The sequence below is a fragment of the Mycobacterium sp. 663a-19 genome, from assembly GCF_035616495.1.
Lineage (GTDB): Bacteria > Actinomycetota > Actinomycetes > Mycobacteriales > Mycobacteriaceae > Mycobacterium.
In genome coordinates, this window is sequence record NZ_JAPJAV010000003.1 from 319,097 (window position 1) to 424,225 (window position 105,129).

At 69.3% G+C, this 105,129-nt stretch carries 97 protein-coding genes, 1 pseudogene and 1 riboswitch (1 of these 99 running past the window's edge); of the genes and pseudogenes, 41 read left to right on the forward strand and 57 right to left on the reverse strand.

All coding sequences use genetic code 11. The features are described 5' to 3' along the window. Both OQ968_RS08135 and OQ968_RS08140 read left to right on the forward strand, forming a co-directional pair. Positions 1 to 128 carry the final stretch of an isoprenylcysteine carboxylmethyltransferase family protein gene (locus OQ968_RS08135; RefSeq protein WP_324676470.1) on the forward strand. The gene continues 547 nt to the left of window position 1, outside the view, so only the last 128 of its 675 coding nucleotides appear in the window; the start codon falls outside the window, past its left edge; the stop codon is at positions 126 to 128. Positions 129 to 150: 22 nt separating this feature from the next. After that, positions 151 to 1,833 carry a CocE/NonD family hydrolase gene (locus tag OQ968_RS08140; protein ID WP_324676473.1) on the forward strand — a complete coding sequence of 561 codons (1,683 nt, stop codon included), beginning with the start codon at positions 151 to 153 and terminating at the stop codon, positions 1,831 to 1,833. 67 nt (positions 1,834 to 1,900) lie between these two features. Here OQ968_RS08140 and glgC read toward each other — a convergent pair whose 3' ends face one another. Then, positions 1,901 to 3,115: a glucose-1-phosphate adenylyltransferase gene (glgC, locus tag OQ968_RS08145; RefSeq protein ID WP_324676475.1), complete on the reverse strand. Its 1,215-nt coding sequence runs from the start codon at positions 3,113 to 3,115 to the stop codon at positions 1,901 to 1,903. Positions 3,116 to 3,279: 164 nt separating this feature from the next. Between glgC and glgA the strand changes: the two genes are divergently transcribed. Continuing rightward, positions 3,280 to 4,443 carry a glycogen synthase gene (gene glgA / locus OQ968_RS08150; RefSeq protein ID WP_324676477.1) on the forward strand — a complete coding sequence of 388 codons (1,164 nt, stop codon included), beginning with the start codon at positions 3,280 to 3,282 and terminating at the stop codon, positions 4,441 to 4,443. Between the two features lie 35 nt (positions 4,444 to 4,478). Here the strand turns inward: glgA and OQ968_RS08155 are convergent, their stop codons facing one another. From OQ968_RS08155 to OQ968_RS08185, 7 genes are all read right to left on the reverse strand, one after another. Continuing rightward, positions 4,479 to 4,646: a DUF3117 domain-containing protein gene (locus tag OQ968_RS08155; RefSeq protein WP_003406247.1), complete on the reverse strand. Its 168-nt coding sequence runs from the start codon at positions 4,644 to 4,646 to the stop codon at positions 4,479 to 4,481. Positions 4,647 to 4,812: 166 nt separating this feature from the next. Next, the gene (locus OQ968_RS08160; RefSeq protein ID WP_324676479.1) at positions 4,813 to 5,403 is read right to left on the reverse strand and encodes a DNA-3-methyladenine glycosylase I; all 591 of its coding nucleotides are present in this window, start codon (positions 5,401 to 5,403) and stop codon (positions 4,813 to 4,815) included. Positions 5,404 to 5,405: 2 nt separating this feature from the next. Next, positions 5,406 to 5,765: a DivIVA domain-containing protein gene (locus OQ968_RS08165; RefSeq protein ID WP_324676480.1), complete on the reverse strand. Its 360-nt coding sequence runs from the start codon at positions 5,763 to 5,765 to the stop codon at positions 5,406 to 5,408. 32 nt (positions 5,766 to 5,797) lie between these two features. Beyond that, complete coding sequence (locus tag OQ968_RS08170; RefSeq protein WP_324676481.1) at positions 5,798 to 6,736, reverse strand: glucosyl-3-phosphoglycerate synthase; 939 nt, start codon at positions 6,734 to 6,736, stop codon at positions 5,798 to 5,800. Continuing rightward, positions 6,733 to 7,557: a dihydropteroate synthase gene (gene folP, locus OQ968_RS08175; protein ID WP_324676686.1), complete on the reverse strand. Its 825-nt coding sequence runs from the start codon at positions 7,555 to 7,557 to the stop codon at positions 6,733 to 6,735. Before folP ends, OQ968_RS08170 begins: the two co-directional genes overlap by 4 nt. Before the next feature lie 133 nt (positions 7,558 to 7,690). Then, a complete protein-coding gene (fadD6, locus tag OQ968_RS08180) occupies positions 7,691 to 9,472 on the reverse strand; it encodes a long-chain-acyl-CoA synthetase FadD6 (RefSeq protein ID WP_324676483.1) in 1,782 nt (593 codons plus the stop codon). A gap of 57 nt (positions 9,473 to 9,529) precedes the next feature. Further along, a complete protein-coding gene (locus OQ968_RS08185; protein ID WP_324676485.1) occupies positions 9,530 to 10,093 on the reverse strand; it encodes a TIGR00730 family Rossman fold protein in 564 nt (187 codons plus the stop codon). Between the two features lie 59 nt (positions 10,094 to 10,152). On the opposite strand from OQ968_RS08185, the gene OQ968_RS08190 reads away from it, so the two are divergent. Next, the gene (locus OQ968_RS08190; RefSeq protein WP_324676487.1) at positions 10,153 to 12,303 is read left to right on the forward strand and encodes an AAA family ATPase; all 2,151 of its coding nucleotides are present in this window, start codon (positions 10,153 to 10,155) and stop codon (positions 12,301 to 12,303) included. Positions 12,304 to 12,315: 12 nt separating this feature from the next. On the opposite strand, the gene dapE is transcribed toward OQ968_RS08190, so the two are convergent. Further along, complete coding sequence (gene dapE, locus OQ968_RS08195; RefSeq protein ID WP_324676489.1) at positions 12,316 to 13,380, reverse strand: succinyl-diaminopimelate desuccinylase; 1,065 nt, start codon at positions 13,378 to 13,380, stop codon at positions 12,316 to 12,318. An 86-nt stretch (positions 13,381 to 13,466) separates the two neighbouring features. On the opposite strand from dapE, the gene dapD reads away from it, so the two are divergent. After that, positions 13,467 to 14,420, forward strand: a complete 954-nt coding sequence (gene dapD / locus OQ968_RS08200) for a 2,3,4,5-tetrahydropyridine-2,6-dicarboxylate N-succinyltransferase (protein WP_324676688.1) — start codon at positions 13,467 to 13,469, stop codon at positions 14,418 to 14,420. 1 nt (position 14,421) lies between these two features. Here the strand turns inward: dapD and OQ968_RS08205 are convergent, their stop codons facing one another. The 5 genes from OQ968_RS08205 to OQ968_RS08225 all read right to left on the reverse strand — a co-directional run bounded on the left by OQ968_RS08205 (position 14,422) and on the right by OQ968_RS08225 (position 22,006). Continuing rightward, a complete protein-coding gene (locus tag OQ968_RS08205; protein ID WP_324676690.1) occupies positions 14,422 to 15,744 on the reverse strand; it encodes an MFS transporter in 1,323 nt (440 codons plus the stop codon). A gap of 174 nt (positions 15,745 to 15,918) precedes the next feature. After that, positions 15,919 to 17,349 (reverse strand): acyl-CoA synthetase, encoded by a 1,431-nt coding sequence (locus tag OQ968_RS08210; protein WP_324676491.1) that lies wholly within the window; start codon positions 17,347 to 17,349, stop codon positions 15,919 to 15,921. Positions 17,350 to 17,358: 9 nt separating this feature from the next. Continuing rightward, positions 17,359 to 18,264, reverse strand: a complete 906-nt coding sequence (locus tag OQ968_RS08215) for an alpha/beta hydrolase (protein ID WP_324676493.1) — start codon at positions 18,262 to 18,264, stop codon at positions 17,359 to 17,361. Positions 18,265 to 18,323: 59 nt separating this feature from the next. Further along, positions 18,324 to 20,540 (reverse strand): CoA transferase, encoded by a 2,217-nt coding sequence (locus tag OQ968_RS08220; RefSeq protein ID WP_324676495.1) that lies wholly within the window; start codon positions 20,538 to 20,540, stop codon positions 18,324 to 18,326. After that, positions 20,537 to 22,006, reverse strand: a complete 1,470-nt coding sequence (locus tag OQ968_RS08225; RefSeq protein ID WP_324676692.1) for an aldehyde dehydrogenase family protein — start codon at positions 22,004 to 22,006, stop codon at positions 20,537 to 20,539. The genes OQ968_RS08220 and OQ968_RS08225 overlap by 4 nt, the downstream gene beginning before the upstream one ends. Before the next feature lie 203 nt (positions 22,007 to 22,209). Between OQ968_RS08225 and OQ968_RS08230 the strand changes: the two genes are divergently transcribed. The 9 genes from OQ968_RS08230 to OQ968_RS08270 are packed head-to-tail and all read left to right on the forward strand — an operon-like array spanning position 22,210 to position 29,981. After that, the gene (locus OQ968_RS08230; RefSeq protein WP_324676496.1) at positions 22,210 to 23,385 is read left to right on the forward strand and encodes a cytochrome P450; all 1,176 of its coding nucleotides are present in this window, start codon (positions 22,210 to 22,212) and stop codon (positions 23,383 to 23,385) included. 3 nt (positions 23,386 to 23,388) lie between these two features. Next, a complete protein-coding gene (locus OQ968_RS08235; protein WP_324676498.1) occupies positions 23,389 to 24,591 on the forward strand; it encodes an acyl-CoA dehydrogenase family protein in 1,203 nt (400 codons plus the stop codon). Further along, the gene (locus tag OQ968_RS08240; protein WP_324676500.1) at positions 24,588 to 25,130 is read left to right on the forward strand and encodes an FAS1-like dehydratase domain-containing protein; all 543 of its coding nucleotides are present in this window, start codon (positions 24,588 to 24,590) and stop codon (positions 25,128 to 25,130) included. Before OQ968_RS08235 ends, OQ968_RS08240 begins: the two co-directional genes overlap by 4 nt. Beyond that, on the forward strand, positions 25,130 to 25,540 hold the full coding sequence (locus OQ968_RS08245; RefSeq protein WP_324676502.1) for a Zn-ribbon domain-containing OB-fold protein: 411 nt from the start codon (positions 25,130 to 25,132) through the stop codon (positions 25,538 to 25,540). Before OQ968_RS08240 ends, OQ968_RS08245 begins: the two co-directional genes overlap by 1 nt. Before the next feature lie 8 nt (positions 25,541 to 25,548). Next, positions 25,549 to 26,670, forward strand: coding sequence for an acyl-CoA dehydrogenase family protein (locus tag OQ968_RS08250; protein WP_324676504.1), 1,122 nt, complete (start codon positions 25,549 to 25,551; stop codon positions 26,668 to 26,670). Then, positions 26,667 to 27,131 (forward strand): MaoC family dehydratase, encoded by a 465-nt coding sequence (locus OQ968_RS08255; RefSeq protein WP_324676506.1) that lies wholly within the window; start codon positions 26,667 to 26,669, stop codon positions 27,129 to 27,131. The genes OQ968_RS08250 and OQ968_RS08255 overlap by 4 nt, the downstream gene beginning before the upstream one ends. Next, positions 27,128 to 28,297, forward strand: coding sequence for a lipid-transfer protein (locus tag OQ968_RS08260; protein WP_324676508.1), 1,170 nt, complete (start codon positions 27,128 to 27,130; stop codon positions 28,295 to 28,297). The genes OQ968_RS08255 and OQ968_RS08260 overlap by 4 nt, the downstream gene beginning before the upstream one ends. A gap of 11 nt (positions 28,298 to 28,308) precedes the next feature. Beyond that, positions 28,309 to 29,379, forward strand: a complete 1,071-nt coding sequence (locus OQ968_RS08265) for a zinc-binding dehydrogenase (protein ID WP_324676510.1) — start codon at positions 28,309 to 28,311, stop codon at positions 29,377 to 29,379. Further along, the gene (locus OQ968_RS08270) at positions 29,376 to 29,981 is read left to right on the forward strand and encodes a TetR/AcrR family transcriptional regulator (protein WP_324676511.1); all 606 of its coding nucleotides are present in this window, start codon (positions 29,376 to 29,378) and stop codon (positions 29,979 to 29,981) included. The genes OQ968_RS08265 and OQ968_RS08270 overlap by 4 nt, the downstream gene beginning before the upstream one ends. Positions 29,982 to 30,112: 131 nt before the next feature. Here OQ968_RS08270 and OQ968_RS08275 read toward each other — a convergent pair whose 3' ends face one another. Together OQ968_RS08275 and pruA are read right to left on the reverse strand one after the other, a co-directional pair. Then, entirely contained in the window at positions 30,113 to 31,069 is a 957-nt protein-coding gene (locus tag OQ968_RS08275) for a proline dehydrogenase (protein WP_324676513.1), read from the reverse strand. Beyond that, positions 31,069 to 32,700, reverse strand: coding sequence for an L-glutamate gamma-semialdehyde dehydrogenase (gene pruA / locus OQ968_RS08280; protein ID WP_324676516.1), 1,632 nt, complete (start codon positions 32,698 to 32,700; stop codon positions 31,069 to 31,071). Before pruA ends, OQ968_RS08275 begins: the two co-directional genes overlap by 1 nt. An 83-nt stretch (positions 32,701 to 32,783) precedes the next feature. On the opposite strand from pruA, the gene OQ968_RS08285 reads away from it, so the two are divergent. The 3 genes from OQ968_RS08285 to cysC all read left to right on the forward strand — a co-directional run bounded on the left by OQ968_RS08285 (position 32,784) and on the right by cysC (position 37,271). Further along, positions 32,784 to 34,391: a PucR family transcriptional regulator gene (locus tag OQ968_RS08285; protein ID WP_324676518.1), complete on the forward strand. Its 1,608-nt coding sequence runs from the start codon at positions 32,784 to 32,786 to the stop codon at positions 34,389 to 34,391. A gap of 79 nt (positions 34,392 to 34,470) precedes the next feature. Beyond that, positions 34,471 to 35,391, forward strand: a complete 921-nt coding sequence (gene cysD, locus OQ968_RS08290; protein ID WP_324676520.1) for a sulfate adenylyltransferase subunit CysD — start codon at positions 34,471 to 34,473, stop codon at positions 35,389 to 35,391. Continuing rightward, a complete protein-coding gene (gene cysC / locus OQ968_RS08295; RefSeq protein ID WP_324676523.1) occupies positions 35,391 to 37,271 on the forward strand; it encodes an adenylyl-sulfate kinase in 1,881 nt (626 codons plus the stop codon). Before cysD ends, cysC begins: the two co-directional genes overlap by 1 nt. On the opposite strand, the gene OQ968_RS08300 is transcribed toward cysC, so the two are convergent. From OQ968_RS08300 to fdxA, 3 genes are all read right to left on the reverse strand, one after another. Beyond that, a complete protein-coding gene (locus OQ968_RS08300; RefSeq protein WP_324676525.1) occupies positions 37,268 to 39,634 on the reverse strand; it encodes an APC family permease in 2,367 nt (788 codons plus the stop codon). The two genes, cysC and OQ968_RS08300, sit on opposite strands and share 4 nt — an antisense overlap. Before the next feature lie 98 nt (positions 39,635 to 39,732). After that, entirely contained in the window at positions 39,733 to 40,842 is a 1,110-nt protein-coding gene (gene dapC, locus OQ968_RS08305; RefSeq protein WP_324676527.1) for a succinyldiaminopimelate transaminase, read from the reverse strand. A 26-nt stretch (positions 40,843 to 40,868) separates the two neighbouring features. Then, positions 40,869 to 41,195, reverse strand: a complete 327-nt coding sequence (fdxA, locus tag OQ968_RS08310; protein WP_007168467.1) for a ferredoxin — start codon at positions 41,193 to 41,195, stop codon at positions 40,869 to 40,871. A gap of 457 nt (positions 41,196 to 41,652) precedes the next feature. On the opposite strand from fdxA, the gene OQ968_RS08315 reads away from it, so the two are divergent. Further along, positions 41,653 to 41,976: a hemophore-related protein gene (locus tag OQ968_RS08315; protein WP_324676694.1), complete on the forward strand. Its 324-nt coding sequence runs from the start codon at positions 41,653 to 41,655 to the stop codon at positions 41,974 to 41,976. An 11-nt stretch (positions 41,977 to 41,987) separates the two neighbouring features. On the opposite strand, the gene OQ968_RS08320 is transcribed toward OQ968_RS08315, so the two are convergent. The 4 genes from OQ968_RS08320 to mshB all read right to left on the reverse strand — a co-directional run bounded on the left by OQ968_RS08320 (position 41,988) and on the right by mshB (position 47,053). Next, a complete protein-coding gene (locus OQ968_RS08320; RefSeq protein WP_324676531.1) occupies positions 41,988 to 42,758 on the reverse strand; it encodes a maleylpyruvate isomerase N-terminal domain-containing protein in 771 nt (256 codons plus the stop codon). A 106-nt stretch (positions 42,759 to 42,864) separates the two neighbouring features. Then, entirely contained in the window at positions 42,865 to 45,498 is a 2,634-nt protein-coding gene (locus tag OQ968_RS08325; RefSeq protein WP_324676533.1) for a bifunctional FO biosynthesis protein CofGH, read from the reverse strand. A gap of 99 nt (positions 45,499 to 45,597) precedes the next feature. Next, positions 45,598 to 46,059, reverse strand: coding sequence for a hypothetical protein (locus OQ968_RS08330; protein ID WP_324676535.1), 462 nt, complete (start codon positions 46,057 to 46,059; stop codon positions 45,598 to 45,600). Positions 46,060 to 46,150: 91 nt separating this feature from the next. Further along, positions 46,151 to 47,053 (reverse strand): N-acetyl-1-D-myo-inositol-2-amino-2-deoxy-alpha-D-glucopyranoside deacetylase, encoded by a 903-nt coding sequence (gene mshB, locus OQ968_RS08335; protein WP_324676537.1) that lies wholly within the window; start codon positions 47,051 to 47,053, stop codon positions 46,151 to 46,153. Between the two features lie 86 nt (positions 47,054 to 47,139). Here mshB and OQ968_RS08340 point away from each other — a divergent pair, with 86 nt between their 5' ends. Then, positions 47,140 to 47,748 carry a TetR/AcrR family transcriptional regulator gene (locus OQ968_RS08340; protein ID WP_324676539.1) on the forward strand — a complete coding sequence of 203 codons (609 nt, stop codon included), beginning with the start codon at positions 47,140 to 47,142 and terminating at the stop codon, positions 47,746 to 47,748. Positions 47,749 to 47,771: 23 nt separating this feature from the next. On the opposite strand, the gene OQ968_RS08345 is transcribed toward OQ968_RS08340, so the two are convergent. The 8 genes from OQ968_RS08345 to OQ968_RS08380 form a co-directional block, all read right to left on the reverse strand. Beyond that, on the reverse strand, positions 47,772 to 49,685 hold the full coding sequence (locus tag OQ968_RS08345; RefSeq protein WP_324676696.1) for an ABC transporter family substrate-binding protein: 1,914 nt from the start codon (positions 49,683 to 49,685) through the stop codon (positions 47,772 to 47,774). A gap of 46 nt (positions 49,686 to 49,731) precedes the next feature. Further along, positions 49,732 to 51,606: a translational GTPase TypA gene (gene typA / locus OQ968_RS08350; RefSeq protein WP_324676541.1), complete on the reverse strand. Its 1,875-nt coding sequence runs from the start codon at positions 51,604 to 51,606 to the stop codon at positions 49,732 to 49,734. A 51-nt stretch (positions 51,607 to 51,657) separates the two neighbouring features. Further along, on the reverse strand, positions 51,658 to 52,389 hold the full coding sequence (narI, locus tag OQ968_RS08355) for a respiratory nitrate reductase subunit gamma (RefSeq protein ID WP_420715858.1): 732 nt from the start codon (positions 52,387 to 52,389) through the stop codon (positions 51,658 to 51,660). A gap of 11 nt (positions 52,390 to 52,400) precedes the next feature. After that, positions 52,401 to 53,075 carry a nitrate reductase molybdenum cofactor assembly chaperone gene (narJ, locus tag OQ968_RS08360; protein ID WP_324676545.1) on the reverse strand — a complete coding sequence of 225 codons (675 nt, stop codon included), beginning with the start codon at positions 53,073 to 53,075 and terminating at the stop codon, positions 52,401 to 52,403. Between the two features lie 2 nt (positions 53,076 to 53,077). Beyond that, positions 53,078 to 54,766 (reverse strand): nitrate reductase subunit beta, encoded by a 1,689-nt coding sequence (narH, locus tag OQ968_RS08365; RefSeq protein ID WP_324676547.1) that lies wholly within the window; start codon positions 54,764 to 54,766, stop codon positions 53,078 to 53,080. Then, on the reverse strand, positions 54,766 to 58,446 hold the full coding sequence (locus OQ968_RS08370) for a nitrate reductase subunit alpha (RefSeq protein ID WP_324676549.1): 3,681 nt from the start codon (positions 58,444 to 58,446) through the stop codon (positions 54,766 to 54,768). The genes narH and OQ968_RS08370 overlap by 1 nt, the downstream gene beginning before the upstream one ends. Positions 58,447 to 58,854: 408 nt before the next feature. Continuing rightward, positions 58,855 to 59,247 carry a (deoxy)nucleoside triphosphate pyrophosphohydrolase gene (locus OQ968_RS08375; protein ID WP_324676551.1) on the reverse strand — a complete coding sequence of 131 codons (393 nt, stop codon included), beginning with the start codon at positions 59,245 to 59,247 and terminating at the stop codon, positions 58,855 to 58,857. Positions 59,248 to 59,285: 38 nt separating this feature from the next. Continuing rightward, on the reverse strand, positions 59,286 to 59,534 hold the full coding sequence (locus OQ968_RS08380; protein WP_324676553.1) for a hypothetical protein: 249 nt from the start codon (positions 59,532 to 59,534) through the stop codon (positions 59,286 to 59,288). A gap of 170 nt (positions 59,535 to 59,704) precedes the next feature. Between OQ968_RS08380 and OQ968_RS08385 the strand changes: the two genes are divergently transcribed. Continuing rightward, positions 59,705 to 59,989: a 4a-hydroxytetrahydrobiopterin dehydratase gene (locus tag OQ968_RS08385; protein ID WP_324676555.1), complete on the forward strand. Its 285-nt coding sequence runs from the start codon at positions 59,705 to 59,707 to the stop codon at positions 59,987 to 59,989. Here OQ968_RS08385 and OQ968_RS08390 read toward each other — a convergent pair. After that, positions 59,976 to 61,304, reverse strand: a complete 1,329-nt coding sequence (locus OQ968_RS08390; protein ID WP_324676698.1) for a mannosyltransferase — start codon at positions 61,302 to 61,304, stop codon at positions 59,976 to 59,978. The two genes, OQ968_RS08385 and OQ968_RS08390, sit on opposite strands and share 14 nt — an antisense overlap. A gap of 88 nt (positions 61,305 to 61,392) precedes the next feature. Here OQ968_RS08390 and OQ968_RS08395 point away from each other — a divergent pair, with 88 nt between their 5' ends. Both OQ968_RS08395 and OQ968_RS08400 read left to right on the forward strand, forming a co-directional pair. Further along, positions 61,393 to 62,013 (forward strand): hypothetical protein, encoded by a 621-nt coding sequence (locus OQ968_RS08395; protein ID WP_324676557.1) that lies wholly within the window; start codon positions 61,393 to 61,395, stop codon positions 62,011 to 62,013. A gap of 43 nt (positions 62,014 to 62,056) precedes the next feature. Continuing rightward, positions 62,057 to 63,067, forward strand: coding sequence for a hypothetical protein (locus tag OQ968_RS08400; RefSeq protein WP_324676558.1), 1,011 nt, complete (start codon positions 62,057 to 62,059; stop codon positions 63,065 to 63,067). A 102-nt stretch (positions 63,068 to 63,169) separates the two neighbouring features. Here the strand turns inward: OQ968_RS08400 and OQ968_RS08405 are convergent, their stop codons facing one another. Next, positions 63,170 to 63,316 carry a hypothetical protein gene (locus tag OQ968_RS08405; RefSeq protein ID WP_007776396.1) on the reverse strand — a complete coding sequence of 49 codons (147 nt, stop codon included), beginning with the start codon at positions 63,314 to 63,316 and terminating at the stop codon, positions 63,170 to 63,172. Beyond that, complete coding sequence (locus tag OQ968_RS08410) at positions 63,313 to 63,894, reverse strand: HhH-GPD-type base excision DNA repair protein (protein ID WP_324676561.1); 582 nt, start codon at positions 63,892 to 63,894, stop codon at positions 63,313 to 63,315. Before OQ968_RS08410 ends, OQ968_RS08405 begins: the two co-directional genes overlap by 4 nt. A 104-nt stretch (positions 63,895 to 63,998) precedes the next feature. Here OQ968_RS08410 and OQ968_RS08415 point away from each other — a divergent pair, with 104 nt between their 5' ends. Further along, positions 63,999 to 65,030 carry a hypothetical protein gene (locus OQ968_RS08415; protein WP_324676563.1) on the forward strand — a complete coding sequence of 344 codons (1,032 nt, stop codon included), beginning with the start codon at positions 63,999 to 64,001 and terminating at the stop codon, positions 65,028 to 65,030. Positions 65,031 to 65,096: 66 nt separating this feature from the next. Here OQ968_RS08415 and OQ968_RS08420 read toward each other — a convergent pair. Both OQ968_RS08420 and OQ968_RS08425 read right to left on the reverse strand, forming a co-directional pair. Further along, a pseudogene (locus tag OQ968_RS08420) lies at positions 65,097 to 65,189 on the reverse strand (Fe-S cluster assembly protein HesB); the annotation flags it as partial. A 42-nt stretch (positions 65,190 to 65,231) separates the two neighbouring features. Next, the gene (locus OQ968_RS08425) at positions 65,232 to 66,536 is read right to left on the reverse strand and encodes an adenylate/guanylate cyclase domain-containing protein (protein WP_324676565.1); all 1,305 of its coding nucleotides are present in this window, start codon (positions 66,534 to 66,536) and stop codon (positions 65,232 to 65,234) included. A gap of 232 nt (positions 66,537 to 66,768) precedes the next feature. On the opposite strand from OQ968_RS08425, the gene OQ968_RS08430 reads away from it, so the two are divergent. After that, positions 66,769 to 67,398, forward strand: coding sequence for a nitroreductase family protein (locus tag OQ968_RS08430; RefSeq protein WP_324676567.1), 630 nt, complete (start codon positions 66,769 to 66,771; stop codon positions 67,396 to 67,398). Positions 67,399 to 67,440: 42 nt separating this feature from the next. On the opposite strand, the gene OQ968_RS08435 is transcribed toward OQ968_RS08430, so the two are convergent. Beyond that, positions 67,441 to 67,617, reverse strand: coding sequence for a DUF5302 domain-containing protein (locus OQ968_RS08435; RefSeq protein WP_324676569.1), 177 nt, complete (start codon positions 67,615 to 67,617; stop codon positions 67,441 to 67,443). A gap of 43 nt (positions 67,618 to 67,660) precedes the next feature. Beyond that, on the reverse strand, positions 67,661 to 68,104 hold the full coding sequence (locus OQ968_RS08440; RefSeq protein ID WP_324676571.1) for a PPOX class F420-dependent oxidoreductase: 444 nt from the start codon (positions 68,102 to 68,104) through the stop codon (positions 67,661 to 67,663). 75 nt (positions 68,105 to 68,179) lie between these two features. Here OQ968_RS08440 and OQ968_RS08445 point away from each other — a divergent pair, with 75 nt between their 5' ends. Together OQ968_RS08445 and OQ968_RS08450 are read left to right on the forward strand one after the other, a co-directional pair. Continuing rightward, positions 68,180 to 68,710, forward strand: coding sequence for a DUF1697 domain-containing protein (locus OQ968_RS08445; RefSeq protein ID WP_324676572.1), 531 nt, complete (start codon positions 68,180 to 68,182; stop codon positions 68,708 to 68,710). Further along, positions 68,707 to 69,540, forward strand: coding sequence for a class I SAM-dependent methyltransferase (locus OQ968_RS08450; RefSeq protein ID WP_324676574.1), 834 nt, complete (start codon positions 68,707 to 68,709; stop codon positions 69,538 to 69,540). Before OQ968_RS08445 ends, OQ968_RS08450 begins: the two co-directional genes overlap by 4 nt. Here OQ968_RS08450 and OQ968_RS08455 read toward each other — a convergent pair. Beyond that, positions 69,537 to 69,914 (reverse strand): GntR family transcriptional regulator, encoded by a 378-nt coding sequence (locus OQ968_RS08455; RefSeq protein ID WP_324676576.1) that lies wholly within the window; start codon positions 69,912 to 69,914, stop codon positions 69,537 to 69,539. The two genes, OQ968_RS08450 and OQ968_RS08455, sit on opposite strands and share 4 nt — an antisense overlap. Positions 69,915 to 69,951: 37 nt before the next feature. Here OQ968_RS08455 and OQ968_RS08460 point away from each other — a divergent pair, with 37 nt between their 5' ends. After that, positions 69,952 to 70,665, forward strand: coding sequence for an NAD-dependent deacylase (locus OQ968_RS08460; RefSeq protein WP_324676578.1), 714 nt, complete (start codon positions 69,952 to 69,954; stop codon positions 70,663 to 70,665). A 35-nt stretch (positions 70,666 to 70,700) separates the two neighbouring features. Here the strand turns inward: OQ968_RS08460 and OQ968_RS08465 are convergent, their stop codons facing one another. Next, positions 70,701 to 71,348 (reverse strand): methyltransferase domain-containing protein, encoded by a 648-nt coding sequence (locus OQ968_RS08465; protein ID WP_324676579.1) that lies wholly within the window; start codon positions 71,346 to 71,348, stop codon positions 70,701 to 70,703. A gap of 32 nt (positions 71,349 to 71,380) precedes the next feature. Further along, complete coding sequence (locus OQ968_RS08470) at positions 71,381 to 73,678, reverse strand: MMPL family transporter (protein WP_324676580.1); 2,298 nt, start codon at positions 73,676 to 73,678, stop codon at positions 71,381 to 71,383. Between the two features lie 265 nt (positions 73,679 to 73,943). Between OQ968_RS08470 and OQ968_RS08475 the strand changes: the two genes are divergently transcribed. After that, on the forward strand, positions 73,944 to 74,075 hold the full coding sequence (locus tag OQ968_RS08475; protein WP_139329413.1) for a hypothetical protein: 132 nt from the start codon (positions 73,944 to 73,946) through the stop codon (positions 74,073 to 74,075). 194 nt (positions 74,076 to 74,269) lie between these two features. Here the strand turns inward: OQ968_RS08475 and OQ968_RS08480 are convergent, their stop codons facing one another. After that, positions 74,270 to 75,022 (reverse strand): 3-hydroxyacyl-CoA dehydrogenase, encoded by a 753-nt coding sequence (locus OQ968_RS08480; protein ID WP_324676582.1) that lies wholly within the window; start codon positions 75,020 to 75,022, stop codon positions 74,270 to 74,272. Positions 75,023 to 75,074: 52 nt separating this feature from the next. Beyond that, positions 75,075 to 76,154 carry a CaiB/BaiF CoA-transferase family protein gene (locus OQ968_RS08485; RefSeq protein WP_324676584.1) on the reverse strand — a complete coding sequence of 360 codons (1,080 nt, stop codon included), beginning with the start codon at positions 76,152 to 76,154 and terminating at the stop codon, positions 75,075 to 75,077. A 98-nt stretch (positions 76,155 to 76,252) separates the two neighbouring features. Here OQ968_RS08485 and OQ968_RS08490 point away from each other — a divergent pair, with 98 nt between their 5' ends. Then, a complete protein-coding gene (locus OQ968_RS08490; RefSeq protein ID WP_324676586.1) occupies positions 76,253 to 77,059 on the forward strand; it encodes an enoyl-CoA hydratase in 807 nt (268 codons plus the stop codon). 15 nt (positions 77,060 to 77,074) lie between these two features. On the opposite strand, the gene OQ968_RS08495 is transcribed toward OQ968_RS08490, so the two are convergent. From OQ968_RS08495 to OQ968_RS08505, 3 genes are read right to left on the reverse strand one after another with little or no spacing between them, the layout of a single operon-like run. Then, positions 77,075 to 77,797: a type II CAAX endopeptidase family protein gene (locus OQ968_RS08495; RefSeq protein WP_324676588.1), complete on the reverse strand. Its 723-nt coding sequence runs from the start codon at positions 77,795 to 77,797 to the stop codon at positions 77,075 to 77,077. Next, entirely contained in the window at positions 77,794 to 78,942 is a 1,149-nt protein-coding gene (locus OQ968_RS08500) for an NAD(P)H-binding protein (RefSeq protein WP_324676590.1), read from the reverse strand. The genes OQ968_RS08495 and OQ968_RS08500 overlap by 4 nt, the downstream gene beginning before the upstream one ends. A 10-nt stretch (positions 78,943 to 78,952) precedes the next feature. Then, positions 78,953 to 79,498, reverse strand: coding sequence for a gamma carbonic anhydrase family protein (locus OQ968_RS08505; RefSeq protein WP_420715859.1), 546 nt, complete (start codon positions 79,496 to 79,498; stop codon positions 78,953 to 78,955). Positions 79,499 to 79,619: 121 nt separating this feature from the next. Here OQ968_RS08505 and OQ968_RS08510 point away from each other — a divergent pair, with 121 nt between their 5' ends. After that, positions 79,620 to 80,120, forward strand: a complete 501-nt coding sequence (locus OQ968_RS08510) for an isoprenylcysteine carboxyl methyltransferase family protein (protein WP_324676594.1) — start codon at positions 79,620 to 79,622, stop codon at positions 80,118 to 80,120. Then, complete coding sequence (locus tag OQ968_RS08515; protein ID WP_324676596.1) at positions 80,117 to 81,133, forward strand: NAD(P)/FAD-dependent oxidoreductase; 1,017 nt, start codon at positions 80,117 to 80,119, stop codon at positions 81,131 to 81,133. Before OQ968_RS08510 ends, OQ968_RS08515 begins: the two co-directional genes overlap by 4 nt. On the opposite strand, the gene OQ968_RS08520 is transcribed toward OQ968_RS08515, so the two are convergent. Beyond that, the gene (locus tag OQ968_RS08520) at positions 81,134 to 81,925 is read right to left on the reverse strand and encodes a crotonase/enoyl-CoA hydratase family protein (protein WP_324676598.1); all 792 of its coding nucleotides are present in this window, start codon (positions 81,923 to 81,925) and stop codon (positions 81,134 to 81,136) included. Then, positions 81,922 to 83,067, reverse strand: coding sequence for a thiolase family protein (locus tag OQ968_RS08525; protein ID WP_324676600.1), 1,146 nt, complete (start codon positions 83,065 to 83,067; stop codon positions 81,922 to 81,924). Before OQ968_RS08525 ends, OQ968_RS08520 begins: the two co-directional genes overlap by 4 nt. Positions 83,068 to 83,181: 114 nt before the next feature. On the opposite strand from OQ968_RS08525, the gene OQ968_RS08530 reads away from it, so the two are divergent. Further along, positions 83,182 to 83,574, forward strand: a complete 393-nt coding sequence (locus OQ968_RS08530) for a hypothetical protein (protein WP_324676601.1) — start codon at positions 83,182 to 83,184, stop codon at positions 83,572 to 83,574. On the opposite strand, the gene OQ968_RS08535 is transcribed toward OQ968_RS08530, so the two are convergent. From OQ968_RS08535 to OQ968_RS08570, 8 genes are all read right to left on the reverse strand, one after another. After that, positions 83,571 to 84,248, reverse strand: coding sequence for a maleylpyruvate isomerase family mycothiol-dependent enzyme (locus tag OQ968_RS08535; protein WP_324676603.1), 678 nt, complete (start codon positions 84,246 to 84,248; stop codon positions 83,571 to 83,573). The two genes, OQ968_RS08530 and OQ968_RS08535, sit on opposite strands and share 4 nt — an antisense overlap. Before the next feature lie 135 nt (positions 84,249 to 84,383). Beyond that, positions 84,384 to 85,868 (reverse strand): aldehyde dehydrogenase family protein, encoded by a 1,485-nt coding sequence (locus OQ968_RS08540; protein WP_324676605.1) that lies wholly within the window; start codon positions 85,866 to 85,868, stop codon positions 84,384 to 84,386. Positions 85,869 to 85,947: 79 nt separating this feature from the next. Beyond that, positions 85,948 to 87,165 (reverse strand): cytochrome P450, encoded by a 1,218-nt coding sequence (locus OQ968_RS08545; protein ID WP_324676607.1) that lies wholly within the window; start codon positions 87,163 to 87,165, stop codon positions 85,948 to 85,950. A gap of 2 nt (positions 87,166 to 87,167) precedes the next feature. Next, complete coding sequence (locus OQ968_RS08550; protein ID WP_324676608.1) at positions 87,168 to 88,157, reverse strand: SDR family oxidoreductase; 990 nt, start codon at positions 88,155 to 88,157, stop codon at positions 87,168 to 87,170. Next, positions 88,150 to 89,277: a spirocyclase AveC family protein gene (locus OQ968_RS08555; protein WP_324676610.1), complete on the reverse strand. Its 1,128-nt coding sequence runs from the start codon at positions 89,275 to 89,277 to the stop codon at positions 88,150 to 88,152. The genes OQ968_RS08550 and OQ968_RS08555 overlap by 8 nt, the downstream gene beginning before the upstream one ends. Before the next feature lies 1 nt (position 89,278). Then, positions 89,279 to 90,397: an ABC transporter substrate-binding protein gene (locus OQ968_RS08560; RefSeq protein ID WP_324676612.1), complete on the reverse strand. Its 1,119-nt coding sequence runs from the start codon at positions 90,395 to 90,397 to the stop codon at positions 89,279 to 89,281. 84 nt (positions 90,398 to 90,481) lie between these two features. Beyond that, the gene (locus tag OQ968_RS08565; protein WP_324676614.1) at positions 90,482 to 91,327 is read right to left on the reverse strand and encodes a CbbQ/NirQ/NorQ/GpvN family protein; all 846 of its coding nucleotides are present in this window, start codon (positions 91,325 to 91,327) and stop codon (positions 90,482 to 90,484) included. Positions 91,328 to 91,396: 69 nt separating this feature from the next. Next, entirely contained in the window at positions 91,397 to 93,169 is a 1,773-nt protein-coding gene (locus tag OQ968_RS08570; protein WP_324676615.1) for a nitric oxide reductase activation protein NorD, read from the reverse strand. Between the two features lie 98 nt (positions 93,170 to 93,267). On the opposite strand from OQ968_RS08570, the gene OQ968_RS08575 reads away from it, so the two are divergent. From OQ968_RS08575 to metE, 8 genes are all read left to right on the forward strand, one after another. Further along, complete coding sequence (locus tag OQ968_RS08575; protein WP_324676617.1) at positions 93,268 to 94,419, forward strand: acyl-CoA dehydrogenase family protein; 1,152 nt, start codon at positions 93,268 to 93,270, stop codon at positions 94,417 to 94,419. Continuing rightward, complete coding sequence (locus OQ968_RS08580; RefSeq protein ID WP_324676619.1) at positions 94,416 to 95,516, forward strand: acyl-CoA dehydrogenase family protein; 1,101 nt, start codon at positions 94,416 to 94,418, stop codon at positions 95,514 to 95,516. Before OQ968_RS08575 ends, OQ968_RS08580 begins: the two co-directional genes overlap by 4 nt. After that, a complete protein-coding gene (locus OQ968_RS08585) occupies positions 95,513 to 96,442 on the forward strand; it encodes an SDR family NAD(P)-dependent oxidoreductase (RefSeq protein WP_324676621.1) in 930 nt (309 codons plus the stop codon). The genes OQ968_RS08580 and OQ968_RS08585 overlap by 4 nt, the downstream gene beginning before the upstream one ends. 13 nt (positions 96,443 to 96,455) lie before the next feature. After that, positions 96,456 to 97,103, forward strand: coding sequence for a nitroreductase family protein (locus OQ968_RS08590; protein WP_324676623.1), 648 nt, complete (start codon positions 96,456 to 96,458; stop codon positions 97,101 to 97,103). A gap of 134 nt (positions 97,104 to 97,237) precedes the next feature. Then, positions 97,238 to 98,536, forward strand: a complete 1,299-nt coding sequence (locus OQ968_RS08595) for a TetR/AcrR family transcriptional regulator (RefSeq protein WP_324676625.1) — start codon at positions 97,238 to 97,240, stop codon at positions 98,534 to 98,536. Positions 98,537 to 98,640: 104 nt separating this feature from the next. Then, positions 98,641 to 99,483 carry an SDR family oxidoreductase gene (locus tag OQ968_RS08600; RefSeq protein ID WP_324676627.1) on the forward strand — a complete coding sequence of 281 codons (843 nt, stop codon included), beginning with the start codon at positions 98,641 to 98,643 and terminating at the stop codon, positions 99,481 to 99,483. A gap of 92 nt (positions 99,484 to 99,575) precedes the next feature. Continuing rightward, the gene (locus tag OQ968_RS08605) at positions 99,576 to 100,214 is read left to right on the forward strand and encodes an SDR family oxidoreductase (protein WP_324676628.1); all 639 of its coding nucleotides are present in this window, start codon (positions 99,576 to 99,578) and stop codon (positions 100,212 to 100,214) included. Between the two features lie 50 nt (positions 100,215 to 100,264). Beyond that, positions 100,265 to 100,459: riboswitch (cobalamin riboswitch) on the forward strand. Positions 100,460 to 100,572: 113 nt separating this feature from the next. Next, on the forward strand, positions 100,573 to 102,867 hold the full coding sequence (gene metE, locus OQ968_RS08610; protein ID WP_324676630.1) for a 5-methyltetrahydropteroyltriglutamate--homocysteine S-methyltransferase: 2,295 nt from the start codon (positions 100,573 to 100,575) through the stop codon (positions 102,865 to 102,867). A 55-nt stretch (positions 102,868 to 102,922) separates the two neighbouring features. On the opposite strand, the gene OQ968_RS08615 is transcribed toward metE, so the two are convergent. After that, the gene (locus tag OQ968_RS08615) at positions 102,923 to 104,662 is read right to left on the reverse strand and encodes a DUF3556 domain-containing protein (RefSeq protein ID WP_324676632.1); all 1,740 of its coding nucleotides are present in this window, start codon (positions 104,660 to 104,662) and stop codon (positions 102,923 to 102,925) included. Between the two features lie 122 nt (positions 104,663 to 104,784). On the opposite strand from OQ968_RS08615, the gene OQ968_RS08620 reads away from it, so the two are divergent. Further along, positions 104,785 to 105,006 (forward strand): hypothetical protein, encoded by a 222-nt coding sequence (locus OQ968_RS08620; protein ID WP_324676634.1) that lies wholly within the window; start codon positions 104,785 to 104,787, stop codon positions 105,004 to 105,006. The last annotated feature ends 123 nt before the right edge of the window (positions 105,007 to 105,129 follow it).

Genomic DNA, 105,129 nt, shown 5'->3' on the forward strand with positions numbered 1-105,129 from the left:
TCATACCCGCCCAGGCGGTGATCACCCTCCGTATCCTGGACGAGGAGAAGCTGCTCACCCAGCAGCTGGCCGGCTACCGCGAATACACCCGGCGAGTTCGCTATCGGCTGGTGCCTTACGTGTGGTGACCGGGCGCCGTAAGGTATCGGCGTGGCGCGAAACCCGGCACCCACTCTGGACCGGCCCTGGCGACGACGCGGCGCGCTGCGATACGCGCTGGCCCGGCTTCGCGGCATCGCCAAGCCCCCGGTCACCGTCACCGACCCACCGCGCGGCCTGCTCATCGACGTCGACGTCACCGTGCCCACCCGCGACGGAACGGCGTTGCGGATCAACGTCTTCCGGAAAAGTAACGATGCCGCCCGGCCGGTCGTCCTGAGCATCCACCCCTACGGCAAGGACAACCTGCCGAAGCGGCGGGGCAACAAGTGGGCGTTCTCGGCGCAGTACCGGATATTGCGCCAGCCGATGCCGGTGCGGTTCTCGGCGCTGACCGGGTGGGAGGCGCCGGACCCGGCGTGGTGGACGGAGCGGGGTTTCACCGTGGTGAACGCCGACTCACGCGGCTGCGGCCATTCGGAGGGCACCGGCAACCTGCTCTCGCACCGGGAGGCCGAGGACACCTATGACCTCGTGCAGTGGATCGCCGACCAGCCGTGGTGCGACGGCAACGTCGTGATGCTCGGCGTCTCGTACCTGGCGATCAGCCAGTACGCCGTCGCCGCCCTGCGGCCGCCGGCGCTGCGGGCGATCTGCCCGTGGGAGGGCTTCACCGACGCGTATCGCGACCTGACCTTTCCCGGCGGCGTGCGCGAGACCGGCTTCACCAAGATGTGGTCGCGCAACGTGCGTCGCGACACGCGGCAGTCCTACGACCTCGAGCGAATGCAGGACGAACATCCGCTGCGCGACGACTTTTGGCGCTCGCTGGTGCCCGACCTGTCGGCCATCACCGTCCCGATGCTGGTCTGCGGCAGCTTCTCGGACAACAACCTGCACAGCCGCGGCTCGGTGCGGGCGTTCGCGCGCGCCGGCTCAGCCCACGCCCGCCTCTACACCCATCGCGGCGGCAAATGGGCGACGTTCTACTCCGACGCCGCGCTGGCTGAGCAGCTGAACTTCTTTCGCGCCGTGCTGGACGGCGCGCCCGCCTCCCGCAGCGTTCGCCTGGAGGTCCGCGAGGACCGCGACACCGTCGCCGCGGTGCGCGAGGAGGCCGAGTGGCCGCTGGGCCGAACCCGTTGGCGGCCTTTGTTTCTGGGTGCGGGCGGGCTGCTGACACGCGATCAGCCCGCGGACGCTGGCAGCGTGAGGTTCGAAACGCGTTCCAGTGCAGCATGTTTCAGCTGGACCGTGCCCGAAGACGTCGAGCTGACCGGTCCGATGGCCGCGCGACTGTGGGTGGAGCTGGACGGCTGCGCCGACGCGAACCTGTTCGTCGGCGTGGAGAAGTGGCGCGGGGGCCGGTTCGTCGAATTCGAGGGGTCCTATGGCTACGGCCGTGACCGGATCACCACCGGCTGGCAGCGCGTCGCGCTGCGCGCGCTGGACCCCGAGCTTTCGCGGCCCTGGGAGCCGGTCGCGGCCTGCACCGAGCCGCGGCCTGTATCGGCCGGCGAGGTGGTCGCCGTCGACGTGGCGCTGGGCCCGTCGGCGACGCTGTTCCGCGCCGGCGAGCAGCTGCGGCTGGTGGTCGCCGGGCGCTGGCTGTGCCCACGCAACCCGCTCACCGGCCAGATCCCGGCGGCCTACCAGAACTCGCCGCGCGGCGGGGTCAGGTTGCACTGGGGGCCGGGCCACGACGCGCACCTGCTGATCCCCGAGATCCCGTAGCGCTGCCGAGCAGACGCAAAAGCCCCCAATTTCGTGCCGAGATGGGGGCTTTTGCGTCTGCTCGCGGTCAGATCCAGACGCCCTTGCCCACCGCGACCACGCCGCCGGCGCTGATCGCGAAGCGTTCGCGATCCTTCTCCAGGTCCACCCCGACCATCTCGCCGGGGCCGACGACAACGTTCTTGTCCAGGATGGCGTGGCGCACCACCGCGCCACGGCCGACCCGGGTGCCCGGCATGATCACGCTGCCCTCCACGATCGCGCCGTCGTCCACCACGACGTTCGACGACAACACCGAGTTGCGCACCGAAGCGGCCGAGATGATGCTGCCCGCGCCGACCACCGACTCCTGGGCCGAGCCGCCGTTGACGAACTTGGCCGGCGCCAGGTTCTCCGTCGCGCCGCGGATGGGCCAGCGCCGGTTGTACAGGTTGAACACCGGGTGCACCGACACCAGGTCCATGTGCGCGTCGTAGAACGCGTCCAGCGTCCCGACGTCGCGCCAGTAGGCCCGGTCCCGGTCGGTGGCCCCGGGCACCTCGTTGTCGGAGAAGTCGTAGACCGCGGCCATCCCGTCGTCGACCAGCCGCGGGATGATGTCGCCCCCCATGTCGTGATCGGAGTGGTCGTCGTCGGCGTCGGCGCGGATCGCGTCGATGAGCACCTTGGTGGTGAAGATGTAGTTGCCCATGGACACGAACGCCGTCTCCGGGTCATCCGGGGTTCCCGGCGGTTCCAGCGGCTTTTCCAGGAAGCCGCGGATCCGGCCGGAGTCGTCGGCGTCGATGCAACCGAACGCGGTGGCCTCGGCGCGCGGCACCCGGATGCCGGCCACGGTGGCGCCGGCCCCGCTGTCGATGTGGAACCGCACCATCTGCTCGGGATCCATCCGGTACACGTGGTCGGCGCCGAAAACCACTATGTAGTCCGGGTCTTCGTCGTAGATCAGGTTGAGCGACTGGTAGATCGCGTCGGCGGAGCCGGTGTACCAGCGCGGGCCGAGGCGCTGCTGCGCCGGCACCGGTGTGATGTACTCGCCGGCCAGGCCCGACAGCCGCCAGTTCTGCGAGATGTGGCGGTCCAGCGAGTGCGACTTGTATTGGGTGAGAACGCAGACCCGCAGATAACGGGCGTTGACGAGGTTGGAGAGCACGAAATCGATCAGCCGGTAGGCGCCGCCGAAGGGAACCGCGGGCTTGGCCCGGTCCGCGGTCAGCGGATACAGCCGCTTGCCCTCACCGCCGGCCAGGACGATGCCCAGCACGTGTGGCGCTTCCCTCATGGGTTCAAACCTATCGGCCACCGCGGGCCGCGGCCAGGGGAAACCGCCGATCGGCCCGCGCTGACGGGCTGTCCGTCAAGGTATTTGGCCCGGTTGGGTGCGCCGACGACGGATCGCCGCGCCCGACTCGCGGGAGGTGCCGTCACCGAACTACCGTGCGGTGTATGCGGGTGGCGATGATGACGCGGGAGTACCCGCCGGAGGTGTACGGCGGGGCCGGCGTGCACGTCACCGAACTCGTCGCGCAGCTGCGCCGGCTGTGCGAGGTCGACGTGCACTGCATGGGCGCCCCGCGCCCCGGCGCGTTCGCCTATCAGCCCGACCCGCGGATCCACGGCGCCAACGCGGCCCTGTCCACCCTGTCCACCGACCTGGTGATGGCCAACGCGGCATCCGCGGCCACCGTCGTGCACTCGCACACCTGGTACACCGCGCTGGCCGGGCGCCTGGCCGCGTTGCTCTACGACATCCCGCACGTCATGACCGCGCATTCGCTCGAGCCGATGCGGCCGTGGAAGGCCGAGCAGCTCGGCGGCGGCTACCGGGTGTCGACGTGGGTCGAGCACACCGCGGTGCTGGCCGCCGACGCGGTGATCGCGGTCAGCTCCGCGATGCGCGAGGACGTGCTGCGCGTTTACCCGGCGCTGGATCCCAGCCTGGTGCACGTCATTCGGAGCGGGGTCGACACCGACGTGTGGTACCCGGCCGGCCCGGCGAGCACCGGGTCGGTGCTGGCCGAGATCGGCGTCGACCCGGGCCGGCCCAGCGTGGCCTTCGTCGGGCGGATCACCCGGCAGAAGGGCATGGCACACCTGCTGGCCGCCGCGCACCGATTCGCCCCCGAGGTGCAGTTGGTGTTGTGCGCCGGCGCGCCCGACACCCCGGAGATCGCCGACGAGATCCGCTCGGCCGTAGCCGCATTGGCCCGCGACCGCACCGGGGTGTTCTGGATCCGGGAAATGCTGCCCATGGCTCAGCTACGCGAAATACTTTCGGCAGCAACCGTTTTCGTGTGCCCGTCGGTGTACGAGCCGTTGGGCATCGTGAACCTGGAGGCGATGGCCTGCGCCACCCCGGTGGTGGGCTCCGACGTCGGCGGCATACCCGAGGTGGTCGCCGACGGCGTCACCGGATCGCTGGTGCATTACGACGCCGACGACGCGGGCGGCTACCAGGCCGGGTTGGCCGAGGCGGTCAATGCGCTCGTCGCCGACCCCGAGAGGGCGGAGCGCTACGGCCGCGCGGGGCGCCAGCGCTGCATCGACGAATTCTCCTGGGCCCGCGTCGCGGAGCAAACGCTGGAGATCTACCGGAAGGTGGGTGCGTAACTCACCCGGCAGACCTCAACCGGGCCTAGCCGGTCCTAGCTGGTGACGCCCTTGAGTTCGTCGCCCAGCGCGGCGGCCTCGTCCGGCGTCAGCTCGACGACAAGACGACCACCGCCCTCAAGTGGTACCCGCATCACGATGCCGCGCCCCTCCTTGGTTGCTTCCAGAGGACCGTCTCCGGTCCGGGGCTTCATCGCCGCCATCGAGTGCTCCCTCCAGGTTCGAACTGGCCCGCCTTCACGGACCGGGTCGGCGCCGAGCACGCCCCGCCGGTGGATTTCCAGCCATACCCGACATTGAACTGCCAAATCACTCCCCCATTGTTCCCTATTCGGGTCGACAGTCACACAAAGACCCGGCCCTGGGGCCTCACCGGGCTTGCGCGGGCACCCAGCAATCGCGGATGTGGTCGTCCACCATGCCGGTCGCCTGCATCAGCGCATAGGCGGTGGTCGGCCCGACGAAGCGGAACCCTCGCCGTTTCAGCTCGCGCGCCATGGCCGTCGATTCGTCGGTGGCCGAGGGGATTTCGGACGCGTCGGCGGGCCGGGGCCGCGGCGGCGGCGCGAACGACCACAGCAGCTCGGACAGGTCCTGCGGCGTTCCCAGGTCGGCCGCCGCGCGGGCGTTGGCGATCGTCGCGTCGATCTTGGCCCGGTTCCGGACGATCCCCGCGTCGCCCATCAGCCGTTGCATGTCGGCATCGGTGTAGCGGGCGACCTTCTCGATGTCGAATCTGGAGAAGGCGCGCCGAAAGTTCTCCCGCTTGCGCAGGATCGTCAGCCACGACAGGCCGCTCTGGAAGGCCTCCAGGCTCATCCGCTCGAACAGCGCCACCCCGTCTTGCACGCGCCGGCCCCACTCCCGGTCGTGGTAGTCGCGGTACAGCTCGGCGTGGGGTCCCGGCCGCACACCCGCCCAGCCGCAGCGAACCAGCTCTTCTCCGTTCGAGTCGCTCACACCTAGTCCTGACGATCCTGGCCGCCCTCGGGTTCCACGGCCTCGGGCCCGGTTTCGGTCTTTGCCTCGGATTGTGGCTCGGCGTGCGCCGCCGCCAGCTGGCCGCGCAGCGCCTCCAGCTCACGGGCCAGCCGGTCCAGCACCCAGTCCACCTCGCTGGTCTTGTAGCCGCGCAGGGCCTGGGTGAACTTGACGGCGTCGACGTCGGCGCCCGTGACGCCGTAGGCGGGCAGCACGGTCGCCGTCGTCCCGCGGGGCAGCGGCGGCAGCTGCTCGCCGCGACCGAACAGCAGGCTGGCCGCGCCGAACAGCACGATCGCCACCAGCACCAGCACCACCAGGTAGAGCAAGACCAACGCCACGTGAACGATATTGCCCTATGCGGCCGACAAACCTAGCGCGGCCGCAGCCCGTTCATCGGCGGCCGGTCGTTCAGCGACACCGGGCTGGTGTGCGTGGTGTAGCCGTCGCCGTCGGGGCCGTCGGCGAAGAACTGCGTCAGCCCGGCCCCCGAGTCGGGGATGCCGCACCGCGCGAACAGGGTCGCTATGACCTGCCGGCTCATCGCGCCCAGCTCGGACAGCGGCCGGTTGCGGTGGGCCCGCACGCCCAGGTTGACCTGAGCGATCGCGTCCAGGCCCAACCGGTCGAAGGTGTCGACCAGCAGGCCGATCTCCACGCCGTAGCCCGGGGCGAACGGCAGCGACGTCAGCAGCTCCCGGCTGGCCGCGTACTCGCCGCCGAGCGGCTGCAAGATGCAGCCCAGCTCCGGTCGCAGCGCGGCCAGCAGCGGCCGGGCCACCAGCTCGGTGACGCGCCCGCCACCGGTGGCGCCGGCGTTGAGCGGCCGTCGGTAGAAGCTCTTTACCAGGTGGATGCCGTCGCCCGTCAGCAGCGGGCCGACCAGCCACGGCACGAACATCGGGTGCGGGTCGATCAGGTCGGAGTCGACGAACACCACGATGTCGCCGCTGGTGGCCGCCAGCGAGCGCCACAGCGCCTCGCCCTTGCCGGGCCGCGCCGGGACCTCGGGCAGGGCCTGTTCCCGGCTGACGACGCGGGCCCCGGCGGCGATGGCGCGGATCTCGGTGTCGTCGGTCGAGCCGGAGTCCAGCACGATCAGCTCGTCGACCAGACCGTCGGGGCCGTCGACCAGCGGCGTGATGCTGTCGATCACCGATTCGATGGTGTCTTCCTCGTTGAGGGCGGGCAGCACCACCGAGATCGTCCGCCCGGCCTTGGCGGCGACCAGTTCGGCGACCGTCCAGGTGGGGCGGTTCCACAGCAGCCTGTCGTTGCCGAGATCGGCGGCGATCAGCTCGGATGCGGTCATGCAAGTCCCCTCACGGTGCGCGCCGGTGCGCGCACGCCCTGGATCGAGGCCACCATTTCCAGCACCCGGCGGGTGGCCGCGACCTCGTGCACCCGGAACATGCGGGCCCCGGCGGCGGCCGCCAGCGCGGTGGCCGCCAGCGTGCCCTCCAGGCGTTCGGTCAATCCCACCCCCAGAGTCTCCCCCACGAAGTCCTTGTTGCTCAAAGCCATCAGGACGGGCCACCCGGTCTTAACAAGATCGCCAACGTGGCGCAACAACGCCAGCCCGTGGAAGGTGTTCTTGCCGAAGTCGTGGGTCGGGTCGATCAGTATCGCCTCGCGGGCCACCCCGGCCGCGACAGCCCGCTCGGCGGCCGCGGTGACCTGGCGAATCACGTCGTCGACCACGCCGCGGGTGGTGGTGCCGTAGCTCACCCGGAAGGGACGCGTGCGGGGCCGCGCCCCGCCGGTGTGCGAGCACACCAGGCCCGCGCCGAACTCCGCGGCCACCTCGGCCAGGGCGGGGTCGTGGCCGCCCCAGGTGTCGTTGATCAGGTCCGCCCCCGCCGTGCAGGCCACCCTCGCCACGTCCGAGCGCCAGGTGTCCACGCTGATCAACTGGTCGGGGTATTCGCGGCGGAGCCACCCGATGAAGGGCACCAGCCGGGCGGTCTCGGTGTCGGCGTCGACGTCGTCGCCCGGGCCCGCCTTGACGCCGCCGACGTCGATGACGTCGGCGCCCTCGTCGACGGCCCGGCGCGCGGCGGCCCTGGCGTCGTCGTCGCTGAAGGTCGCACCCTTGTCGTAGAACGAGTCCGGGGTGCGATTGACGATCGCCATGATGAGCGGGCGATCCGCGGCGACCGGTCGGCCGCACAGGGTTGCGTGCACACGTACATGGTGCCTGGCCACCGGTGCGGGCGCCGTGCGGGCCTGGCGCCCGGGGCCCGAAGCTCGCGAGCGGACCGGACCGTCAGCCCTGCGGCCGCTTACCCGCCGCGACCTCGTCGGGATATTCGTCGTAGTAGGGCACGTAGCCCTCGTCGCGGCCGGCCAGCACGTACAGCGGGTCGTCGACGTCGGGGCCGTAGGCCTGCTCGCGCAACTCGACCTTGCGGCTCTTGAACGTCGTGGTGTGCTGCAGGGCCGGCACCACCCGCACGAACAAGGGCAGGGCGTAGCCGGGCAGCTGGTCGTAGACGGCGTCGGCCAGCGACTTGCCGTCGAACTCGGCGCCGTCGCGCAGCTTGATCGCGGCCATCCCGGCGCGGCCCCCGGTGCGGGGAATCTCGACGCCGAAGACCGTGCAGTCCTCGACCGACCCCTCGGACGTCAGCGCCGCCTCGACCTGGGTGGTGGCGACGTTCTCGCCCTTCCAGCGGAAGGTGTCGCCGAGCCGGTCGACGAATGCGGCGTGCCGCATGCCCTGCGGGCTCATCACGTCGCCCGAGTTGAACCAGCAGTCGCCCTCACGAAAAGCGTTGCGCACCAACTTCTTTTCGCTCGACTCCTGGTCGGTGTAGCCGTCGAAGGGCTGCAGCCGGTTGACCGGGCTGATCAACAGGCCGGGCTCGCCGGGGGGCACCCTGCGCACCCGTCCGTTCTCGTCGCGCAGCGGGGCGCCGGTGTCGGGGTCGTACTCCACGTAGGCGAGCTGCGTCGGCGAGATGCCGGTCGTCCGGGGCACATTGAAGATGTTGATGAAGGCGGTGTTGCCCTCGCTGGACGCGTAGAACTCACACACCCGCGGAATGCCGAACCGGTCGGTGAACTCGTGCCAGATCTCCGGCCGCAGCCCGTTGCCGGCGATCAGGCGCACCTGGTGCGCGCGGTCGGTGGGCTTGGGCGGCTGGTTGAGCAGGTAGCGGCAGATCTCGCCGATGTAGATGAACGCCGTGGCGCGGCTGGCGATCACCTCGTCCCAGAACCGCGACGCCGAGAACGACTTGCCCAGCGCGAGCGTCGCCCCCGAGTTGATCACCGACGACAGCGCGACCGTCAGCGCGTTGTTGTGATACAGCGGCAGGCAGCTGTACAGGGTGTCGGAGCCCTTCAGCCGCAACCCGAGCCCGCCGAACGCCGCCAGCGCGGCCAGCCACCGGCGATGGGTCATCACGCTGGCCTTGGGGAACCCGGTGGTGCCCGAGGTGAAGATGTAGAACGCGGTGTCCTTGGCCAGCACCGCCGAGGCCGAGGCCGGGTTGGTGGCCGGGGCGCTCACCGCGAAGCGCTCCACGTCCTCGATGGTCAGCGTCTCCGTGGCGCCCGGGGACTCGCACTCGGCGACGTAGCTGACCAGGTCGGTCTCGGCGACCAGCACCTTGGCGTCCAGCAGGCCCAGGCTGTGGGCCAGCACCTCGCCGCGCTGGTGGTAGTTGAGCATCCCGGCGATGGCGCCGCACTTGACGGCGGCCAGCATCGTCAGCACCGCGTTGGGCGAGTTGCGCAGCATGATCGCGACGACGTCGCCGTGGCCGACGCCCCGGGCGGCCAGCACGGCCGCGTAGCGGTTGGCGGCCGCGTTGGCGTCGCGGTAGGTCAGTTGCTGGTCGCCGAAGCGCAGGAAGACCCGGTCGCCGTAGCGGGCGGCCCGGTCGGCGAACACCGTGCCGATCGACTTCTTCGAGTTCGGAAAGGCCAGCAGCCCGGTCAGCACGCCGCGCACGATCGACGGCAGGTCGGCCAGTACGCCCGGCGCCTTGACGGCGATGTCGGTCAGGCCGACCGCCGCGCGCGTTCCCCCGTCACTCGACACGTGTCCCTCGATTCCCCTCGGCAGTGTGCGCCCCGAGCCCGCCTCAAGCCCCCGACGTCAGGCGGGGGCGCACGCCTCCACTGCGGCACCCACCTTATCGACCAGGACCAGCCGGTCCATCGCGACCTGCGAGATGTAGCCGGCGTCGAGCAATCCGTTCAGCCAGATCCACAGGCCCTCGTAGTGCCCCCACGGGTCGAGCAGCACGACGGGCTTGTGGTGCATCCCGAGGTAGCCCGTCGTCCAGGCCTCGAAGAGCTCGTCCAGGGTGCCGACGCCGCCCGGCAGCACGATGAACGCGTCGGAGCGGTCCTCCATGATCTGCTTGCGCTCGCGCATGGTCTCGCTGACGATCAGCTCGTCGGCCTCGGTGTCGGCCAGCTCGCTGCGCATCAGCTGCTGCGGGATCACCCCGACGGTCCGGCCGCCGCGCGCCCGCGCCGCGCTGGCCACCGCGCCCATCGCCGAGACGTGGCCGCCGCCCCACACCAAGGTCCAGCCGCGGTCGGCGATGGCCTCGCCGAGTTCGGTGGCCAGCTCCAGCAATTCGGGATGCGTCGGGACGGAGGCGCAGTACACGCACACCGCCCACGCGCTCGGCGAATCGCGTTCCACGGGCATAACCGAAAGGTAGACCACGCCCGGTGCGGCACGCACACCGCGCGCACTAAAATCCGGCGGTGCCGATTCGATGGAATGTCCCCCAGCACGCGGCCGCCCTCGAACAGCTCGACACCACCCTCGGTAACGCGGCCCGCGGCGGGGCGGCGGTGCTCGGACCGGACGGCTGCGGCAAGTCCACTCTGGCGCGATTGGCCGCCGAGCGGTTCGCCGGCCGGCACCCCGCCACCGTCACCCGCTGGGTCACCGGCACGCCGACCGAGCGGCTGGTGCCGTTCGGGGCCTTCGGCCACCTGCTCGACTCCTCGAGTTTCGGGCACGACATCGGCAAGCCGGCCGCGATGTTGCGGGCGGCGCGGGCGGCGCTGGGCCGGCCCGATTCGCCGCGCGAGCTGTTGTTCATCGTCGACGACGCCCACGACCTCGACATCCTGTCGGCCACCCTGGTGTACCAATTGGCGCTGGCGGGCACCGCGCGGATGATCGTCACCGCCCGCGGCCCGGACTCCGGGGCCGCGCCCGAGGCGATCGCGGCGCTGTGGACCGACGGGCTGCTGGAGCGCATCGACATTGAGGCGCCCGGCGGGGCGACCACCCCGGGGGAGGTCGACGCGTTCATCGCCGAGCTGCCCGCGCCGGCGCGCGCAGTGCTGGACTACCTCGCCGTGCAGGAGCCGCTGTCGCTCGCGGATCTGACCGCCCTCGCCGGCGACGGCGCGGTCGGCGAGGCGGTCGAGTGGGGCGCGGCGGAAACCCGGGTGCGCGACGCGCACGCGAGCGACCCGGTGGTGTACACGGCGCACCCGTTGTTCGCCGAACGCGCGCTCGCGGCGCTGGGCGGCGACGGCGCGCGCCGGCGGCGCACCGAGCTGGTCAAGCTGCTGTCCGAGCATCCGCCGGATCACCTCATCGACCGGCTGCGGCTGGCGTCGCTGGCGCTGGACAGCGACGGCCCGCAGCCGACGGCCGAGGTCGCCGCCGCCGCGCAGCAGGCGCTGCGGCTGGGCGACCTCGCCCTGGGCGAGCGGCTGGCCCGGTCGGCGCTGGAGCGGTCCGGCGGCCTGGCGGCGCGGCTGGCGCTGGCGAATGCGCTGGGGTGGCAGGGACGCGGCCGCGAGGCCGACGCGGTGCTGGCCGCCGTCGACGCCTCGGCGTTGACCGAGCCGGCGCTGATGGACTGGGCGCTGCTGCGGGCGGCCAACCAGTTCTGGATGCTCGGCGAGCCGGAGCGGGCCACCGCTTTTCTGCGGACCACCCGCAACCGGGTTTCCGACGCGGGTCTGCGGACCACGCTGGACGCGCTGGGCGCGACGTTCGCGATGAACGCGGGCAATGTCGGGCACGCCGTCAAGGTCGCGGGCGACGTGCTGGCCTCGCCGTCGGCCGGCGACCAGGCGGTGGCGTGGGCGGCCAGCGCCGCCGCGCTGTGCGCGGCGCGGCAGGGCCGTTTCGGCGACGTCGAGCCGCTGGCGCAGCGCGCCCTGGCCGCCGAGCATCCCGGGCTGCTGCGCTTCACGATCGGGCTGGGCCAGACCACCGCGCTGTTGATGGCGGGCCGGCTCGACGCGGCGCGGGAGCTCGCGCAGCAGTTCACCGACTTCGCGGAGCTGCAGCAGCCGGGACGCGCGATCGGCGAGGTGCTGCTGGCGCACGTGTTGATCGCCGACGGCGAATTCGCCCGTGCCGCAGCGCTGCTCGGCCCCGCGGCCGCCACGCTGGAGCGCACCGGTTACTCGTGGGGGCCGTTGTCGCTGATGCTGCTGGCGACCGCGCTGGCCCAACAGGGCGACACCGCCGCCGCGGCAAAGGCGTTGAGCCGGGCCGAATCTCGGCACGGGACCAAGTCGGCGTTGTTCGCCCCGGAGCTCGGCGTGGCCCGGGCGTGGCGGCTGGCCTCGGCGCGCGATTCGCACGAGGCGGTGGCCGCCGCCCGCGACGCCGCCCGGACCGCCGAACGCGGCGGGCAGTCGGGGGCGGCGCTGCGCGCGTGGTACGAGGCCGTCCGGCTCGGCGACATCCGGGCGGCGGATCCGCTGGCCCGGCTGGCCGGCGAGATCGACTGCGTCGTGGGCGGTCTCGCGCTGGCCCATGCCCGGGCGTTGGCGAGCGGCGACGGCGCCGCGCTGTCCGCGGTGTCGCGGCAGCTGGCCGACGTCGGGATGCGCGCCGCCGCCGCCGATGCTGCCGCGCAGGCGCAGCGCTGCGGCTGACGCCTCAGACCGTCAACCGGCCAGGTAGGGCCGCAGCATCGCCGCGGCGGCGGTGATCGCGGCGGCCGGCACCCGTTCGTCGCGCCGGTGTGCCAGGTTCGGGTCGCCCGGCCCGAAGTTCACCGCGGGGATGCCCCGGGCGGCGAACCGGGACACGTCGGTCCACCCGTATTTCGCCCTGACCTGCCCGCCCGCGGCCTCGACCAGGGCCTTGGCGGCTGGTTGCGACAGGCCCGGCAGCGCCCCCGCGGCGGCGTCGGTCTGCTCGATCCGCACGTCGAGCCCGTCGAACACCTCGCGGACGTGTCGCAGCGCCGCGTCCACCGAACGGTCGGGGGCGAAGCGGTAGTTGACGGTCACCGAGGCGGCGTCGGGGATCACGTTGCCGGCCACCCCGCCGTCGACCCGCACCGCCGACAGGCCCTCGCGGTAGGTGCAGCCGTCGATCTCGACGGTGCGCGCGGTGTACGACGCGAGCCGGTCCAGCACTGCGCCCAGCTTGTGAATTGCGTTGTCGCCCAACCAGGGACGCGCCGAATGCGCGCGGGTTCCGGTGGCGCCGATCACGACGCGCAGGGTGCCCTGGCAGCCGGCTTCGATGTAGCCGCCGGTGGGCTCGCCCAGGATGGCCACGTCGGCGGACAGCCAGTCCGGCAGCTCCCGTTCGATGCGCCCCAAACCGTTTGCGGCCGCGTCGATTTCCTCGCAGTCGTAGAACACCAGGGTGAGATCGTGGGCGGGTTCGGCGATGGTGGCGGCCAGGTGCAGAAAGACCGCGTCGCCGGATTTCATGTCCGCGGTGCCGCAGCCGTATAGCTCCCCGTTCTCGCGGCGGCTGGGCAGGTTGTCGGCGACCGGGACGGTGTCCAGATGCCCGGCCAGCAGCACCCGCGACGGCCGGTTCCGGTGGGTGCGCGCCAACACCGCGTTGCCGTTGCGGACGATCTCGAAGCCGGACGTCTGGGCGCGCAGCGCGGCCTCCACCTCGTCGGCGATGCGGGCCTCGTCCCTTGACTCGCTGGGGATGTCGACCAGCGCCGCGGTCAGCTCGATCGGGTCCCCGCGCAAGTCCAGCACGCCACCAGTATGCCGAGCAGACGCAAAAGCGCCCATTCTTGGCCCAAAAAGGGGGCTTTTGTGTCTGCTCGCCAAAGGAAAGTAACCTGTGCGCCGTGACTGGAGCTGCGGGCATCGGACTGGCGACGATCGCGTCCGACGGATCGATCCTCGACACCTGGTTCCCGACACCGGAACTGACCGGACCGGGCACCGGCGGCACGTCGCGCCTGGCGCTCTCCGACGTTCCCCCCGAGCTGGCGGCGCTGGTCGGCCGCGACGACGACCGCGGCACCGAGACCGTCGCGGTGCGCACGGTGATCGGCTCCCTGGACGATGTCGCCGCCGACGCACACGACGCCTACCTGCGGCTGCATCTTCTGTCGCACCGGCTGGTGGCGCCGCACGGGCTGAACGCCGGCGGCTTGTTTCCGGTATTGACCAATGTGGTCTGGACTAATCACGGGCCCTGCGCGATCGACGGATTCGAGACGGTCCGGGCGCGGCTGCGCCGCAAGGGGCCGGTGACCGTGTTCGGCGTCGACAAGTTCCCCCGGATGGTCGATTACGTCTTGCCCACCGGCGTGCGGATCGCCGACGCCGACCGGGTGCGGCTGGGTGCCCACCTGGCGCCGGGCACGACCGTGATGCACGAGGGCTTCGTAAACTACAACGCCGGCACCCTGGGCGCGTCGATGGTCGAGGGCCGCATCTCGGCCGGCGTGGTGGTGGGTGACGGGTCCGACATCGGCGGCGGGGCGTCGATCATGGGCACGCTGTCCGGCGGTGGAACGCAAGTCATTTCGATCGGCAAGCGGTGCCTGCTCGGCGCCAACGCGGGTTTGGGCATCTCGCTGGGCGACGACTGCGTCGTCGAGGCCGGCCTCTATGTCACGGCGGGCACCAAGGTCGTCACGCCGGACGGCAAGTCGGTCAAGGCCCGGGACCTCTCGGGCGCCAATAACCTACTGTTCCGGCGCAATTCGGTCACCGGAGCGGTCGAGGTGGTGGCCCGCGACGGTCAGGGCATCACGCTCAACGAGGACCTGCACCTCAACTGAGCTAACGGTCGCCGCCGGGCAGCTCGACCTCCGCCCGCCCGTGCCCGACGTGCACACCCTGCGTGGTTCGAAGCGCCGTTCCATTTGTCTCCGGAAGCAGAAACGTGCACACCAGGCTAGTCGATGCGAGGGCGGCCAACATCAGACCGATCGCCCAGCTGCCGTAGGTTGCGAGCAGCGTTCCGGCGATCAACGGCGGCAGGGCGCCACCGATGACACCGGCGAGGTTCACCGACAGCGCCGATCCGCTGTAGCGGTTGCGGGTGGAGAACAGCTCGGGGATGAACGCTGCCGTCGGCCCGGCGCCGGTCGCGGCGGCGGCGTACATGCCGACGACGGCCACCGCATACAAAATCGGTTGGCCGGTATCGATCAGCGGGATCGCCACGAACGACCAGGCAAGGCACGCTGCCCACGCCACCAACATCATCCTGCGGCGCCCGACTCGATCGCTCATTGTGGCGGAGAACGCGACGGACCCGATGCTCGCCAGTCCGCCCAGCACACCGACGAACAGGACGACGTTGCGGGAGTACCCCAGGTGGGAGTGGGCATAGGTGGTCAGATAGGTGCCGGCCATGTAGACGAACCCGAAACCGCAGATGACGCCTCCCGCGGCCAGGCCGATCTCCCGGCGATGAAGCTGTAGCACCTCCCTGAGCGGTGCTTTTGGTACCGAGTGTTGGGCCTTTTCCTCGGCGAACAACGGGGTCTCGTCGATCTTGAGCCACACGTACAGGGCGATGACGATCAGCGCCGCGCTGATCAGGAACGGAAGCCGCCACCCCCATTGCATGAACGTGGAGCTGTCTTCGCCGATGGTGTAGTTCACGCCCAGGAAGGTCGAGCTGTTCAGCACCAGCGCGGTGCCGCCGCCGAGCGCGGTGAACATGCCGTACCGGCCACGTTTGGCGGGCGGCGCATATTCGGCGCTCAGCAGCGCGGATCCCGCCCAATGGCCGCCCACGGCAAACCCTTGCAGCAGGCGCAGCGCGACCAGGATCAACGGGGCCGCGGTCCCGATGGCCGCCGTGCTGGGTACCAACCCGACGCCGATGGTGGACACGGCCATGAGCAGCAGCGTGGCGATCAATGTTTTTTTGCGGCCCAGCCGGTCCCCGAAGTTCCCGAACACGGCGGCGCCGACGGGTCGGGACAGAAATGCGGCGCCAAAGGTCCCCATCGAAGCGATCGTGGCCACGGTGCTGCTGAGGTGCGGGAAGAACACGGTGGGAAACACCAGCGCCGCCGCGGTGCCGTAGATCAGGAAGTCGTAGAACTCGATGGCGGAGCCGACGAGGCAGGCGGCCGCGACTCGCCGCATCGGTGTGGGCCCGGGAGTGGCGACAATCGTCGCAGCGTGTCTCTCGCGTCCAGTCACGCCTACGACGGTAGGGGAAGGTTCGTGGTCTCGCCCAACCGGCGAGCGTGCGTGTCCGTACGGCGGCACGCCGCGCCGGGTGTACAACTGCGCACGCTCACCACAGTCGGCAAACCGTCAGCCGTCGGTGAGCAACCGCTTCTTGAGGACCTTGCCCATCGCGTTGCGTGGGAGCGCCTCCACGATGCGCACCTCGCGCGGCCGCTTGTGCACCGACAGCTCCCGGGCGACGTGGTCGATCAGCTCGTCGGCCGTCAATCCGGGCGAGCCGACGACGAAGGCGACGATGCGTTGGCCCAGGTCCTCGTCCGGCAATCCGACGACGGCGGCCTCCTGCACACGGGGGTGCCCGAGCAGCGACGTCTCGATTTCGCCCGCGCCGACGCGGTATCCGCCCGACTTGATCAGGTCGACCGACTCGCGGCCGACGATGCGGTGCATGCCCTCGCCGTCGACGACAGCGACGTCGCCGGTGCGATACCAGCCGCCGGGCTCGAAGGCCTCGGCGGTGGCGTCGGGCCGATTCAGGTAGCCGTCGAACATCGTCGGGCCCCGAACCTGAAGCCGCCCAACGGTTTCCCCGTCGCGGGGCACGGGGCCGCCGTCGTCGTCGACCAGCCTGGTTTCCACCCCGGCGACCGGTAGGCCCACCCAGCCCGCGCGGCGTTCACCGTCCACCCGGGTGGAGATCGTGATCAACGATTCCGAGGTGCCGTACCGTTCGATGGGCCGGTGGCCGGTGAGTTCCGTCAGCCGGTCGAACACGGGCACCGGCAGCGGCGCGCTGCCGGACACCAGCAGCCGCGCCGGCCGCAGCGCCTCGGCCGCCGACTCGTCCGCCACCACCCGCGACCACACCGTGGGGACCCCGAAATACAGCGTCCCCCCGGCCTCGGCGCGGGCCTGGGCGTAGCCCTCCGGCGTCGGTCTTCCGGTGTGCACGAAGCGATTTCCGATCCGCAGCGACCCGAGCAGTCCCAGCACCAGGCCGTGCACGTGAAACAGCGGCAACCCGTGCACCAGGACGTCGTCGGCGGTCCACTGCCAGGTCTGCGCCAGCGCGTCGAGGTCCGCGGCGATCGCCCGCCGGCTCAGCACCACCCCTTTGGGCAGCCCGGTGGTGCCCGAGGTGTAGATCACCATCGCGGTGGACTCGGGCGCCGGCTCCGGGTAGCGGTGCCAGGAGCGGGCGTGCGGCCGAACCGGGATGTGCGGCAAGCCTTCCGGCGCCGAGTCCGCTGGGGGTTGCGGGCCGAGCCAGGCTTGCGCGCCGGAGTCGGTGAGCATGTGCCGGCGTTCGGCCGCGCCGACGTCGGAGGGCACCGGCACGAAGGGCACGCCGGCGATCAGGCATCCGGTGACCGCCAGCACCGTCGACGCGGTCGGCTTGGCCAGCACCGCGACCCGCTGGGCGCCGGCGACGCGCTCGGCCACCGACGTCGCGGCGCCCACCAGGTCGCTGCGGCTCAGCACCGCGCCGTCGATGCGCACCGCGTCGGGAATGTCGGTGGCGGTGACGGCCGAGGGATTCAGGGAAGCCAGCAGCACCTGAGCAGGTTACTGCTCGTCCCAGATCTTCATCAGGGTGGACAGGATCTCCTCGCCGCGGCCCAGCCCCGCCAGATGGCTTTCGCCGGGCAGCACGAACAGCTCGGCGTCGGGCAGCAGGGACACGACGTGCTGGCCGTGGGCGAACGGGACGATGTGGTCGCTGTCGCCGTGCCACCAGCGGACCGGGACCTTGACCTCGTCGAGCCGGAAGCCCCAGTCCCGGGTGAACAGGATGACGTCGTTGAACGGGGCCGCCAGCTGCTTGCGGCTGCCGTTGAGCAGGTCGTCGAGGAACATGGCCTTGAACTCGGGCCGGGTGAGCAGGCGCCGGTCGGCCTCGGGGGAGATCGCGGCATACAGATACAACGCGGGATTGGCGACGGGGCGGATCATCCGGATCATCAGGCTCGCGCCGATGCGCAGCGGGTCGCCGCCCAACCGCAGCAGCGGCGCCGCCCGCTTGCCCAGGTTCATCAGGCCGCTGGTGATCCCCTCGTCGCCGAGGAACGGCGCGACGCCGCCGAGCACGCCGGCGGCCACGACGCGGTCGGACAGAACCGCGGCGGACGCCAGCGCGTACGGGCCGCCGCCGGACAGGCCGATGACCGCCATCTTGTCGATGCCCAGCGTGTCCGCGATCATCCGCAGGTCGTCGCCGAACGCCCGGATGTTCTTGTAGCGATGAGGCGTCGACGAGCCGATGCCCGGCCGGTCGATGCCGATCAGGCGGATGTTGTGCTGCTCGGAGTAGACCCGCGCCTCGATCGGGATCTGCCGGCGGGCGCCGGGAGTCCCGTGCAACCAGAAGACCGCGCGGCCCCAGGGGGCACCGAACTCGGCGAAACCGATTTGCCGGTCCTCACCGACCGCGATGTTGCCTTCGAGCTTGGGACGGGCGATCGCGATGGCCATACCCGGCAGCTTTCCATGTGACCTGTCGTTTGCGGAAGGCGCCTGGGTGCCGCGGCCCGTCACGCGTTCAGCGGCCGCTCGCCGATGACCCGTTCGGCCCGCAGCGCGGCCACCTCGTCGCCGGACAGACCCAGCCCGCGCAGGATCTCGTCGTTGTGCTGGCCCAGCGTCGGCGGCGCGGTGCGGTGGTGGCGGCCCGGCCCGGGGGTGATGCGAAACGGCCAGCCGGGATAGCGGTGCGGTCCCGTGATCGGGTGCTCGAGCTCCTCGTAGTATCCGCGCGCGTCGAGTTGACCGATCTCGTACATCCGGTCGCCGGTGATCACTTCCTCCGCCGGGATTCCTTGTGCCCGAAGGGTTTCCACGACCTCCGCGGCGGTCTGGGTGCGGGTCCAGGCGGCGACCGCCTCGTCGAACGCGTCGTGGTCGACCTGCCCCTCGTCGGGCACCGACAGCGCCACCCACGAATCGCTGGTCGGGTAGACGCCCTGCAGGTAGCCGCGCCGACGGTTGCCCTCGCGCGGTTGGACGACGCCGTTCATCGAGTACTCGATCACCGGCTCGGCGGTCACGCACGCCCCGACCTCGATCTGGGCGACCTCGACCAGTTGGCCCGCGCCGGTGCGGACGCGGTGCTCCAGCGCGGCCAGCAGCGCGACGCCGGCGTGCACGCCGACGACGGGGTCGGCGGGCCCCTGCGGGTTGCACGGCGGCCCGTCGGGGTAGCCGGTGACGGCCGACATCCCCGACGTCTGCTCGATGTTCAGCGCCCAGCCCACGTAGTCCCGCCACGGGCCGTGCAGCCCGAAGCCCGGCATGCGGACCACGATCACGTCGGGCTTCACCGATGCCAGCGAGCCGTAGTCCAGGCCGAACTGCTCGACCACGCGCGGCGAGAAGTTCTCCACGACGACGTCGGCCTGTGCGGCCAGCCGCCGCGCGATGTCCAGGCCGGCCCGCGACGTCAGGTCCAGCGTGAGGTCGCGCTTGTTGAGATTGGTGGCCTGCCAGAGCGCGCTGCGCTCGTACCAGTCGTCGCCCTCGAAGGGAAACGCGCCCGAATAGCGAAACCCGTCGGGCCGCTGAATGGACTCGACCTTGACGATGTCGGCGCCGAACGCGCCGAGGTAGCACGTCAGATACGCCCCCGCCCAGAACGTGGTCAGGTCGAGCACCTTGAGTCCCGCGAACGGTTCGGTCGGCGAGTGTGACGGCGCTGCGACCTCGGGCGCGGAATCTCGCGGTGCCGTTACGCTCGCGCCCAACCGAAAGGGCGCCCCCGGGCGCCGGAAGCCGGCCTGCTCGACGAAGAATCCGCGCTTGGCGTACTGCGGGCAGTCCAGCACGGTGGCGCCGTCGTTGACCGGGGCGGTCGGAATGCGCAGCGCCTGGCCCAGTTCGACGATCTCCGCGACGGTTTGGCCGGCCAGCACCGGCTCGGCCTTGGCGAAGAACTCGGCGCGCTCGGGCCCGCCCATCATGATCGCGATCTGATGCTCGCCGTACTCGGGCAGGCCGAGCATCGCGCACACGTCGAGCCAGTGCTGTCCCGTCAGGCAGTTGATGCCCACCCAGCCGTCGGCGGCGCGGACGACACCCAGCATGGGGGCCGACCGCACGTCGGCCGGCAGGCCGAGCCGTCGCATCCGCTGCGCCATCAGCATCGGGTACGGCAGCGTGGACAGCAGCGCCTCCAACTCGGAGACGTCCACCACCGTGACGCGGCCGGCGGTCCGGCACCGCAGTGCGGTGAGCGCGCCCAGCGCGCCGTAGGCGCCCGCGACGTACTCGGAGATCCTGGCGCCGACCTGGACCGGTGGACGCTGCGGATCCCGGGCGCTGACCCAGCCCGACGCTGCCTGCATGGTCAACGGCGTGGCCCGACGGTCCCGCCAAGGCCCGGACTGGCCGAAGTGAGATATTCGGAGCCACACCAGGTTTGGGTTGAGCCGTTGCAGCTCCTCGATGCCGAGCCCCCGGCCCTCCAGCGTTCCGGGCGGAAGGTTCTCGACGAGCAGGTGTGCGTCGGCGATCAGCTCGCGGACGTCCGCGGGGCCGGCGCCGCGCTTGCCGGCGTTGAGGTACTCGAACAGGCCGCCGCGCTTCGGGTCGACAACTCCACCGGGGAACGGGCCCCACCGGAGCAGCGGGTCCCCGCCGGGCGGCTCGACCCTGGTGACCTCGGCGCCGAGGTCGACGAAAAGCTTTGTGGCGTAAGGACCCGAGATCTCGCTGGCGATTTCGACGACGTGCAGCCCGGCGAGGGGACCCGTCATGCCGGGATCCCGATGGCCTTCACCTCCATGTACTGATGAAGTCCGCTGACCCCGCCGCTCTCCCGGCCGAACCCGCTCAGCTTGAAGCCGCCGAACGGCGCGTCCCCGGGGCCGCAGCCGTTGACCGCCACCTGGCCGGTGCGGATGCGGCGGGCGACGTCGACGGCGCGGTCCACGTCGGTGCCCCACACGGCGCCGGACAGCCCGTAGCGGGAATTGTTGGCGATCGCCACCGCCTCGTCGTCGTCGCGATAGCGGAACACCGTGAGCACCGGCCCGAAGACTTCCTCCTGCGCGATGGCCGAATCCGGGTCGACGTCGGTGAGGATCGTCGGTTCGAAGTAGAAGCCGACGTCCAGGCCCGCCGGGCGGCCGCCGCCGGTCACCAGCTTCGCCCCGTCGTGCACCGCGCCGTCGACGTGCGCCTGCACCCGCTGCCGCTGCGCCGCGCTGATCAGCGGACCCATCTGCGTCGCAGGGTCTTTCGGGTCGCCGACCTTGATGTCGCGGGCCAGCGCGACCAGCCGATCGACGACGTCGTCGTGCAAAGCGTCGGGCAGCAGGAGCCGGCTGTGCAGGATGCAGGCCTGCCCCGCGTGCAGCGAGCAGCAGTCGAACAGCATCTGCTGCAGCATTTCGTCGGTCACCCGCGCGTCGTCGAGAACGATGCTCGCCGACTTCCCGCCGCATTCCAGCAGGAGCCGCTTCATGGCGTCGCCCGCGGCCCGCATCACCTCGCAGCCGACGGCCGAGCTGCCGGTGAAGCTGATCATGTCGATGCGCGGATCGGTGGTCAGCAGCTTGGCGGCCTCGAGGCCGGACGGCGTGACGACGTTGACCACCCCGGGTGGGATGTCGGTGTGCTCGTCGATGATGCGGGCCAGCGCGAGCCCGGCCAGCGGGGTCAGCGGCGACGGCTTGAGCACCACGGTGTTGCCCGCCGCCAGCGCGTTGTTCACCTTCATGACGTTGAGGCAATGCGGGAAGTTCCACGGCGTCAGGATCGACACCACGCCGAGGGCCTCCCGGCGAAGCACCGTCGTTCCGGCGCCGATGCCGGTCACGGGCTCGTCGACCAGCTTGGTGGCGAGCTGGGCCGCGTGCATGGACATGTACCCGGCACCGTCGATCTGCATCATGCGTTCGTTGGCGACGCAGCCCCACTCGACCTGCGAGAGGGCGAAGAACTCGTCGGCGTGCTTGACCAGGGCGTCGCCGAGCTGATTGAGGCAGCCGGCCCGGTCCTCCGGGGTCGCGAACGCCCACGGTCCCTCGTCGAACGCCCGGCGCGCGGCGGCGATCGCCTCGCCGACCTGCGCGACGCTCGCGTCCGGCGCGGTGGCGATGACCCGTTCGGTGGCCGGGTCGATGTCGTCGTAGCGGCCGTCGGCCGGCTCGACCCATCTGCCGTCGATGTAGAGCTGATAGGTGTCGACAAGGGATCCCGGAGGTGGTTTCTCGGCCATCTGTTTCCTCACCCGAACGTCGGTCATCTAGTCGATCAGTGTTCACCGCGTGCGCTCCGGCGTCAATCGTCAATTGAGCGAATCCCACTTTGTTTCATTGCGTTGTCGGCGTATTGACACGGACGGCCGTGGCGGAGTAGACACAACGTCGCAAGACACATTGCTGCGATGTGTCGGATCGCCCCGGTTGAGGGAGGCTCGCCGTGCAGACCACCTTTCCCCTGCACTCCCCCGACTTCTACGCGGGCGATCCCTACCCCGCCTACCGGGAGCTGCGCGCGACCTCGCCGGTGTGCTGGAACGACGTCACAAACTTCTGGGCGCTGCTGAAGTACGAGGACATCCGCTTCGTGTCGAGCAACCCGGCGCTGTTCTCCTCGACCAAGGGCGTCACCATTCCCGATCCGCACGTGCCCAGCCCGGTCCAGCCGGGCAGCCTCATCTTCACCGACCCGCCGCGGCACCGGCAGATGCGCAAGCTGATCAACTCGGGGTTCACCCGGCGGCGGGTGGCCGTGCTGGAGCCGAAGATCCGCGAGATCGTGCGCGGGATCCTCGATGGCGTGCAACCCAATTCGGTTCACGAATTCGCCGAGGAGATCGCCGCCCCGCTGCCCACCCGGATGATCGCCGAGCTGATCGGCGCCCCGCCCGATGACTGGGAGCAGTTCCGGGCGTGGTCGGACGCCGCCACCGGAACCGCCGACCCGGAGATCGAACTCGACCCGTTGGTGGCCATGGGGCAGCTCTTCGAGTATTTCCAGAAGCTGATCGCGGCCCGGCGCGCCCAGCCGCGCGACGACCTGCTGTCGGTGCTGGCCGGCGCCGAGATCGACGGGCAGCGGCTCACCGACGAGGACCTGCTGAACTTCGCGTTCCTGCTGCTGGTCGCGGGCAACGAAACCACCCGCAACCTGATCGCGCTGGGCACGCTGGCGCTGATCGCGCATCCCGCCCAATGCCGTTTGCTGATCGAGGATTCCACGCTGATCCCCGGCGCCGTCGAGGAGATGCTGCGGTGGAACAGCCCCGTGGTCCACATGGCGCGCACCGCGACGGCCGACGTCGAGATTCGCGGTCAGCGGATCGCCGAGGGCGACGTGGTGGTGATGCTGTACGGATCCGCCAACCGGGACGAGGAGATTTTCGGCCCGGACTCCGAGGAGTTCAAGGTGACCCGGCACCCGAACCCGCACATCGCGTTCGGGTGCGGCGAACATTCCTGTGTCGGTGCGCAATTGGCGCGCCTGGAGGCATCCGTCATGTTCGACGAGCTGCTGCGCCGCTTCCCCCGTATCGAGCTGGTGGGTGAGGTGGACCGGATGCGGGCCACCATGGTGCCCGGGGTGAAGCGCATGCCGGTACGGCTGGGAACCTGACGGATGGACCTGGAGTACACGCCGGAACAGGAGCGGCTGCGCACCGAGATTCGCGCCAGCCTCGAACGGGTGATGACACCGGAACGCATCGCCGCAATGGACGGACGCATCGAGGGCGGCCCCGAGGTCCGCGACTGCGTCCGCGCCCTGGCCGCCGAGGGCCTGCTCGGCGTGGGCTGGCCCAAAGAGTATGGCGGACGGGGGTTCTCGGCGATCGAGCAGTTCATCTTCTCCGAGGAGGCGCGCCGGGTCAACGCGCCCATCCCGCTGGTGACGCTCAACACGGTCGGGCCGACGCTCATGCAGTGCGGCACCGAGGAACAGAAGCAGAAGTTCTTGCCGGCGATCCTCGACGGCAGCGTCGAGTTCGCGATCGGCTATTCCGAGCCGGGCGCGGGAAGCGATTTGGCATCGCTGCGCACCATCGCGGTGCGCGAGGGTGACGAGTGGGTGATCAACGGCCAGAAGATGTTCACCAGCGGGGCCGCGTACGCCGACTACGTCTGGCTCGCCGCGCGCACCGATCCGAACGCCAAGAAGCACAAGGGCATCTCCATCTTCATCGTTCCGACGTCGTCGGCGGGATTCTCCTGGCGGCCGCTGCACACCATGCCGGGCATCTCGACCTTCTACACCTTCTACGACGACGTGCGCGTCCCGGCGAGCGCGCTGGTCGGCGAGGAGAACCGGGGCTGGCAGCTGATCACCACGCAGCTGAACTTTGAGCGCGCGGCCCTGGGCAACCTCGGCGCGCTCGAGCCGCTGTTCGAGCAGACGCTGGACTGGGCCCGCACGACCGAACTCGACGGGGGCCGCGTCATCGACCAGGGCTGGGTGCAGCTCGCGCTCGCCCGGGTCGAGGCGCAGGTCGCCGCATACAAATTGGTCAACCTGAGGGTCAACGCGGCCATGGCCAAGGGCGTGCTCAACATGGGGGAAGCCTCGGCCGCGAAGGTGTTCGGCACCGAGCTGACCCAGCTGGTCGCCCGCCAACTGCTGGAGGTGCTCGACCACAACGGGTCCCGCCGCGGCGCCGACGCCCCGCTGTGCGGGGCCCTGGAATCCGCGTACCGGTTCGCGGTGATCAACACGTTCGGCGGCGGCGCCAACGAAATCCAGCGTGACATCATCGCCATGGCAGGCTTGGGCATGCCGCGAGCCCCGCGTGATCTCCGAGCCCCGGATAAAGGAGGAGTAGCCAAGTGACCGACCAAGAGCTCCGCGACAAGCTGCGCGCGCTCGTCGGCCAGCCCACCGGCGGCACCGGAAAGCCCTCGGTGGCACCGGATCCGGTGAACCAGCCGATGATCCGGCATTGGGCGTACGCGCTGGCCGACATGAACCCGGTGTACCTCGACCCGGAGTTCGCCGCGGCGTCGCGGTTCGGCGGCATCGTGTCACCGCCGGTGATGCTGCAGACCTGGACGATGCCGTCGCCGAAACTGGAGGGCATCGGCGAGCGCGGCGGCGCTCCGATGGAGATCACGAACAATCCCACGGCGTTCCTCGACGAGGCCGGCTATACCAGCACCGTGGCGACCAACTCGGAGTTCGAGATCGAGCGCTATCCCCGGCTCGGCGACGTAATCAGCGCGACGGCGGTCTACGAGTCGGTCTCCGACGAGAAGAAGACCGCGCTGGGCACCGGCTTCTTCCTCACCTGGTTGACGACCTACACCGACCAAAACGGTGAAGTGCTGGGGCGCCAGCGATTTCGGGTGCTGCGATTCAGGCCGGAACGCTGATGGCGAGCCGACTGGCACCGGCGATCAGCCCGGACACCGAGTTCTTCTGGAACGGGCTGCGCGAGCACAAGCTGCTGATCCAGCGGTGCGGCGGCTGCGGAACGCTGCGCCACCCGCCCCGGCCCATGTGCCCCAACTGTCGCTCCCTGGACTGGGCGGCCATCGAGTCGTCCGGCCGCGGCACCGTCTACAGCTACGTGATGCCGCACGAACCCCGGTTTCCCTTCTTCGAATATCCCTACATCGTCGCGCTGGTGGAGCTCGACGAGGGGGTTCGGCTGGTCTCGAACCTGTGCGGCATCGACCCGGCGGACGTCACCGTCGGGATGCCGGTCGAGGTCTTTTACCAGGCCTTCGAGGCGTCTGGCTCCGAAGACGTTGTGCTGCACCAGTTCCGGCCCCGCACCTAGGAATTCCCGTGGACTTCACCTTCACCGAAGAGCAAGAGACCATCAGCAAGCTGGCGCGCGAACTGTTCGAACGACGCGCCACCCCCGAGCGGCTCACGGAACTCGAGGCCGGCGAGGTCCGCTACGACGCCGCGCTGTGGAAGGAGCTCGCGGACGTCGACCTGCTGGGCACCGGGTTGCCGGAATCGGTTGGCGGTAACGGCAGCGGCTTCGCGGAACTCGGGGTGCTGCTGGCCGAGGTGGGGTGGGCCGTCGCTCCCGTGCCGGCCTACCCGACCCTGGTGCTCGGCGCCGAAACGATCGCCCGGCACGGAAGTCCGGAGCAACAGCAGCGGTTCTTGCCCGGCGTCGTCGCGGGAACCCGCATCCTGAGCGCCGGCCTGGCCGAACCCGGGCGCTCCGACCCGGCGGCGCCGTCGACCACCGCGCGTCGCGACGGCCCGAACTGGCGGCTGGACGGGGTCAAGGAGCTGGTGCCCGCCGCCCAACTCGCCGACAACGTCGTGATCCCCGCCGCCACCGGCGACGGCGGCGTCGGCCTGTTCCTGCTGCCGACCGACGCCCCTGGCGTCGAGGTTCGGCCGGTGCCGACCACCAACCACGAGCCGCACGCGGACGTACTCCTCGACGGCGCAATGGTTTCCGGCCAGGACCGGCTCGCCGGCGGCACGATCGAATCGCTCCACACCCGCGCCCTGGTCGGGCTGTGCGCCATCCAGCTCGGCGTCTCGGACCGCACGCTGCGGATGGCCGCCGAATACACCAGCGGGCGTGAGCAATTCGGCCGCCCGATCGGCAGCTTTCAGGCCGTGCAGCAGCGGATGGCCGACGCCTTCATCGACGTGGAAGCGATCCGGTGGACAACCTGGCATGCGGCCTGGCTGATCGCGCAGGGCCGGCCCCTGGAAGAGGCGCGACGGGCGGCCCGGATCGCGAAGTTCTGGGCCGCCGAGGCCGGCGCGCGCGTCGCCGCCACCACCCAACACGTGCACGGCGGGATCGGGATCGACACCACCTATCCCCTGCACCGCTACTTCCTGTGGGCCAAGCACAACGAGCTCACGCTCGGCCCCGCCACCGCGCAGCTGGCCGCGATTGGCGGCACCTACCCGACAGAAGGAAACCGATGACGACCGCCAAAGCCCGCACTGAGAACTTGAAGACCCTGAAGTGGGCCGACATCAACGTCGGCGACGAGGTGACCCCGCTCGAGATCCCCATCACCACAACGATGATCGTCGCCGGCGCGATCGCCTCGCGCGACTTCATGCCCGTGCACCACGACCGCGACTACGCGAACAAGCAGGGCTCGCTCAACCTGTTCATGAACATCCTGACCAGCAACGGGTATTGCGTGCGCTTCCTCACCGACTGGGCCGGGCCCGAGGCGATGGTCAAGAACCTGTCGATCCGCCTCGGGGTGCCCTGCTTCCCCGACGATCCGCTGCGGTTCACCGGCACGGTGACCGCCAAGACCGAGGGGCCGGACGGCGAGAACTTCGTCGAGGTGACGTTCAAGGCGTCCAACAGCCTCGGCGATCACGTCTCCGGCACCGCGGTCCTGAGCCTGCTCGACGGGGTGGGCGCATGAGCAGTTCGCTGGGCGACGCGGCGGCCATCGTCGGGATCGGCCAGACCGAGTTCTCCAAGGAATCCGGGCGCAGCGAGCTGCAATTGGCCTGCGAGGCGGTCAGCGCCGCGCTCGACGACGCCGGCCTGACGCCCGCCGACGTCGACGGCATGGTGACCTTCACCATGGACGCCAGCGACGAGATCGACATCGCACGCAACGTGGGGATCGGGGACCTGAGCTTCTTCTCCCGCGTCCACCATGGTGGCGGCGCCGCGGCCGGCACCGTGGTGCATGCGGCGATGGCCGTCGCCACCGGCGTCGCCGACGTGGTGGTGTGCTGGCGCGCGTTCAACGAGCGGTCCGGCTTCCGGTTCGGCGGCAGCGGACGCACCAGCGCCGAAACCCCGTTGTTCATGGCGCATTACGCGCCGTTCGGATTGCTCACTCCCGCGGCGTGGGTCGCGCTGCACGCCCAGCGGTACATGTCGACCTACGGGGTCACCAACGAGGACTTCGGCCGCATCGCCGTCGTCGACCGCGCGCACGCGGCCAAGAACCCCGACGCGTGGTTCTACCGGCGCCCGATCACCCTGGAGGACCACCAGAACTCGCGCTGGATCGTCGAACCCGTGCTGCGGCTGCTGGATTGCTGCCAGGAAAGCGACGGCGGCGTCGCGCTCGTGGTCACCAGCGCCGAACGCGCCCGCGACCTACGCCAGCCGCCGGCGATCATCACCGCGGCCGCGCAGGGCGCCGCCGCCAACGGCGAGATGATGACCAGCTACTACCGCGACGACATCACCGGCCTGCCCGAGATGGGGGTGGTGGCCCGGCAGCTGTGGCGCGACTCGGGCCTCAAACCCCAAGACATCCAAACCGCCTTCATCTACGACCATTTCACGCCGTTCGTGTTCACCCAGCTCGAGGAGCTCGGCTTCTGCGGGCGCGGCGAGGCCAAGGACTTCGCCAGCGTCGAGCGGCTTACGCTCGGCGGTGAATTCCCGATCAACACCAACGGCGGGCTGCTCGGCGAGGCGTACATCCACGGCATGAACGGCATCACCGAGGGCGTCCGGCAGGTGCGCGGCACCTCCTGCAACCAAGTCGACAACGTCGAGCACGTCCTGGTCACGTCGGGCACTGGCGTGCCCACCAGCGGCCTGATTCTCGCACCCGCCGACTGAGGAGGAGCGTCATGCCCAAGCTCGCACTGTTGACCGCGCACGGCGGGCCGATCGAGCTCGCCGAGTTCCCGCTGACCACCCCGGCGCCGGGGACCGCCGCGCTGAAGCTGCGCATGGCCGGGATCTGCGGATCCGACCTGCACATCTTCCGCGGCGAGCTGCCGCTGCCGTGCCCGCTCGCCATGGGTCACGAGATGGTCTGCGAGATAGCCGAACTCGGCGAAGGCCTGAGCACCGACGCGGCCGGCCAGCCGCTGGCGGTGGGTGACCGCGTCGTCACGCCGTACTTCTGGTTCTGCGGGCAGTGCCACGCGTGCGTGCGTGGCAGGTCGTACGCGTGCCAGAACCTGATGGGCGGCGAGTACCGCACGCACGACCAGGCGCCACACTTCGTCGCCGCCTACGGCGAGTACTACTACACGACCCGTCGGCAGCCGCTGTACAAGGTGCCCGACGATCTGCCCGACGAGGCCGTCGCCCCGCTCAATTGTGCGCTGGCCCAGGTATTGTTCGCGCTGCGCGACGTGCGGCTGGGCGACACCGTCGTCATCCAGGGCGCGGGTGGGCTGGGCATCAACGCCGCGGCCGTGGCGCGCACCGCCGGGGCCGCCGAGGTCATCGTCATCGACAAGATCGCCGAACGACTCGATGTGGCAGCTGATTTCGGCGCCACCAGGTGCATCGACGCCAGCGGCCTGTCGACCTGGGAGGTCACCGAGCAGGTGCACAAGCACACCGACGGGATCGGGGCCGACTGGGTGCTCGAGGTCGTCGGCGTGCCCGGCGTGATTCCCGACGGTGTCGGCCTGCTCAACAACGGCGGCACCCTGCTCGAACTCGGCAACGTCGGGATGGGCCGGACCTTCGAGATGGATCCCAGCGTTCTCGTCTACGGCAACAAGTCGATCCGCGGCGTGGCTTTCTACGAGCCGGTCACGCTGGCGATCGGCCTGTCCTTCCTGCAGCACACCAACTTTCCGTTCGACCGGCTGATGCCCAAGCCGTTCCGGCTGGAAGACGTGAACGATGCTTTCGCCTCGGCCGACGCCGGGCTGGTGCCCAGGGGTGCTCTGGTGCCGTGACTCACGCGTTGACCACCGACACCCGCGAGCTCATCGTGGAGTCCGCGTACGCCTGTTTCCGCAAGCATGGAATGCAGAAGGCGACGATCGTGGACATCGCCAGGACGGCCGGCGTCTCGCGCAGCACGATCTACGAGTACTTTTCCGACAAGGCCGCCATCGTCGAGGCGTGCGCGGAACACGCCTCCGAGCGCTTCTATCGGGAGATGTCCAAGGCGATGGAACGGGGCGGCACGCTGGAGGAAAAGCTCAGCTGCGCAGCGGTATTCGTGACCCAGGCGCGCCGGGCCATCGCCTCCGAGAAGTACTTCGACGAGGAGGCCATCAGCCTGCTGCTGACCAAGGACGCCGCCGTGCTGCTGCGCGAGTGCGTCGACTTCTTCGCGCCCTACCTGTCCGCCGCGCGTCTCACCGGCGAGGTCCGCAAGGACCTCGACGTCGAGGCCGCCGGCGAATGGTTCGCGCGGATACTGTTCTCGCTGTTCAGCACGCCGTCGTCGACGCTGGACATGGACGACCCGGAGGTGGCGGCCGAGTTCGTGCGGGCACACGTCGTGCGCGGATTCGCCAGCGAGCGCCCGCGGCCGCGGCGCGCTCAGTGACCGAGTTGGGACGGCGTCGAGTGTGAATCCTGGGCGTTGAGCGTGAATCCTGGGCTTTCGGTGTGAACCGTTGGCGGGCCTGATCGGCGTGTCGCCTACCGGTGTTCACACTCAATGCCGAGGATTCACACTCAACGTCGCGCCAGGGCCCGCAGGAAGAACGCCAAATTCGCCGGCCGCTCGGCCAGGCGCCGCATGAAGTATCCGTACCACTGCGAGCCGAACGGCACGTACACCCGGACCTGGTTGCCCGCGGCGGCCAGCCGTCGCTGCTCACCGTCGCGGATGCCGTACAGCATCTGGTATTCGAAATCGGCGGCACCGCGGCCGGTTTCGCGGGCCAGAGCGGGAACCGCGCCGATGATCGTCGGGTCATGCGAGGCCACCATCGGATAGCCCGATCCCGCCATCAGCACCAGCAGGCAGCTCAGGTAGGACTCGGCGATCGCGGCGCCACCGCGATAGGCCACCGACGCCGGTTCGTCGTAGGCGCCCTTGCACAACCGGACCCGCGCCCCGGCGTCGGCCAGATCCTTGCAATCGCCGAGCGTGCGACGCAGATAGGCCTGCACAACCGTGCCCAGCCAATCGAAGTCGACGCGCAGGTCACCCGAGATCGACAGCGTGGAGTCGGTGGTGGTGTGGTCTTCGGCGTCGACGGTGACCCAGACGCCCACCCGCTCGGCGCGCTCGCAGATGGTGCGGGCGTTCTCCAGCGCGATCTTGTCCCCGTCGCGATCCAGCGCCTGCCCGAGCGCAGAAAGCTTCACCGACACCTCCAGCGGCCGGACGCTCGACACATCGGCCCGCCGCCCCAGCGCGTCGAGCAACCCCAGGTACGCCCGCACCGTCGCCGCGGCGTCGTCGGCGTCGGTGACGTTTTCGCCCAGGTAGTCGATGCTGACGTAGCGACCGGAATCCCGCAGCGCCGCAACGATGTCCAGCACGCCCTCGAGCGTTTCCCCGGGCACGAAGCGGCGCACCACCTTGCGGGTGACCGGGGACCGTTCGACGGTGCGACGCAGCCGGTCGGCCCGGCTGGCCGCCAGCATCGCCGGCCGCAGGGTATGGGCGAACACGCCGGCCATCAATCGGCTTCCATGTGCGGGTAGCTGTGGTCGGTGGCGGGGACGAACGTCTCCTTGATGGTGCGGGCCGACGTCCAGCGCAACATGTTCAGCATCGAGCCTGCCTTGTCGTTGGTGCCCGAGCCGCGCGATCCCCCGAACGGCTGACGCCCCACCACCGCGCCGGTGGGCTTGTCGTTGACGTAGAAGTTCCCGGCGGCGAACCGCAGCCGGTTCTGCGCGGTCAACACGGCGTCACGGTCGTCGGCGATGATGGCGCCGGTCAGCGCGTAGCGGGACCCGGTGTCGATGACGCCGAGGATTCGCTCGTACTGCTCGTCGGGGTAGACGTGCAGCGACAGCAGCGGGCCGAAGTACTCGGTCGAAAACGATTCGTCGGTCGGGTCGTCGGACAGCAGCACGGTCGGGCGGACGAAATAGCCCACGCTGTCGTCGTATTCGCCCCCGACCGCGATGGTGACACCGGGCGCGCCCTTGGCCCGCTCGATGGCGTCGACGTTCTTGATGAACGCGCGGCGGTCGATCAGCGCGCCGCCGTAGTTGGTCAGGTCGGCGACGTCGCCGTAGCGCAGCGCGGCCGTCGCACCCAGGAAGTCGTCACCCATCCGCTGCCATACCGAATGCGGGATGAAGGCCCGCGACGCCGCCGAGCATTTCTGGCCCTGGTAGTCGAACGCCCCGCGAATCAGCGCCGTGCACAACACGTCCGGGCGCGCCGAGGCGTGCGCGACCACGAAGTCCTTGCCACCGGTCTCGCCGACCAGCCGCGGATAGCTGTGGTAGTGACCGATATTGGTGCCCACCTGGTACCACAGCCGCTGGAATGTCGCCGTCGATCCGGTGAAGTGGATACCGGACAGCCGCCGATCGGCCAGTGCCACATCGGAAACCGCGAAGCCGTCGCCGGTGAGCAGGTTGATCACCCCGGGCGGCAACCCTGCGGCCTCGAGCAGCTGCATGAGCAGATACGCCGACAGGGTCTGGGTGATCGACGGCTTCCACACCACGGTGTTGCCCATCAGCGCCGGCGCGGTCGGTAGGTTGCCCGCGATCGAGGTGAAGTTGAACGGCGTTATCGCATAGACGAATCCGTCCAGCGGGCGGTAGTCGCTGCGGTTCCACTCCCCGGGCCCGCTGACCGGCTGCTGGGCCAGGATCTGGCGGGCGAACGCCACGTTGAAGCGCCAGAAGTCGATCAGCTCGCAGGGCGCGTCGATCTCGGCCTGGTAAACCGACTTGGACTGGCCGAGCATCGTCGCGGCGGCGATCCTCTCCCGCCACGGCCCCGCCAGCAGGTCGGCCGCCCGCAGGAACACCGCGGCGCGCTCGTCGAACGGCATCGCCGCCCAATCGGGTTTCGCCGCCAGCGCGGCCTCGATGGCCGCGGTCGCGTCGGCGTGCACCGCGTTGGTCAGGGTGCCCAGCCGCGCGGCGTGCCGATGCGGCTGGACGACGTCGATGCGCTCGCCGTCGCCCATGCGGTGTTTGCCGCCGATGACGTGCGGGAGGTCGATCGGGTGGTCGGCCAGCGCGGTCAGTTCGGCCCGCAGCCGAGTGCGTTCGGGGGATTTGGGGGCGTAGTCGTGGACCGGCTCATTGGCCGGCAGTGGCACCTGGGTGATCGCGTCCATGTTGCCAGGATCCTCGCCACACCACGCGTTCTTATTAGCTGATCGGACAAGATAGAGCGGGCAGCGTAGTAGTATCGAACAACATGCAACTCTCTGGTGTCGGGCTGGGTCGGCTGCTGCTGGCGCTGGACGCGACGCTGGTCAGCCTGGTGGACGCGCCGCGGGGCCTGGACCTTCCGGTGGGCTCGGCGGCGCTCATCGATTCCGACGACGTGCGGCTGGGCCTGGCGGCCGCCGCGGGCTCGGCCGACGTCTTCTTCCTGCTGGGCGTCACCGACGACGAGGCGCTGCGGTGGATGGACAAGCAGGCGCGCGAGCGGGTGCCGGTGGCGATCTTCGTCAAGGGGCCGTCGGACGCCCTGGTGGCCGCGGCGGTCGCGGCCGGGTCGGCGGTGGTGGCCGTGGAGCCGCGGGCCCGCTGGGAACGGCTCTACCAGTTGGTCAACCACGTCCTGGAACACCACGGGGACCGCGGCGACCCGGTGGACGACTCGGGCACCGACCTGTTCGGCCTGGCGCAGTCGCTGGCCGACCGCATCCACGGCATGGTCAGCATCGAAGATGCCCAGTCGCACGTGCTCGCCTACTCGGCCTCCAACGACGAGGCCGACGAGCTGCGCCGCCTGTCCATCCTGGGCCGGGCCGGCCCACCCGAGCATCTGAAGTGGATCGGGCAATGGGGCATCTTCGATGCGCTGCGGGCCGGCGGCGAGGTGGTGCGCGTCGCCGAGCGACCGGAGTTGGGCCTGCGCCCGCGGCTGGCCATCGGGATCCATCAACCCGACGCCCGGCGGCCGCCCGCGTTCGCCGGCACGATCTGGGTGCAGCGGGGCTCGGCGCCCCTGGCCGACGACGCCGAGGAGATGCTGCGGGGCGCGGCGGTGCTGGCCGCACGGATCATGTCGCGGCTGGCCGCCCGGCCGTCCACGCACGCGCGGCGCGTGCAGCAGCTCCTGGGCCTGACCGATGACGAACCGGCCGACGTGGCCGCCGTCGCCGCCGAACTCGGCCTCGCGACGCACGGCAACGCCGCGCTGATCGGCTGGGACACCACCGACACCACAGACATCCCGGACACCGGCGCCCGTCCCGCCCGCCTGGCCGACGTCTTGGCGTTGAGCGCCAGCGCTTTTCGGCGCGACGCTCAGGTCGCATCGCACGGCTCGCGGATCTATACGCTGCTGCCGCAGACCCAGCCGCGGTCGGTCACCTCGTGGGTTCGCGGCACGATCGGCGCGCTGCGCACCGAGCTCGGCGTCGAGCTGCGGGCCGCGATCGCCGCGCCGGTTGCGAGCCTGGCGGAGGCCGCCGCGGCGCGCGTCGAGGTGGACAGGGTGCTCGACAGCGCTGAGCGACACCCGATTTCGGTCGGGCAGGTGACCTCGCTCGCCGAGGCGCGCACGACGGTCTTGCTCGACGAGATCGTCACCCTGGTCGGAGCCGACGAGCGGCTGGTCGATCCGCGAGTACGCGAGCTGCGTGAGCGGGATCCGGTGCTGGCCGAGACGCTGCTGGTCTACCTGGACAGCTTCGGCGACATCGGCGCCGCCGCGCAGCGGCTGCGAGTGCATCCGAACACCGTCCGCTATCGGGTGCGGCGCATCGAGAAGCTGTTGTCGACCTCGCTGGCCGACGCCGAGGCGCGGCTGGTGTTCTCGCTGGGGCTGCGGGCGCTGGAACGCTCGGCGTGACCCGTTGGGCAATGATTATGTTCAGCGTGAACGGAATTCGCGGTGTTCCGTCGATTTTCCGTGAGGTTATTCTTTCTCGATGGCAGTTGGCACCAACGGGGCGCGGCGCGTCGACGAACTGCGCCTGCTGGAAGCCGAGGCGGTGCACATCATCCGCGAGGTCGTCGCCGAGCTGGAGCGGCCGGTCCTGCTGTTTTCCGCCGGGAAGGACTCGATCGTGCTACTGCGCCTGGCGGAAAAGGCCTTTCGGCCGCTGCCGCTGCCGTTTCCGGTGATGCACGTCGACACCGGCCACAACTTCGACGAGGTGATCGAATTCCGGGACCGCAGGGTCACCGGCCACGGGCACAAGCTGATCGTCGCCTCCGTGCAGGAATCCATCGAAAGCGGCCGCGTGCCCGACCCGGGACCCGGGGCGTCGCGCAACCGGGCGCAGACCCGCACGCTGCTCGACGCGTTGGACGCCGGCGGCTTCGACGCGGCCTTCGGCGGCGCGCGCCGCGACGAGGAACGCGCCCGCGCCAAGGAACGAATCCTGAGCTTCCGCGACGAGTTCGGCCAGTGGGATCCCCGCGCTCAGCGACCCGAGCCCTGGTCGCTGTACAACGGCCGGATCAAAAAGGGCGAGCAGGTGCGGGTGTTCCCGCTGAGCAACTGGACCGAGCTCGACGTCTGGCGCTACATCCAGCTGGAGGGTCTCGAGCTGCCGTCGATCTACTTCGCCCACGAACGCGAGGTGTTCGAGCGCGACGGGATCCTGCTGGCGGTGTCGCAGTACGCCGGGCCGCGGCCCGGGGAAACCTCCGCCGTGGAGTGGGTGCGCTACCGCACCGTCGGCGACCTGACGATCACGGGGGCGGTGCGCTCGCACGCCACCGACATCGGCCGGGTCATCGTCGAGATCTCGGCGGCGACGGTCTCCGAGCGCGGCGAGACCCGCGCCGACGACCGCACCTCGGCGGCCGCGATGGAAGACCGCAAGCGGGAGGGCTACTTCTGATGTCCGCCGTAACGCGCCAGCTGCTGCGCATCGCCACCGCGGGATCGGTGGACGACGGCAAGAGCACCCTGATCGGGCGGCTGCTGCACGACACCGACAGCCTGCCGCTGGACCACCTGGAAGCCGTCACCGACGACGAGGGCATCGCCGACCTCGCGGCGCTGTCCGACGGCCTGCGCGCCGAACGCGAACAGGGCATCACGATCGACGTCGCATACCGCTTCTTCGCCACCGACACCCGCAGCTACATCCTGGCCGACACCCCGGGCCACGAGCGCTACACCCGCAACATGTTCACCGGCGCCTCCAACGCGCACGTGGCCATCCTCCTCGTCGACGCGCGCGCCGGGGTGCTGCGCCAGACCCGCAGGCACGCCCGCATCGCAAAGCTGTTGGGCATCAAGCACTTTGTCGCCACGGTCAACAAGATCGACCTCGTCGACTTCGACCGGGACAGGTTCACCGCGGTGGCGGACGAGCTGCAACAGCTCGCGGCGCGCCTCGGCGGGGTGGACATCACCGTCATCCCGATCGCCGCCAAGCACGGGGACAACGTCGTGCACCGCTCCGAGCGCACGCCGTGGTACACCGGTCCCACGCTGCTGGAATACCTGGAGGCCGTCGAACTGGCCGCGCCGCAGGCCGAGCCCTCGCGCCTGCGGCTCCCCGTGCAGTGGGTGTCGCGTCCGACCGCCCAGGCGCGCCGCCGCTACACCGGGCGCCTCGCGGCGGGAACACTCGCCGTCGGCGACCCGGTGGTGACGCTGCCCGCCGGCACCCGTTCGACGGTCACCGCGCTGGACACCCTCGATGACGAGCGCACGACAGCGGTTGCGCCGCTGTCGGTTTCGATCGAGCTGGCCGACGACATCGACGTGGGCCGCGGTGACGTGTTCGTCAGCGGCGCCGACGACGCGGTCCCGCCGGTGCTGGCCCGCGAGCTCGACGCGACCGTGTGCTGGTTCGCGGACTCGCCGGTGCGGGCGGGCGATCGGCTGGCGCTCAAGCAAACCACCAAGACCGTGCGGACCACCGTGCAGGAACTGCACACGAGGCTGGACCCGGAGACGCTCGACGAGCTCGACGGGCCGGTCGAGCTGGCGCTCAACGACATCGGCACCGTGACCCTGCGAACCAGCTCCGTCGTCATCGCCGACAGCTACGCCGACAATCGCGACTGCGGCGCGTTCATCCTGATCGACGAGGCCACCAACGACACCGTCGGCGCCGGCACGATCGTCGAGGCGCGCGAGGTCAGGCCGGGCAGCCATCCGCGCACCGATATCCGTTGGCATCCCTCCTCGCTGGACCGCGGTCACCGGTGGCGGGCCACCGGGCAGCCGGGCGCGACGATCTGGTTCACCGGCCTGCCCGCATCGGGCAAGTCGACGATCGCGGTGGCCGTGGAGCGCGCGCTGGTGGAGTCGGGGCGGGTGGCCTACCTGCTCGACGGCGACAACCTGCGCCACGGCCTGTCCGACGACCTGGGCTTCTCCCCGGGCGACCGCACCGAAAACATCAGGCGGGTGGGCCATTTGACGCGGCTGCTGGCCGACGCGGGCGTCGTCGCGCTGGCATCGCTGGTGTCACCGTTGAAGTCGGACCGCGAAATAGCCCGCGCCCTCAACGAGGCGGCCAAGCTGCCCTTCATCGAGGTCTACGTCGCCACGTCGCTGGCCGAGTGCGAAAAGCGCGACCCCAAGGGCCTTTACGCGCGCGCCCGCAGCGGCCAGCTGTCCGGCATGACGGGCGTGGACGCCCCGTACGAGCCGCCCGAGAACCCGGACCTGATCCTCGACACCACCAGCGCCGCCATCGACGACCTCGCCGCCCGTGTCATCGACCTGCTCGACCAACGCAGCCCGCGCCCGCCGGTCTAACCGCCGTCCCCGGACTCGGCCGAGGCACCGGGCCTGCCGGCCTTCGCCGGGTCCTCGATGATCTGATACATGGGATCGACCAACGACATTGGCCGGTTGCCGGTCTGCTTGGGCTTGCCGGTGATTCGCAACAGCTGTCCGGGCTGGATGTCGCCGCCGCCGTGCCCGGGACGGAACGTCACGCTGATCTCGCCGCTGTTGTCGCCGACGACGATCCACCGCAGCGTGCGCCGGCGTTTGGTGATGTCCTCCACCTGGTTCACCCGTCCCTCGAAGGTGGCGCGCTGCCCCGGGATCAGGCCGGCCACGGTGATCACCGACGGCGGCCGTTCGGGATGCTCGTATGCCGCGACTTCCTGGTCCTCGCTTTCGGAAACCCACGCCTCGACCTTGTCGAGTTCGCGCCCGATGCGTTGCTCGAAGCGTTCCGGGAACGCCTCCTTGATCCGCGACTGCACGTCGTACGGCACGATGGTCGCGGCGGCGTCGGGGATCATGCTGACCGCCCGCGCGATCTTGTCCGCGGTGCGGTCGTGCAGCAGCCGCCCCAGCAGCGGGGCGTATGTGCGACGCGGCAGCAGCACCGTCACGTTGGTGTCCGGATGCTCCTGGCGCGCCTTGGCGACGAGCAGCTGCGCGGCCCGATTGACCCGCCGGTCCGGGCAGTCCACGACCCGCAGCCGGGTGTCGAGTTCGTAGTGATCCCAACGCTTTCGCAACTGCGCGGCATGCGCGGCGTCCACCATGAAATGCACGGCGATGAGCTCGTCGGACCGTAGTCCCTTGCCGTATCGCAGCGCCTCGATCACCGCGAGGTCGACGGAGTTCACGAACACGAACACCCGGTGCCGGGCGTACTTCACCAGCTCTGGGTGGTCGGTGCGGAACATCTCGAGAATGGCTGCCTCCGCGCGATATTCGCGGTTCAGCCGTATCAGGATGAAGACCAGCACCGGGAAGACGACGACCACCAGCCACGCGCCCTCGGTGAACTTGGCGACCGCGAAGATGCCGACCACGATCGTCGACAGGATCGCCGCGGACAGGTTGATCGCCAATCGGTGGCGCCATCCCGGTTCGCGCTGTGTCAGATGGTGTCTGGTCATGCCGTAGCCGGCCATCGAGAAACCGGTGAACACGCCGATCGCATAGAACGGCACCAGCGCGCTGACCGAACCGCCGGTAGCCACCAGCAACGCAACCGACAGCGCGGTGAGGGTGATGATCCCGTTCGAGAACACCAGGCGGTGACCGCGTTTCATCAGCTGCCGCGGCAGGAATCGGTCCTCGGCGACGAAGCTGGCCAACGCCGGGAACCCGTTGAAGCTGGTGTTCGCGCCGGTGAAAAGGATTGCGGCGGTGGCCCCCTGAACCAGGACGAAGAAGATGTTGCCGATGGGTCCCTGGCCGAAGACCGCGCGCCCGACCTGGGACAGGACCGACGGATACTCGCTGACGTACGGCGTCGCGTGGGTGACGTACGCGAGGTAGGCGACGCCGGCCAGCAGGAACCCGAGGATGGCGGCCATCGCGGTAAGCACCCGGCGTGCGTTGACGCCCTGCGGCTTTCGGAAGACGTCGACGGTGTTGGAGATCGCCTCGACCCCCGTCAACGACGAGCCCCCGTTGGCGAACGACCGCAGCAACACCAGAACCGTTGCGCCCATTACCAACCCGTTGCCCTGGTGCACCGGCACCGTGCCGGGCATCTGATGCGGGTCGTATACCGGTAGATCGCCGAAGATCACGCGCGCAACGCCGACCACGATGGTCAGGCCGATCATGATGATGAACGAATACGTCGCGATCGCGAACGGCATGCCCGCTTCCTTCAGGCCGCGCAGGTTCGCGTAGCAGATGAAAAGCACGACACCGACGGTGATTTCCAGGCTGTAGGGACCCAGCACGGGGACCGCCGACACCACCGCGACCGTCCCGGCCGCTGACTGGACGGCGACGGTCACGACGTAGTCGATCAGCAGCGCCGCGGCGGCGACCTGCGCCACCCGCGGCCCGAAGTTCTCCCGCGCCACGATGTAGGAACCGCCGGCCCGGGTGTAGGCCATCACGACCTGCCGATACGACGCGGCCACCAGCACCAGGATCAGCAGGATGACACCGGTGACGGGGAGCAGCAGGGCGAACGCCGCCAGCCCGGCGTGCGGCAGCAGCTCGATCAGGATCTGCTCCGGGCCGTACGCGGTCGACGAGATCGCATCGGGCGAAAGTGCGCCGAGCGCAACCGGGTTAGACAGTTTTTCGGACGTCAGCTCCTCGGTGATCAGTGGCTTGCCCAAGAAGATCCGCTTTGCCACGTCGCCGACAGTCAGTGGGATGCGCAGCTTGGCAGTCGAAGTTGTCACAACCACATTCCTTACCCGAGGTCGAAGCGCTGGCACTTGGGTCTCGCCTGCGATGAATTCTGCCGCCCACCTCCGCCGGCGCGACAGGGAATGGGCTATCAGGCCGCGACGGGTGCGGTGAGCCGGCCCACGGCGGCGGAAATGCGCTCGTCGGTGGCGGTCAGCGCGACGCGCACATGCTGCGCGCCGGCCGGGCCGTAGAACTCGCCGGGCGCCACCAGGATGCCGCGCCGGGCCAACCACGCGACGCTGTCCCGGCACGGCTCGCCGCGGGTGGCCCACAGGTACAGGCCGCCTTCCGAATGGTCGATCACGAAACCGGCCGAGCGCAGCGCGGGTGCCAGCGCGGCCCGCCGCCGGGCGTATCGCTCGCGCTGCAGCCTGTCGTGCGCGTCGTCGTCCAGCGCGGCCACCATCGCGGCCTGCACCGGCGTCGGCACCATCATGCCGGCGTGCCTGCGCACCGCCAGCAGCTCGGCGACCAGGCCGGGATCCCCCGCGACGAAGCCGGCCCGGTATCCCGCCAGCGACGAGCTCTTGGACAGCGAGTGCACCGCCAGCAGCCCGGTGTGGTCGCCGTCGCAGACCGACGGGTGCAGCACCGACACCGGAGGTTCCGGTCCCCAGCCCAAACCGAGGTAGCACTCGTCGGAAGCCACCACCACACCGCGCTCGCGCGCCCAGCCGACCACCTTGCGCAGGTGGTCGGGGCCGAGCACGCGCCCGGTCGGGTTGCTCGGCGAATTCAGGTAGATCAACGCCGGGGATTGCGGGCCGAGCTGGGTCAGCGAGTCCGCGCGCAGCACCTGCGCTCCGGCCAGCCGGGCGCCGACCTCATAGGTGGGATACGCCAGCTCCGGCACCACAATCGCGTCGGCGGCGCCCAGGCCCAGCAGGGTCGGCAACCAGGCGATGAACTCCTTGGTGCCGATCACCGGCAGCACGGCATCCGCGCCGAGCCCGGTGATGCCGAAGCGGCGGCCGAGGGCCGCCACCGCCGATTCCCGCAGCCGCGCGGTGCCGGCGGTGGCCGGGTACCCGGGCGCGGCGCTGGCGGCCGCCAGCGCCTCCCGGATCACGGGGGCGACCGGGTCCACGGGGGTGCCGACGGACAGGTCGACGATGCCGTCGGGATGCACCCCGGCCAGCGCCTTCGCGTCGGCCAGGGTGTCCCAGGGGAACTCCGGCAGGGACGCCGAAACCGGCATCCCGGGCTGCCGCGGCACCGGCCCGCTCAGTCGCCCTCGCCCTGCGGGGGCAGGTCCTTGACCACTTGCGGGTCGTTCTCGGTCATGCCGACCTTGGCCGCACCGCCCGGCGAGCCCAGCTCGACGAAGAAGTCCGCGTTGATCTGCGTGTATTGGCTCCACTGTTCGGGCACGTCGTCTTCGTAGTAGATCGCTTCGACGGGGCAGACGGGTTCGCAGGCCCCACAGTCGACGCACTCGTCGGGGTGGATGTAGAGCATGCGGGCGCCCTCGTAGATGCAGTCGACCGGGCACTCCTCGATGCATGCCTTGTCCTTGATGTCGACGCAAGGTTCGGCGATCGTGTACGTCACAGACGTCTCCTCAAGTCTTCTCCGGGTACTGCTTCCAGTACTGCTCGATGTGGGCTGCCGTTCGCCTCGCCGCGGCGCGTGAAGGCCCGCAACAAGCAAAGCTTTCGGTTACTGATACTAGACGTTGCACATACACGTCAACTACTCGGCACGCCCTGGAGGACTGGCGTTCTGAAAACCTAGTTTGCCTGGAGGCCCGGGGCGGCATCAAAGCGCCGTCGAAGCGGGCGCCGCACTGGCGGCCAAGCTGTGAGTCGGATTAGCGTTTTCGCCCAATATCGCGATGCCACTGGGTCTTTGACCTGCAAAGAGTTACATGCCGGGCATGACGCTCGATAATTATCGCGATGGGAGAGTGCTCAGCGGGCCTGGTAGCCTCAACGAAGACGGCAAACCGCTGAGCAGATGTCGTCGCCGTCAATAGCGGTGCACTAACTGGGGAAGGTGTCCATAAATGATGAGGCTGTCGTTGGGCAAGTTGGCTGCCGCAGTTGGCGGCGCGGCCGTGGCGCTGAGCGCCGCGACCGGGGTCGCATCGGCCGATCCGATCATCGATACAACTTGCAACTACGGGCAGGTGATGGCGGCGCTGAACGCGACCGATCCGGCCACTGCCGCGCAATTGAACCAATCGCCGGTGGCGCAGAACTACCTGCGTCAGTTCCTGGCGTCACCGCCGCCCAAGCGCGCGCAGATGGCCGCGCAGATCCGGGCCATGCCGCAGGCGCAGCAGTTCATGGGCACCATCGAGAACGTCGCCGGCGTCTGCAACAACTACTGAGCCGAGATAGTTCAGTAGCCGCCCAATAGCCGGCGCACGCGACCCAGGGTCGCGGCGCCGGCTCGGCTGCAGATCCTGGACGGGTCGCCGGGCCGGCGGCCCCACAGCAGCAGGACTCGCGCCGCCGCATCGGTTTCCAGCGTCGCCGCGCCCACCGCGTCGGTGAATTCGACGGTGGTGCGCTCCGCGTCCGCGCTGAGGAAGACGTCGTCGGTGTCGGGAACCCGCAACCGGGCCTCGATTCGTTCACCCGGCTCCAGTTCCTTGGCGCCCTTGGCGAGCAACGGGCGCCCCACCGCGACGACGCTGTGCGTGGTCATCCATGGCTCGGCCAGCGCCGCGCGGAAGGCGCTGACATCGCAGTCTCCGGTGATGTCCCAACCGTGCAGGACGAGTTCCTCGCGCATGTGCTCGGCGAACCAGGGCACCTTCATGCTGCGCCCGGTCCAGGCCACGTCGGCGTCGGCGGGCACCCCGTCGGCCGCCGCGGCGACCTCGCTCAGGGTGGCCATCCGGTCGAGCAACGCGTCCCACAGGTCCGCATCGCCCAGCGCGCGCAGCGGGCCCTCACGCTCCTCGAAACCGCGGGTGGCAACGGATTCGCCCGCCAGGTGCGCGCCGAGCACCCGGGCGAGTTCCTCGGCGTTTCCGGCCTGATGGGCCACGATGTCTCGCACCGTCCACGCCTCACACCAGGTGCCCGTGTCGGGCCGGCGCGCTTGCACCGCGTCCGCGAAGGGCTGCCATTCGGGGAACCGGTCGGTATCGATTCGTCGCCGCACAGCATCGGTGTACCCACCCGCGCGCCGATAACGCCGCGAGCGTGCACAGAATGCCGCGTTAACCCGCGTGTCGCTGTGCAGACGCGCACGCTCGGCGAAGGGGCGGTCAGGCCGCCCGCGGTGCGTAGTCGGTGGTGCGCTGGCGCGCGGGGCGCCCGATGCCCTCGGCGATCGCGATCAGCTCGGCCACCGTCTTGGCCGACCCGTGTTCCGAGCCGGCCATCCGGGAGATGGTCTCCTCCATCAGCGTGCCGCCCAGGTCGTTGGCCCCGCCGTTGAGCATCACCTGCGTGCGCGTCACGCCGAGCTTGACCCAACTGGTCTGGATCTGGGAGATGCGGCCGTGCAACATGATTCGCGCCAGCGCGTGCACCGCCCGGTTGTCGCGGTGGGTGGGCCCGGGGCGGGCCGCGCCGGCCAGGTACAGCGGCGAGCTCTGATGCACGAACGGCAGCGGCACGAACTCGGTGAAACCGCCTGTGCGGTCCTGGATTTCGCGCAGCACGTTGAGGTGGCCGACCCAGTGCCGGGGGCTGTCGACGTGCCCGTACATCATCGTCGACGACGACCGCAGACCCACCTCGTGCGCGGTGGTCACGATCTCGATCCACAGCGACGTCGGCAGCTTGCCCTTGGTGAGCACCCAGCGCACCTCGTCGTCCAGGATCTCGGCGGCGGTGCCGGGGATGGTGTCCAGGCCGGCCTCCCGCAGGCTGATCAGCCACTCGCGGATGCTCAGCCCGCTCTTGGTCACCCCGTTGGCGATCTCCATCGGGGAGAACGCATGCACGTGCATCGACGGCACCCGGGCCTTGACGGCGCGGACCAGTTCGGCGTAGCCGGTGACCGGCAGCTCGGGGTCGATGCCGCCCTGCATGCAGACCTCGGTGGCGCCCTCGACGTGCGCCTCCCAGGCGCGGTCGGCGACCTCCTCGGTGGACAGCGAGTACGCGTCGGCGTCGCCCTTGCGCTGCGCGAACGCGCAGAACCGGCAGCCGGTGTAGCAGATGTTGGTGAAATTGATGTTGCGGTTCACCACGAAGGTGACGTCGTCGCCGACCGCATCCCGGCGCAACGAATCGGCCAGCGCCGCAACCGCTTCCAGCGCGGGACCGTCGGCGGTCGCCAACGCCAGGTACTCGTCGTCGGTGCAGCCGGCGGGGTCACGTTCGGCCGAGCGCAGCGCGGCCAGCACATCGGTGTCCAGGCGTTCCGGCGCTTTTGCGCCTTGCGCGGCGAGCTCGTGCACGTGCGCGCGTATCGATTCCCAATCACCGAACGCGCTGTCGAGGTCGCTGCGGGTTTCGGTGTTGCGGCCCTCTGTGTCGATCGCCGCGTTGAGGTCGATCCGGCCGGCCGACTCGACGTCGTCGGGCTCCTGCCAGGGCATGCCGACCGGGTTGACGTCGCGGGCCAGACCGGTCACCGGATCGGCCAGCGCCGCAACGTGCCCGCGCACCCGCGGGTCGATCCACGCCGCGCCCGCCTGCACGTACTTGGGCTGCGCGGTCAACCGCTGCACCAGGTCGTATCCGGCTTCGGCGGTGACGGCGGCCAGCTCGTCCAGGGCGGGCCAGGGCCGTTCCGGGTTGACATGGTCGGGCGTCAAAGGTGAGACCCCGCCCCAGTCGTCGACGCCGGCGGCCACCAGCGCCAGGCACTCGTCGCGGGACACCAGGTTCGGCGGCGCCTGGATGCGCATGCCGGGGCCCAGCACCAGCCGCGCGACGGCGATCGTGGCCAGGTAGTCCTCGATCCCGGCGTCGGGGTAGCCGGCCATCGCGGTGTGTTCCTTGGCCCGGAAATTCTGCACGATCACTTCTTGGACATGCCCGAATTCCTTGTGCGACTTGCGTATCGCGTGCAGGGTGTCGGCCCGCTCGGGCAGCGTCTCGCCGATGCCGACCAGCAGCCCGGTGGTGAACGGAATCGACAGCCGCCCCGCGTCGGTGAGGGTGCGCAGCCGGACGGCCGGATCCTTGTCCGGGCTGCCGTGGTGCGCAAGGCCTTTCGTCTCGAACAGCCGCCGCGACGTCGTCTCGAGCATCATGCCCATCGACGGCGCGACCGGCTTGAGCCGCGACATCTCCGACCAGCTCATCACGCCCGGGTTCAGGTGCGGCAACAGCCCGGTTTCCTCCAGCACCCGGATCGCCATCGCCCGCACGTAGGACAGCGTGGAGTCGTAGCCTCGTTCGCCGAGCCAGTCGCGGGCCTCCGGCCACCGGTCCTCGGGCCGGTCCCCCAGCGTGAAAAGTGCTTCCTTGCAACCGAGTTCGGCACCCCGGCGGGCGACGTCGAGGATCTCGTCGGGCTCCATGTACATGCCGGCGCCCCGGGCCCGCAGCCTGCCCGGCACCGTGACGAACGTGCAGTAGTGGCAGCTGTCGCGGCACAGGTGGGTGACCGGGATGAACACCTTGCGCGAATAGGTGATCGGCAGCCGGCCGCCGGGGCCGCGGCGCCCGGCCGACTCCAGGCCCGCGTCGCGCACCCGCGCGGCGCTGGCGCACAGGTCGGCCAGGTCGGCGCCGCGCGCGGTCATCGCGACGGCCGCCTCGTCGATGTTCAGGGCGACGCCGTCGCGGGCGCGCCGCAGCACCCGTCGCAGCGCCGACGGGCTGGGCGCCGAAATGGCCGCAGCTGGAACGACAGGGCTTGGCAAAGCGGTGGACTCCGGAGTCAGCGGCACGTTGGTGTAACTTCCCCACGATCGAATTTCATCCGCGCGTCCCAACATGTGGAACCTTGGCAGCCTTGCTCGGTGCCATTGCGCAACAGTAGCGCCAGGCCGGGTCCGGCCCGCGCCCGCGGTCCCGGCGGGAAATCCCATCGCCCGTCAGCGCCGCAGGCCGTACCGCCCCAGCACCAATACCGGCGGCACGACACCCAGCACGAGCAGTATCAAAGCCCCGTAGGCCATCAGCCCCTTGCCGCCCAGGATGACGTCGTCGGCGGGACCGCCCATGCTGATCGCCGCCACCGTGAGCAGCCACGTCCACAGCGGCAGCGCGGCCACCCGCGGCGACGTGGTCCACCGCCCGGCGGCCCAGACCAGGGCGGCGTTGACCAATCCGCTGATCAATGCGCTGATGGGAAACGGGATGGTGCCGATATAGATCGGCAGCAGCAGGGCCCCGGCCAGTGCGGACAGCACCCCGTCGACAGCCAGGAGCGCCAGGACGACGACGCGAATTGCGGGGTCTGTGGTGCCGCTGTCTTCGACGGACGCGGCGCGCGGTTTGGTTTCGGTCAGGTCGGGACGCTGTCGATATTGGAGAGGATGGAGCCGATAACCCATTGCAGGCTGTCCAGCCGGTCCTGCCAGTGCTGCAGGTTAGGGTCCAGGTCGGGGTCCATGCGAAGTCCTTCCGTGGCTGCCTTGTCGCAGCCTACCGCGTGCCGGATCCGTTGAGACCCAGTCCCGCGAGCAGATCCGTCTCCCAGCCGCGCTCGTCGCGATCCCCCGCCGCGCCCGCGACCAGGACGTAATGCTCGTCGGCCAGGATCGGCAGCGCCATGTTGTTCGACAGGGCGCAGGCCCGGCCGGTCGGGCCGACCACCACCTGGGTTTCGTGCGCGGCGAGCGCCGCGGTCTTGGCAGCGAGGGCGCCCGGGCCGGCCTCCACCACGGCGTCGATGTCGGAGTCCGGATAGCCGAAGTCGAACTCGTCGGCGGGCGGGATCGTCCACCCGGGCAGCAGGTCGTCGCGGCTCAGCGCCCGCCAGCCCGCCGTGAACGCGCGTTCCGCGATGACCGACCAGTAGAACTTCGGCACCGTCCACGGCTCGCCGGGATAGTCACCGGTGCCGGCGGCGGCCACCGCGGCCGTGGTGACCGCGTGGGTGTGGACGTGATCGGGATGCCCGTATCCGCCGTTGGGGTCGTAGGTCGCCACGACGTGCGGGCGCCGCTCACGAATGATGGCGACCAGCGCGCCGACCGCCTCGCGTTCGTCGGCGTCGACGAACCTCTGCTGTCGCCGTGGCGCGGTCCCGGCCATCCCGGAGTCGCGCCAGCGGCCCGCACCGCCGAGGTAGACGGGCCCGGCGACGCCGAGCGCGCGCAGCGCCGCGGTCAGCTCGCCGACCCGGTATCCGCCGAGTTGGTCCGCGTGGTCGACGGCGAGCCGGGCCCAGCGGTCGCCGATGACCTCGCCCTCCTCGCCGAGGGTGCAGGTGACCACGCTGACCTGCGCGCCGCGGGCGGCGTAGTGCGCGATGGTGGCCCCGTTGCTGAGGCTCTCGTCGTCGGGATGCGCATGAACGAACAGCAGCCGCGGGGTCTCGGGCATTAACGCACCCTACCCGCGGGCCGATTCGGCGACCGTTCCTCGGCGTTAGCGCGGTGGATAGGAACGCGTGCGGCTACTATCGAGAAATGCCGCAGCTCACACAGAAGAACGGCAGCCGAAGCCGCCGCAGGGGCGAGGTCCTCGAACGCGCGCTCTACGAGGCCACGCTGGCCGAACTGACCGAGGTCGGATACGGCGGGCTGACGATGGAGGGGATCGCGGCGCGCGCCCACACAGGCAAGGCCGCGCTGTACCGCCGCTGGGCGACCAAGTGCGAGCTGGTGCACGCCGCGCTGGTCTTCGCGCTGCCGCCGGTGCCCGAGCCGCGCTCGGGCCGCTCCCCCAGGGAAAACCTGCTAGCGATGTTCACCGCCCACCGCGACATGCTGGCCGGCAAGACCGCCTTTCCCGGCCTGGACATCATCCAGCAGCTCCTGCACGAGCCCGAGATGCGTGCCATCTTCGCCGACGCCGTGGTGGCCCCGCGCCTGAAGATCGTCGAGGCGATCCTGCGATCCGCCGTCGACTGCGGCGACATCGACCCGGCCACCGTCACGCCGCTGACCGCGCGCGTCGGGCCGGCGCTGATCAACCAGCACTTCCTGCTCACCGGGGAACCGCCGAATCGGCGAGAGCTCGCGCTGATCGTCGACACGGTGATCCCGCCCCGAGCGACGCAGGCACCCGCCGGCTAACAGCCCACCGGCGAAAAGCCTTGTCAGGGCCCGGTTTTGATCCACTGCCCGGCGTCGCCGACGATGCCGACCGGGACCGCGCCGGACAGGCTGACGTTCTGCACGCTGGGCCCCGCCGCGACGATCGTCGTGTCCTGCAGGATCGGCAACACGGTCGACATGTTCCACAGCCGCGGTTCGACGGCCGTGATCACGTCGTTGATGCTCTTGGTGCCGTTGAGGGCGGCGTCGATGTTCGACTGGATGCTGCGATCGCAGATCCCGGTGAGGTTCGACGGGGCCTGCACCAGCGCGCCGGGGTCGGGCGGGCGGCTGGGCGGGGTCGACGTCGGCGTCGTGGCGGGGGTGCCGGGCCCAGCGGGTTGCGGCGGGGCGGCGGGTGAGGGAGCCGGAGCGTTCGCGGTGGGCACCGCCGTCGCCTCCAGCGCGGGGCAGCCGTAGCGCGAGGCCAGCAGGGTCGCCAGGTTCCCGCCCGCCGGGTGCCAGCCGACGATCGCGTCCACCTCGTTGTTGTTGAGCGCGTCGCGGTACAACTTCACCGGGTCCAGCGCCAGCACCGTCGCGGCGATGCCGACGTTGCGCAGCTGGTCGGCGGCCGTGTTGGCCACCGCGACCGCGGTCCCGTCGTTCGCCGCCACCCCGATCACCAGCGACAGCTGCTGGCCGTCCTTGCTGATCCGGCCGCGGATGACTTCCGGCGGCCCGGTGCTCACCGGCGGCGTCGCGCTGGGCGGCGGCGGCACCGGTGACGCCGACGTGCTGCTCTCGACCTGGTATCCGGACGCCGTCAGCAACGCCAGCGCCGCCGGTGTCGTCATCGCGGGTGGTGCGGTCGGCTCGTAGCCGGGGTCGCTGGGCGACCGGATCTGGGCCTGGTCCAGCGTGACGGTGTTGTCGCTGCCGGCGCCGACGGCGGCGAGCAGGTCGACGTCGAGCAGCCCCAGGATCGCCTTGCGGACCTGCGCGTCGGCCAGCTTGGGCACGTTGGCGCGCAGCGTCAGCTGCATCACCCGCGGCGTCACGATCCGCGCCGTTCGCACGTCGGGGATGGCGGACAACTGCGCGAAGGCCGCGGACCCGCCGTGCACCTGGGCCACCTGGGTGTCGCCGTTGCGCACCGAGTCGGCCAGCGCCGCCGGGGCCCCGGCGCGGCGGAAGAGAATCAGCGCCGGCTTGGCCGGCGGCCCCCAGTAGCGGTCGTTGCGGGCGATCAGGATCTCGTCGCGCTGCGGGTCGATGTTCTCGACCCGGAACTGCCCGCCGGTGACGGGCAGCGCTCGCGCCAGCCCGGCGGCGAAACCGCCCGGCACGTCCTTGACGATGTGCGCCGGCAGGATGTTGCTGAACAGCTCCTTCCACGCCGGATACGGCTGTGCGAAGGTCACCACCGCCTGCTTGCCGCCCTCGAGCGACTGCACGCCGGTGATGAGGTCGTACCCGGCCGGGTCGACCACCCCCGGCTGGCTGACCATCTGATGCCACAGGTACCAGAAGTCGTCGGCCGCGATCGGGGCGTTGTCGGTCCACTGCGCCTCTGGCCGGATCTTGTAGGTGACCGTGAACGGGTTCTGGTTGGTCACCTCCGCCGACACCAGCAGGGTGGGATCCATCTCCCAGTGCGAACCCGTCGGCGTCCCGGGATCGGGCACAGGCCGAAATGCGCTGGGCAACACCAGCGCGCTGATCGCCGCGTTCACCGGGGACAGGTCGGACAGCAGGTGCGGGTTGAACCCGGCGCCGATCGAGTCGATGCCCATGATGATCTGGGTGGGCCGCTGCGGCGGCGGCGGCGAGTTGTGGGGCGTGTCGGTGCTCTGCGGCGCCGGCGGGGGGCTGACCGTGCACGCCGCGACCGCAAACCCGATCACCGAGACCACACCGACCATCGTGGAGCCGACCCTCACGAAGAAGCGGCGTGGTCGTCTCGGCACGCCCAACAGGGTATCGAGCACCCGCACAGCAACGCCCCCGACCACGCGCGGCCTAGCCCCTGGCCTTCGCCCGCGCCCGGCTGCGCGCCCGGGCGGTGGCGTCCAGCTCGACCTTTCGGACCCGCACCACCTCGGGGGTCACCTCGACGCATTCGTCGGGCGCGCAGAATTCCATGGCCCGCTCCAGGTCGAGCTCGAGCGGCTTGGCCAGCGTCTCGATGACGTCGGCCGTCGACGATCGCATGTTGGTGAGCTTCTTCTCGCGGGTGACGTTGATGTCGAGATCCTCTGGGCGCGGGTTGATTCCGACGACCATGCCCTCGTAGGTCTCCTGGCCGGGCTCGACGAAGAACTGCCCGCGATCGGCGAGCTGCAGCAGCGCGAACGGCGTGATGGTGCCGGACCGGTCGGACACCAGCGACCCGGTGTGCCGGGCCCGGATCTCCCCCGCCCACGGCCGGTATCCGTCGAACACGGCGTGGCCGACGCCGGTGCCGCGGGTCTCGGTGAGGAAGTCGGTGCGCCAGCCGATCAGGCCGCGGCTGGGCACGACGAAGTCCATGCGGACCCAGCCGGTGGTGTGGTTGGCCATCTCCACCATGCGGCCCTTGCGCGCGGCCATCAGCTGCGTGACCGCCCCGACGTACTCCGCCGGGCAGTCGATGGTCATCGCCTCGAACGGCTCGTGCAGCCTGCCGTCGATGGTCTTGGTGACCACCTGCGGCTTGCCCACGGTCAGCTCGAAGCCCTCCCGGCGCATCTGTTCGACGAGCACGGCCAGCGCCAGCTCGCCGCGGCCCTGCACCTCCCACGCGTCGGGCACGCCGATGTCGACGACGCGAATCGACACGTTGCCCACCAGTTCTTGGTCGAGCCGGTTGCGCACCATCCGCGCGGTCAGCTTGTGGCCGGCCACCTTGCCGGCCAGCGGCGAGGTGTTGGTGCCGATGGTCACCGAGATCGCCGGCTCGTCGACGGTAATGCGCGGCAGCGCAACGGGATTCGTCAGGTCGGCCAGGGTGTCGCCGATCATGATCTCCGGCAGGCCGGCGACAGCGACGATGTCGCCCGCGACGGCTTCGTCGGTGGGGCGCCGTTCAACCCCCTCGGTGGCGAGCAGCTCAGTGATCTTGGCCGTGGCGGTGCCCCCCGCGCGGATCCACGCGACCTGCTGGCCCTTGCGGATGCGCCCGTTGTAGATGCGGATCAGCGCCAGCCGGCCCAGAAAGCTCGACGCGTCGAGGTTGGTGACCAGCGCCTGCAGCGGCGCGTCCGGGTCGCCCTTCGGCGGCGGCACATGCTTTTCCAGCACCGCGAACAGCGGGTCCAGGTTGGTCCCGTCGGGAACCTGGCCGTCGGGCGGCCGCGTGGTGCTGGCCACCCCGGCCCGCCCGGACGCGTACAGGGTGGGCAGGCCCAGGGCGTGCTCGGCGGCCGCGGCCGCCTCGTCGTCCAGGTCCGACGCGACGTCGAGCAACAGGTCGTGGCTGGCCTCGACGACCTCGTCGATGCGGGCGTCGGGCCGGTCGGTCTTGTTGACGACGAGGATCACCGGAAGGTGGGCGGCCAGCGCCTTGCGCAGCACGAACCGCGTTTGCGGCAGCGGGCCCTCGGACGCGTCGACCAGCAACAGCACCCCGTCCACCATGGACAGGCCGCGCTCCACCTCGCCGCCGAAATCGGCGTGCCCCGGGGTGTCGATCACGTTGATCACCGTCACGGTCCCGTCCGGGTCGTGACGGTGCACGGCGGTGTTCTTGGCCAGGATGGTGATGCCCTTCTCCCGCTCCAGGTCGCCGGTGTCCATCACGCGTTCCTGTACCTCGCCGCGCTCGTGCAGCGCGCCGGACTGCCGCAGCATCGCGTCGACCAGCGTGGTCTTGCCGTGGTCGACGTGGGCGACGATGGCGACATTGCGGAATGGCACGTCGGTGATTCTGGCAGCGGGGGCGTCAGATAGCGAACTGGCCCAGCGGCGTCACCAGCCGCGGCGCCGCGGCACCGAGCCGACCAGTTCCGGTTTGTCGGCCACCTCCCGGCTGCGGTACACGATGTAGGGCCGGAACAGGTAGACGATCGGCGCGCTGAAGGCGTGCACCAGACGGGTGAACGGCCACAGGGCGAACAACGCGAGCGCGATGAACACGTGAATCTGGTAGTAGAACGCCGCGTGCGCCATCAGGTCCCCGCGCGGGTCGAGGATCCAGATCGACCGGAACCAGACCGACACCTTCTGCCGGTAGTCGTGCAGCTCGCCGAAGTGGGTGGCGCCGGCGAGGGTGCAGCACATGCCCGCCACCAGCGCGCACCCCAGCACCACGTACATCAGCTTGTCGTTGCGGCTGGTGGCCAGGTAGACGGGCGCGTTCTTGCGCCGCCGGTAAATCAGCAACCCGATGCCGAGCAGGGTGGCGAACCCGGCGGGCACGCCGAGCAGCAGCGCCTGCAGGTGATAGATGTGATCGCTCATCCCGGCCGCGCGCGTCCAGGATTCCGGGATGAACAGCCCCATGACGTGGCCCATGATGACCGCCAAGCTGCCGAAGTGGAACAGCGGGCTGCCGATCGACAACAGCTTCGACTCGTAGAGCTGCGACGAGCGGGTGGTCCAACCGAACTTGTCGTAGCGATACCGCCACCAGGTGCCGACCGCCGCGATCGACAGCACGACGTAGGGCACGTCGTCCCAGAAGATCTCGAGCAGTTTCATGTGGACCAAAGTCAGCCTCTTTCGGTGCGCTTAGGCGGGACGGTCAGGGTAAACGGTTGCAGCCCAACGGCTTCCGCGGGGGGACCGGCCTTCGCCAGCCGTTCCGCGCGGCGCGCGTCCTGAGCGGTTGCGGCGGGCAGCGTTTCGCACACCGCCGCCACGGTGTGCCGGTAGGGCGACTCGGCGTCGGTCAGCGCCCCGTGCAATACGTCGATCGGGACCCGGTGCGCGATCAGCAGCCGCCGGCCCGCCGCGGGGTCGACGGTCGCGGCGAACTCCAGCACCACGGGCAGGTGATCCGGCGCCTCCTTGCGCGGCGGCTCGACCCCGGCGTCGCGGTAGGCGGTGGCGAAGGCCAGCATCTCCCTGCCGCGGTTGCGGGTGTCCCCGGCGGTCCAGTACGTCAGGTACATAGTGGCGCGGCGCCGCATGTCGAAGGTCTCGACGTAGTCGGCCGCGGCGGTCATCAAATCGCGGGCACGCAGCGCGGTGAGCGATTGTTCGAGCAGTGGCGCCGCGGGCCCGTCGACGTGTCGCAGCAGCGCCTCGACGGTGTCCAGCCGTTCGGGCTGCCCCTCGTCGGGATAGGCCAGCAGCAGCGACGCGGCCTGCCACACCAGCCGGTCCTGCAGCTCCCGGGACGCCGCTCGCTCCCGGGTGCCGGACAACATGCCGGGCAATCTCATCGCTACACCGAGTCCTGCCGGTGCGAATCGGGGAACAGGCCCGCGGGCACGCCGTTGCCGTCCCAGTTGAGCAGGTTGATCCTGGAGCGGCCCCCGCCGCCGCGCGCCGCCGCGCCCCCGTCCCCGCCGGCCTCGCCCATCTGGCGCTGCTGCAGGGCGTGGAAGGTTTCCACGGCGACCGGCACCGGGGCGCCGCTGCCCTCCCCGAACGGGCCGGATTCGTACATGCCCGGTCCGCCCTCGAACGACAACGAGCACCCCATCTCGTCGGCCATCGCGGCGGCGGCGGGCACGTCCGCCACGTACGACGTCGGAATCACATAGCGCTCTTCGTATTTGGCGATGGCGAGCAGCCGGTACATGTTGTAGATCTGTTCCTCGGTCATCCCGACGGCCTCGGGGATGTGCGGTTGCGTTTCGCGGCCCAGGTTGATGTCGCGCATATAGGAGCGCATCGCGGCCAACCGCTTCAGCACGCCCGCAACCACTTCGGAATCGCCCGCGGTGAACAGCTCGGCCAAGTATTGGATGGGAATGCGCAGCGCCTCCAGGGCGCCGAACAGATTGCCCAGGTCCTCCCCGTCGTGGCCGTCGTGGCTGACCGCGTCGACCACCGGCGACAGCGGCGGGATGTACCAAACCATCGGCATGGTCCGGTATTCCGGATGCAGGGGCAGCGCCACCCGGTAGGTGTTGATCAGCGCGTACACCGGTGACCGCTGCGCGGCCTCGATCCACTCGGTCGAGATGCCCTCGGCCCGCGCCGCGGCGATCACCCCGGGATCGTTGGGGTCCAACAGGATCTGGCGCTGCGCCTCGTACAGGTCGGTGTCCTTTTCCACCGACGCCGCCTCGAGCACCCGGTCCACGTCGTAGAGCACCAGCCCCAGATAGCGCAGGCGCCCCACGCAGGTTTCCGAGCACACCGTCGGCAGCCCGACCTCGATGCGCGGATAGCACAGGGTGCACTTCTCGGCCTTGCCGGTCTTGTGGTTGAAATACACCTTCTTGTAAGGACATCCGGACACGCACATCCGCCAGCCCCGGCAGCGGTCCTGGTCGACGAGCACGATGCCGTCCTCGGTGCGCTTATACATCGCCCCCGACGGGCACGACGCCACGCACGACGGGTTCAGGCAGTGCTCGCAGATCCGCGGCAGGTAGAACATGAAGGTCTCTTCGAGCTTCAGCTTGACCTCTTCGCTGACCTTCTTCAAAACCGGGTCGTTGGGCACGATCTCCGGCGAGCCGGCGAGGTTGTCGTCCCAGTTCGATCCCCAGGACACCTTCATGCGCTCGCCGGTGATCTGGCTCCGCGGGGCGGCGGTGGGGAAGGTGTCACCGGCCGGGGCCTGCGTCAGATTTTCGTAGTCGTAGGTCCACGGCTCGTAGTAGTCGTCGATGGTGGGCAGTTTGGGGTTGGCGAAGATGCGCAGCAGCTTGTGAATTCGGCCGCCGTCGCGCAGCCGCAACCGGCCCTTCTTGTCGCGCATCCAGCCGCCGCGCCAGCGGTCCTGGTCCTCGTAGGTGCGCGGATAGCCGACGCCGGGGCGGGTTTCGACGTTGTTGAACCACACGTACTCGGTGCCCGAGCGGTTGGTCCAGGCCTGCTTGCAGGTCACCGAGCAGGTGTGGCAGCCGATGCATTTGTCGAGGTTCATCACCATCGCCATCTGCGCCATGACTTTCATCAGTAGTGCACCTCTTGGCTGCGGCGGCGCACCACGGTCACCTCGTCGCGCTGGTTGCCGGTGGGACCCAGGTAATTGAAGGAGAACGCGTGCTGACCGTAGCCACCGGCCAGGTGGCTGGGCTTGATCCGCACCCGAGTCAGCGCGTTGTGGTTGCCGCCCCGCTTGTTGTTGGTCTCGGTGCGTGGCGTGTCCACCGTGCGTTCCTGCACGTGGTAGACGAACACCACCCCGTCGGGCATCCGGTGCGAGACGATCGCCCGGCACACATAGATGCCGTTGGCGTTGATCGCCTCGACCCAATCGTTGTCGCGCACTTTGATTTTCGCCGCGTCGCCGGGGCTCATCCACATCGTCGGGCCGCCGCGCGACAACGACAGCATGTACAGGTTGTCCTGGTAGGTGGAGTGGAACGACCACTTCGAGTGCGGCGTCAAATAGCGCACGGTGAGCCCGATTCCGTCGTCGGTCGGGCCCAGCTCGGGCTGGTCGAACAGCCGCGCCATGTCCAGCGGCGGCCGGTACACGGGCAGGTGTTCGCCGAGCTCCTCGACCCAGTCGTGGGCGAGATAGAAGTGCATCCGCCCGGTGAGGGTGTGGAACGGCTTGAGGTGTTCGATGTTGATCGTGAACGGCGCGTAGCGGCGCCCGCCCGTCTCGCTGCCGGACCACTCCGGGCTGGTGATCACCGGGACCGGGCGGGCCTGCGTGTCGGCGTAAGTGATTCGCCTTTCCTCGCTGCCCTCGGCCAGGTGCGCCAGCCGCTGCCCGGTGCGCTTCTCCAGCTCGAGGAAACCCTCGACGGCCAGCCGGCCGTTGCACGTTCCCGACAGCGTGAGGATGACGTCGGCCATTCGCGCGGCGGTGGTGATCGCCGGACGACCCGCCGCCGCACCGGAATTCATCACGCCGAACTTCGCGGCCAGCTCGCCGATCTCGCGGAAGGGATGGACGGTGACGCCCTTGACCGTCATGCCGAATTGGTCGACGAGCGGTCCCAGCGTCACCCACTTGTCGTAGATCGCGGTGTAGTCCCGCTCGACAACGGTGAGCTTGCTCATCGTTCTGCCCGGCACCGGCACGTCGTCGCCGTGTAGCCAATCGCGTTCGGTGCCATCGGGATACGCCATCGCATCCGGCGTGTCGTGCTGCAGCGCGGTCAGCACGACATCGTTGCGGGTGCCAAGATGCTGCCGGGCCATACCGCTGAAAACGCGGGCGATCGCGCCGAATGCCTCGAAGTCCGAACGCGTTTCCCACGGCGGGTCGATCGCCGGGCTGAACGCGTGCACGTAGGGGTGCATGTCGGTGCTGGACAGGTCGTTCTTCTCGTACCACGTCGCCGCGGGCAACACCACGTCGGACACCAGCGTCGTCGACGTCATCCGGAAGTCGATCGACATCATCAAATCGAGCTTCCCCTCGGGAATCTCGCCGTCCCGGGCCACATCCGTGGGCAGTATGCCGGTGGCCTTGGGTTCGGCCTGGATGTTGGAATCCGTGCCCAGCAGATGCTTCAGGAAGAACTCGCCGCCCTTGCCCGACGAGCCGATCAGGTTGGACCGCCAGACGCTGAGCACCCGCGGCCAGTTGGCGGGATCGTCGGGATCGGTGATCGCCAGCTTCAGCTTGCGCTGGGCGAGTTGCTCGCTGACGTACTCGGCGACGTCGCGCCCGGCCTGCGCCGCCTCGTCGGCGACGTCGAGGCTGGACCGGTCGAACTGCGGATAGAACGGGCTCCAGCCCATCGCCGTCGCGGACGCCATCACGTCGATCGTGTGCCTGCCGTCGAACCTGCCGCGGCCCAACGGGCTGGCCAGCTTGGCGGCCCCGTAGGAGTCGTAGCGCCACTGGTCGGTGTGGACATACCAGTACGAGGTGCCGGGCACCTGGCGCGGTGGCCGCGACCAGTCCGAGGCGTTCGCCATGGTCTGCCAGCCGGTCAGCGGGCGCACCTTCTCCTGCCCGACGTAGTGGGCCCAGCCGCCGCCGTTGCGTCCCATCGACCCGGTGAGCATCAGCAGCGCCAGCACCGAGCGGTACATGACGTCGCTGTGGAACCAGTGGCAGATGCCGCCACCCATGATCACCATGGACCGGCCGCCGGATTCCTCTGCGTTGCGGGCGAATTCCTTGGCCACGCGGATGGCCTGCGCGGCCGGCACCCCGGTGATCGGTTCCTGCCAGGCCGGGGTGTTCTGCTGGCTGGGGTCGTCGTAACCGGTGGGCCATTCGCCCGGTAGCCCGTCGCGCCGCACCGCGTAGTGGGCCAGCATCAGGTCGAACACCGTGCACACGAGGTGCTTGCCGACGCGGCGCACCGGCACGCCGCGGCGCACGGTCTCCCCGTGGCCGTCGATGGTGTCGAAGCTGGGCAGGGTGACCAGCTCCGCTTCACCCGCTCCCTGCATGCTGAGCGCCGGTACCACCGGCCCCAGGTCGAGGTTCCATTTCCCGACGCCGTCCTCACCGAACCGGAATCCCAGCGAGCCGTGCGGCACGACGACCGCGTCGGTGACCTCGTCCACCAGGGCGGGTTTGAACGCCGCGTTGTCGACTTCCTCGCCGATGTCGGCCGCGGTCAGGAACTTCCCGGGCACCAGCGAGTCGCCGCGCTTCTCCAACTTGATCAAAAACGGCAGGTCGGTGTAGCGGCGAACATAGTCGATGAAGAACGGAACCTGCTTGCGCACATAGCATTCCGAAAGGATCACGTGCCCCATCGCCATCGCCAGCGCGGCGTCGGTACCGGCCGCACACCGCATCCACTCGTCGGCGAACTTCGTGTTGTCGGCGTAATCCGGGCTCACCACAACGACTTTGGTGCCGCGGTAGCGGGCCTCGGCCATCCAGTGCGCGTCGGGGGTCCGGGTGATCGGGACGTTGGAGCCCCACATCATCAAATACGACGCATCCCACCAGTCCCCGGATTCGGGCACATCGGTCTGGTCGCCGAACACCTGCGGCGACGCCACCGGCAGGTCGGCGTACCAGTCGTAGAACGACGTCATCACCCCGCCGAGGAGCGTTACGAACCGCGAGCCCGCGGCGTGGCTGACCATCGACATCGCCGGGATCGGCGTGAAGCCGGCGACCCGGTCCGGGCCGTATGTCTTGATGGTGTGCACATGGGCCGCGGCGATCATCTCGGTGGCCTCGGCCCAGGTCACCCGGACCAGCCCGCCCTTGCCGCGTGCCCGTTGGTAGCGCCGGCGGCGCTCGGGGTCGGCCTGGATGTCGGCCCACGCGAGCACGGGGTCACCCAGGCGAGCCTTGGCCTCGCGGAACATCTCGACCAGCACGCCCCGGGCGTACGGGTAGCGCACCCGGGTGGGCGAGTAGCTGTACCAGGAGAACGACGCGCCCCGGGGGCAGCCGCGCGGCTCGTATTCGGGCCGGTCCGGCCCCACCGACGGGTAGTCGGTCTGCTGGGTTTCCCAGGTGATGATCCCGTCCTTGACGTAGATCTTCCACGAGCACGACCCGGTGCAGTTGACCCCGTGGGTGGAGCGGACGACCTTGTCGTGGCTCCACCGGTCGCGGTAGAACACGTCGCCCTCGCGGCCGCCCTGCCGGGTGACGGTGCGCAGGTCGGCCGAGAACTCGCCGGGGGTGAAGAAGCGCCCACTGCGCTCCAACAGCTCCTCGAGCGGTCCGCCAATGTGGGGTGTGACGGTCAAGCGGTAAACCCCCTACTCAAAACGACATCGCGCCTCGCTGCCGGGTTCGAACGGGTTCGAGCACCTTGCTTTGTGTTCCGGGCCGCGCCGGCGGCCCGCCCCGGGCAGCGATCGAGCCTTACGGATCGCCCATCACGGTAGGTGCCGGATGACAGTCCTACCACACCATCCACGCGGAGCCTGTGAGTAACAATTGGTGCCATCAACGTGGGGTTTCTGTATTCGCGTATGCCGGACCACGGCGTGGAAACGGGGCCCACGCCGTCGGGACAACCATCGCGATCGCTACCGGCATGCAAATCGAGGTTAGGGTCTGTTTTGGGTTGTTAGCTTCCAGTTTCACGCGTGTCAGCTGCAATGGCGCTGTACGTTCCCTGGTGAAAAACTGTGGACTTTGTCCGGAGCTGCTCAGAGCACTCGAGTCAGGTCCGCCAGCCAGCCCCGGTCGGCCGGCACCCAGTCGACGTCGTGCAGTTCGGCCGCCGTCACCCAGCGCAGCGCCCGATGATCACGCGGGTGCGGTTGGCCGCGAAGCAGCCGCACCCGATACGCCCGCAGCGTCGTCGCGCCGTCCAGCGGGATGTCGTCGCCAAGGCGGTCGCCGACCGCGACGTCGCGGGCGTCGAGGCCCAGCTCCTCGGCCAGCTCACGGGCCAGCGCGGCCCGCTCGGTCTCGCCGGGTGCGACCTTGCCGCCGGGCAGCTCCCAGCGGCCGGCCAGCTCCGGCGGGCGGACGCGCTGGGCCACCAGGAGGGTCGAACCGGCGATGACGGCCCCGGCGACGACGATCTGGGTCGGCATGGCCAGTGACGGTATACCGTCTCCGCGCCGACGGCTGGCTAGCTGAGGTTGTGCTTGCCCGGGTTGGCGGCGAGACCCGCCAAGATCCCCTGCTCCAGCTGTCCCGTCATCGTGTTGGGCGGAGCCGTCTGCGGGTAGCTGCAGCTGAGGGCGGCAAATGGGCTCGGGTCGGGGCTGGCCGGCTTCACGTCGGCGCCGGCGGGCGCTGCCCCGGCGACGCAGGAGCCGAGAGCAATGGCGGCGCTGACCAAAAGCTTCGCGATCGCGTGGCGGTTCCCAGTCAGCATGTCGTCCTCTTCCCTTGTGTTGAAACGGTACTCCCCGTATGCACCTGTAGCCACCACGATTTCGCGTCCTTACTTGGTGTGCAACGCGATTGGCCGATCACATAGGCGGTTCATGCTTTTGACGGTTCGGAGCGGGCCGGCGTTCCCGGTGCCCAGAGTATGTTCGGGGTATGGCTGTGTTAACGGATGAACAAGTGGACGCCGCACTGCCCGACCTCGACGGCTGGGAGCGCGCCGAGGGCGCCCTGCGCCGGTCGATAAAGTTTCCGAGCTTTTTGGCCGGCATCGACGCGGTGCGTCGGGTGGCCGAACACGCTGAACGCAAGGATCATCACCCGGATATCGATATCCGTTGGCGGACAGTGACTTTCGCGCTTGTGACGCACTCGGAGGGTGGCATCACCAAGAACGACGTCGAGATGGCGCGCGACATCGACCGCATCATCGCGGACTGACCGGCCCGCCGGGCGCGGCGGTTCGCCTACCGGTGGCGGCGATCCAAACCAGGGTCGCCATCGCGACCACGATATAGACCAGCCCGGCCCACGCCAGGTACCACGGGCGGCCGATTTGCCAGATGGTCGGCTGCGCGAAGCTCAGCAGCCAGGGCACGCCGATGATGGTGAGCGCCAGCCAGCCCCAGCCGACGAAGGGCGCGCCGGCGCTCCGGCGTAGCGGCCCGTGAATGGCCCAGATCATCAGCGGCACCAGCCACACCCAGTGATGGCTCCACGAGATCGGCGAGAGCAGCAGCCCGAACAGCTCGACCACCAGCAACTTGCCCAGCCGGTCGGAGGGATCCAGCGCCCGCCACGCCAGGACGGCCAGGACCGCCGTGACGGCGATGGCGGCCAGGACCAGCGGACCGAAGCCGGCGTCGTGGCCCAGGATCCGGGAGATGCCGCCGCGCCAGGATTGATTGAACGACGTGGCGATCGGCCCCACCCGATGCGCGTCGCCGAGCAGGTCGGTGAAGTAGTAGCGGGCCTGATCGCCAACGACGAGCCGCGATATCCCGACGGTGGCAAGGAACACGACCGCCGACGTCACGGCGGCGCCGAAGCGCCGGACGCCTAGCAGGTAGACGCCGGCGATCGCCGGCGTCAGCTTGATCCCGGCCGCCACGCCGACCAGCAGACCCGCCAGCCACCACCGCGCGGTGTAGGCGGCCCACAGCACCGCGACCATCAGCAGCACATTGATCTGCCCGTAGTCGAAGGTGCTGCGCAGCGGCTCGATCCAGATGGTGATAGCCGTCCATGCCATCGCCGCGCGGCGGCTGGTGCCGCCGGGATCGGCGCTCGCCCCCATCAGCCGCTGGCTGATCCGAACCGCGCCGTAGAGCGCCGCGATCGTCGCGACCTGCCACAGGAAGGCGACCACGCCGAACGGCAACAGGTGCAGCGGATAGAAGACGACGGCCGCGAACGGCGGATAGGTGAACGGCAGCGGGAAGTCCGGCGTCTGATCGGCGTAGGTGTAGCTGTACAGGGTGCCGGGATGGTCGATGGCGGCCGCGCCGCCCAGGTAGACGTGCAGGTCCACGAAGTTTGCGCCGTGGGGCGTCAGGTATGTCCAGGCGAGTCGCGCCGCGACGCTGACGATCAGCAGCGCCGGGGCGGCCGCGCCGAGCAGACTCGCCAGCCGCCGGGTGGCGGGCGCCGCCGGGGCGGCCGTGGTGTCGATGGTGGGGTCTATCTGCCCGACTTTAGCGATCGCGGCCTTGTCGACCGGCGCCGCATCACCGCCGTCACTCGGATCCGTAACGATCAAATAAATGCCACACGTGTCACTTGAGTCACACCAGCATCAAAGTACCTTCGGGCCGGGACCTTGTCGTCGAACACCAGGGAGAATCATGCCAACCATTTGGACCTACTTGCGGGCCACCGCCGTCATGGTCGGTTCGTCCGCCGCGCTACTGACGGGCGGTATCGCCCATGCCGACCCCGTGCCGGCTCCGGACGTGCAGAACATTCCGCAGCAGCTGATCGCTTCCGCGGCCAACGCGCCGCAGATTCTGCAAAACCTCGCGACCGCCCTCGGGGCGACCCCGCCGGCCGCCCCGGCGGCTCCCGGCATCACCTTTCCGGGACTGACCCCGGCCGCGGCGGCGCCCGCGGCTCCCGCGGCCAGCTCCGCGATCCCCGGGCTGAGCTCGATTCCCGGACTGGCACAAACGGCGCCGGTGGCCCCCGCCGCGCCGGCGGCCCCGACGGTTCCGGGCCTGCCCGTTTCGATCCCGGGCGTGCCCGCCACTCCGGCGGCTCCGGCCGTGCCGGCGGCTCCGGCGGCGAGGGTGAACATGCCGGCGCTGCCCGGCCTGCCGCTGAATGTGCCACCGCAGATCTCGCTCCCGACGGATCTGCAGGCGCTGGCCAACGGCGGCGTCCCGGGTGCACCGGCCGCGCCGGCCGCGCCCGCACCCGCGGCGCCCGCTCCGCTGACCGCGCCGTCGCTGCTTTCGGCCCTGCCCTAAGCCGCGAAATAGACAGCTAGCCCAACTAGGACTGGAGAACATCGTGGCAAGCACTTGGAACCTGTCCAAAGGTTTGGCCGCTGTCGTCACGGCATCGGCTGCCGCGTTCGGGCTCTGCCCGAGCGCGGCGGCCGACCCGGCGGCGCCACTGCCGACACCGCAATCGAACTCCGCTCAGCAGCTGCCGGGCCTGCCGGCGCTATCGCAGCTGAGCCCGATAATCCAGCAGGCGGCGAGCAACCCCGGGCAGGCGACGCAGCTGCTCATGGCCGCCGCCCAGGCATTCACCCACAACCCGACCGCACCGACCGAATCCAAGAACGTGGCCGCGTCGGTGAACCAATTCGTCCAGGAGCCCGGCGCACCGCTTCCCGGCGCGCCGGCCGCGGCACCCAACGGCGTCACCCCGCCCGAGACCGGACCGGTGCCACACGTGCCACCGGAAGGCCTGGTGCCGGGTGTGCAGGCGCACCTGCCGACGGGCATCGATCCCGCCCACGCGGCGGGGCCCGCGCCGGTGGCGGCGCCCGCGCCGACGTCTCCGGCGCCGGAGGCCGCTCCAGCGCCGGCACCTGAACCCGCGGCGGCACCGGCGCCGGAACCCGCGCCGGCCGCCCCCGCGGCGGCACCGGGTTTCGGCCCTGACGCCCCGCCCACCCAGGACTTCATGTATCCGTCGATCGGCACCAATTGCCTTGCGGACGGCAGCAACGCGATCGCGACCGCTCTGTCGGTGGCGGGGCCGGCCAAGATTCCGCTGCCCGGCCCCGGGCCCGGCCAGACCGCCTACGTGTTCACGGCCGTCGGCACCCCCGGGCCCGCCGAGGTACAGAAGCTGCCGTTGAACGTCACCTGGGTGAACCTGACCACGGGCAAGTCGGGGAGCGTCACCCTCAAGCCGCGCACCGACATCAACCCGGACGGTCCGACCACCCTGACCGCGATAGCCGACACCGGGTCGGGCAGCATCATGTCGACGATCTTCGGGCAGGTCACCACCAAAGAAAAGCAGTGTCAGTTCATGCCCACCATCGGCTCGACGGTGGTGCCGTAGCACCGCTTTCTGGCGCGCTTTCCGGGGCGAACGTGCGCAGTTGTACGCCCCGCGCGGCGTGTCATCGGACGAACACGCACGCTCGCGACAGGGGTGGGCGCCTCAGTAGGCCATGAACAGGATGGCGTCGCGGTCGTACTCCAGGCCCGGATGAGCACTAGCAAGGTGGGCCTGGGTCAGTTCGACCAGCTCGTCCTCGTCCTTGCCGACGATGGCTTCGCCGCACGGGCACGTCAGGTGTGTCTTCACGTTGCCGCCTTTCCCTTCGCTGCTGCCTTCATCTGCTTCTTGTGGGATCGCACCTGTCCAAGCGAACGGGCGTCGACGATATCGGCGACGGATAGGTAGCTGCCGGGCTTGCCGAAGTCGCCGGCCGCCGCCCGCCACCCCGTCGGCGTCACGCCGTACTGCTTGCCCAGCAATGCCAGGAAGATCTTCGCCTTCTGCTCACCGAAACCGGGTAGGCCCTTGAGCCGCCTCAGCAGCTCCTTGCCGTCGGGGTCGCCGACGGTCCACAAACCGGCCGCGTCGCCGCCGTAGCGGTCCACGATGATCTGGGCCAGGGCCTGGATCCGCTTGGCCATGGACCCCGGAAAGCGGTGTATCGCAGGCCTTTCCGCGCACAGCGCGGCGAACTTGTCCGGGTCGCAGGCGGCGATCTCCTCGGCATCCAGGCGGCCCATGCGGTCGGCGATCTTCTTCGGCCCGGCGAAGGCGGTCTCGAACGGCACCTGCTGATCCAGCAGCATGCCGATCAGCAATGCGAACGGGTCGTCATCCAGCAGCGCGTCGGCGGCGGGATCCTGGGCGAGTCGAAGCTTCGGCACGCGGTCAGTCTAGGACTGCGCGGCGATTGAAACACCTAGGGAGGATCGCATCGTCACCACGTAGTTTGGCTGCACCCCTGGCAACCGGGTGGGATCATTTGCGGATGGACCAGGACGACCCCGAGCGACGCATCGCTGAGCTGGAACGTCAACTTGCGGCGCAGAAGCGGCGTGCAGATCTGCCGCGGGCAAGCGCGGACCACACGGCTGAGTCGCTCCGTTTTGTGGCAACCACCCCGCGGATCGCGACTTGGCTCCTCATCTGCACTTACGGGTCGTGGGCGGCGCTTGTGGCGGTGTTCGCGGTGATGTTCGCGGTTCCTTCCGCGCGAACCCTTGGCTGGGTGGTCCTCGTCGTCATGGCCGTCGGGCTAACCCTTTTTGGTGTACTCGGCGGTCGCCGGTGGGGCTGGAACAAAAAGATCCGCATTTGCGTCACGAGCGACGGCCTGACCGACGACAAGAAGCCCAGTGAGGTATTTCCATTCAAGGACGCGAAGCTGGGCCTGTGGGCTCAGGGACAGCAAATCACGCTGTCGGGTACGGCGCTTCACCTGCAATGCGGCCCGCGCCGCTTTGTTCTCGGCGGACGAGATCATCGCCTCGGCACCGCAACGCCGCTGCAAGCGCCGCCCACCGGCCGCGTCGACGGGTGGTTGCAGGCCGCAGACTTCGATGAGGTTCTCACCATGGCCGCCCGCCGCTCGGGGTTGGATGTACGCGGGCCTGCACCGGACGAGCCGCTTCGCTGTCTGCTGTATCCGCCCGCTAAACCGATGGGGCCGTTCGAATTCCGGGTAAAAGAACAACCCGCGCCGCCGCGCCTAGCCATTGACCTGGGTGCAGATGCGATCCGGGTGATCGACCCGAACACCAATGCGCTGGTTGCCTCGGCTTCGCGGTCGCGGGTGACCGCGACACCGGCAAATTACAAGGTGGTCGATGACGTGGGGTCGCACAACTTTCCGGTCCTGGTCGTGTGCGTTCCTGGTTTGCAACCACTGACCATCCAATGTCGTCGCGCGTGGCGCGGCAAGGTGCCGATCGAGAAGAACAAACCCGAATTTATGGTCTCGGACGCGGATTCGCGGGCGTTGGTTGAGAAATTCGGCTTGACCGCGAACCTGAAAGACTAAGCCAGACCTGGCTCACCCTTCGACGAGGCGCAGCGGTTAAGTCTCCATGGTTGCAATCGCCTACTACTGATCCAGCAGCATGCCGATCACCAACGCGAACGGGTCGTCATCCAGCAGCGCGTCGGCGGCGAGATCCTGGGCGAGCTTCAACCTCGGCACGCGGTCAGTCCAGACTGCGCGGCGGTAAGGTGTCTCAGGCGATTACGCCGTGACGTCGACGACGCGGTAAAGCTCACACGGCGCGGAGATGCCCTTCAGCGTGTGTGTACCGCGGGCCTCAAGCGTGACTCCGGAAGCCGCCAGAAGGCTGCTGACCGAGGAAGAAACGATTACCTCCGAGCTTTCGGCCACACCCTGAATCCGCGCGGCCTGGTGCACGGTCAATCCCGCCACGTCATCGCCACGTGTCTCGACCTCGCCGGTGTGCAGCCCGGCGCGTATCTCGATGCCGAGCTCGGTTCGGATGCGATCGGTTAGCGCCCATGCACACCGGACCGCGCGGCTCGGACTGTCGAACGTTGCCAACAATCCGTCGCCCGTACTCTTCACCCAGCGGCCTCCGCATATCCCGATCTCTACGCGGCTTAAGTCGTCGTGGCGGTCCAAGAGGTCGCGCCATGCTGCGTCACCAACTCTTTCGGCGTTCACGGTCGAGTCGACAATGTCGGTGAAGAGAACCGTTGCAAGCTTCCTTGAGTGGTCCGCATTCGGACTTGTGCCGGTAAGGAATTCCTCCATCGCGTCGAGGTAGACATCCTGGGCGCCGAACCAGGGCGCATGGTCGCTGGTAGGCAGCTCCAAGAATCGTGCACCCACAATATGGTCGGCCAGATAGCGGCCGCTGCGGAACGGGACCACGCGATCCCCGCGGGCGTGCATTACGAGCGTCGGCGCGTAGATGGCAGACAGCACGTGGCGGATGTCAAGTTGCGTGTTAATCCGCCCGAACGGAACGAACTTTGAGCGAGATATGGACTCACGTTCATATCGAGCCGCCCAACGCCGGAAGCCCGGTTGGCCGGCCATGGACGGGGCGCCAAGCCTGACAGCGAAGTCGCCCGTGCCCCAGATCCATGACAGGGCCCGGAGTTTTCGCAACTGCTGCCGCATGGTCGGCGCCCAAGGATGATCCTCACGACGCACCCAGCTCGCGAAGGTGCCGCTGAGAATCAAGCCCTCCGTTCGCTCCGGATACGTCGCGGCAAAGAATGCGGCCATCGTGCCGCCCTCCGAGACTCCGGCGATGACGGCTCGATCTACGCCTTCTGCCTGCGCGACGGCAACGAGGTCTCGAACTCGCGCGTCAAGTGACGGCGGCGGAATGCTGCGGTCCGACGTCCCTGTGCCTCGCTTGTCGAACGTAAGGACACGGCAGAAGGATCCGAGCCGTTCGAAGAAGGCCGCGGATCGCGGGTTCTCCCATATCACGTCGATATTCTGCGCGAACCCGGGAACTCCAATCACCGTTCGCTTTCCCGAGCCGTAGGTCTGGTAGCCGATGCGCACCCCGTCTACCTCGACGTGTCGGGTTTCGGGACGAGCGAGAGTCACATCGCTGACTCTAAATGCCCGCTTACGCGCAAAGCGCGCAATCGGACGGCGCGAAGGCCACAAAGGTACAGGCTCTGTTGGACTGACCGCGGTTTCAAGCAGCCACCTGCTGATCGGGGATTCACCCGATAGATCCCCGCCGGCCTGTGTTGGAATCAACGTCATGACGGATCAACAACCCCTGACCATGCCGCTCGAAGAGGCGATGCGAACCCAACGCGCCATCCGTCGGATCAAGAGCGACCCGGTCGACGACTCGCTGGTGCTACACCTCCTCGAACTCGCGATGAAGGCGCCCACCGGTTCGAACGCGCAGAATTGGGAGTTCATCGTCGTCAAGGACCGCAAAGTCGTCGCGCAACTCGGTCGATTGAATCGCCGTGCCTTCAACGTGTACAGCGCAATCGGCAAACGCGTGCTCGAGCGCCGCGGTGACGACAAGATGCTCCGGGTACTGAAGGCCGCGAGGTGGCAGGCGGACCACTTCGACGACATTCCCGTCGTCGTCGTGGCATGCCTCAAGGGTGTTATCCCACCCTGGCCGTCGGCGGCGACGAGCAGCGCCTACGGTTCGATTTTTCCGGCGGTGCAGAACCTGTTGCTGGCGGCGCGTGCGGCCGGGCTTGGCGCGGCATTGATCACCCTGCCGCTGTGGAACAAGCTGCTGGCGAGGCGAGCCCTGGGGCTGCCGTGGAACGTCACTCCCTGTGCGGTGATCCCGCTTGGCTGGCCGATCGGCAAATACGGTCCCACCACGCGTCGGCCGGTCGGGGAGCTCGTCTCGCTCGACAGATACGGCAATCGCGCGTTCCTGTAGGTCGGCCCTGGATCGGGTTGTGGCGCAACGGATTACAGACAACTATCCGCTCTTGCGGCGGAATTCCCGGCGGTTCTCGGCCGGGCCGTGCACCCGCGGCTGCTTGTCGCCGCCGTTCTTGTGGTCGGATCCCCCCGACGACTTGGCCTTCTTGCGGTCGAGCGCTTCGCGGAACTTGCGCTTGGTCTCGTCCTCTTGCTGGGCGTCCGATTCAGCCATGACGGCAGCCTAACCCGGACGGCCCGCGCCTGGCTCGTCGTTTTTACCGCTTGCCCGGCGGCATGCCGTATACGTGCGAGACGCGCAGCGTCAGCAACACCCGCCTGTCGGTGACCATCGCCTCGCGGAACTCGTCCCAGTCCGGATGCTCGCCGGCGATGTCTCGATACAGAGCCACCAGCCCCTCGACGGTGTCGTCGTCGGGTGCGGCCGCCGGGGGCGTCAGTTCCGCCGTGCCCTCGGCCACGGCGTAGGACCATCCGTCGTCGGCGTCGACCAGCAGCGACGCCCGCGGGTCGCGGCGCAGGTTGCGGGTCTTGGCCCGCGGCTCGGCGATCGATACCCGCACGGCCAGCTCGCGCGGGTCGAAGTGGTAGCCCACGTTCGACAGCTGTGGGCGCCCGTCGCTCTTGATCGTGGCCAACACCCCGAGGGAGTTGCCACTGATCACGGCCAGCAGTTTGTCGTCGAAGACTTGGCGTCCCATGTCGAAAGCCTACGTCGCGCGTCCGGCGGGCCACCGCCCGTCCGCGTCGAGAACCCCACCTGATGAAATCGGGACATGACCAAGTACGCGGCCTTCCTGCGCGGGGTCAACGTCGGCGGCGTCAATCTCAAGATGGCCGAAGTCGCGGCCGCGCTGACCGACGCGGGATTCGACAACGTGCGCACGATCCTGGCCAGCGGCAACGTGCTGCTGGAGTCACCCGGGACCGTCGCCGCGGTGCGGAAGAAAGCCGAGACCGCCCTGCGCGAGAGATTCGGGTACGACGCGTGGGTGCTGGTCTACGACATCGACACGGTGCGCGCCGTCGTCGACGCCTACCCCTTCGAGCGCGAGGTCGACGGGTATCAGTCCTACGTCACGTTCGTCGCCGACGCCGCGGTGCTCGACGAACTCGCCGCGCTGAGCGACAAGGCCGGCCCGGACGAGAAGATCAGCCGCGGCCCCGATCCCCTAGGCGTCGTCTACTGGCAGGTGCCCAAGGGCGCCACCCTGGACAGCACGATCGGCAAGACGATGGGCAAGCCGCGCTACAAGCCGTCGACCACGACTCGCAACCTGCGGACCCTGGATAAGGTGTTGCGGTGAGCGGCCACGAGCTATCGAAACAGCGTGTCGCCCTCGGCGGTGTCGCCGAGACCGCCCTGCTGACGCTCAACGCCCGGGCCCAGGAGGCCCGCCGCCCAAATCCCGTCCTGGACGATCCGCTGGCCATCGCGGTGGTCGACTCCATTGCGTTCGACTTCGCAAAGTTCGGTCGGCCCCGCCAGGACACCGCGCTGCGCGCACGGGCCTACGACGCCCAGGCACTGGCCTATCTGGATCAGCACCCGACCGCTACCGTGGTGGCACTCGCCGACGGCCTGCAGACGAGCTTCTGGCGGTTACAAGCGGCCCGACCTGACGGCCAATTCCGTTGGCTGACAGTCGATCTGCCGAATGTCATCGATCTCCGCAACCGGCTGCTGCCCAGCTCGCCGCGGGTACTGAACTGTGCCCAGTCCGCACTGGACTACAGCTGGATGGAATTGGTAGACCCCTCCGCCGGGGTGTTCATCACCGCCGAGGGGCTGCTGATGTATCTGCAGCCCGAGCAGGCGCTTGGATTGATCACCCAGTGCGCCAAGGCTTTCCCCGGCGGTCAGATGCTCTTCGACCTGCCCCCGGCCTGGATTGCGAAGGTGAAGCGCTCCGGAATACGAACCTCGCGGACCTACAAGAGCCCGCCGGTGCCGTTCAGGCTGTCGCTCAAGCAGGCGGCCGACCTGGCCAACGCCGTGCCGGGTATCCGCGCGGTCCATAATCTGCGCCTGCCCCCGGGACGGGGCCGGATGTTCAACGCCGCCCTGTCGATCATGTACCGCAAGCGTTTTCTAGCGCCGCTGCGGCCGATCTTCACGCTGCTGGAATTCGGCTAAACCGGGTCTTCATCGTCGGGCACTTCCTCGATGTAGCGCAGCGCGTCGGCCTTGCCCAATCCCAGGCCGCGGGCCACCCGAACGTATTCGCGGGCCGCGGCTGCCATCGCCGCGTCGGTCGGGTCGTAGCGGGCGATGAAAGTGCCGAAGCGGCCCCGGGTTTCGACGATGGCCGCGGTTTCCAGCTCCCGGTACGCGCGGGCCACCGTGTTGACGGCCACGCCGAGTTGGCCGGCCAGCTCCCGCACGGTCGGCAGCCGGGAGCCCGGCGGCAGCGCGCCCTCGCGGACGCCGTCGATGACCTGCGTCCTGAGCTGGTCGAACAACGGCTTGCCCGCCTTCAGGTCGACCTTCAGCCAGTCCGCCAGCTCCACGTACCCAGTATCACCCAGGCACCGCTATCTTGGTGGGATGCGAGTGACGGTGCTCAGTGGCGCGGGAATCTCCGCGGAGAGCGGCGTGCCGACATTTCGCGACGACAAGAACGGGCTGTGGGCCCGCTTCGACCCGTACGAGTTGTCCAGCACCCAGGGGTGGCGCGACAACCCCGAACGGGTCTGGGGATGGTACCTGTGGCGCCACTACCTGGTCGCCGACGTCCAACCCAATGCCGGTCACCGGGCGATCGCCGACTGGCAGGATCACGTCGACGTCAGCGTCATCACCCAGAACGTCGACGACTTGCACGAGCGCGCCGGCAGCGCCCCGGTGCACCATTTGCACGGGAGCCTCTTCGAATTCCGTTGCGCGCGTTGCGATATGCCCTACAACGAGACGTTGCCCGAGATGCGCGAACCGGCGCTGGAAGTCGAACCGCCGGTCTGCGGTTGCGGCGGCTTGATCCGGCCCGACATCGTGTGGTTCGGGGAGGCGTTGCCCGACGAACCGTGGCGGCGCGCGGTCGAGGCGACCGAGGCCGCCGACGTGATGGTGGTGGTGGGCACCTCGGCGATCGTCTACCCGGCGGCCGGCCTACCGGAACTGGCGCTGTCGCGCGGCACGGCCGTGATCGAGGTCAACCCCGAACCCACCCCGCTGACCCGCAGCGCCACCCTCAGCATCCGCGAGACCGCGAGCCAGGCGTTGCCCGGGCTGCTGAAGCGGCTGCCCGCCCTGCTCGGCTGACGAGCTGACGGCTGGCGGCTGACCCGCGCGAAACGCTAGCACCGGCGCGCCCGGCCCAGCACCAACTCCGACACCGGCAGCGGCGCCCAGACCGGCAGCGTCCACTCCCGCCGAGAGCTGTCCACCTCGAATCCGGCGTCGAGGATGGCGCGCTCGGTGTCGCGGTGGGTGTGACAGTTACCAAACAGCCTGGGCCACAACGTCGAGTCGGCAACGCGCTGCAACCGGCCCCGCGCACCGGCGCTGGCCACATGCTCGAGATACCGCAGCTCCCCGCCCGGGCGCAGCAACGAGCGCAGCCGCCGCAGCACCGCGACGGGTTCTTTCACCGAACACAGCACCAGCGAGCACACGACCGCGTCGAAGGGCTTCTCGCCCTCGAACGCCTCCACGGTCTGGCCGGTCACGGCGATCGGGACGGGCGCGGCGGTGGCCGCCGCCCGGGCCCGCGCCGCCAGGCGCGGCTCGGGCTCCACGGCCACCACATGCTCGACGGATTCCGGATAGAGGGCGAAGTTCGTCCCGATGCCCGCGCCGACCTCCAGCACCCGGCCCGACAGCCCGGCCACATTCTCCCGGCGCAGCACCCGCACCGCCTCGACCTCGCGGGCCGCGACGAGGGGCCAGATCCGGGCGAAGAACGGGTTGTCGACGGTGGATGCCGATGCCGCCGCAGCCGTCATGGTCGCACTCCCTCACGATGTCGATGTGTCGGCTAACCAACCCTGGTCGCCGACTCCCACACGTCGTGCCTATTGTGCTGCACCGAGACCTCGACGGGGTCGAGTTGGATCTCTTCCGGCGGCCCCTCGCCGATGCCGAACCGCTCATGCAGCCGCGCCAGCGGCTTGGGCGCCCACCAGTTCCACCGGCCCATCACATGCATGAACGCCGGAACAAGCACCATCCGCACCAGGGTCGCGTCCGCGGCGACGGCAAGCGTCAGGCCGAGGCCGAACATCCGCATGAACGACACGTGAGCGGCGATCAGCGCGGCGAACGACATCGACATCACCAGCGCGGCCGCCGTGATCACCCGTCCGGTCCGGGCGACGCCCAACGCGACGCTCTCGTCGTTGGCCGCAGATGCCAGCCAGTATTCGCGAATCCGCGATACCAGGAACACCTCGTAGTCCATGGACAGGCCGAAGGCGATGCAGAACAGCAGCACCGGCATGTTGGCGACCAGCGTGCCGCTCGGGGTCGTTCCCAGCGCGCCCAGGTGGCCGTCCTGGAAGATCCACACCAGCGCGCCGAACGCGGCGGTCAACGACAGGACGTTGCACATCAGCGCCTTCACCGGCAACACCACGCTGCCGGTCAGCAGGAACAGCAACACGAAGGTGACGGCGGCCATCAGACCCAGCACGGTCGGAAGTCGATTCGTCACCGCATCGACGCTGTCGCGGTTGATTTGCGCGACGCCGGCCATCTGCACGGGTCGGCCGGCCGGGCCGGGCACGGCGTGCAGGCTCTTCAGCTGAGCGTCGGAGGCCGCCGAGAACAGCGGCGCCACGCTGCTCACCGTCAGGAATGCGCTGCCGTCGGCCACCCCGGTGGCCGCCGCCGGCGGCCCCGCTCGCTTACCGCTCACGTACGTCCCACCCGGCGCCGACACCGCCGACACGTCGGGCACCCGGGACAGGTCGGCGGCGTACCGGTCCAGGTCGGCCCCGCTCACGCCGCTTGTGTCGGGAATGACGACTGGCACCGACGTCGAGGAATCGTGCGCGAAATTGGTGCGCAATTCGTCGCCGACCTGACGCGCCGACGCCGAACGCGGCAGCACCCGGTCGTCCGGGAACCCCCACTTCACCGAAATGAAGGGAAGCCCGAGCAGCACCAGCAGCGCGGCCACCGCCAGGCCGATCGGCAGCCAGCGGCGCATCACGAACCTGCTCGACCGGTACCAGAACCACTGCTCGACCGGCCTGCGCACCGGGTCGGGCCGGCGGAACACCCACCGCAGCAGCCGGCGCACGTCGAGCGCGTTCAGCCGCGGGCCCAGCAACACGATCGCGGCCGGGGTTATCACGATCGACGCCGTCGCGACGAAGGCCACCGTGGCCACGCCCGCGTAGGCGAACGACTTCAGGAAGTACATCGGAAACAGCGCCGTCGCCGACATCGACAGCGCCACGGTGACCGCCGAGAACAACACTGTGCGGCCGGCGGTGGCCATGGTGCGGATCAGCGCCTCGTCGCGATCACCGCCCTCGGCCAGCTCGTCGCGATAGCGGCTGACGATCAGCAGCGTGTAGTCGACGGCCAGCGCCAGGCCCAGCGCGGTGCTCAGGTTGAGCGCGAAGATCGACACGTCGGTGGTGAAGGTGACCAGCCGCAGCACCGACATCGAGCCGACCACCGCCAGCGCGCCCAGGATCATCGGCAGCGCGGCGGCCAGCAGGCCACCGAACACCCAGACCAGCACCAGGAAGCTCAGCGGGATCGCGATCGCCTCCATGACCAACAGGTCGTCCTGGTTCTGCCGGTTGATTTGGGCGTACTGCATCGCCGAGCCACCGGCGCGAACGGTCACGCCGTCGCGGTCGTGGACGAATTCGTCGGCAAGGGTTTGGGCGTTTTTCTGCGCGTTGTTCTCGCCGCCCTTGAGGTTGACCACGATCAGCCCGGACTTGCCGTCCCTGCTGACCAGATCGGCCGACGCACCGGGCGCCTCGGGAGGTCCCGTCCACGCCGAGGACACGTTGTAGACCAACGACGACCGCCGCAGCAGGTCGACCAGCTCGGTGCCGACCCTGCGGACCGGTTCGCTGTCGGCGCCCGCCGGCGCCGTCACCAGGATCAGCATCTGCTGACCGCTCTGCCCGAACTTGTCGGTCAACACGCCGATGGCGTGGGCGGACTCCGAGCCGGGATCCTGGAAACCGCCGGGCGCCAGGCTCTTGGCGACGGGGATACCGAACACCGCGGCGGCGATGAAGACCAAGACCGCAACCGCGATGATGCGCCGCGGCGCCGCGATCGCCAGCCGGGCGGTCGCCTGCAGCATGTCGTCCCTCCACCCATGCCGGGGCGCTAAGTTACAGGTGTCGAACAACACCTTCCCTGAGCACGCAGCCGGGCACCCGGATGGTTCAACGGCACGTCAAACCCGCATGACCATAAGAGTCCGGAAAGAAAAGCGGGCCGCGATCAGGCCGCTCACCGGCCCGATCCGTGGCCCGACGCGGGCGAACCTACCCGTCAGTAAATTGCCACCATTTTCCGAATCGTGACTCAAAGATTCCTTAATGGTGGCCCATACGCTCATTCTCATGTGGATCGACGACTCGAGTGCCGACGTCATCAAGGCTGACTTCGAGGCTCTCTACCACGGCGACATGCTGGTGGAAGGTGAGACCTCCGAGCAGTTCGAAGACTCGCACCCGCTGCCTACGGCAAGCTGACCGCCATGAGTATGGTCGCGCGGCTACTCATGGCCGATTCCGCCGTTATCCGATGGTTCCGTCGATAACCTTTGTTCTTGATTCCTAGACAGCCCTCCGCATGCGGGGGGCTTTCTATTTGCCGGCGAGCAGACGCAAAAGCGTCCGAAAACGTTCGTTTTCGGGCGCTTTTGCGTCTGCTCGGCCTACGACCGTCAGCGCGGCGCCATCCGGATGGCGCCGTCGAGGCGGATCACCTCGCCGTTGAGCATCGGGTTCTCGACGATGTGCACCGCCAGCGCGCCGTATTCGTCGGGCTTGCCCAGCCGCGACGGGTGCGGCACCTGCTTGCCCAGCGACTCCCGGGCCGGTTCCGGCAGGCCCGCCAGCAGCGGGGTGTCGAACAGGCCCGGCGCGATCGTCACGACCCGGATCGCCTTGCTGGCCAGGTCGCGGGCGATCGGCAATGTCATGCCGACCACGCCGCCCTTGGACGCCGAGTAGGCGGCCTGCCCGATCTGACCGTCGAACGCGGCCACCGAGGCGGTGTTGATGATGACGCCGCGCTCTTCGCCGATCGGTTCGGTCCTGGCGATCCGCTCGGCCGCCAGGCGCAGCACGTTGAAGGTGCCGACCAGGTTGATGTCCACGATCTTGCGGAACGCGTCGAGGGGGAAGACGCCGTCCTTGCTGAGCACCCGGATGGCGTTGCCGGTGCCGGCGCAGTTGACCACGATGCGCAGCGTGCCCATCGACTCGGCCGCGTCCAGCGCGCGGGAGACGGCGGCCTCGTCGGTGACGTCGGCCTGGGCGAACCGTGCCCGGTCGCCGAGCTCGCGAACCGCGTCCTCGCCACGCAGGTCCAGCACCACCACCTGCGCGCCGGCGTCCAGCAGCCGCTTGGTGGTGGCCAGGCCCAGGCCCGACGCGCCTCCGGTGACGACCGCTACCGCGTCCTTGATCTCCATCCGAGTCCTTCCCCTATCGTCCGACCCATCCTGCCAACCAGTTGGTTGGGAACTATACCCAGTCCCGCAGCACGGCCTCGGCGTCGGCCACCGACGCGGGCCGCGGGGTCTCGGGCGCCGTGCGCGAGAACCGCGGAGCCGGCCGCGGCTGCAGTGCGCCGTTGACCTCGTAGAAGGTGTTCCGCTCGGTGATGTGCGGCTCGGTCTGCACCTCACCGAATGCCAGCACCGGCGTCACGCAGGCGTCGGAGTCGGCGAACACCTTCGTCCAGTGATCGCGGTCGTGGGCGGCGAACGCGTCGGTCAGCACCGCCCGCAGCTCGGCCCAGCGGGTGGTGTCGTTCTGCGCCGGCAGCTTGGCGGCGTCCAGGCCGAGCCCGGCCAGCATGGCCGCGTAGAACTGCGGCTCGATGGCGCCGACGGCGACGTAGCGCCCGTCGGCGCACTCGTAGGTGTCGTAGTAGGGGGCGCCGCCGTCGAGCATGTTGGTGCCGCGGTCGTCGGTCCACATGCCGGACGCGCGCATCTGCCACATCATCTGGATCAGCACGCTCGACCCGTCGACCATCGCGGCGTCGACGACCTGACCCTTGCCGGAGCGCTGCCGCTCCCACAGCGCGGACAGGATGCCGACCAACAGGAACATCGAGCCGCCGCCGAAGTCACCGACCAGGTTCAGCGGCGGCACCGGCCGCTCGTTGGCCCGGCCGATGGCGTGCAGGATCCCGTTCAGCGAGATGTAGTTGATGTCGTGGCCGGCCTGCTGACTGCGCGGGCCGGTTTGACCCCACCCGGTCATCCGGGCGTAGATCAGCCCGTCGTTCACCGCGGCGCACTGCTCGGGTCCGATGCCGAGGCGCTCGGTGACGCCGGGACGATACCCCTCGATCAACACGTCGGCCTTGGCGACGAGTTTGAGCAAAAGTTCGCGTCCCTCGTCGGACTTGAGGTCGGCGGCCACGATGCGCCGATTGCGGCTCATGGCGTCCTTGGCCACACCCCCCGGGGCGCCCGACGGGCGCTCGACGCGCACCACGTCGGCGCCCAGGTCCCCCAGGATCATGGCGGCATGCGGCCCGGGCCCGATGCCAGCCAGCTCCACAACACGAAGTCCACTCAGCGGTCCCGCCATGGTGTAGCCCCTTGGTCTGCTTTGGTCTGCTTCCGACGTCGTTCGCATCTTCGCAGCCGCGTTCTTCGGCCGCGCACCCGGTCGCCTAGGGTGAGCGCATGCCGCAATCCGTAGTCGACGCACTGGCCCCCGTCGCGGGCCTCGACGTCACGCTGGCCGACGGCGTGCTGTCGGTGACCATCGACCGCCCCGACAGCCTCAACTCGGTCACCACGGCGGTGCTGGCCGGCATCGCCGACGCGATGGAACGCGCGGCCACCGATCCGGACGTCAAGGTGGTGCGGCTCGGCGGCGCGGGCCGCGGCTTCTGCTCCGGAGCGGGCATGGGCGCCGACGACGTCGGCAGCGGCGGCCCGGGTGCCGAGATCATCGCGGAGGCCAACCGCGCGATTCGGGCCATCACCGCGCTGCCGCGGCCCGTCGTCGCCGTCGTGCACGGGCCGGCGGCCGGCGTCGGCGTCTCCCTCGCCCTGGCGTGCGACCTCGTATTGGCTTCTGACACAGCGTTTTTCATGCTCGCCTTCACGCAGGTCGGGTTGATGCCCGACGGCGGCGCGTCGGCATTGGTCGCGGCCGCGGTCGGCCGGGTCCGCGCGATGCGGATGGCCCTGCTCGCCGAGCGGCTGCCGGCCGACGAGGCGCTGTCGGCGGGCCTTGTCACCGCGGTCTATCCCGCCGAGGAGTTCGACGCCGAGGTCGACAAGGTGATCTCGAAGTTGTTGCGGGGACCCGTCGTCGCGTACGCCAAGACCAAGGAAGCCATCAACGCGGCCACGCTGACCGAGCTCGACGGCGCGCTGGAACGCGAATTCCGCGGCCAATCGGCGCTGCTGCGGTCGCACGACTTCATCGAGGGCGCAAGGGCATTCCAGCAGCGCCGCACCCCCAACTTCACCGACCGCTGAGGGCTTTTCGCGGTTCTAGACGCCGAACAGCGGGGGCAACGCCAGCACCATGATCAGCCCCCAGACGAAGTGAGTCAGGATCGGGGCCAGCACGCCGCCGCTGGCCCGGCGCTCCAGGGCACACACCGTCCCGAGGACGATCGCGGCGAAGCCGAGCATGAGGTTGCCACTGGCCATCGTCGCGCCCGTGTACAACAGGGTCGAAATCACCGCCGGGTGGTGGCGGCCCAACGCGCTGTAGAGCGCGCCGCGGAAGAACACCTCCTCGGCTACGCCGTTGATCACCGTGATCACCACGATCGGCCAAAACGATCCGTGATGGGCGAACGCGAGCACCCGGCCGATCGGCCCGGCGACGGCCGGAATCTCCCGCACGATCATGCCGCCCAGCACGAACGCGCCGCCGAGGACGAGACCGATGGTGGTGCCGGTGATCACCGGGCGCTGGTTGCGCCCGCGCCAGCAGATGCCGCCCAGGTGCAGCGGGCCCGAGGTGAACCCGCCGACGAACCACACCGCCGCCAGCGCCAGGGTCAGCCAATAGAAGCTCGATTCGCCCGGATGACGCCGCAGCGAGAATCCCAGCACGGCGGCGCCGATCACCAGCGTGACGCCGACGACGATGCGCCGACGCCGCACCACCGCGGGCGATTCGTTATGTGGCACAGCGACATTGGTGACCGCGCGGCGCAGCTCGGAAAGCACACTGGCGCGGTAGGGGGTGCTGGACTGGCTCATGCTGGGCGCACTTTCGGGGTGAGGGTGACCAGGGTGTCGAGGCCGGTTCGAAGCGCCCCGGCGATGGGACCGGGAATGACGTTCAGCAATCCGAGGGTGGGCCGCGCCGGCGGTGGCGTCACCGCGCGGGCGAGCCGACCGATGCGCAGCGCATCCCCGCCGGCCCAACCGGGATCGGTGTCGGCCAGGCGATGGGGATCGGCCAGGGCGTTGACGGGCGGCGGCCGGCGGTTGGTCCGGTCGGCCAAGGCCAGCGCGATGGCATCGTCGACGGACAGCAGGCCGCCGGGCGGGTCGGGGACCAGGTCGCGCAGGCCGCTGCCGGACGCCACCATCGGGTGATCCAGCGACTCGACCAGCTCGCCGGCCAAGCCCGGCGGCACCGGCAGCGCGATGCCGGTGATCAGTGACGCCAGCGCGGTGTCGACCACCCCGCCGACCGGGACGGCGGCATGCCACCGGCCGGAAATGCGCGCATACGTCTGCAGCAGCTCCCGGTAGGAGGTGGTGTCGGGGCCGGCGATGTCGTAGCCGCCCGCGGGAACCCGTTCCGGGTCGGCGGCGGCGACCAGATAGTGCAGCGCGTCGCGAATGGAGATCGGGTCGATGGGGTTGGTCATCCAGTCCGGTATCGGCATCAGTGGGAACCGATCGCCGACGTAGCGCATCATCTCGAACGACGTGGAGCCGGCGCCGATGATCATCGCCGCCCCCAGCCAGACCAGTTCGGGGCCGCCCTCGACGGTCAGGGCGTCGGCGACCTCGGCGCGGCTGGCCAGGTGCTCCGATATTTCGCCGTCGGGCACGAAGCCGCCCAGGTAGACGATGCGTCGCACGCCGGCGTCGCGGGCCGCGGTCGCCACGTTGTGCGCCGCGGCCCTGTCGGCGTCCCGGAAATCGCGCTGCCCGATCGCGTGTACCAGGTAATAGATCACGTCGACGCGGCCCGCTGCGTCCAGAGCCGCCCGCGCCGACGCCGGATCGCAGGCATCCATCCGGACCGCCGCGACGTCGTCGAACCACCCGAAACGGTTGAGACGCGCCGGGTTTCGACTGGCCGCCACCACCTGGTGCCGGTCCGCCAGCAGCGCCGTGACCAGCCGCGACCCCACATAACCCGTGGCGCCGGTGACCAGAACCCGCATACTCCCGACCCTAGCGGGCGGCGGGGTCCGTCGAGGCGCGGTGCAGGTCCAGCAGCCGCCGGTACACCTCGGCGTTGTGCATGTTGTTGGCGACCTCGGCCGCGCTGAGCTCGCGTTGCACCCGGGCCGGCACGCCGGTCACCAGCGACCGGGCCGGCACCACCATGCCCTGCGGCACCACCGCGCCGGCGGCCACCAGCGCGCCGGCGCCGACCAGCGCGCCGTTGAGGATGACCGCCCCCGAGCCGATCAGCGCGTCGTCCTCGACGGTGCACCCGTGGATGACGGCGTTGTGCCCGACGCTGACCCCGGCGCCGATGCGCACCGGGAATTCCTTGTCGACGTGGACGGTGACGCCGTCTTGGATGTTGGTTCCGAACCCGACCTCGATCTGCTCGGCCTCCGCCCGCAGCGTCGCGGAATACCAGACGCTGACCCTGGCCGCGAGGCTGACCTTCCCGATCACGCTGGCGTTGGGCGCCACCCAGGACTCGGCGTGCAGCACGGGCGCATGGCCCCGAATGGAGACAATCAGCGGCGCGGACATGGACGTCATCGTAAATGCCCGCAAGCCAACCGTTTACCGGGCTGCGCTTGAACCGATTCCGGGGCCCCACCGTCAACCGGTACGTGGACCCCGCTGGCGTGGTAGTGCCCGCCCACGAGATAGTGAAGAGATGTACTACCTGCTGATCCTGGCGGTCGGGATCGAGCGCGTGGCGGAGCTGGTGGTCTCCACGCGGAACGCGCGGTGGTCTTTTGCCCAGGGCGCCAAGGAGTTTGGTCGTGGGCACTACGGCGTGATGGTCGCGATCCACACCGCGCTGCTGCTGGGCTGCATCGTCGAACCGTGGGCGCTGCACCGGCCGTTCATCGCCTGGCTCGGCTGGCCGATGCTGGCCGTGGTGGCGCTGAGCCAGGGGCTGCGCTGGTGGTGCATCGCGACGCTGGGGCGGCGGTGGAACACCAGGGTGATCGTGTTGCCGGACGCGCCGCTGGTGCGGGCCGGCCCCTATCGGTGGCTGCATCACCCGAACTATGTTGCAGTGGTGGCCGAAGGATTTGCGCTGCCGTTGGTGCACACGGCGTGGCTGACCGCGGCCGTTTTCACCGTCGCCAATGCGGTGTTGCTGAGGGTGCGCGTGCACGTGGAGAACTCCGCGCTGGGCTACACATGACGAATTACGACACCGACCTGCTCATCGTCGGCGGCGGCCCGGCGGGCCTCGCCACGGCGTTACATGCGCGCGGGCAAGGACTTTCGGTGATCGTCGTCGAGCCGCGGGAGAGCCCCATCGACAAGGCGTGCGGCGAGGGGCTGATGCCCGGCGGGCTCGGCGAGCTGATGTCGTTGGGGGTGGACCCGGTCGGCATGCCGTTTCACGGCATCGCCTACGTCAGCGAACATCGTCGGGCCGAGGCGCGGTTTCGCGGCGGCCCGGGCCGGGGCGTGCGGCGCACCACGTTGCACGCGGCGCTGGCCGCGCGGGCCAAAGAGCAAGACACCGAATGGATCCGGGCGAAGGTGACGACCGTCGAGCAGGACGCGCGCGGCGTGACGGCCGCCGGGGTGCGTGCGAAATGGTTGGCGGCGGCCGACGGATTGCATTCGGCGGTGCGACGCGCGGTGGGCATCAAGGCGGTCGCCGGAAGACCGCGGCGTTACGGCGTGCGCCGGCATTACCGGGTACCGGTGTGGTCGGAGTTCGTCGAGGTGTACTGGTCGCGCTGGGGTGAGGCGTACGTGACGCCGGTGGAACCGGATCTGGTGGGGGTGGCGATCCTGTCTCGCGGACAACCCGACCTCGCCTGGTTCCCGCGTCTGGCGGGGCACCTGGCGGGCGCCGACCGCGGACCGGCACGGGGCTGCGGCCCGCTGCGACAGGTGGTCTCCCGCCGGGTCGCGGGCCGGGTGCTATTGGTGGGCGACGCGGCAGGCTACGAGGACGCGCTGACCGGCGAGGGCATCAGCCTCGCGGTCAAGCAGGCGGCCGCGGCGGTCGGGGCGATCGTCGACGACGCTCCGTCGTCATACGAGGCCGCGTGGCACCGGATCACCCGCGATTACCGGCTACTGACGCGCGCGCTGGTGCTGGCCAGCACGCCCCGGGTGATGCGCCGCGCCGTCGTGCCGGCGGGTGTGCTGCTGCCCGGCGCGTTCCGGGCCGGGGTGAACGTCCTGGCGCACTGATCAGCGCGCCTTCCAGACCGGCTCCCGCTTCTCGGCGAACGCCAGCGGGCCCTCCCTGGCGTCCTCGGACCTGATCAGCGAACGCATCTCGCGCACGGTGCGCTCCCAGCCCGCTTCGTCGTCGGCGATGACACCGTCGTCGACCCCGTAGGCGATGCGCTTGCTGGCCTGCACCGACAGCGGCGCATTGACGGTCACCCGCGCCGCCAGGGCCAGGGCCGCATCCAGCACCGAGCCGTCGGTGACCACCTGGTTGACCAGGCCCCACTCGCACGCGTCGGATGCCGTCAGCGGGTCACCGGTCAGCAGCAGCTCCATCGCCACCTTGCGGGGCAGCTGTTGCGCGATCCGGAACACCCCGCCGGCGGCGGCGATCAGCCCGCGCTTGACCTCCGGCAGCCCGAATTGGGCGCGCTCGTGGGCCACCACCAGGTCGCTGGCCAGCGCCAGCTCGGTGCCACCCCCGAACGCGGTGCCGTTGACCGCGGCGATGGTGGGCTTGTCAATGAAGTGGTGGACGTAGCCGGCGAAGCCCCACTCGGGATGGTCGGGGTGATACAGGTTTTCCCGCCGCGAGATCGCCTTGAGGTCGGCGCCGGCGCAGAACGACTTGTCGCCGGCGCCGGTGAGCACCACCGCCCGCACCTCGGGGTCGTGCTGCGCCTCCTCGAGGGCGTCGCCGACGCCGATGCTGACGGCGGCGTTCACCGCGTTGCGCGCTTCCGGCCGGTTGATGGTTATCACCATCACGTTGCCCCGGCGCTTCGCCAGGGCCCCCGGCGCGTCGGTCACAACAGTTCCACGATGGTGGCGTTGGCCTGGCCGCCGCCTTCACACATCGTCTGCAGGCCGTAGCGAATTCCCTTGTCCCGCATGTGGTATAGCAGCGTGGTCATCAGCCGCGCGCCCGAACCACCGAGCGGATGACCGAGCGCGATCGCCCCGCCGTTGGGGTTGAGCTTCTTCTCGTCGGCGCCGATGTCCTTGAGCCAGGCCAGCGGCACCGGCGCGAACGCCTCGTTGACCTCGTAGGCGCCGATGTCGCCGATGGACAGCCCGGATTTCTTCAGCACCTTCTGCGTCGCCGGGATCGGCGCGGTCAGCATGATCACCGGGTCGGCCCCGGCCAGCGTCGCCGTGTGCACCCTGGCCAGCGGCTTGAGCCCCAACGACTTGGCCTTCTCGGCGGACATGAACAGGATGGCGGCCGAGCCATCGGAGATCTGCGAGGAGTTGCCCGCGTGGATCACGCCGTCTTCCTTGAACGCCGGCTTCAGCGAGGCCATCTTCTCCATCGGCGTGCCGCGGCGGATGCCCTCGTCCTTGAGGACGACGTTGCCTTCCTGGTCCTTGATGCCCACGATCTGGTCGTCGAAGGCACCGGAATCCTGTGCCGCCGCAGCCTTTTCGTGCGATCCCAGCGAGAACTCGTCGAGCGCGAGCCGGTCGAGGCCCCACTGCTCGGCGATCATCTCGGCGCCGATGCCCTGGTTGGGCGTCTGGCGGTACCGCTCCTTGAAGGCCTTCGGGTAGGGGTTGCCGCCGTTGGCCAGCGACGAGCCCATCGGGGTCCGCGACATCGACTCGACACCGCCGGCGACGACGACGTCATAGTGCCCGGCCACCACGCCGGCGGCGGCGAAATGGATCGACTGCTGGCTCGACCCGCACTGGCGGTCGACGGTCACGCCCGGCACGGTCTCCGGCCAGCCGGCCGCCAGCAGCGCGGTGCGGCCGATGTCGAGGGCCTGTTCGCCGGCCTGCATGACGCAGCCCCAGATGACGTCGTCGACGATCCCGGGGTCGATGCCGGCCTTGTCGGCCAGACCGTTGAGTACCTGCGCGGACAGGTCGGCCGGGTGCACCCCGGACAGCCCGCCGTTGCGTTTCCCGATCGGTGAGCGCACTGCCTCGACGATGACGGCTTCAGCCATGATGATGTCTCCTTTGACGCTGGGGTCTTGCGTCGATTGTCAACCAACGCGTTGGGCGGTTGCTGAGCGGGGTGGTCCTGGGAGCGTTTGACGTCGGCTGCTCGCGGTGAGAAAGTGCCGATCTGCGGCATCGACGAGGTGGTCAAGGTGGTCCAAGGCGAAGTGCGGCGCCCCCTGGCGGTCTTCGCGTGCGTAGCCTGCGCCGCGGCCGCGCTGTTGCTGGCGTTCATGGCGGGCTGGGATCTGTACCTGACCGGCTTTCCCGATTCGCACTTCACCGACTACGACAAGGCGGCCGCCGCGCCCAAACGGATCCTCATGTGGGCGGAATGGGGTTTCGTTGTCCTGTTTCTGATCCTCGGCTTTTCGCCGATCGGCACCCGGGCGCGGATCGCGGGATTGCTCGTCGCGCTGGCCGCGTTGGTTCTGGTCGCCGCGGTCCAACTGCTCGGCATCCCTTGGTATTTCATCACCCATCTCGGTCTCGACAACGGAACCGGCGGCTAGACCTGGGAGCTCGGGGGTGGCGCCCCGCGACGGCCGGACAGGCGTCGGCACAGCGGCGCCAAGCCAGGTCCGTCGAGCAGGTCCAATAGCGCGGTGCGACCACTGACAGCCATCATCAAAGCGACCACCGGTCCGCGAATTTCGGCACCGCTCCCCCAAACCTGGCCAATATCGTCCGCGCGCAAGCTGATCCCGCGCAGTCGGCCTAGAGGGACGAAGCCAAGCGGCCACGGACCGCTCAGGAAGTCCATCGCGAGCGCCACCAACCGTGGGTCGGGTTCGAACGGCAGGCCGAGCGGGACCCTGATATCACCGCCGTGCACCAGGATGTCCGCAAGCGGATCCAGTGGTCCGAACAACGGTGGACTGATCCGGCGGTCCGCGCATCCGCGCAACCTGGCCGCGATCTCATTGACCGGTCCCTGCGCGCCCCGTCGCGCCAGTTCGTCGATTGCGCGCGAGAGGCTTCCGCGACGGAGAGCCAGCCGCACGAATGCCGGCGTGCCGTCGGTGACCGTGCTGACCACATGCGCGGCCACGGTCTTGACATCCCAGCCTGCGCACAAGCTCGGCGTCGCCAACTGGGCTTCGTCCAAGCCGTCCAACAGGTTCGCCAGCTCTCGCCGCTCGTCGGCGGCGGCGGCGAAGACAAACTCGCGGACGGCTGCTCGCATCACGTGAAGGTCTTGTGTCGCAGTGCTTTACGACAGGTTCGCAGTTGCCCTTCTCTCACACCCGCCGAGCGTGCGCAGAATGCCGCGCGGCGCGGCGTGTCTGTGCACAGACACGCACGCTCGCGCCGATCGCAATCAGCCGGCCGGATACGCGACCGATTTGATTTCGGTGTACTGGTCGAACCCGGCGACGCCATTCTGGCGTCCGACCCCGCTGTACTTGTATCCGCCGAACGGGGTGTCGGCGCCGTACGGCGCGCCGCCGTTGACGCCCATGAAGCCGGCCCGGATCCGGCGGGCCACCGCGAGCGAGCGCTCCAGCGAACCCGACATCACGTTGCCGGCCAGGCCGTACTTGCTGTCGTTGGCGATTCGGATCGCGTCCTCCTCGTCGTCGAACGGGATGACGGCCAGCACCGGGCCGAAGATCTCCTCCTGCGCGATCGTCATGGAGTTGTCGACGTCGGTGAAAAGCGTTGGCCTGACATAGAATCCCTTGTCGAAGCCGGTGGGCGCGTCGGGTCCGCCGACCAGCGCGGTGGCCCCCTCTTCGACGCCCTTGCGGATGTAGCCCATCACGCGGTCGCGCTGGACCGCCGAAATCACCGGGCCGCACAGCGTTCCGGGATCCTGGGGGTCACCGCACGTGACGTTCTCGTAGATGCCCTTGAGGATCGCCACGCCCTCGTCGTAGCGGGACCGCGGCAGCAGCATCCGGGTGGGGTTCGCGCAGCCCTGCCCGGCGTGCATGCACGGCGCGATGCCGATCGCACACGCCATCCCGAAGTCGGCGTCCTCCAGCACGATGGTCGCCGACTTGCCGCCGAGCTCCAAGAACAGCCGCTTCATGGTCGCGGCGCCCTTCTCCATGATCCGCTGCCCGACCACCGTCGAGCCGGTGAACGAGATCAGGTCGACCTTGGGCGAGAGCGTGAGCTCTTCTCCCACAAAGTGATCCGACGCGGTGACGACGTTCACGACGCCCGCGGGGATGTCGGTCTTCTCGGCGATCAGCCGGCCCAGCCGGGTCGCGTTGAACGGGGTGTTCGGCGCCGGCTTGAGCACCACGGTGTTGCCGGTGCCCAACGCCTGGCCGAGCTTGTTGAGGGTGACCTCGAACGGGAAGTTCCACGGCACGATCGCGCCGACCACGCCCACCGGCTCGCGCCAGACCTTGCGGGTGGTCAGCGTGCCGGTCAGGCTGATCACCTTGTCACCCAGGTCGGTCTCCCAGGCGTACTCGTCGATCAGCCTGGCGGGATACTTCAGCCCGTCTTCGAGGGGGGCGTCCAGCTGGGGCCCGAAGGTGATCGCCCGCGGCGATCCCACCTCGAGGATGAGCTCCTCGCGCAGCTCCTCCTTCTCGGACTCGATCGCCTCGTGCAGCTGTAACAGGCAGCGCTTGCGCAGCTCCCGGTTGGTGGACCAGTCCGTCTCGTCGAAGGCGCGCCGGGCGGCGTCGATGGCCCGGTGCATGTCCGCCTTCGACGCGTCGGCGACCTCGCCGAGCGACTCCTCGGTGGCCGGGTTGATGTTGGTGAAGGTGCCGGCCTGGCCGTCGACGAGCTTGCCGTCGATCATCATCTTCGGCTCGAAGCGGACCTTTACAGCCTCAGTCATGTTTGTCACTCTCTTCTGACTCGTTGCAGGGGCTACGGAGAGCCTTACTGGAAACTAGCCGATTGGCAAGCTGCCGGGATCATTGGGGATCGAACAACACCGGCACCGCGGTCGGCGACCGGAATACCTGCCCGCGGATGTGCGGGTCGTCGGCGTCGGGGTCCAGCCGCAGATTCGGCAGCCGGTCCAGCAGCAGATTGATGGCGGTGCGCATCTCCAGCCGCGCCAGGTGCATGCCGAGGCACACGTGGACGCCGTGCCCCCACCCCAGGTGCGCCCGGGCCTCTCGGTGGATGTCGAACCTGTTGGGATCGGGATAGCGGTCCTCTTGCCGGTTCGCCGAACCGAGCATCGGCATCACCGTCGCCCCGGCCGGAATCGCCACGCCGCCGAGTTCGGTGTCGCGGGTCGCCACCCGGGTGATGGTCAGCAGCGGTGATTCCCACCGCACGCCCTCCTCGATCGCCTGCGGCAGCAGCGACCGGTCCGCGCGGATGGCATCCAGTTGCGGCGGATCCTTCAACAGCGCGAGCAGCAGGCTGCCCAGCGCGCGATACGTGGTCTCCACGCCGGCGGGCAGCAGCAGCCGCAGGAACGAGAAGATCTCCTCGTCCGCCAGCTTCTCCCCGTCGATCTCGGCCGCGCCAAGCGCGCTGATCAGGTCGTCCTTCGGCTCGGCCCGGCGGGCCTCGAGTATCGGCGCGAAGTAGTCGCACAACGCGGCCGAGGCCGCCAGCCCACGCTCGGGGTTCATCAGCCAGCTCAGCAGCGAAATCGACCACCGCTGGAACTGTGGGTAATCCTTTTCCGGCAAGCCCAGCAGGCCCGCGATGATCTGGCTCGGGTAGTCGAAGGTGAATTCCTTCACCAGATCGGCCTTGCCGTTGGGCGCGAACTTGTCGATCAGGCCGTTGGCCACGCGGCCGACCAACTCGTCCTGCCAGCGCGCCAATGACTTCTGCGAGAACGCCTTCGACACCAACGAGCGCAGCCGCCCGTGGATCGGCTCGTCCATGCCGAGCATGACGCCCTCCCCCAGCACGGGGCCGAATGCCGCGATGACGGCGGCCGAGGAAAACGTCTCGTTGTCGCGCAGCATCTGCTGGATGTCCTCGTGCCGATACACGATGAATATCGGCAGCCCTTCCTCGTGCGGAAGGGCTCCCGACGTCTCGAGCCGCTGCACCGGTTCCTCGCGGCGCAGCCGCGCCAGCTCGGTGTACGGATCACGCACGTCACCGGATATGGCGTCGTCGAAGGCGCCGAAATCCTCCAGATCGTCGAAAAGCTGTTCCATTGCTACCCCTCGTTTCCCTTGCGGCGCTTGGCCGCCAGCGACGCCAGGCGCTGCAGCACCGGCGCCGGAAGAACGCGCGCGACGACCACCATGGCCCGTTGAGCCGCCGTCAACGGCCACGCCCCGCCCCGCATCGAGCCCTGTCTGGGTATGCCCAGCACGATCCGCGACACGTGGTGCATGCCGGAGGCCGGGAGGATCCTGTTGGCGGCCAGCAGCATGGCGACGTCCGGGCCGACACCGCGGCGCCGGAACGGTTTCCGGTCGTCGAGCGCCTTGACCAGTCCGTCGGTGAACCGCTCGGGTGGCCGGGCGAAGCGGATCGCGAACCTGCCGCGGGTGTCGATGGTGTTGTGCAGCCGCGCGTACGGACCGTCGAAATCACGGTCGTCGATGGTGCCCGCGTCGGTGATGATGTCGGTGTCGTACATGCCGCTCACCAAAACGGTGACACCGAGACCGAACGGCGCGATCTCGCACGCCATGGACTCCCCCCACCGCTCCAGCGCTCCCTTGGCCGCCGAGTACGGCGCGGTGTTCGGCTGACCGCGCACCCCGGCCGCGCTGGATATCAGCACGATGCGCCCCTCGCCGGCCGCGCGCATCGCGGGCAGCAGGACCTGGGTGAGCGCGACGGGGCCCAGGACGCTGGTGGCGAACATCTTCTGCCAGAGCTGCATATCGGTTTCCTCCACCATTCCGGCGGCGGAGATCCCCGCGTTGTGCACCAGCGCGTAGGGGGCGCCCACGGCTTCCTCGATTGCCTTGGCCGCGGCGGTGATTGACGCATTGTCGGTGAGGTCGAGCTGCACGCCGATCAGCCGGTCGTCCTCTTCGCCTGCACCGGTCGCCTCACGAAGGTGCGCCATCCCTTTCTCCGGCGTGCGCATCGCCGCGACCACCCGCCAGCCCTCACGGTAGAGGCGAACCGCCGAGGCGAAGCCCAGACCGCGAGAGGCGCCGGTGATGACGACGCTGCGGGGCTCACCCATTCTTGCTCGGTGTCGCGCAGGCACCTTCGCCGGGCGGCGGCGGCTGCACATCGGGTCGGCCATTCGGTTGCCCGCTCATCCAGGTCGACCAGATGCCGACCGAGTAGGGGCCCTGCGCGCCCGCCTTCTCGTAAAAGCCTTGCGGGTCATAGACTTTGGCTTCCGGATACGGCCACGGGCAGGCGACCGAGGTCGCCGCCTTGGTGGCCTTGATGACGGCGAACCAGGTGCCGTAGGCGAAGTAGGACACGTTGATGATGGCGAACATCACCAGGAACGTCCCGAGCACCGGGCGCGTCGGGAATATCTTGGCCTTGGCGGCCAGCTTCTCCGCCACCGACTTACCGGTGTCGTCGCGATAGACCAGGATCGCCGCGGGCACCATCACGAAGGTCACCGAGAACGACTCCCAGATCAGCGGGAACTGGAACGTCGTGCCGGTGAACACCGAGCCCCACGGAATGACCTGCGAGTAGATGTACATGCCCATGTGGACCAGCTGGATCTCCAGCCACGCATCGAAGACGAAGCCGATTGCACAGGTCAGCAGGCCCAGGCTGACCAGCGGGTGACGCGACACGAACGCCGTCGGCCCGTACTTGGCCTGCAGCTTGCGCAGGATCCAGACCGCCGGGAAGTACGGCCCGAAATAGAAAGTGACATAACCGAATACGACGAACGGTTCGACGGTCGGCGACAGCGACACCAGCGGCCACGACTCCGGCCAGTGGATCAGGTCCGGGTTGTACACGGCGAACGGGGCCCAGTTCATGATCGGGTCCTGCCACACGATCAGCGTGGTGCACAGGAACATCAGCATCACCGGGCTACCGGGGTTGCGCCGCCAGCCCCTGACGAACACCAGCAGCAGCACCAGCAGCATGATGACGGTGGAGATGTGCAGGAAGGTGATGTAGTCCAGGCCGAAGATGAATCTGACCGGGCGGGGCCGGCCCTGGACATTCGGGTTGGCCACGCGCGGGTCGAGGGCTACGCGACAGTTCGCGATGAAGAAGAGCGCGAACGCCGCCAGGGCGGCGCCGGCGATCCATCCGCCCCAGCCGCGCTTTGCCCGCGGCGCCTCGTCCGGCCGCCCGAGTACGGACTGTTCCGTGGCCATCTCAGCCCTCCGCTCCGAAGCGATCGACCAGGTGCGAGTTGGTGCCGTCGGCGTCCAGGGTTCGGGCCACCAGGTAGCCCGCGCCCATCCACGCGCGCCGCGTCCACTTGCCGAAGGAGACCCGGGTGCCGGGGGCGCCGGAGGCGGCGGGCATCATCTTCACCCGCTCCAGCGCCTCTTTGACCCCGCGCGGGCTCAGCGGGTGCGCGTCGGCAAAGGCGCGCACGAGCGTGGCGGCGACGTCGTGGTTGACCACCGGCACGCAATATTCGGGACGGCTGCCCTCGTACTTCTCGGCGTAACGGTCGAGGAAATCCTGGCCGACTCGATTCGCCTCGTCGTACTGATCGACCCCGACCCAGCCCATGAACGCGTTCCACATGATCGGGTTCACCCACGCGTTCTGGAAAGCCGTGGTGGTGAATCGCGGCGGGTCCCACTCGACGGCCTCGAGCGCCGGGTTGATGAACACGATGCCGAAGCCGAAGCCCAGATGCACGATCGCCTCGGCCTTCGCGTCGTGCAGGGTGCGCACGGCCTCGTTGATGTCCTGTGCGGTCTGTGCGATCGGGGCCTCCGCGACGATCCGAATGCCGTTGCGGCGGCACGCGCTTCGCAGGTTTTTGAGATAGCTCTCGCCGATCAGGTTCTGCTCGACCAGTACCCCGATTTCGGTGAGCCCGCGCTTCGCGACCAGGTCCGCGATGAAGATCGGCTCGTCGGTCATCGAACCCTGCGGGAAGGAGAACGTCCATTCGCCCAGCCAGTCGTCGGTGCCGGTGACGCTGATCGCGGGGACCTTGAACCGCTCCTCGATCGCCTCGCGGGTGGGCACGCAGTTGTCGGTGATGTGCGGACCGAACACCACCAGGCAGCCCTCGTCGACCAGCTCCCCGAAGGCGTCGATCACCGCCTTGACCGATCCCTTGGGCAACCCCTCCACCTCGCGGTAGATCATCTGCACTGGGCGATCGATCAGGCCCTGTTCACGGGCTTCTTCGAAGACGAGGTCGAAGCACCGCGTGAAACTCGCCAACAATTCTTCCGGGAATCCCGGCGGCAGCGTGAAGTCCATCAGGTAGCCGACCTTGATCGGCTCTGCGGTGCTTTCGTAGGACATCTGACCTCCCGGGGTGGCAGCCTCGCGCGCCCGATACCGAAAACCTAATATTTGTTCAGACCCTAGCGGGGCCGGTATGCAGCGTCAATCCTCATCGGAAGCACCCAGGTAGATGTTGATCATCTCGTTGAGGGCTTTGCCGACGGCCACGTCGTCGGTCAGCGGCCCGGCGATCGCGGCCCGGGCGGCCTCCCGCATCGTCAGGCCCTCGGCGACCAGCCTGCCCGCCGCGATCAGCACGCGGGTGGACGCGACCTCACGCAACCCGCCGGTCTCCAGCCGGCGGATGGCCTGCCCCAGACGCACCAGCTCGGCGGCGGTCGCGTCGTCGACGCCCGCTTCGTGCGCGACGACGCCCACTTCGACTTCGGGTGCGGGGAAACCGAATTCGACGGCGACCATGCGCTGACGCGTCGAATCCTTCAGGTCCTTGAGCACGCTCTGATAGCCCGGGTTGTAGGACACGACGAGACCGAAGCCGGGCGCGGCGTCCAGCGTGATGCCGAGCCGCTCGATGGGCAGCTGCCGCCGGTGGTCGGCGAGCGGGTGCAGCACCACGGTGGTGTCCTGGCGGGCCTCCACCACCTCGTCCAGGTAGCAGATCGCGCCCTCGCGCACCGCCCGGGTGAGCGGGCCGTCCACCCAGACCGTCTCGTCGCCCTGCAGCAGGTACCGGCCGACCAGGTCCGCGGTGGTGAGGTCGTCGTGGCAGGCGACGGTGATCAGCGGCCGGCCCAGGTCGTAGGCCATCGCCTCGACGAAGCGGGTCTTGCCGCAGCCCGTCGGCCCCTTCAGGACGAGCGACAAGCCCTGCCGGTAGGCCGCCTTGAAGATGGCTTCCTCGCTGCCGATCGCCTTGTAGAAGGGACGTGCCATCTCCGCCTCGGGGGTCACGCCGTTCCGGTACACAGTCCCGGACTCATTGGCCATAGCTTCCCTTCCGCTTCCCTCCCGCTTGGTGTGGAGCCTAACCGGAACAGATGTTTGTTTCAACGGCCATCACCGCCCGCGAACGTGCGCAGATGTACGCGGTCGGCGGCGTGTCGCCGCACCGACACGCACGCTCGCCGTCGACTGCCCCGCGCTCGCGACGGGTCGGCGGCGAACCTCGGCCGAGCGCAGCGCGGACCGGAACAGCGGTCCGATCACGCCGGCGAGTTGATCCGGGCGGGCGATCGTCGCATGCGCGGTGCTGCCGAATACCCGCCGCAGCGATTGCACGTCGGTTCCGGCGCCGATCGTCAGGCACACGCAGCCGGTGCCGCGGCGGCGGGCCTCGATCAGGGCGCGGCGCGCATCCGCGGCGCCGTACGGCCGCTCGTACCCGTGGTCGTAGGCGAGTCCGTCGGACAGCACGACCAGGAGCCGCCGTGAGGTTCCCCCGCGCGCCTCCAGGACCGCCGAGCCGTGGCGGATGGCCGCACCGAGACGGGAGTAGGCGCCGGGCTCGAGGCTGTTCAGCCGCTTCATGACTCGGGAGTCGAGGTGATCGTCGAACCGTTTGACGGGCACCAGGCTCACTGCGCGCCGGCCCTGCGAGTAATAGGCGTAGAGCGCGACCCGGTCACCCAGATCATGAAGCGCCACAGCAAGATTGGCGGCAACCGCGCGCTGTTGCTCGTGCACCGTCCGGCCCACCGTCCCCGGTTCCCCCGCCGACCCCGACACGTCGAGCAGGAGCAGCACCGACAGGTCGCGCCGGCGCCGCAGGCTGTCGAGGTACACCGCCTCGTCGGGCACCGACCCGGCCAGCACCTCGACGCGGGCTTCGACCGCCGCGTCGATGTCGATGTCGTCACCCTGCGACTGGCGGTGGCGGCGGTGCAGACCCATCCCGAGCCGGGACAGCGGGCGCCGCAGGCCGATGGCGTCGTCGATCGCATGGGTCGCGGATGCCTTTATTTCGGACTCGATTTCGCGAACGGTGCACCACGCCGGGCGGTAGCAGTTGCGCGCGGCGTCCCACTCCGGATACGTCAGGCCGTCGGCATCCTCGGCATCCTCGCCGTCCTCGCTCGGGGTCGACGCCAGCGACGACACGGCGTGCAGACCGCGGTTGGCGGTGTTGGTCCGGTGCGTCGGGGTGTCGGCGCCGGGCGGTCCGCCGCCGCTGCCGGTCTTGCGCGCCGAGGACAGCATCTTCTTCAGCCACTTGCCGATGAAGCCACCCCCACCGACCGGGCTGGTGAACATGTCGGGATCGTCGGAATCGTCGACGGCGCCGTCGTCGAGTTCCTCGAGCTCTTTGGGGCCGCCGCGTGGGATGTGTTGGGGGTCTTCTCGGTCCTCCCGCTTGGCCGCCGCCGAGCACGCGGCCAGCACCTTCGCCGGACGGATCGCGCCGAATTCCGGTGGCGGGTCGTCGATCGCCACCTGCGCGCCGGCGAGTCGCAGGGACGCGGCGGGTGAGTCGCTGCGGCTCGCGACGTCGCGATCGCCCACCGACGTCAAGGCGCCCGGCAGCAGGTAGCCGTTGGCCACCAGCGCCCGATGGCCCTCGACGGCCAGGTAGCGCCTGGCCTGCCGCGGGTGGCGGACCAGGGCGCGCACGACGTCGGGATCCAGGCTGCCGGCCGCGATCATCGAGGCGTGCACGGCCACCGCTTCGAGTTTCGCGCGGTTTCGCGCGGCAGGATCCAGGTAGATCGTCTGGCCGTCGGTCCACGGGGGTTCGCCCGGCCGCTGTTCGGCGACCGCCAGGGGCCGGCCGGCGAGCGCGGAGGCGAGCAGGCCGAGGGCCTGCAGCCGATCGCCGGGAGCGTCGCTCGCCACGCACCACCTCCGAATCCCGCGACTCGTTGACCAAATATCTGTTCCAACGTAAAGTCCGGGGCTTGGCCCAGTCAATCGCGCGAGGTAAACAAGAGGACGTGGATTTCTCCTACCCGCCGGAGGTGGAACGGTTCCGCGCCGAGCTGCGCGAGTGGCTGTCGGCGAACCTGACCGGCGAGCTGATCGCCGCCCGGCGGCCCTCCGGCCGCGACGACGCGACGTTCGCGATGCTGCGGGACTGGAACCGCACCATGGCCGACGCCGGATGGGCGGCCGTCTCCTGGCCGCGCGAGTACGGCGGCCGCGGAGCGACGGTCTTAGAGCAGCTGGTCTACACCGAGGAAACCACACGCGCTCGGGCACCGTTGCCGCTCAACGTCATTGGCATGAACAACATCGCGCCCGCGATCATGCAGTACGGCACCGAGTCGCAGAAGGCAACGCTGCTCCCCCGCATGATGCGCGCGGACGACATCTGGTGCCAGGGGATGTCCGAGCCCGAGGCGGGCTCGGACCTCGCCGCGCTGCGCACCCGCGCGGTGCGCGACGGTGACGACTTCGTCGTCAACGGCCAGAAGGTCTGGACCTCGCTGGGGCACCGCGCCGACTGGTGCCAGCTGTATGTGCGTACCGACCCCGAGGCGCCGAAACACAAGGGGATCTCCTGCCTGATCGTCGACATGACGCTGCCCGGCATCGAGGTCCGACCGCTCGTCACGCTCAACGGTGACACCGACTTCGCCGAGCTGTTCTTTCGCGACGTGCGGGTCCCGGCGGACGCGTTGCTCGGACCGCTCGACGGCGGTTGGCAGGTGGCCACCACCACGCTGAGCCACGAGCGCGCCGGTGCCGCGCGGCTCTACGCCGAGATGCAGGTGCGGCTCGAGGAACTGGTGGCCGACTTCGCCGCGTCCAATGCCGGTCAAGACCCGGTGACACTGCGGCGCCTCGGCGAAATCGGGGTCCGCATCAAGTATCTCGAATTGCTTTGCCAGCGCTCTATTTCCGCGACGCTGCACGGCGGCTCGGACAAGGCAGCGCTCGGTTCGGCCAGCCTGGCCAAGACCGTGTGGGGCGAGATCGGGCAGGACATGGCCGCGCTGGCCTTCGACGTGCTGGGCACCGGCGGCGAGAAGCACCGGTGGGCCGATTACCGGCTGACGTCGCGATCGCTGACCATCGCGGGCGGCACGACCCAGATCAACAAGAACATCACCGCCCAACGCGTGCTGGGGTTGCCGCGCCAATGAACCTCGAATTGACCGACGAGCAAGTTGCGCTGCGCGACACGGCGCGGCGGTTTCTCGCCGAGAAGGCGCCGATTTCGGGCCACGTGCGCGCGCTGCTCGACGACCCGACGGGCACCACCGGCGCCGTCTGGCGCGGCCTTGCCGACCTCGGGACGACCGGCCTGCTGGTGCCGCCGGAATGCGGCGGGGCCGGGATGTCGATGGTCGAGGCCGGCATCGTGGCCGAGGAGCTCGGCACGGCGCTGCACCCGGGACCGTGGCTGTCGAGCGCCGTCGCCGCGCCGCGCGCCCTGGCCCGGCTCGGGGCCGAGGGCGCGGCCGCCGAGCTCTTCACCGGAATCGCCGACGGCACCGCCATCGCCACCGTCGGGCCGCTGCAGCGCAACGACGGTGCCGTCACCGCCGCCGACCGAGGCCCGGGCGTGGTGCTGCGCGGTGCGGCCGAGATCCCCGACGCCGCCGCGGCGGACGTCCTGCTCGTGCTTGCCGAGAACGGAGGCGGGACCGGGCTTTTCGCGGTGCGGACCGACTCGTCGGGTGTGTCGGTGACCCCCGAGCGCGGTATCGATCCCACCCGCAAGCGATTTTGGGTCGCGCTCGACGACGCGCCCGCACGCCGGCTGGCCACGCCGTCCCCGGATGCCATTGCGGCCGTCGTCGACGACGTGCTCATCGCCACCGCCGCCGACGCGCTGGGCGCCGCGCGGGCCGTCATGGACCTGGCCGTCGAATACGCCAAGGTGAGAAAGCAATTCGGCCAGGCCATCGGCTCGTTCCAGGCGATCCAGCATCTGTGCGTCGACATGTACGAAACCGTCGAGCTGGCCCGCAGCGGGGTGATCCACGCGCTGTGGGCCGCCGACCACGCCGACGCGCAGGAGCGGCACCTGTCCGCCTTGCGGGCCAAGGCGTTCGCCGGACGGTTGGCCACCGTCGGCGACACCGCCATCCAGGTGTTCGGCGGCATCGGCTACACCTGGGAGCACGACGCTCACCTGTACCTCAAACGCCTGCTGGGCTGGAGCGCGTTTCTCGGTGGGCCCGACGAGTATCTCACCGAAGTCGGTGCGCGCCTTGCGAAACGGAGCAGTTCATGATCGATTTCACCGGCCAGGTCGCGATCGTGACGGGCGCGGGCCGCGGCCTCGGCCGGTTGTATGCGCTGGAGCTGGCCCGGCGCGGCGCCTCGGTGGTCGTCAACGACCTGGGCGGCACCATGCACGGCGACGGCTCCGATGCCGCCGTCGCGGACCAGGTCGTCGCCGAGATCGAGGGCGAGGGCGGCGTCGCGGTGGCCTCGCACGACTCGGTCGCAAGCCCGGAGGGTGGTGAGGCGATCGTCGAGCAGGCCGTCGAACGCTTCGGCCGGCTCGACGCCGTCGTCAGCAATGCCGGGATTTTCAACAGCATTCCGTTCGACGAGCTGAGCGCGGACGACTGGCGCAGGATGCTCGCCGTGCATCTCGACGGCGGCTTCTATCTGAGCCAGCCCGCCTACCGGGTGATGAAGAAGCAGCGCTACGGCCGGTTCGTGTTCATCTCCTCCTCGGGAGGCATGTTCGGCCAGCCGCTGGAGGCCCACTACGCGGCGGCCAAGGCGGGCCTGGTCGGCTTGTCGAACGTGATCGCGATCGAGGGCGCCGAGCACGGCATCCTTTCCAACACCGTGCTCCCGTTCGGCTTCTCGCGGATGGTGACCGAAACGGTCGGAGACCCGAAAGCCCTTGAGGAGATTGGCTTCTTGAGCGTGATCAAGCCCGAGCTGGTGGTGCCCATGGTGGTGTTCCTGGCGAGCCGGGCCTGCGACTTCGGCCATCGGAACTACTCGGCCTGCGCCGGTCGTTTCGCCCGCGTCTTCGTCGGACTCGGCGCGGGCTGGCTCGCGGACAAGGACGGCAACCCGACCGCCGACGACATCGAGGCCCACCTTTCCGAGGTGTCGGCGACCGAGCCGTTCACCGTGCCCGGTTCGATCTTCGAGGAAGTCTTCGCTGTGGCGGCCCGGCTCGGCGTGAGCACCTGATGGGCGGCTGATCATGGACCTCGAGTACCTGCTGACCGCCACCCGTTCCGCGCGCAAGTCGCTCGACGTGGATGCGCCGGTCGACATCGACGACATTCGCGACTGCCTGCGGATCGGGTTGCAGGCGGCCAACGGCTCGAATCAGCAGTCGTGGCGGTGGCTGGTGGTCACCGATCCCGCGCTGCGGGACAAGATCGCCGGGCTGTACCGGGAGGCCTATCTGCTGCGGGTCGGCGGGCAACTGCTCGCCGGCATGCTGCCGGCCGGCACGCCGGAGGGCAGGCTCATGTCGTCGACGGAGTGGTTGGTCGAGAACATGACGAGGGTGCCGCTGCTGGTGATCCCCTGCTATGAGCCGTATCTGCCGCGCATCGACGGTGACGAGTCGTTTCACCAGGCCACGCTGTACGGATCGATCTTCCCGGCGGTGTGGAACTTTCAACTGGCGCTGCACACCCGCGGCTACGGGACGTGCGTCACGACGCTGCACCTGCACCGCGAGGACGAGGTCCGGCGGCTGCTCGGGATTCCGCCGACCTACGTCCAGGGCTGCCTGCTGCCCGTCGGTCGCCTCCGTGCGGGGCACACGTTCCGGCCGGCCCGGCGGCGCCCCGTCGAGGAGGTGGTCGCGCGCGACCGCTGGGACGGCCCCGCCCTTTAGAATGGGCCTTTCAGCGCCTTGTACAGCGGATTCCTTTCGCCCGGTCTGATAGCCTCTAACAAAGATTTGGTTCGGACGGGAGGACGGATGCGCATGCGCGCAAAGCAGTCGTCCGGTCTGGCGTATCACTAGTCATGGCCAAAGCCGAATCGTTGGCATCCAAGCGGCCGGCGGATCGTCTGGATCCGGCCGGCGCCGACGACTCCGGGACGCGCCGCACCGAGATCCTGCAGACCGCGGCGTCGCTGATCGCCTCGTCCGGACTGCGCACGTCGCTGCAGGAAATCGCCGACGCGGCAGGCATTCTCCCGGGGAGCCTGTATCACCATTTCGAGTCCAAAGAGGCGATCCTCGTCGAGCTGATACGCCGGTATCAGGACGATCTGAACCGCATCGGGCTCGCGGCCCAGGCGAGGCTGGACGAACCCGACTCGCGACCCGTCTCCGAGAAGATCCTCCAGTTGGGGTCGGCGATCGCCAACTGTGCCGTGCAGCATCGGGCCGCCCTGCAGATGTCGTTCTACGAGGGGCCGAGCGCGGACCCGCAACTCATGAAGCTCACCCGGCAACAGTCCACCGCGATCCAGGAGGCGATGCTGCAAACGCTGCGCGCCGGTAGGTGGAGCGGCTACATCAAACCCGACATCGACCTTCCCACGCTGGCCGACCGCATCTGCCAGACCATGCTGCAGGTCGGGCTCGACGTCATCCGGCACACCGCGTCCGCCGACCAGGTGGCCGAGTTGCTGTGCCGAATCATCTTGCAAGGCTTGGCGGCCCGGCCGCCGACCGACTCGGCACTGGATCGCTCCAAGGCTTTCAAGGCCGCGAGCGACGTGATCGAGACGTGGGCCGACGACAGCGAAGCCAGCGACAAGGCGGCCCACGTGCGCGCGGTGGCGCGAGCCGAGTTCGGCCGCAAAGGGTATGAGGTCACGACCATCAGGGACATCGCGTCCGCGGCGGGTCTTGGCACCGGGACCGTGTATCGGGTGATCGGGTCCAAGGACGAACTGCTGGACTCGATCATGCGCTCGTTCGGGCAGAAGGTGGAGGCGGGCTGGGTCGCCGTGCTGCGCTCCGATGCCACGCCCATCGAAAAGCTGGACGCGCTGAGTTGGGTCAACGTCAATGCACTGGACCAGTTTTCCGACGAGTTCAGGATCCAGCTCGCCTGGATGCGGCAATCGCCGCCGACGGCCAACCCGGGGTGGTCGTACGCCACGCGGCTTCGGCAAATGAAATCACTGCTCTCCGAAGGGATTCGGTCGGGCGAGATCCAGATCGACACGCCCTCCACGGCGATGCTGGCGCGGTGCGTCATCGGGGTGCAGTGGATACCGGAGAACATTCTTCGCGCCATCGGCCGCCGGCCGGCGCTGATACATGCCCGCGACACCTGCCTGCGGGGCGTCGCCGTTCGCGGGAAGTAAGACCGTCTAACTCGATCCGGCACCCCGGTATTGAACCAAATAACTGTTACCCATACAGTTGTCCAATTAGAACCGGGTTGGCAGTTACCGAGAAGGGGATTTCCATGACCATTGTCGATCGGTTGCGCTACGACGGCAAGCGCGCGCTCGTTGTCGGTGGTGCGACGGGCATGGGCGCCGCGGCGGCCAAGTCAGCCGGCGAGCTCGGCGCCGAGGTCATCGTGATGGACTACGCGCCGGTGAAGTATGACGTCGCCAAGTCCATCCAGGTGGACCTGCGCGACCCCGCGTCGATCGACGCCGCCGTCGAGCAGGTGGACGGCCCGGTCCACGCCCTGTTCTCGGCCGCCGGCATCGCCGACGGCACAACCGACCTGATGGCGATCAACTTCCTCGGCCACCGGTACCTCATCGAGCGCCTGCTCGAGAAGAACCAACTTCCCTCGGGCTCGGCGATCTGCTTCATCTCCTCGGTCGCCGGCATGGGCTGGGAAAATGACCTGGACCTGCTGAACGAGTTCCTCGCCACCCCGGACTTCGCGGCGGCACAGGAGTGGGTCAAGGCGCACGAGCCGGAAGGCATCATCCACTACGGCTTTTCCAAGAAGGTCGTCAACGCCTACGTCGCGACCCAGGGCTACCCGCTGCTGAAGAAGGGCATCCGCATCAACGCGATCTGCCCGGGCCCCACCGACACCCCGCTGGCCCAGGCCAACGCCGACCTCTGGCTCACCTTCGCACAGGACTACCGCGACGAGACCGGCTCCAAGGTGCACACCCCGGAGCAAATGGGCGACGTCATGGCGTTCCTCAACAGCGCCGCCGCCTTCGGCATCAACGGCATCACGCTGCTGGTGGACTACGGGCACACCATGGCCTCGCTGACCGGCGCCTACCCGCCCGGCAAGCCGATCATCGATCTGATCATGGGCCGGGTGAAGCTCTAGCCCGTCGTCTCCCCGCGAGACTGCAACGGCCGACGGGTCCACTCGGCGTTTGCGTCGGTAACTGCAGTCTCGCGGTTGAGTACCGTCGGGGCATGCGCATCGTTGTCATCGGCGGCCACGGCAAGGTCGCGCTGCAGCTCGCCCGCATCCTGTCCGAGCGTGGCGACGAGGTGACCTCGGTCTTCCGCAACCCCGACCACTCAGACGACGTCGCCGCCACCGGGGCCCACCCGGCGGTGGCCGACATCGAGCGGCTCGACACGGCCACGCTGGCAGACCTGCTTACCGGGCACGACGCGGTCGTCTTCTCCGCCGGGGCCGGCGGTGGCAACCCGGCCCGGACCTATGCCGTCGACCGCGACGCGGCGATCCGGGTGATAGACGCGGCGGTCCGGGCGGGAGTGCGGCGGTTCGTGATGGTGTCGTACTTCGGTGCCGGCCCGGATCATGGTGTGCCGCAAGATGATCCGTTCTTCCCCTATGCCGAGGCCAAGGCCGCCGCCGACGCCCAACTTCGCGCCAGCGGGCTGGATTGGACGGTGCTGGGACCGGGCCGGCTCACCCTCGAGCCCGCCACCGGCCGGATCGCCATCGGCAGGGGCAAGGGTGAGGTCTCGCGAGCCGATGTCGCGGGCGTCGTCGCGACCGCGCTGGCCGACGGCTCGACCGTCCACCGCACCATCGAATTCAACAACGGCGACATCCCGATCGCCGAGGCGCTGGCGGGCTGACTATGCTGCTTCTCGCAGCTGGTCTGCTGTCGCCGCAGCCGCGGCGCCGGCATCGAGCGAGGCATGTTAGTCATGCGTCGCAAGAGGGAACCCGGTGAGAGTCCGGGACTGTCCCGCAGCGGTATGCAGGAACGAACGCCGTCACCAAGCACTGGTCTGAAAGACCGGGAAGCGACGGCCAGTAGGAGCACCACCGGGGTGCGTGCCTGCGAGTCCGAAGACCTGCCGGCTGTGCCGGGCGCGCCGCGTCCGGCGGGCTCATCGCCTCGTGGAATGGGCGTCTGGCCGTGGCCGTTGCGGTTTGTGTACCGCCAACGGCATCGGCTGCGCGTCTGCCGGCGGTGAACCGAACCGTCGAATGAAGGACGAAATCGTGACTCCTGTAAGCAGTCAACCATTCACCGCCACGGTCACCGGCTCGCCGCGCATCGGCCCGAAGCGCGAACTCAAGCGCGCCACCGAGGGCTATTGGGCCGGACGCACCAGCCGATCGGAACTGGAGTCCGTCGCCGCCACATTGCGCCGCGACACGTGGGCGGGCCTGGCGGCCGCCGGCCTGGACTCGGTGCCGGTGAACACCTTCTCGTACTACGACCAGATGCTGGACACGGCGGTCATGCTCGGCGCGCTGCCGGCCAGGGCCGCCCAAGTCCCCGACGAACTCGACCGATACTTCGCCGCCGCGCGCGGCAACGAGGAGGTCGCGCCACTGGAGATGACCAAGTGGTTCGACACCAACTATCACTACCTGGTTCCCGAGATCGAGCCCGCAACCCGGTTCGCGCTGAACCCGGACAAGGTGCTTTCCGAGTTGAAAGAGGCGCTCGGACAAGGCATTCCGGCGCGCCCGGTGGTCATCGGGCCGGTCACCTTCCTGCTACTGAGCAAGGGCGCCGAGGGCGCGGGCGCACCCATCGAGCGGCTGCAGGAGCTGGTGCCGATCTACTCCGAGCTGCTGTCGCTGCTCGCCGACAACAGCGCGCAGTGGGTGCAGCTCGACGAGCCGGCGCTGGTCACCGACATCTCCCCCGACGCGCCCGCGCTGGCCGAGGCGGTGTACAGCGCGCTGGGCGCGGTCAGCAACCGCCCCGCCATCCACGTCGCCACCTACTTCGGCGACCCGGGCGCCTCCCTGCCGGCACTGGCCCGCACGCCGGTCGAGGCGATCGGCGTCGACCTGGTCGCCGGGGCCGACACCGCCGTCGCGGCCATTCCCGAGCTTGCCACCAAGGCGCTGGTGGCCGGCATCGTCGACGGGCGCAACGTCTGGCGCACCGACCTGGAGTCGGCGCTAGGCAAGCTGGCGACGCTGCTCGGCTCGGCGGCCAATGTCGCGGTGTCGACGTCGTGTTCGACGATGCACGTGCCGTACTCGCTGGAACCCGAAACCGGGCTCGACGACGCCCTGCGCAGCTGGCTGGCGTTCGGGCGGGAGAAGGTCGACGAGGTGGTGACGCTGGCGCGCGCACTGCATGACGGGCCCGACACAGTCGCCGACGCGATCGCGGCGTCCAACGCCGCGGTGGCCTCGCGCAAGAAGGACCCGCGGCTGCACAACGGCCAGGTCCGGGCCCGGATCGACGAGATCGTCGCCTCGGGCTCGCACCGGGGCGACGCGGCCGCGCGCCGCGCGAGTCAGGAGGCGCGGCTACAGCTGCCCCCGCTGCCGACCACGACGATCGGCTCCTACCCGCAGACGTCGGCAATCCGCAAGGCGCGCGCGGCTTTTCGGGCCGGCGAGATCGACGAGGCCAGCTACGTCGGCAAGATGCGCAAGGAGATCGCCGACGTCATCAAGCTGCAGGAGGAACTCGGCCTCGACGTGCTGGTACACGGCGAGCCCGAGCGCAACGACATGGTGCAGTACTTCGCCGAGCAGCTCGAGGGCTTCTTCGCCACGCAGAACGGCTGGGTGCAGTCCTACGGCAGCCGCTGCGTGCGCCCGCCGATCCTCTACGGCGACGTGGTTCGCACCCACCCGATGACGGTCGAATGGATCACCTACGCACAGTCTTTGACCGACAAGCCGGTGAAGGGGATGCTGACCGGGCCGGTCACCATTCTGGCCTGGTCGTTCGTCCGCGACGACCAGCCGCTGGCCGACACCGCCAACCAGGTGGCCCTGGCCATCCGGGACGAGACCGTGGACCTGCAGGCCGCCGGAATCGCCGTCATCCAGGTCGACGAGCCGGCGCTGCGCGAGCTGCTGCCGTTGCGCCGCGCCGACCAGGACGAGTACTTACGTTGGGCCGTTGGCGCTTTCCGGCTGGCCACTTCCGGAGTCGCCGACTCGACGCAGATCCACACGCACCTGTGCTACTCGGAGTTCGGTGACGTCATCGGGGCGATCGCCGACCTGGACGCCGACGTCACGTCGATCGAGGCGGCACGCTCGCACATGGAGGTGCTGGACGACCTGAATGCCGCCGGCTTTTCCAACAGCGTGGGCCCGGGCGTGTACGACATCCACTCGCCGCGGGTGCCGAGCGCAGACGAGATCGCGGAGTCGCTGCGCGCGGCGCTGCGAGCCGTTCCGGCGCAACGACTCTGGGTCAACCCCGACTGCGGGCTGAAGACCCGCAACACCGACGAGGTCACCGCGTCCCTGCGCAACATGGTCGCCGCGGCGCGGGAAGTCCGCGCGAGCGCCTAGTGTTCCGGCGAGCGTGAGGCTGTTGCGAATCCGCCGCCGGGATCTCGCAACAGTTTCACACTCGGCGGTTCAGGTCGGACAACACCTGGACCGGCACGTCGTCGTCCCACGGCTGCCGGGTCACCATGTCGGCGACCCGCACGATGCCCCGCTCGAACTCGCCGGTCGCCGCGTCCACCAGCCGATACTCCTGCGTCTGCTTGTGGATCGGCTGCGCGTCCAGCAGGACCACGCGCACCTCGCCCGGCTCGAAGTGGCAGCGCTCCTGCATCGCGGCGATCAGCTGCTCGTTGTGCATGTGGCCGTCGCCGAAGTTCCAGCCGATGGCGGTGCTGCAGATCCGCTCGCCGTCGGTGATGACGTAGTCGTCCTCGTTCTGGCCGGCCATCGCCCGGTGCGCCAGCGTGAACAGCGCCCGGCCGTGCGTGTTGAAGCCGCGGAACGCGTACCCCATGTAGATCGGGATCTGCGCGGCTTCCGGGCTGCCGTAGAACCGCTCCAGCTGGGCCTGCGGCATGCTGGCGATCGCCACGATGCCCCGGCTGATCTTGTCGTTCGCGGAAGGCTTGATGCACCACAGCGTGGTGTCCCAGTTTCCGGCGTAGTAGCGCATGCCCGGCAGGAACGAGATCTTGCGCGGGAACATGTTGCCGAGCACAACGATGCCCGCGATGATGGCGAATAGGATCGCCACCGGCACTGGGTGTTTCAGGTCGCTCAATCCCAGGCGGGCGTGCGCGACGAACAGCGACAGCACGCCGAAGATCATGAACACGTTCCACTCCAGCGGCACCCCCATGGGGATCGACACCAGGATCCCCAGGTGGAAGCACACCATGACGATCGCCGCAATGGTGGTCGGCCAGCCGCCGTGGCAGAAGAACAGCGGCAGCGGCACCAACATCTCGATCGCGGTGCTGAGGTGAGCCAGCATCCGTGACAGCCGTCCGGGCCGCAGGTCGTCCGGGAACCTCTCGAAGAAGCGCCGTTTCAGCCACCGGGGCCGCATCAGCGGGTTGTTGGACATCATGGTGGAGATCACGAACGGGAAGTGCCTGTTGAGCTTCGACGTCGCCGCGCCCACCCAGATCACCAGGAACACCACCTTGGACGCGACGATCATGTCGGCGCCGCCGAACAGGAACGTGACCGTCATCGTCACGTACACCTCGCCGCGGGCGGCCAGGAAGATCACCTTGTCGCGCAGCCCCAGCACGGCGACGATCACCAGGATGGTCACGATCTCCCACGTCGGCAACAACCCGATCGTCGTGCCGAGCTCGGGCACCGGTCCGGTGCCGTCCGAGAACAGCGCCCGCAGCGTCACCAGCAGCAGCAGTGCGTACAGGGCGACGTCGAACGGGGTGCGCTTGGTGCCGCTGGTCCCCGGGACGCGATCCGGCCACGGTGGCAGCCGGATGGTGCCGAAACGCATCCAGTACAGGATCGAGCCCATCGGCGGGAAGAACCGGTTGTTCAGCGGGCCGAAGCCGCAGCCCAGCCCGATCACCTCGAACAGCATGGTGTAGAGCACGACCTTCTCGAACACGATCGGTTCCGACCACCACGACGCGACGTTGGTGAACCCGCTAATTCCCTTGGTGGCCGACGCAAACAGCCACGCGAAGAGGATGTAGAGCAGGATCTTGACGACGTAGAACAGGTGCAGCGCGACCGGTGTTCCGAAACCCACCTCGGCCCAATGCCTCGCCATCGGGCGGATCTTCTCGCTGCGGGTGCCCTTGCTCCACTCGGCCATCTCGATCTGCGGCAGATCAGGCTTGAGAAATCCCATGGTGTCACAGACTAGAACGTGTTCTAGGGGCGTGGCTCGGGTTGGGGCCAAGAATCTTTGCCCGCGGCCCCAGCCCCGGATACGGTGACGTTGGGTCGGCATGTTCCGGGGAGACGTCCATCATGAGCAAACTTCGATTCGCCATCGTGGCAACGGTTGCGGCCGTCTCAGCGATCGCCGTCGCCTTGGGGACCGGCACCGCTCGTGCCGACCCGCCCGCGCCCGGCGACGGCTGCACGGTATTGCACGCGACCGCCAAGGACGCCAACGGCCGGATGATGTGGTGCAACCCGACCATGACCGGCGACCATAGCCTGGTGTGGCAGTACGGCGGACCCGCCTGAGAAGGGCCCGCCGCCGCCGAATGTGAAGCTGTTGCGAATTTCCGCGCTCGGCTTCAAGGGATGGATGCAACACATCTGATTGAGGAGTGTTGTTGTGACCCGTCCGGCGTTGAGATCTGTTGT

Coding starts and splice junctions, on each gene's coding strand:
- OQ968_RS08380 (WP_324676553.1), bottom strand. CDS start 59,534: ATGCTGACTGGGAACCGCCACGCGATCGCGAAGCTTTTGGTCAGCGCC.
- OQ968_RS08620 (WP_324676634.1), top strand. CDS start 104,785: ATGAGCAAACTTCGATTCGCCATCGTGGCAACGGTTGCGGCCGTCTCA.
- OQ968_RS08490 (WP_324676586.1), top strand. CDS start 76,253: ATGCCGCAATCCGTAGTCGACGCACTGGCCCCCGTCGCGGGCCTCGAC.
- metE (WP_324676630.1), top strand. CDS start 100,573: ATGAAGGACGAAATCGTGACTCCTGTAAGCAGTCAACCATTCACCGCC.
- OQ968_RS08205 (WP_324676690.1), bottom strand. CDS start 15,744: ATGCGGCGAGTCGCGGCCGCCTGCCTCGTCGGCTCCGCCATCGAGTTC.
- OQ968_RS08395 (WP_324676557.1), top strand. CDS start 61,393: ATGCCAACCATTTGGACCTACTTGCGGGCCACCGCCGTCATGGTCGGT.
- OQ968_RS08515 (WP_324676596.1), top strand. CDS start 80,117: ATGACGAATTACGACACCGACCTGCTCATCGTCGGCGGCGGCCCGGCG.
- OQ968_RS08615 (WP_324676632.1), bottom strand. CDS start 104,662: ATGGGATTTCTCAAGCCTGATCTGCCGCAGATCGAGATGGCCGAGTGG.
- OQ968_RS08315 (WP_324676694.1), top strand. CDS start 41,653: ATGAGGCTGTCGTTGGGCAAGTTGGCTGCCGCAGTTGGCGGCGCGGCC.
- OQ968_RS08440 (WP_324676571.1), bottom strand. CDS start 68,104: ATGGGACGCCAAGTCTTCGACGACAAACTGCTGGCCGTGATCAGTGGC.
- OQ968_RS08340 (WP_324676539.1), top strand. CDS start 47,140: ATGCCGCAGCTCACACAGAAGAACGGCAGCCGAAGCCGCCGCAGGGGC.
- OQ968_RS08445 (WP_324676572.1), top strand. CDS start 68,180: ATGACCAAGTACGCGGCCTTCCTGCGCGGGGTCAACGTCGGCGGCGTC.
- OQ968_RS08555 (WP_324676610.1), bottom strand. CDS start 89,277: ATGGCCACGGAACAGTCCGTACTCGGGCGGCCGGACGAGGCGCCGCGG.
- OQ968_RS08600 (WP_324676627.1), top strand. CDS start 98,641: ATGACCATTGTCGATCGGTTGCGCTACGACGGCAAGCGCGCGCTCGTT.
- OQ968_RS08330 (WP_324676535.1), bottom strand. CDS start 46,059: ATGGGTTATCGGCTCCATCCTCTCCAATATCGACAGCGTCCCGACCTG.
- OQ968_RS08585 (WP_324676621.1), top strand. CDS start 95,513: ATGATCGATTTCACCGGCCAGGTCGCGATCGTGACGGGCGCGGGCCGC.
- OQ968_RS08285 (WP_324676518.1), top strand. CDS start 32,784: ATGCAACTCTCTGGTGTCGGGCTGGGTCGGCTGCTGCTGGCGCTGGAC.
- glgA (WP_324676477.1), top strand. CDS start 3,280: ATGCGGGTGGCGATGATGACGCGGGAGTACCCGCCGGAGGTGTACGGC.
- OQ968_RS08545 (WP_324676607.1), bottom strand. CDS start 87,165: ATGGAACAGCTTTTCGACGATCTGGAGGATTTCGGCGCCTTCGACGAC.
- OQ968_RS08155 (WP_003406247.1), bottom strand. CDS start 4,646: ATGGCGGCGATGAAGCCCCGGACCGGAGACGGTCCTCTGGAAGCAACC.
- folP (WP_324676686.1), bottom strand. CDS start 7,557: ATGGCGATCGTCAATCGCACCCCGGACTCGTTCTACGACAAGGGTGCG.
- narJ (WP_324676545.1), bottom strand. CDS start 53,075: ATGAGATTGCCCGGCATGTTGTCCGGCACCCGGGAGCGAGCGGCGTCC.
- OQ968_RS08540 (WP_324676605.1), bottom strand. CDS start 85,868: ATGACTGAGGCTGTAAAGGTCCGCTTCGAGCCGAAGATGATGATCGAC.
- OQ968_RS08220 (WP_324676495.1), bottom strand. CDS start 20,540: ATGACGGGTCCCCTCGCCGGGCTGCACGTCGTCGAAATCGCCAGCGAG.
- OQ968_RS08225 (WP_324676692.1), bottom strand. CDS start 22,006: ATGGCCGAGAAACCACCTCCGGGATCCCTTGTCGACACCTATCAGCTC.
- OQ968_RS08470 (WP_324676580.1), bottom strand. CDS start 73,678: ATGCTGCAGGCGACCGCCCGGCTGGCGATCGCGGCGCCGCGGCGCATC.
- OQ968_RS08580 (WP_324676619.1), top strand. CDS start 94,416: ATGAACCTCGAATTGACCGACGAGCAAGTTGCGCTGCGCGACACGGCG.
- OQ968_RS08255 (WP_324676506.1), top strand. CDS start 26,667: ATGACGACCGCCAAAGCCCGCACTGAGAACTTGAAGACCCTGAAGTGG.
- OQ968_RS08460 (WP_324676578.1), top strand. CDS start 69,952: ATGCGAGTGACGGTGCTCAGTGGCGCGGGAATCTCCGCGGAGAGCGGC.
- OQ968_RS08245 (WP_324676502.1), top strand. CDS start 25,130: ATGGCGAGCCGACTGGCACCGGCGATCAGCCCGGACACCGAGTTCTTC.
- OQ968_RS08605 (WP_324676628.1), top strand. CDS start 99,576: ATGCGCATCGTTGTCATCGGCGGCCACGGCAAGGTCGCGCTGCAGCTC.
- OQ968_RS08215 (WP_324676493.1), bottom strand. CDS start 18,264: ATGGCCATCGCGATCGCCCGTCCCAAGCTCGAAGGCAACATCGCGGTC.
- OQ968_RS08560 (WP_324676612.1), bottom strand. CDS start 90,397: ATGTCCTACGAAAGCACCGCAGAGCCGATCAAGGTCGGCTACCTGATG.
- pruA (WP_324676516.1), bottom strand. CDS start 32,700: ATGGACGCGATCACCCAGGTGCCACTGCCGGCCAATGAGCCGGTCCAC.
- OQ968_RS08525 (WP_324676600.1), bottom strand. CDS start 83,067: ATGGCTGAAGCCGTCATCGTCGAGGCAGTGCGCTCACCGATCGGGAAA.
- OQ968_RS08415 (WP_324676563.1), top strand. CDS start 63,999: ATGGACCAGGACGACCCCGAGCGACGCATCGCTGAGCTGGAACGTCAA.
- OQ968_RS08595 (WP_324676625.1), top strand. CDS start 97,238: ATGGCCAAAGCCGAATCGTTGGCATCCAAGCGGCCGGCGGATCGTCTG.
- OQ968_RS08565 (WP_324676614.1), bottom strand. CDS start 91,327: ATGGCCAATGAGTCCGGGACTGTGTACCGGAACGGCGTGACCCCCGAG.
- narI (WP_420715858.1), bottom strand. CDS start 52,389: ATGAAACTGCTCGAGATCTTCTGGGACGACGTGCCCTACGTCGTGCTG.
- OQ968_RS08260 (WP_324676508.1), top strand. CDS start 27,128: ATGAGCAGTTCGCTGGGCGACGCGGCGGCCATCGTCGGGATCGGCCAG.
- OQ968_RS08500 (WP_324676590.1), bottom strand. CDS start 78,942: ATGCGGGTTCTGGTCACCGGCGCCACGGGTTATGTGGGGTCGCGGCTG.
- mshB (WP_324676537.1), bottom strand. CDS start 47,053: ATGCCCGAGACCCCGCGGCTGCTGTTCGTTCATGCGCATCCCGACGAC.
- OQ968_RS08475 (WP_139329413.1), top strand. CDS start 73,944: ATGTGGATCGACGACTCGAGTGCCGACGTCATCAAGGCTGACTTCGAG.
- OQ968_RS08485 (WP_324676584.1), bottom strand. CDS start 76,154: ATGGCGGGACCGCTGAGTGGACTTCGTGTTGTGGAGCTGGCTGGCATC.
- OQ968_RS08430 (WP_324676567.1), top strand. CDS start 66,769: ATGCCGCTCGAAGAGGCGATGCGAACCCAACGCGCCATCCGTCGGATC.
- OQ968_RS08505 (WP_420715859.1), bottom strand. CDS start 79,498: ATGACGTCCATGTCCGCGCCGCTGATTGTCTCCATTCGGGGCCATGCG.
- cysC (WP_324676523.1), top strand. CDS start 35,391: ATGTCCGCCGTAACGCGCCAGCTGCTGCGCATCGCCACCGCGGGATCG.
- OQ968_RS08435 (WP_324676569.1), bottom strand. CDS start 67,617: ATGGCTGAATCGGACGCCCAGCAAGAGGACGAGACCAAGCGCAAGTTC.
- OQ968_RS08325 (WP_324676533.1), bottom strand. CDS start 45,498: ATGTTGGGACGCGCGGATGAAATTCGATCGTGGGGAAGTTACACCAAC.
- cysD (WP_324676520.1), top strand. CDS start 34,471: ATGGCAGTTGGCACCAACGGGGCGCGGCGCGTCGACGAACTGCGCCTG.
- OQ968_RS08375 (WP_324676551.1), bottom strand. CDS start 59,247: ATGCCGACCCAGATCGTCGTCGCCGGGGCCGTCATCGCCGGTTCGACC.
- OQ968_RS08510 (WP_324676594.1), top strand. CDS start 79,620: ATGTACTACCTGCTGATCCTGGCGGTCGGGATCGAGCGCGTGGCGGAG.
- OQ968_RS08535 (WP_324676603.1), bottom strand. CDS start 84,248: ATGCGAGCAGCCGTCCGCGAGTTTGTCTTCGCCGCCGCCGCCGACGAG.
- narH (WP_324676547.1), bottom strand. CDS start 54,766: ATGAAAGTCATGGCGCAGATGGCGATGGTGATGAACCTCGACAAATGC.
- OQ968_RS08185 (WP_324676485.1), bottom strand. CDS start 10,093: ATGCCCGTGGAACGCGATTCGCCGAGCGCGTGGGCGGTGTGCGTGTAC.
- OQ968_RS08265 (WP_324676510.1), top strand. CDS start 28,309: ATGCCCAAGCTCGCACTGTTGACCGCGCACGGCGGGCCGATCGAGCTC.
- dapC (WP_324676527.1), bottom strand. CDS start 40,842: ATGCCGGTTTCGGCGTCCCTGCCGGAGTTCCCCTGGGACACCCTGGCC.
- OQ968_RS08275 (WP_324676513.1), bottom strand. CDS start 31,069: ATGGCCGGCGTGTTCGCCCATACCCTGCGGCCGGCGATGCTGGCGGCC.
- glgC (WP_324676475.1), bottom strand. CDS start 3,115: ATGAGGGAAGCGCCACACGTGCTGGGCATCGTCCTGGCCGGCGGTGAG.
- OQ968_RS08590 (WP_324676623.1), top strand. CDS start 96,456: ATGGACCTCGAGTACCTGCTGACCGCCACCCGTTCCGCGCGCAAGTCG.
- OQ968_RS08235 (WP_324676498.1), top strand. CDS start 23,389: ATGGACCTGGAGTACACGCCGGAACAGGAGCGGCTGCGCACCGAGATT.
- OQ968_RS08480 (WP_324676582.1), bottom strand. CDS start 75,022: ATGGAGATCAAGGACGCGGTAGCGGTCGTCACCGGAGGCGCGTCGGGC.
- OQ968_RS08550 (WP_324676608.1), bottom strand. CDS start 88,157: ATGGGTGAGCCCCGCAGCGTCGTCATCACCGGCGCCTCTCGCGGTCTG.
- OQ968_RS08170 (WP_324676481.1), bottom strand. CDS start 6,736: ATGACCGCATCCGAGCTGATCGCCGCCGATCTCGGCAACGACAGGCTG.
- OQ968_RS08385 (WP_324676555.1), top strand. CDS start 59,705: ATGGCTGTGTTAACGGATGAACAAGTGGACGCCGCACTGCCCGACCTC.
- OQ968_RS08495 (WP_324676588.1), bottom strand. CDS start 77,797: ATGAGCCAGTCCAGCACCCCCTACCGCGCCAGTGTGCTTTCCGAGCTG.
- OQ968_RS08465 (WP_324676579.1), bottom strand. CDS start 71,348: ATGACGGCTGCGGCGGCATCGGCATCCACCGTCGACAACCCGTTCTTC.